General features: G+C 40.0%; 94 protein-coding genes and 2 tRNA genes (2 of these 96 only partly in view). 54 read left to right on the top strand and 42 right to left on the bottom strand.

All coding sequences use genetic code 11. From position 1 onward, the window contains the following. Together glgB and G586_RS0101495 are read right to left on the bottom strand one after the other, a co-directional pair. Nucleotides 1–1721: the 5' portion of a 1,4-alpha-glucan branching protein GlgB gene (glgB, locus tag G586_RS21320; protein WP_081674066.1), read on the bottom strand. 325 nt of this gene lie to the left of the window's left edge; the window shows 1721 of its 2046 coding nt (coding positions 1–1721); it begins with the start codon at nucleotides 1719–1721; the stop codon falls past the left edge of the window. A 56-nt stretch (nucleotides 1722–1777) separates the two neighbouring features. Next, on the bottom strand, nucleotides 1778–5029 hold the full coding sequence (locus G586_RS0101495) for a hypothetical protein (RefSeq protein ID WP_026526270.1): 3252 nt from the start codon (nucleotides 5027–5029) through the stop codon (nucleotides 1778–1780). Nucleotides 5030–5264: 235 nt separating this feature from the next. On the opposite strand from G586_RS0101495, the gene rsmA reads away from it, so the two are divergent. Continuing rightward, nucleotides 5265–6131, top strand: a complete 867-nt coding sequence (gene rsmA, locus G586_RS0101490; protein WP_026526269.1) for a 16S rRNA (adenine(1518)-N(6)/adenine(1519)-N(6))-dimethyltransferase RsmA — start codon at nucleotides 5265–5267, stop codon at nucleotides 6129–6131. A gap of 51 nt (nucleotides 6132–6182) precedes the next feature. After that, on the top strand, nucleotides 6183–6947 hold the full coding sequence (locus tag G586_RS0101485) for a TatD family hydrolase (protein ID WP_026526268.1): 765 nt from the start codon (nucleotides 6183–6185) through the stop codon (nucleotides 6945–6947). 24 nt (nucleotides 6948–6971) lie between these two features. Here the strand turns inward: G586_RS0101485 and nrdG are convergent, their stop codons facing one another. From nrdG to murI, 3 genes are all read right to left on the bottom strand, one after another. Continuing rightward, nucleotides 6972–7508, bottom strand: coding sequence for an anaerobic ribonucleoside-triphosphate reductase activating protein (nrdG, locus tag G586_RS0101480; RefSeq protein ID WP_026526267.1), 537 nt, complete (start codon nucleotides 7506–7508; stop codon nucleotides 6972–6974). Nucleotides 7509–7620: 112 nt separating this feature from the next. Continuing rightward, a complete protein-coding gene (gene nrdD, locus G586_RS0101475; protein ID WP_026526266.1) occupies nucleotides 7621–9837 on the bottom strand; it encodes an anaerobic ribonucleoside-triphosphate reductase in 2217 nt (738 codons plus the stop codon). Nucleotides 9838–9978: 141 nt separating this feature from the next. Continuing rightward, nucleotides 9979–10809, bottom strand: a complete 831-nt coding sequence (gene murI / locus G586_RS0101470; protein WP_026526265.1) for a glutamate racemase — start codon at nucleotides 10807–10809, stop codon at nucleotides 9979–9981. A gap of 31 nt (nucleotides 10810–10840) precedes the next feature. Between murI and G586_RS0101465 the strand changes: the two genes are divergently transcribed. Continuing rightward, nucleotides 10841–11293: a hypothetical protein gene (locus tag G586_RS0101465; RefSeq protein WP_155834000.1), complete on the top strand. Its 453-nt coding sequence runs from the start codon at nucleotides 10841–10843 to the stop codon at nucleotides 11291–11293. Here the strand turns inward: G586_RS0101465 and G586_RS0101460 are convergent. From G586_RS0101460 to trmB, 3 genes are all read right to left on the bottom strand, one after another. Further along, nucleotides 11284–12117 (bottom strand): SH3 domain-containing protein, encoded by an 834-nt coding sequence (locus G586_RS0101460; RefSeq protein ID WP_026526263.1) that lies wholly within the window; start codon nucleotides 12115–12117, stop codon nucleotides 11284–11286. The genes G586_RS0101465 and G586_RS0101460 overlap by 10 nt on opposite strands. Nucleotides 12118–12239: 122 nt before the next feature. Next, nucleotides 12240–12563, bottom strand: a complete 324-nt coding sequence (gene trxA, locus G586_RS0101455) for a thioredoxin (RefSeq protein WP_022763000.1) — start codon at nucleotides 12561–12563, stop codon at nucleotides 12240–12242. Between the two features lie 55 nt (nucleotides 12564–12618). Then, a complete protein-coding gene (gene trmB / locus G586_RS0101450; RefSeq protein WP_026526262.1) occupies nucleotides 12619–13257 on the bottom strand; it encodes a tRNA (guanosine(46)-N7)-methyltransferase TrmB in 639 nt (212 codons plus the stop codon). A 136-nt stretch (nucleotides 13258–13393) separates the two neighbouring features. Between trmB and G586_RS21315 the strand changes: the two genes are divergently transcribed. Then, complete coding sequence (locus G586_RS21315) at nucleotides 13394–14815, top strand: D-alanyl-D-alanine carboxypeptidase family protein (protein WP_051204368.1); 1422 nt, start codon at nucleotides 13394–13396, stop codon at nucleotides 14813–14815. Between the two features lie 34 nt (nucleotides 14816–14849). On the opposite strand, the gene G586_RS0101440 is transcribed toward G586_RS21315, so the two are convergent. The 8 genes from G586_RS0101440 to G586_RS0101405 all read right to left on the bottom strand — a co-directional run bounded on the left by G586_RS0101440 (nucleotide 14850) and on the right by G586_RS0101405 (nucleotide 25672). Further along, nucleotides 14850–15803, bottom strand: coding sequence for a 3'-5' exonuclease (locus G586_RS0101440; protein ID WP_026526261.1), 954 nt, complete (start codon nucleotides 15801–15803; stop codon nucleotides 14850–14852). A 6-nt stretch (nucleotides 15804–15809) separates the two neighbouring features. Beyond that, the gene (locus tag G586_RS0101435) at nucleotides 15810–18344 is read right to left on the bottom strand and encodes a clostripain-related cysteine peptidase (protein WP_026526260.1); all 2535 of its coding nucleotides are present in this window, start codon (nucleotides 18342–18344) and stop codon (nucleotides 15810–15812) included. Nucleotides 18345–18369: 25 nt separating this feature from the next. Next, complete coding sequence (locus tag G586_RS0101430; RefSeq protein WP_026526259.1) at nucleotides 18370–19467, bottom strand: NHL repeat-containing protein; 1098 nt, start codon at nucleotides 19465–19467, stop codon at nucleotides 18370–18372. Nucleotides 19468–19527: 60 nt separating this feature from the next. After that, nucleotides 19528–20955: a CapA family protein gene (locus G586_RS24450; protein WP_051204366.1), complete on the bottom strand. Its 1428-nt coding sequence runs from the start codon at nucleotides 20953–20955 to the stop codon at nucleotides 19528–19530. Beyond that, on the bottom strand, nucleotides 20952–23291 hold the full coding sequence (locus G586_RS21305; protein WP_051204364.1) for a DUF3160 domain-containing protein: 2340 nt from the start codon (nucleotides 23289–23291) through the stop codon (nucleotides 20952–20954). The genes G586_RS24450 and G586_RS21305 overlap by 4 nt, the downstream gene beginning before the upstream one ends. 143 nt (nucleotides 23292–23434) lie before the next feature. After that, nucleotides 23435–24484, bottom strand: coding sequence for a helix-turn-helix domain-containing protein (locus G586_RS24445; protein ID WP_051204362.1), 1050 nt, complete (start codon nucleotides 24482–24484; stop codon nucleotides 23435–23437). Nucleotides 24485–24744: 260 nt separating this feature from the next. Further along, a tRNA-Arg gene (locus G586_RS0101410) sits at nucleotides 24745–24818 on the bottom strand. 50 nt (nucleotides 24819–24868) lie between these two features. Continuing rightward, a complete protein-coding gene (locus tag G586_RS0101405) occupies nucleotides 24869–25672 on the bottom strand; it encodes an FRG domain-containing protein (protein WP_026526258.1) in 804 nt (267 codons plus the stop codon). A 107-nt stretch (nucleotides 25673–25779) separates the two neighbouring features. Between G586_RS0101405 and G586_RS0101400 the strand changes: the two genes are divergently transcribed. Further along, nucleotides 25780–27753 (top strand): glycoside hydrolase family 31 protein, encoded by a 1974-nt coding sequence (locus G586_RS0101400; protein WP_035772026.1) that lies wholly within the window; start codon nucleotides 25780–25782, stop codon nucleotides 27751–27753. Between the two features lie 59 nt (nucleotides 27754–27812). Here G586_RS0101400 and G586_RS0101395 read toward each other — a convergent pair whose 3' ends face one another. From G586_RS0101395 to rpmH, 13 genes are all read right to left on the bottom strand, one after another. Next, nucleotides 27813–28697: a DUF3881 family protein gene (locus G586_RS0101395; protein WP_026526256.1), complete on the bottom strand. Its 885-nt coding sequence runs from the start codon at nucleotides 28695–28697 to the stop codon at nucleotides 27813–27815. A 61-nt stretch (nucleotides 28698–28758) separates the two neighbouring features. Further along, on the bottom strand, nucleotides 28759–30045 hold the full coding sequence (gene serS, locus G586_RS0101390; RefSeq protein ID WP_026526255.1) for a serine--tRNA ligase: 1287 nt from the start codon (nucleotides 30043–30045) through the stop codon (nucleotides 28759–28761). A 39-nt stretch (nucleotides 30046–30084) separates the two neighbouring features. Further along, nucleotides 30085–30597 carry a DUF4446 family protein gene (locus G586_RS0101385; protein ID WP_026526254.1) on the bottom strand — a complete coding sequence of 171 codons (513 nt, stop codon included), beginning with the start codon at nucleotides 30595–30597 and terminating at the stop codon, nucleotides 30085–30087. Between the two features lie 10 nt (nucleotides 30598–30607). After that, the gene (locus G586_RS0101380) at nucleotides 30608–31495 is read right to left on the bottom strand and encodes a ParB/RepB/Spo0J family partition protein (RefSeq protein WP_026526253.1); all 888 of its coding nucleotides are present in this window, start codon (nucleotides 31493–31495) and stop codon (nucleotides 30608–30610) included. 75 nt (nucleotides 31496–31570) lie between these two features. Continuing rightward, on the bottom strand, nucleotides 31571–32335 hold the full coding sequence (locus tag G586_RS0101375; protein WP_026526252.1) for a ParA family protein: 765 nt from the start codon (nucleotides 32333–32335) through the stop codon (nucleotides 31571–31573). Nucleotides 32336–32654: 319 nt separating this feature from the next. Continuing rightward, a complete protein-coding gene (gene rsmG, locus G586_RS0101370; protein WP_026526251.1) occupies nucleotides 32655–33392 on the bottom strand; it encodes a 16S rRNA (guanine(527)-N(7))-methyltransferase RsmG in 738 nt (245 codons plus the stop codon). Nucleotides 33393–33449: 57 nt separating this feature from the next. Continuing rightward, complete coding sequence (mnmG, locus tag G586_RS0101365; protein WP_026526250.1) at nucleotides 33450–35381, bottom strand: tRNA uridine-5-carboxymethylaminomethyl(34) synthesis enzyme MnmG; 1932 nt, start codon at nucleotides 35379–35381, stop codon at nucleotides 33450–33452. 4 nt (nucleotides 35382–35385) lie between these two features. Beyond that, nucleotides 35386–36783 carry a tRNA uridine-5-carboxymethylaminomethyl(34) synthesis GTPase MnmE gene (gene mnmE / locus G586_RS0101360; RefSeq protein ID WP_026526249.1) on the bottom strand — a complete coding sequence of 466 codons (1398 nt, stop codon included), beginning with the start codon at nucleotides 36781–36783 and terminating at the stop codon, nucleotides 35386–35388. Nucleotides 36784–36858: 75 nt separating this feature from the next. Further along, the gene (jag, locus tag G586_RS0101355; protein WP_026526248.1) at nucleotides 36859–37653 is read right to left on the bottom strand and encodes an RNA-binding cell elongation regulator Jag/EloR; all 795 of its coding nucleotides are present in this window, start codon (nucleotides 37651–37653) and stop codon (nucleotides 36859–36861) included. A 14-nt stretch (nucleotides 37654–37667) separates the two neighbouring features. Beyond that, nucleotides 37668–38960 carry a YidC/Oxa1 family membrane protein insertase gene (locus G586_RS0101350; protein ID WP_026526247.1) on the bottom strand — a complete coding sequence of 431 codons (1293 nt, stop codon included), beginning with the start codon at nucleotides 38958–38960 and terminating at the stop codon, nucleotides 37668–37670. A gap of 18 nt (nucleotides 38961–38978) precedes the next feature. Then, on the bottom strand, nucleotides 38979–39188 hold the full coding sequence (gene yidD, locus G586_RS25495) for a membrane protein insertion efficiency factor YidD (RefSeq protein WP_081674064.1): 210 nt from the start codon (nucleotides 39186–39188) through the stop codon (nucleotides 38979–38981). Beyond that, on the bottom strand, nucleotides 39160–39537 hold the full coding sequence (rnpA, locus tag G586_RS0101340) for a ribonuclease P protein component (protein WP_026526245.1): 378 nt from the start codon (nucleotides 39535–39537) through the stop codon (nucleotides 39160–39162). The genes yidD and rnpA overlap by 29 nt, the downstream gene beginning before the upstream one ends. A 119-nt stretch (nucleotides 39538–39656) precedes the next feature. Continuing rightward, on the bottom strand, nucleotides 39657–39791 hold the full coding sequence (gene rpmH / locus G586_RS0101335; RefSeq protein WP_026495447.1) for a 50S ribosomal protein L34: 135 nt from the start codon (nucleotides 39789–39791) through the stop codon (nucleotides 39657–39659). Between the two features lie 487 nt (nucleotides 39792–40278). On the opposite strand from rpmH, the gene dnaA reads away from it, so the two are divergent. From dnaA to G586_RS0101285, 10 genes are all read left to right on the top strand, one after another. Continuing rightward, nucleotides 40279–41670, top strand: coding sequence for a chromosomal replication initiator protein DnaA (dnaA, locus tag G586_RS0101330; protein WP_026526244.1), 1392 nt, complete (start codon nucleotides 40279–40281; stop codon nucleotides 41668–41670). A 304-nt stretch (nucleotides 41671–41974) separates the two neighbouring features. Further along, complete coding sequence (dnaN, locus tag G586_RS0101325; protein ID WP_026526243.1) at nucleotides 41975–43084, top strand: DNA polymerase III subunit beta; 1110 nt, start codon at nucleotides 41975–41977, stop codon at nucleotides 43082–43084. A gap of 3 nt (nucleotides 43085–43087) precedes the next feature. Next, nucleotides 43088–43309 (top strand): RNA-binding S4 domain-containing protein, encoded by a 222-nt coding sequence (locus tag G586_RS0101320; protein ID WP_026526242.1) that lies wholly within the window; start codon nucleotides 43088–43090, stop codon nucleotides 43307–43309. Further along, nucleotides 43306–44406, top strand: a complete 1101-nt coding sequence (gene recF / locus G586_RS0101315; protein WP_026526241.1) for a DNA replication/repair protein RecF — start codon at nucleotides 43306–43308, stop codon at nucleotides 44404–44406. Before G586_RS0101320 ends, recF begins: the two co-directional genes overlap by 4 nt. Before the next feature lie 10 nt (nucleotides 44407–44416). Beyond that, complete coding sequence (gyrB, locus tag G586_RS0101310; RefSeq protein ID WP_026526240.1) at nucleotides 44417–46354, top strand: DNA topoisomerase (ATP-hydrolyzing) subunit B; 1938 nt, start codon at nucleotides 44417–44419, stop codon at nucleotides 46352–46354. An 11-nt stretch (nucleotides 46355–46365) separates the two neighbouring features. Beyond that, complete coding sequence (gene gyrA / locus G586_RS0101305; RefSeq protein ID WP_155833999.1) at nucleotides 46366–49002, top strand: DNA gyrase subunit A; 2637 nt, start codon at nucleotides 46366–46368, stop codon at nucleotides 49000–49002. Nucleotides 49003–49007: 5 nt separating this feature from the next. Further along, nucleotides 49008–50456, top strand: coding sequence for a GGDEF domain-containing protein (locus G586_RS0101300; protein WP_026526238.1), 1449 nt, complete (start codon nucleotides 49008–49010; stop codon nucleotides 50454–50456). A gap of 105 nt (nucleotides 50457–50561) precedes the next feature. Beyond that, nucleotides 50562–50774: a hypothetical protein gene (locus tag G586_RS0101295; RefSeq protein ID WP_026526237.1), complete on the top strand. Its 213-nt coding sequence runs from the start codon at nucleotides 50562–50564 to the stop codon at nucleotides 50772–50774. A 13-nt stretch (nucleotides 50775–50787) separates the two neighbouring features. Further along, nucleotides 50788–52059, top strand: a complete 1272-nt coding sequence (locus G586_RS0101290) for a chloride channel protein (protein ID WP_051204360.1) — start codon at nucleotides 50788–50790, stop codon at nucleotides 52057–52059. A 39-nt stretch (nucleotides 52060–52098) separates the two neighbouring features. Beyond that, complete coding sequence (locus G586_RS0101285) at nucleotides 52099–52860, top strand: exodeoxyribonuclease III (RefSeq protein WP_026526235.1); 762 nt, start codon at nucleotides 52099–52101, stop codon at nucleotides 52858–52860. Nucleotides 52861–52921: 61 nt separating this feature from the next. Here G586_RS0101285 and G586_RS26855 read toward each other — a convergent pair whose 3' ends face one another. Next, on the bottom strand, nucleotides 52922–53296 hold the full coding sequence (locus G586_RS26855) for a hypothetical protein (RefSeq protein WP_242831949.1): 375 nt from the start codon (nucleotides 53294–53296) through the stop codon (nucleotides 52922–52924). Between G586_RS26855 and G586_RS0101280 the strand changes: the two genes are divergently transcribed. Genes G586_RS0101280 through G586_RS0101270 form a run of 3 tightly spaced genes read left to right on the top strand, consistent with a single transcriptional unit; the run spans nucleotide 53178 to nucleotide 57831 of the window. Beyond that, entirely contained in the window at nucleotides 53178–54458 is a 1281-nt protein-coding gene (locus tag G586_RS0101280; RefSeq protein WP_330363221.1) for an MBOAT family O-acyltransferase, read from the top strand. The two genes, G586_RS26855 and G586_RS0101280, sit on opposite strands and share 119 nt — an antisense overlap. Before the next feature lie 17 nt (nucleotides 54459–54475). Then, complete coding sequence (locus G586_RS0101275; protein WP_026526233.1) at nucleotides 54476–55561, top strand: hypothetical protein; 1086 nt, start codon at nucleotides 54476–54478, stop codon at nucleotides 55559–55561. Continuing rightward, nucleotides 55558–57831 carry an extracellular solute-binding protein gene (locus G586_RS0101270; RefSeq protein ID WP_026526232.1) on the top strand — a complete coding sequence of 758 codons (2274 nt, stop codon included), beginning with the start codon at nucleotides 55558–55560 and terminating at the stop codon, nucleotides 57829–57831. Before G586_RS0101275 ends, G586_RS0101270 begins: the two co-directional genes overlap by 4 nt. A 49-nt stretch (nucleotides 57832–57880) precedes the next feature. On the opposite strand, the gene G586_RS0101265 is transcribed toward G586_RS0101270, so the two are convergent. Next, complete coding sequence (locus G586_RS0101265) at nucleotides 57881–58738, bottom strand: MurR/RpiR family transcriptional regulator (protein WP_026526231.1); 858 nt, start codon at nucleotides 58736–58738, stop codon at nucleotides 57881–57883. Nucleotides 58739–59001: 263 nt separating this feature from the next. On the opposite strand from G586_RS0101265, the gene G586_RS0101260 reads away from it, so the two are divergent. From G586_RS0101260 to G586_RS0101250, 3 genes are all read left to right on the top strand, one after another. Beyond that, nucleotides 59002–59541 carry an NADH peroxidase gene (locus G586_RS0101260; RefSeq protein WP_026526230.1) on the top strand — a complete coding sequence of 180 codons (540 nt, stop codon included), beginning with the start codon at nucleotides 59002–59004 and terminating at the stop codon, nucleotides 59539–59541. A 167-nt stretch (nucleotides 59542–59708) separates the two neighbouring features. Continuing rightward, nucleotides 59709–60422, top strand: coding sequence for a 5'-methylthioadenosine/adenosylhomocysteine nucleosidase (locus G586_RS0101255; protein WP_026526229.1), 714 nt, complete (start codon nucleotides 59709–59711; stop codon nucleotides 60420–60422). A gap of 99 nt (nucleotides 60423–60521) precedes the next feature. Further along, nucleotides 60522–61046 carry an S-ribosylhomocysteine lyase gene (locus G586_RS0101250; RefSeq protein WP_026526228.1) on the top strand — a complete coding sequence of 175 codons (525 nt, stop codon included), beginning with the start codon at nucleotides 60522–60524 and terminating at the stop codon, nucleotides 61044–61046. Nucleotides 61047–61115: 69 nt separating this feature from the next. Here the strand turns inward: G586_RS0101250 and G586_RS0101245 are convergent, their stop codons facing one another. Further along, nucleotides 61116–61970, bottom strand: coding sequence for a helix-turn-helix domain-containing protein (locus G586_RS0101245; RefSeq protein WP_026526227.1), 855 nt, complete (start codon nucleotides 61968–61970; stop codon nucleotides 61116–61118). A gap of 176 nt (nucleotides 61971–62146) precedes the next feature. Between G586_RS0101245 and arfA the strand changes: the two genes are divergently transcribed. Next, complete coding sequence (gene arfA, locus G586_RS0101240; protein ID WP_026526226.1) at nucleotides 62147–63655, top strand: arabinosylfuranosidase ArfA; 1509 nt, start codon at nucleotides 62147–62149, stop codon at nucleotides 63653–63655. 105 nt (nucleotides 63656–63760) lie between these two features. On the opposite strand, the gene G586_RS26500 is transcribed toward arfA, so the two are convergent. Then, a complete protein-coding gene (locus tag G586_RS26500; protein WP_196811524.1) occupies nucleotides 63761–65617 on the bottom strand; it encodes a glycoside hydrolase family 11 protein in 1857 nt (618 codons plus the stop codon). Between the two features lie 270 nt (nucleotides 65618–65887). On the opposite strand from G586_RS26500, the gene G586_RS0101230 reads away from it, so the two are divergent. After that, nucleotides 65888–67468, top strand: a complete 1581-nt coding sequence (locus G586_RS0101230) for a glucose-6-phosphate isomerase (protein ID WP_026526225.1) — start codon at nucleotides 65888–65890, stop codon at nucleotides 67466–67468. Nucleotides 67469–67509: 41 nt separating this feature from the next. On the opposite strand, the gene G586_RS0101225 is transcribed toward G586_RS0101230, so the two are convergent. Together G586_RS0101225 and G586_RS0101220 are read right to left on the bottom strand one after the other, a co-directional pair. Further along, the gene (locus tag G586_RS0101225) at nucleotides 67510–68580 is read right to left on the bottom strand and encodes an undecaprenyldiphospho-muramoylpentapeptide beta-N-acetylglucosaminyltransferase (RefSeq protein ID WP_026526224.1); all 1071 of its coding nucleotides are present in this window, start codon (nucleotides 68578–68580) and stop codon (nucleotides 67510–67512) included. A gap of 60 nt (nucleotides 68581–68640) precedes the next feature. Continuing rightward, nucleotides 68641–70305: a hypothetical protein gene (locus G586_RS0101220; RefSeq protein WP_026526223.1), complete on the bottom strand. Its 1665-nt coding sequence runs from the start codon at nucleotides 70303–70305 to the stop codon at nucleotides 68641–68643. Between the two features lie 202 nt (nucleotides 70306–70507). On the opposite strand from G586_RS0101220, the gene G586_RS0101215 reads away from it, so the two are divergent. Beyond that, nucleotides 70508–71959, top strand: coding sequence for a glucosyltransferase domain-containing protein (locus tag G586_RS0101215; RefSeq protein ID WP_196811523.1), 1452 nt, complete (start codon nucleotides 70508–70510; stop codon nucleotides 71957–71959). A 13-nt stretch (nucleotides 71960–71972) separates the two neighbouring features. Here the strand turns inward: G586_RS0101215 and G586_RS21290 are convergent, their stop codons facing one another. Then, nucleotides 71973–72896, bottom strand: a complete 924-nt coding sequence (locus G586_RS21290; protein ID WP_051204358.1) for an alpha/beta hydrolase — start codon at nucleotides 72894–72896, stop codon at nucleotides 71973–71975. A gap of 156 nt (nucleotides 72897–73052) precedes the next feature. Here G586_RS21290 and G586_RS0101205 point away from each other — a divergent pair, with 156 nt between their 5' ends. The 5 genes from G586_RS0101205 (at nucleotide 73053) to G586_RS0101185 (ending at nucleotide 77952) form a co-directional block, all read left to right on the top strand. After that, a complete protein-coding gene (locus G586_RS0101205) occupies nucleotides 73053–74930 on the top strand; it encodes an HD-GYP domain-containing protein (protein WP_026526221.1) in 1878 nt (625 codons plus the stop codon). Between the two features lie 23 nt (nucleotides 74931–74953). Further along, on the top strand, nucleotides 74954–76081 hold the full coding sequence (locus tag G586_RS21285) for a sensor histidine kinase (protein WP_051204356.1): 1128 nt from the start codon (nucleotides 74954–74956) through the stop codon (nucleotides 76079–76081). A gap of 28 nt (nucleotides 76082–76109) precedes the next feature. Continuing rightward, complete coding sequence (locus G586_RS0101195; RefSeq protein WP_022761768.1) at nucleotides 76110–76799, top strand: response regulator transcription factor; 690 nt, start codon at nucleotides 76110–76112, stop codon at nucleotides 76797–76799. Nucleotides 76800–76934: 135 nt separating this feature from the next. Next, nucleotides 76935–77711 carry an RluA family pseudouridine synthase gene (locus G586_RS0101190; RefSeq protein ID WP_035772020.1) on the top strand — a complete coding sequence of 259 codons (777 nt, stop codon included), beginning with the start codon at nucleotides 76935–76937 and terminating at the stop codon, nucleotides 77709–77711. 43 nt (nucleotides 77712–77754) lie between these two features. Further along, the gene (locus tag G586_RS0101185; protein WP_035772019.1) at nucleotides 77755–77952 is read left to right on the top strand and encodes a helix-turn-helix domain-containing protein; all 198 of its coding nucleotides are present in this window, start codon (nucleotides 77755–77757) and stop codon (nucleotides 77950–77952) included. A gap of 224 nt (nucleotides 77953–78176) precedes the next feature. Here the strand turns inward: G586_RS0101185 and G586_RS0101180 are convergent, their stop codons facing one another. Both G586_RS0101180 and G586_RS0101175 read right to left on the bottom strand, forming a co-directional pair. After that, on the bottom strand, nucleotides 78177–78695 hold the full coding sequence (locus tag G586_RS0101180; RefSeq protein ID WP_026526218.1) for a hypothetical protein: 519 nt from the start codon (nucleotides 78693–78695) through the stop codon (nucleotides 78177–78179). 136 nt (nucleotides 78696–78831) lie between these two features. Further along, a complete protein-coding gene (locus G586_RS0101175; RefSeq protein WP_026526217.1) occupies nucleotides 78832–79506 on the bottom strand; it encodes a hypothetical protein in 675 nt (224 codons plus the stop codon). A 117-nt stretch (nucleotides 79507–79623) separates the two neighbouring features. On the opposite strand from G586_RS0101175, the gene G586_RS0101170 reads away from it, so the two are divergent. From G586_RS0101170 to G586_RS0101160, 3 genes are all read left to right on the top strand, one after another. Then, nucleotides 79624–80700: a DUF3810 domain-containing protein gene (locus tag G586_RS0101170; RefSeq protein WP_035772102.1), complete on the top strand. Its 1077-nt coding sequence runs from the start codon at nucleotides 79624–79626 to the stop codon at nucleotides 80698–80700. 114 nt (nucleotides 80701–80814) lie between these two features. Then, nucleotides 80815–81489, top strand: coding sequence for a response regulator transcription factor (locus G586_RS0101165; RefSeq protein WP_026526215.1), 675 nt, complete (start codon nucleotides 80815–80817; stop codon nucleotides 81487–81489). A gap of 95 nt (nucleotides 81490–81584) precedes the next feature. Beyond that, complete coding sequence (locus G586_RS0101160) at nucleotides 81585–82928, top strand: sensor histidine kinase (RefSeq protein ID WP_026526214.1); 1344 nt, start codon at nucleotides 81585–81587, stop codon at nucleotides 82926–82928. Between the two features lie 8 nt (nucleotides 82929–82936). On the opposite strand, the gene G586_RS0101155 is transcribed toward G586_RS0101160, so the two are convergent. After that, nucleotides 82937–83929: a putative manganese transporter gene (locus tag G586_RS0101155; RefSeq protein WP_026526213.1), complete on the bottom strand. Its 993-nt coding sequence runs from the start codon at nucleotides 83927–83929 to the stop codon at nucleotides 82937–82939. Between the two features lie 178 nt (nucleotides 83930–84107). Between G586_RS0101155 and G586_RS0101150 the strand changes: the two genes are divergently transcribed. The 7 genes from G586_RS0101150 to G586_RS0101120 all read left to right on the top strand — a co-directional run bounded on the left by G586_RS0101150 (nucleotide 84108) and on the right by G586_RS0101120 (nucleotide 91400). Next, entirely contained in the window at nucleotides 84108–85106 is a 999-nt protein-coding gene (locus tag G586_RS0101150; protein WP_026526212.1) for a fibronectin type III domain-containing protein, read from the top strand. Nucleotides 85107–85343: 237 nt separating this feature from the next. After that, entirely contained in the window at nucleotides 85344–86123 is a 780-nt protein-coding gene (gene sufC / locus G586_RS0101145; protein WP_026526211.1) for a Fe-S cluster assembly ATPase SufC, read from the top strand. Nucleotides 86124–86133: 10 nt separating this feature from the next. Beyond that, nucleotides 86134–87543, top strand: a complete 1410-nt coding sequence (gene sufB / locus G586_RS0101140) for a Fe-S cluster assembly protein SufB (RefSeq protein ID WP_026526210.1) — start codon at nucleotides 86134–86136, stop codon at nucleotides 87541–87543. A gap of 48 nt (nucleotides 87544–87591) precedes the next feature. Next, the gene (locus tag G586_RS24435; protein ID WP_051204353.1) at nucleotides 87592–88755 is read left to right on the top strand and encodes a SufB/SufD family protein; all 1164 of its coding nucleotides are present in this window, start codon (nucleotides 87592–87594) and stop codon (nucleotides 88753–88755) included. A 28-nt stretch (nucleotides 88756–88783) separates the two neighbouring features. Then, a complete protein-coding gene (locus G586_RS0101130; RefSeq protein WP_026526209.1) occupies nucleotides 88784–90004 on the top strand; it encodes an aminotransferase class V-fold PLP-dependent enzyme in 1221 nt (406 codons plus the stop codon). A gap of 97 nt (nucleotides 90005–90101) precedes the next feature. Next, complete coding sequence (gene sufU / locus G586_RS0101125; protein ID WP_026526208.1) at nucleotides 90102–90563, top strand: Fe-S cluster assembly sulfur transfer protein SufU; 462 nt, start codon at nucleotides 90102–90104, stop codon at nucleotides 90561–90563. 168 nt (nucleotides 90564–90731) lie between these two features. Then, entirely contained in the window at nucleotides 90732–91400 is a 669-nt protein-coding gene (locus G586_RS0101120; protein ID WP_026526207.1) for a nitroreductase family protein, read from the top strand. A 414-nt stretch (nucleotides 91401–91814) separates the two neighbouring features. On the opposite strand, the gene G586_RS0101115 is transcribed toward G586_RS0101120, so the two are convergent. Then, nucleotides 91815–91887, bottom strand: a tRNA-Lys gene (locus G586_RS0101115). 379 nt (nucleotides 91888–92266) lie between these two features. Here G586_RS0101115 and proS point away from each other — a divergent pair. The 11 genes from proS (at nucleotide 92267) to G586_RS0101060 (ending at nucleotide 109905) form a co-directional block, all read left to right on the top strand. After that, nucleotides 92267–93703, top strand: coding sequence for a proline--tRNA ligase (gene proS, locus G586_RS0101110; protein ID WP_026526206.1), 1437 nt, complete (start codon nucleotides 92267–92269; stop codon nucleotides 93701–93703). A 36-nt stretch (nucleotides 93704–93739) separates the two neighbouring features. Further along, nucleotides 93740–95086 (top strand): CCA tRNA nucleotidyltransferase, encoded by a 1347-nt coding sequence (locus G586_RS0101105; RefSeq protein WP_026526205.1) that lies wholly within the window; start codon nucleotides 93740–93742, stop codon nucleotides 95084–95086. Nucleotides 95087–95131: 45 nt separating this feature from the next. Beyond that, complete coding sequence (locus G586_RS24430) at nucleotides 95132–97033, top strand: PEGA domain-containing protein (RefSeq protein ID WP_051204350.1); 1902 nt, start codon at nucleotides 95132–95134, stop codon at nucleotides 97031–97033. Further along, nucleotides 97030–97269: an RNA-binding S4 domain-containing protein gene (locus G586_RS0101095; protein ID WP_022761750.1), complete on the top strand. Its 240-nt coding sequence runs from the start codon at nucleotides 97030–97032 to the stop codon at nucleotides 97267–97269. The genes G586_RS24430 and G586_RS0101095 overlap by 4 nt, the downstream gene beginning before the upstream one ends. 101 nt (nucleotides 97270–97370) lie before the next feature. Then, nucleotides 97371–97688 (top strand): septum formation initiator family protein, encoded by a 318-nt coding sequence (locus tag G586_RS0101090; RefSeq protein WP_026526204.1) that lies wholly within the window; start codon nucleotides 97371–97373, stop codon nucleotides 97686–97688. Next, nucleotides 97669–99099 carry a tRNA lysidine(34) synthetase TilS gene (gene tilS / locus G586_RS0101085; RefSeq protein WP_026526203.1) on the top strand — a complete coding sequence of 477 codons (1431 nt, stop codon included), beginning with the start codon at nucleotides 97669–97671 and terminating at the stop codon, nucleotides 99097–99099. The genes G586_RS0101090 and tilS overlap by 20 nt, the downstream gene beginning before the upstream one ends. A 45-nt stretch (nucleotides 99100–99144) precedes the next feature. Beyond that, nucleotides 99145–99669 (top strand): hypoxanthine phosphoribosyltransferase, encoded by a 525-nt coding sequence (gene hpt, locus G586_RS0101080; protein WP_026526202.1) that lies wholly within the window; start codon nucleotides 99145–99147, stop codon nucleotides 99667–99669. A gap of 12 nt (nucleotides 99670–99681) precedes the next feature. Further along, the gene (gene ftsH / locus G586_RS21270) at nucleotides 99682–101556 is read left to right on the top strand and encodes an ATP-dependent zinc metalloprotease FtsH (RefSeq protein ID WP_051204349.1); all 1875 of its coding nucleotides are present in this window, start codon (nucleotides 99682–99684) and stop codon (nucleotides 101554–101556) included. A 260-nt stretch (nucleotides 101557–101816) separates the two neighbouring features. Next, the gene (locus G586_RS0101070; RefSeq protein WP_051204347.1) at nucleotides 101817–103922 is read left to right on the top strand and encodes a glycoside hydrolase family 13 protein; all 2106 of its coding nucleotides are present in this window, start codon (nucleotides 101817–101819) and stop codon (nucleotides 103920–103922) included. A 48-nt stretch (nucleotides 103923–103970) separates the two neighbouring features. Beyond that, nucleotides 103971–106697, top strand: a complete 2727-nt coding sequence (locus G586_RS0101065) for a YfhO family protein (protein WP_026526200.1) — start codon at nucleotides 103971–103973, stop codon at nucleotides 106695–106697. Next, complete coding sequence (locus tag G586_RS0101060; RefSeq protein WP_026526199.1) at nucleotides 106687–109905, top strand: glycosyltransferase family 39 protein; 3219 nt, start codon at nucleotides 106687–106689, stop codon at nucleotides 109903–109905. Before G586_RS0101065 ends, G586_RS0101060 begins: the two co-directional genes overlap by 11 nt. 56 nt (nucleotides 109906–109961) lie before the next feature. On the opposite strand, the gene G586_RS0101055 is transcribed toward G586_RS0101060, so the two are convergent. Then, nucleotides 109962–111434, bottom strand: a complete 1473-nt coding sequence (locus tag G586_RS0101055; protein ID WP_026526198.1) for an MBOAT family O-acyltransferase — start codon at nucleotides 111432–111434, stop codon at nucleotides 109962–109964. Nucleotides 111435–111452: 18 nt separating this feature from the next. Further along, nucleotides 111453–112937, bottom strand: a complete 1485-nt coding sequence (locus G586_RS0101050) for a hypothetical protein (protein WP_026526197.1) — start codon at nucleotides 112935–112937, stop codon at nucleotides 111453–111455. A gap of 198 nt (nucleotides 112938–113135) precedes the next feature. On the opposite strand from G586_RS0101050, the gene fba reads away from it, so the two are divergent. Then, complete coding sequence (gene fba / locus G586_RS0101045; protein ID WP_026526196.1) at nucleotides 113136–114071, top strand: class II fructose-1,6-bisphosphate aldolase; 936 nt, start codon at nucleotides 113136–113138, stop codon at nucleotides 114069–114071. A gap of 205 nt (nucleotides 114072–114276) precedes the next feature. Continuing rightward, nucleotides 114277–114780 (top strand): transcription elongation factor GreA, encoded by a 504-nt coding sequence (gene greA / locus G586_RS0101040; protein ID WP_026526195.1) that lies wholly within the window; start codon nucleotides 114277–114279, stop codon nucleotides 114778–114780. 44 nt (nucleotides 114781–114824) lie between these two features. Continuing rightward, complete coding sequence (locus G586_RS0101035) at nucleotides 114825–115343, top strand: flavin reductase (protein ID WP_051204346.1); 519 nt, start codon at nucleotides 114825–114827, stop codon at nucleotides 115341–115343. Then, a protein-coding gene (locus G586_RS0101030; RefSeq protein WP_051204345.1) for a YdcF family protein crosses the window boundary here: on the top strand, nucleotides 115301–115343 show its 5' end (the start). It continues 620 nt past the right edge of the window; the window shows 43 of its 663 coding nt (coding positions 1–43); its start codon is at nucleotides 115301–115303; the stop codon falls past the right edge of the window. Before G586_RS0101035 ends, G586_RS0101030 begins: the two co-directional genes overlap by 43 nt.

Here is a 115343-nt window from a genome sequence, read left to right as displayed (position 1 = left end):
ACCTTGTAATCCCTTACTTCCATTGGTGTAAAGTTGATTACAAAAAGAATATTATCCTTTCCATTGGCTGCTCTTCTGTAAAAGCTGTAAATACTGTGGTCGGCGTCATCTGCGTTAATCCATTCGAAGCCGCCCCAGTCATTATCTACTTCATAAAGCGCAGGATATTTTCTATATGCCTCGAGAAGATCTCTTACGAAATCCTTCATTCCTCTGTTAAGGTCTTCCTGCAGAAGGAACCAGTCGAGTTCTCTCTTCTCACTCCATTCACGCTCCTGACCGAAGTCCTGCCCCATGAACAGAAGCTTTTTACCGCTGTGTCCGAACATGAATGTATAGCCGGCACGAAGATTAGCATATTTATCAACCTTATATCCGGGCATCTTCTCTACCATTGAGCACTTAAGATGAACTACTTCATCATGTGACAGCGGAAGAATATAATTCTCTGCATTGTTGTAGCTCATGGCAAATGTCATCATGTGATGAGCACCTTTTCTGAAATACGGATCAAGCTTCATGTATTCGCAAAAATCATGCATCCATCCCATATTCCACTTAAAGCTGAAATTGAGTCCATCGTCCTCAACAGGTGCTGTTATCTTAGGCCATGCAGTAGATTCCTCTGCGATCATCATGACATCGGGGTATGTTCCTCTTACAACACTATTTAAGTGTTTGAAGAATTCAATGGCCTCATAGTTTTTATTTCCGCCATCCTTATTAGGAACCCACTGTCCATCGCGCTTACCATAATCCAGATAAAGCATTGATGCAACAGCATCTACACGCAGTCCATCTACATGGAACTCTTTTATCCAGAATAATGCATTAGCTATAAGGAAGTTCTTAACTTCATTTTTACCAAGGTTAAATATCTTGGTGCCCCAGTCGGGATGCTCTCCCTTTCTCGGATCCGGATCCTCATAAATACATTGTCCGTCAAAGCAGCTAAGGCCGAATTCATCAGGGCAGAAGTGAGCAGGTACCCAGTCAAGAATTACACCTATGTTATTCTTGTGCAATAGATTGATGAGGTACATGAAATCAGTAGGCTCACCATAACGTGCAGTAGGTGCATAATATCCTGTAACCTGATAGCCCCATGAGCCGTCAAAAGGATGCTCTGCAATTCCGATCAGCTCAATGTGTGTATACTTCATCTCACGAAGATACTCTACAATACGATCTGCGAATTCACGATAGCTGTAAAAGCCATCCTCAGTGCCGTCGGGATGCTTCATCCATGAACCGATGTGGCATTCATAAATAGCGACAGGCTCTCTGTTTAGATCCTTGCCCTTTTTGTTCTCATACCATTTTTCATCGCTCCACTTAAACTTAGACAGATCTGTTGTCCTTGAAGCATTTCCGGGACGCAGCTCTGCATAATTAGCATATGGATCTGCCTTATATAATTTCTTTCCATCGGGAGTATATATCAGATATTTATATAGCTCACCTGTTCCAACACCGGGAATGAAAAGCTGATAGATTCCCATATTGCCGGTCTTCTCCATGGGATACATGCTTTCATCCCATCCGTTGAATGAGCCGATGACATGAACCGCTGCGGCATTAGGTGCCCAAACAGCAAAGAACATGCCCTTTACACCATTTTCTTCAGAGACATGCGCCCCCAGTTTTTTGTAAATATCATAGTGAGTTCCCTGTCCAAACAAGTACTCATCTGCATCTGAAATGAAAACAGTCTGCCCCATATTTAATCCCCTTTTAGAAAATTTTTAAGTAAAAACATTATAGCATAATCTAATATTCAGTGAAGAAAATCCTTTTCTCTCAGAATGATCATATCTTCACTGTCAAAACGTTTTCTGAACATAACATCAAAATAATGTCCGATGGAACGCTTATCAGCATAGTAAATCGCATCATCAACCATTTCCTTAACCTCAGATACTGTGACCTCATGGTCAAGTGTCTGGCGCTCGGAAATCTTCTGATGAAGAGCAAGTATTCCAAGATTATCTATTACATGCTCCTTATCAAGGGCATACTGTTCAGCGTATGCCACAAGAGAATCATCATCGAGTGCCTCTATGTCCACGCGCACATTGAAGCATTTCTTAAGGTCCGGATACTTATCAAGCAATCTGTCTATGTCATCCTTCGTATCCTCGATGACCACAATATATCCCTTGTTCTCACTCTGAAGCTGCTTAAGAAGTGTTACAACTGTATCCTCCTTAAGGTCTGCCGCTCTTCTTATGATGAGTGCACCATTTACAATCTTATCAAGAATTGAGCTTACTGAGCTCTTATTGAGCTTAATTGCTGTGATCATAGCAACTTTTCCGGAGAAATTAGAATCTGTTGCCTGAACTGCCTTTATAAGGCCCTTCGCAAGATCCAGTGTTCCGGCACCGGCTTCACCGGTTACGATTGCGTTGTTTGTGTATGCTGCCATGCTTAGATTGTCGATCGCGCGAACAATCTGTCTTCTTGACTTCTTGTAATGAATATAAGGGCCAAAGAGATTCTTCTCTTCAGGAGTCATTACTCTGACCCTCTCCTCTATGCCTCTATCTTCCTTCTCATCATCCTCATCGGAATCGGAGTCTTCTTCCGACTCTTCTGTCTTTTTCGATTCCTCCTTTTCGGAGATTTTCTCTTCCTTTGAAGCTTCTGCTTTTTCCTGAGGTCTTTCTGCTTCTGTAGCCTCAGCTTCTGCAGTCTCTGATTCCGTTATCTCTTCTACTGCCTTATTAATCTCAGCAGCTTCTATTCTGGTAGTCTCGCCAAGGTCGATTTCTGCTGCCTCTTTTTCCTCGTCTTCAACCTCTTCCTCGACAGATTCGTCAGGCTCAGGCAAAGCGTTTTCCTCTTCTAAGTCTTCACCTGTTATCTGAACCATGGACTGAGTATTCTGAAGATCATCAACAGGAGTGATATCTACTGAGATTTCTTCCTCTTCTACAATCTCTCCCGGTTCTTCCTGAGCTATTTCTTCACTTACAGGCTCTTCAGGCACGGATACAGGTTCTTCAGAAAAGGCTTCCTCAGAAACAAAATCTTCCAAAGGTGTTTCAGTAATCAGTTCCTCTTCTGAAACAGCTTCAGATAAAGGCTCTTCCTCTAAAACAGGCTCCGGCACTAATTCTTCCATCTCGGCCTTAGGCTTTGATACAGGAATTATTTCTTCCTCTCCGCCAGGCACTAACATACCTGATATAGCGGGCTCTTCCACAGGCTCCTGCTGCCTGAGAAGCGGATTTATAAGGTTCTGGTCAAAGTCCTTGAAAAGCTCTCCTGTCTCCGAAGCTGCAAGCTTCTTAACATTCTGATACTGCTTCTTTTGCTGCTCTTTTTTATAATTCTCCCAGTCGCTCATAAACTCATTAATGCTTATCTGACCGGTAATCTGTTTCTCTACCTGCTTAGCATCATCAATCGCCATGCTTATCTGTCCGTCATACTCCTGAGACAGCATGTTGTCGAATTGATTATTTATCTGATATCTGACATTTGGTCTTATAACCGCGCCGGGAACCTCGTCCTGAAGAGGCTCGTCCATGAAAACGACACCCTTATACATGGTTTGTTCATTCATGGTTGCCTTAGCTATATTAGAGGCAATCTCCTTATCCTTAAGTTCCTCCGCAATAGGCTCATTGCTCTTAACAGGAATCGGTGATGTCGGCACCTTCTGACGTACCAGTTCAATTGCGTCAGTATTCCATATCTTTGTATCAGTATCAAGCTCCTTTTCATCCTGAATAGGCGCTGTTTGTATCTCTTCTGCTAAAGGTGTATCCTGAACTTCCTCTATAGCGTGCTCTGTCTGCTGAGGAATATACTGAGCATTCTGAATATCTTCTGCTTTATCCTCATAGAAAAGTTCTGACATTGAAGGCTTCTCAATGTCTCCTGTTGTTTCAAAAAGATCGCCTGTATCAAGGCTGTCTGTCTCATCACCCTCTCTTATTACCTGAGGACCATGAGCATCTGCAAAAAGTGCAGCCTCAGGACTCTGTGTGAGAACTTCCTTGAGATTCTCCGCGATTTCCTTTTGAAGATCTACTGTATTATAGGTATCAACATTAACAGTGGGAACTGAGAATGGCTCATTTACCGCATTTCCAAACTGTTCAGGTTCTTCCGGAGCCGGCATCTGTTCAGGCTCTGTGGCAGGCTGCTCATAGTATACTTCCTCATCCTGAATAAGAGACTCTTCAGACTGCTGAGCATAATACTGCTGCTGGTAAAGCTGTTGCTGATAGAGCTGCTCTTGTGTATACTGCTCCTCTACAGGAACCTCCTGTGTATTCTGATGAAGAAGTTCCTCTGTAATTTCCGGAAGCTCTCTTGTAGGTGCCTTTTTGTCATCTACTGCTTCTTCATCTTTTCCGGGAACTGCTTCCTTAAGTTCGAAGCCACCTAAATTTCCGCTTGTCTCTGCTTTATATTTTGCGTAAACTGCCTTCTGTTCCGGAGACAAAGGCTCATGAAGCGCTTTTAATTCAAGCGCCTTAATGACATAGCGTCCCTCTCTCATGTAGAGGAAAAGTTCATTACATTCCTCTATACACTCTGTAGTGAGACCAACTCTATGATATAGATATGCAAGCTCATAAGCCCACTTTTCGTTATAATCATGCTTTTTATATTCTTCGAGCACAGCAATACGCTCTTCAAGACTTACTTCCTGCGCCTCGTAGAGCTTGTATTGAAGAATGTATCTGGCTGTATTTCTGGGAGCTAGTCTTACAAACTCCTTATAATATTCAACTGCCTGAACAAATTCGCCCATGACAATTGCCAGCTCGCACAGTGAATAGACTATCTCTCTTCTTGTTGGACTTCTGTCATACGCAAGAAGCAGGATATCTCTACTCTCCTCCAGCCTTCTGTTTACTTTATACAGGTCGCTTATTGCACAAAGCATACCGACACTCTTAACCCTTTTCCAGTCAATTGTGTCGGCAATCCTTACTGCTTCAGTAAAACGCTGTGCTCTGATCAGCGATCTAATCTCATCTGCTCGAATTTTATATTCTGTTTTATCCAAAATATTGTCCTCTAAAACCTTTTCATACTACATCTAGTAGAATTTTAGCATAGAGGCCTTTTTATGTCAAAAAAGAGAGGCTAAAAATCCGCATATTTGTGCGGTTTTTCTCGAATTCATTTTCGAAATATGGCAAAATAGTATTTGTAATGATAGAATTGCAACTAAGCGCTTTTTTAACAGGTGGTTCTTCCTGTTTTATAAGCATAATTAGTTATTAAAATCGGAGAAAAATATGTCAACACTTGGATGTGCGTCCGGAACAAGGGCGGTTATTGAAAAATATGACCTTAGCATACAAAAAAAATTCGGTCAGAATTTCCTTATAGACGATTCTGTTTTGAGCGGAACCGTGGAAGCTGCCGGAATCAGCAAGGATGATACTGTCCTGGAGATTGGTCCCGGAATCGGAACCATGACACAGTACATAGCTGAAAGTGCGGGAAAAGTAATCGCTGTTGAGATCGACAGAATGCTTATACCCATTTTAGCTGACACATTATCAACCTATGATAACGTCAAGGTAATAAATGATGACATACTTAAGGTTGATATAGAGAAAATTGTTCAGGAAGAGAACGGCGGCAAACCAATTAAGGTTGTAGCTAATCTTCCTTATTACATAACAACGCCAATATTGATGCGCCTTCTTGAAAGCGAGCTGCCGATTGAAAGCATTACAGTCATGGTTCAAAAAGAAGTTGCTGACAGAATGGCGGAAAAGCCCGGTTCCAAGGACTACGGTGCGCTGTCCCTTGCAGTTCAGTATTATACAGAGCCAACCATGGTTCAGGTTGTGCCACCAAGCTGCTTTATACCTCAGCCCGGTGTCGACTCCGCAGTAATTCACTTAAAATGTCACAAGGAGCCGCCGGTTCAGGTTACAGATTCCAAATTTTTGTTTTCTGTTATAAGAGCTGCCTTTGCCCAGAGAAGAAAGACCCTGTCAAATGGTGTTTCCAATGGAAATCTTGGTCTTTCAAGAGATCAGGTTGTAGAGGCACTTACGCAGATGGGACTTAATCCATCCGTGCGCGGTGAAAAGCTTAGTCTTGAGGAATTTGCGGAGCTTTCAAATATACTTTATGCGAAGCTTCACTGAAGCTGCCTGGCATTTAGTGCCACTATTAAAATACTTTAGGAGTACCAATTAATGATTTTTGAAACACATGCCCATTATGATGATGAGGCGTTTGACGCAGACAGAGATGCCTTGCTATTGTCTATGACAGAGCATGGTATAGGAACTATTGTAAATGCCACAGCAAGTAAGAAGACTGTAGAACAGTCTATAGAACTTTCAAAAAAATACCCTTTCATTTACACAACCATAGGTGTTCATCCAAGCGACTGTGCTGAAATGGACGAAGACGAATTAAAATGGCTAGGCGATATGTGCTCCTATGAGAAGGCTGTTGCTGTAGGAGAAATCGGCCTTGACTATCACTATGACGAGCCCTCTAAAGAAATCCAGAAAAAATGGTTTGAGGCTCAGCTTGATCTTGCGAGAAGAGTAAAGTTTCCTGTCATTATACATTCAAGAGATGCAGCAAAGGATACACTGGATATCATGAAAAGCATGAAAGCCGAGGAGCTTGGAGGTGATATTCACTGCTTTTCTTATTCAGTAGAAATTGCAAGAGAATACCTTAATATGGGATTTTTTATCGGAGTAGGCGGAGTCATCACCTTTAAGAATGGTAAGAAGCTTCGTGAGGTTGTGGAGTATGCTCCTATTGAGCAGATTGTGATAGAGACTGATTCTCCCTATCTTGCTCCCGAGCCTTTTAGAGGAAAGAGAAATTCCTCTCTTAATCTTCCGCTTGTTACCGAGAAAATTGCAGAGATAAAAGGTCTGTCGCCTGAAAAGGTAATTGAGATAACCGAAGAAAATGCAAGGAGACTCTATAATTTATAGAGTCTCCCTTTTTTCTGTTTCCTTTTATTCATTGTAATTGTATTCGGAAAGAACAATGCTTTTTTCTTCTAGTGTTTTCTTTACATCAATCACCCTTTGATTTGATGAACCTCTGAATCTTAGTGAGATATTCTTTAAATCAAGTTTGAATTCTCCATCAACAAGCACGTCGATACTTCTTAATATCTCCATGGTATCTTCGCAGTGGCATCTCTTGTTGTCTTCATCTGTCAGCTCTTCCCAAGTATATCCGCTGTAAATCCAGATGTTTTTACCAGGAACCTCTGCTTTCACCCTCTCAATGAAGGGTCTTATCACTTTCTGATTAACTACCTCCATGGGCTCGCCGCCAAGGATCGTAAGTCCTGCGATATATGCCGGACGAAGGGATTCGATTATCTCATCCTCCACCTCTTTTGTAAAAGGCTTACCAAAATTGAAATCCCAGGTCTCTTCATTGAAGCATCCCTTACAATGATGAGTGCAGCCACTAACAAATAAAGATGTCCGGCAACCCACGCCATTTGCTATATCTGTATACTTAATCTCACCATAATTCATAATTTGTCCTCATCTCTATTGACGAAAAGGAGCTATCAAATTCGATAGCCCCCTTCTCTGTATATATGTACTTTTTCCCTCCATGATTCCAAGCGTCCTGGAATCATAAGCATCAAAGATGCAATACTCTCTCTTTTATCTCTTGTGTACGACCCTGATTCCAATACTGAGTTCCGATGTAGCCACAGGTACGTCTTGCAACATTCATCTTGTCCTGATCTGTGTTGCCACAGTTAGGGCATTTCCAGATAAGCTTTCCATCAGTGTCAGTCTCTATCTGAATCTCACCATTGTAGCCACAGCACTGACAGTAGTCACTCTTTGTGTTGAGCTCAGCGTACATAATATTCTCGTAAATATACTGCATTACTGCAAGTACAGCCTCGAGATTGTTGTTCATGTTAGGAACCTCAACATAGCTGATAGCACCACCAGGTGAAAGTGCCTGGAACTCAGACTCAAACTTGAGCTTGGTGAAGGCATCGATTTTCTCTGTTACATGAACATGATAGCTGTTTGTAATATAGTTCTTATCAGTTACGCCATCAATAATACCAAAACGCTTCTGAAGTGCTCTGGCAAATTTATATGTTGTAGACTCAAGTGGAGTTCCATATAAGCTGAAGGAGATGTTTGTCTCTTTTCTCCACTTAGCACACTTATCATTCATGAACTGCATAACTCTGAGTGCAAAGTCTTTTCCTGCGGGATCTGTATGTGTTACTCCCTTCATAAACTTTGTACATTCACAAAGTCCTGCATATCCAAGTGAAATTGTTGAGTAATTGCCATATAAGAGCTTGTCTATAGTCTCGCCCTTCTTAAGTCTTGCAAGAGCACCGTTCTGCCAAAGGATAGGAGCTACATCAGAAGGAGTTCCAAGCAAACGATTGTGTCTGCACATTAATGCCTTCTTACAGAGCTCAGTACGCTCCTCCATTATCTCCCAGAACTTCTCTTCATTTCCGCCTGAAGAACAAGCTGCATCTACCAGATTTATAGTTACAACACCCTGGTTGAAACGTCCATAATACTTGTGCTCGCCCTCTGTATAATTCTGAGCGTGTGAGATATTTGTCTTATTACAAAGACCCTCTGCAAGATCCTCACTATCAACAGTAAGGAAGCTTCTGCAGCCCATGCAGGGATAAACGTCACCGTTCTTATATTCCTTCATTTTCTTAGCTGAAATATAGTCCGGAACCATTCTCTTTGCTGTGCACTTTGCAGCAAGCTGTGTGAGGTACCAATAAGGTGTTCCCTCATGAATATTGTCTTCATCAAGAACATAAATAAGCTTAGGGAATGCAGGTGTAATATAAACGCCCTTCTCATTTTTAACACCAACTATACGCTGCTTGAGCATCTCCTCGATAACAAGCGCAAGGTCCTTTCTAAGCTGACCCTCCGGAACCTCATCAAGATACATGAATACGGTAATAAAAGGAGCCTGTCCATTGGTCGTCATTAATGTGATAACCTGATACTGGATAACCTGCACACCGCGCTCTATCTCCTTGCGCACACGCATCTCGGCGATATTATTAATCTGCTCATCTGTTGCATCCATTCCTGCATCGATGAATTCCTGGCGAACCTCTCTCTTGAACTTCTGTCTGCTGACATCAACAAAGGGAACCAAGTGTGAAAGTGTAATACTCTGTCCTCCGTACTGTGAGCTTGCAATCTGAGCGATAGCCTGAGTTGCTATATTACATGCTGTAGAGAAACTCTTAGGACGCTCTATCATAGTCTCAGAGATAACTGTTCCATTCTGGAGCATGTCCTCAAGGTTTACAAGGCAGCAGTTGTGCATATGCTGTGCAAAATAATCTGAATCGTGGAAATGAATGATTCCATCCTTATGAGCCTTAACAACATCATCAGGGAGAAGGAATCTGCGAGTGATATCGCGACTTACCTCGCCTGCCATGTAGTCTCTCTGAACACTGTTAACAGTAGGATTCTTGTTAGAGTTCTCCTGCTTAACTTCTTCATTATTGCACTCAATAAGAGACATGATCTGCTCATCAGTCGTATTTGACTTACGAACAAGGGCATGACGATAGCGGTATGTGATATATTTGCGGGCAACCTCGAATTTCCCGGACTCCATGAGGCCATCCTCAACCATGTCCTGGATTTCTTCCACATTTGCAGCTCTTGTAAGCCTCCCACATTTAGCCTCTACCTGAGCCTCAATGTCTCTAATCTGATCTTCAGACAAGCTCTGATCGGGTGTTACTTCCTTATTTGCCTTCTCTATGGCAGCCAAAATCTTGGCGCCATCAAAAGTAACCTCTTTGCCGCTTCTCTTAATAATCTTCACTGGTTAACCCCCTAAATAATACATTAAAGTGTAAATTTTTATATTTTTAGATAAAGAGTAGCCACCCGAAATCTACATCTTGTGGCTACAATTAAACTATAATACATTATATAGTATAAATCAAGTAACAATTTACCGATATCAAAACTTTCTTACAAATTCAAGCCTGCTCAGCATTCTGAGGTATTTAGACAATCTATTGATATCCGTAATTTCGTCTCCTGACTCATAGTATGTGGTATTGAACCCAACCACTATATCTTGTGGTTGATTAAAAATAATCTCTTTATCATCATCATTTTTAATATCAAGTCCCATAACATCGCCAAGATGATGAATTGTTCCGTAATTGCCGTCGATCAGATGTGTCTTTTCCCCAAGGATTTCCTTATACAGCGGTTTAAAATAATTGAAGTGTGTACATCCAAGAACAAGTGCACTGTACTTCTCATCGGACGCACCAAGAGATGAAAACTGCTTTCTAATATAATCTCTTACATTTTCACTATCGAATTCTTCTCTTTCAGCGAACTTAACCAGTTCTGGCATCTCCAAAAGATCAGCCTTGTGCTGCTGATCAACTCTAAGAAGAAGGTTTTCCAGCTTTTTTTCTCTTATGGTAACCGGTGTCGCCATGACAAGGATTCTTCTGTCATCATCAGCAGTCTCCTCAATAGCAGGTTTAACCGCAGGCTCCATTCCGAGTATAGGAAGGTCATATTTTTCTCTGACCATGGCTGCTGCCACACTTGTTGCCGTATTGCAGGCTATCACGATGGCATCAACTTTTTTCTCAATAAGAAATCTTACTATCTCATCAACATAGCCTCTGATTTCTTCTTCGGACTTTGTCCCATATGGTACATGCCTTGTGTCAGCATAAAAGATGTATTCCTGGTCCGGAAGCCTGTGATACGCTTCGTTTAAAACGGAAAGGCCACCTATCCCGGAATCAAAAATTCCTATTCGCATATCATTCCTCATTGTTGTATCATTATTAATTATGAATGAATCATTTACTATTGAACTTCAAAAATTATATGATGACTCGCATGTAAGTCCATTTATTCAGGAAATATGCGAGTACTACGCATCCAAGTCAGATTACGACGATGGAGAGGGCATGGATGATATCGAGCCCTCCGAAATAGTTGAGCCGATATACACTCTCTTTCTATTACAAAGAAGAGAAACTCTGCTGGATGAATTATCTTTTGTCCGTAAAAAATATCCCCACCTGTTCACTTGTGTTGAACAGCTTTATGAGGATATTCTGATTCACATGGACATACGCCCGCTTGAGGCAGAAAATGCTAAGCGTCTGTCAAAGGCTCTTGATGAAAAAGTATCTGCAGACCAGATCACTGAAAAGATCGAGGATCTTTGTAGCAGAACTGAAGACCTCTGCGAGGCTCTCGATCCCTTCTATGAGTGGATTCACAGATTTCATTCCTGAACTGTTACATATTTCATGACGCAGTATAAAACCTGATCTTCATATTTAATCTGGGCCCATTTTCCATCATCACTTGCTGCCACTCTATCAAGAGTGGTGCCCTTTGGAACCTGAGTCGCTATGAGGGCATCATCATCTGTATTCGGTGCTTTTCTAAGATTGAGATCAACTGTCGTAATTACTTTGTCACTTGTTTCTGTGTATCCATCCGGAAGGGCAACTTTTACTACAATTTGTGTATCTTCATCATTAATATATTCAGGTGTCAGATATCTGTCATATATCTTTGCTTTAAATATCATTCCGATAAGAACCAGAATGACCAATCCTGTAATTATCGAAGATATCCTTACTATCAGCATGGGATCGATGCCGCCCTCATTATCATCTTCATCGATATCTTCATAGTATTCTTCTTTGGCCCTTTTTCTGATGGCTCTCTTATTTTCTTTTGAAGGCTTATCTTCCTTCTTTTTTTCCTTTTTAGACACAGGGCGCTCTTTCACAGGGCTTTTTGATTCAGATTTTCTTGGCTCGGATTTTCTCTGCTCTGATCTTCCAGACTCACGCTCTCTTCTCTCTACCGGTTGCTGCACAGCTTGTTCGCTATCCTCGTCATCAAAGAAAAACTCAGGTGAATCCTTAGAGATGCTCTCTCTTTCTTTATCCATGGCTGCATGCTGGGTTCTATAATACTCCTCCCTCTCGTCAGCCGATAAAAAGTCCAGAGGGTCCTGAATCTCAATGTCTATCTCCTCTGTAAACTGCTCTTCATTTTTTATCTTTTTTCTATAATCATTAAAATTTCTGATATTGTCCGCCATGACTTCTCCCCGGGAAATCCCTTGGTCAACATCTCCCCCTGTTTTTCCTCGAAAAATAATTCGGGTAGACATTGCCTACCCGAATCTATAATAGCACATATTTGTTCTAATCTAAAATTAACTTATGACACTACCTTATCGATCATGCTCTGAAGCTTAGCCTTGCTCTGAGCACCAACTGCCTGGTCAACAAGCTCGCCGTCTTTGATAAACGCGAACATAGGGATAGACATAACGCCATACTTCTGAGCAATCTCAGGCTGCTCATCCACGTTTATCTTTCCAACCTTGAGTTCCCCATCGTATTCCTTGGCAAACTCATCGATCATGGGCGCCATCATTTTGCAGGGTCCGCACCAGTCAGCCATAAAGTCGATAAGAACCGGAAGCTTACTGTTGAGAACTTCTTCCTCAAAGTTGTCTGTTGTAAATGTGTACTCAGCCATCGTCCACCTCTTTCCGCGATTTTAGGTATCGCATTGTAAAATTTTTGTAACTATCCTAGCGCTTAATAATATATTTGAAGATAGGATTCCCTTTTGCGGAAAACTTCTCCTCATATTCCGTCATGATGTTACCTTCATTCATAACTGCATCATTATGAAGATCATATGTCACAGCCTCTGCGTGCCAGCCTGCTGTGTTCAGTTCCATTAATGAAAAGTCGAAAAGGTCTCTGTTATCCGTCTTGAATTCCAGTTGTCCATCCTCTTTAAGGATCTGATCATAACGTCTAAGGAAAGTACTGGAGGTCAGTCTCCTCTGAGCGTGTCTCTCTTTAGGCCATGGATCCGAAAAATTGAGATATATTCTGTCTACCTCATCCTTCTCAAATACCTCGGTTATGATCTCCGCTTCCATTCTGATGAATCTTACGTTGGTAAGCTCGCGTTCTGTCTGCTTCTGAACTGCTCTTAAAAGAACACTGGAATACTTCTCGATTCCGACATAGTTTATATCAGGATTGGCCTCCGCCAAATCCATAATGAAGCGTCCCTTTCCTGTTCCGACCTCAATCCTCACAGGATTATCGTTTCCGAACACTTCTTTCCATTTTCCCTTGTGCTCCTCCGGATTATCAATCGTGAAGGGGCTCTCTGCGATCCTCTCTCTGGATCCTGCTACATTTCTAAGCCGCATAAATTAAATATTACCTTTCAATATAATAATTATAATACCAAATGCCACATATTGAAAAGTTTTTGCAGCTTCATCTTTGGTTTTATGCACTTTTAGTGTATCATAAATTAGCAAGCTGTCGCTACAAGGAGTTTACATGAATCATAAAGGCTTTATTAGAAAATTGAATATTTTGACCTCTCTGGTTCTGATTTCGGTAATTTTATCACTTACCGGTTTTCACAGCTCTGCAGAGACTGACCTCGAGGCGGCTCAGGCAGCCAGGAAGGAGCTTCCTATACAAAGTAATGATACTCCGAATTGGCCAGCCGGTCCTGAGATAGGTGCAGAGGCAGCAATACTTATGGATGCTAACACCAAGACTATCTTGTATTCAAAGAACATCCACGAGGAACTCTATCCTGCAAGTACTACCAAAATCATGACATGCCTTCTGGCAGTTGAGAATGCCGGACTTGGTGACAGGGTTGATTTTTCTTACGACGCCATCCATTCTGTTCCGGCGGACGGCTCCAAGATTGGTATGGATGCAGGAGAATACCTCTCTCTTGAGGAATGCCTCTATGGAATCATGGTAGGTAGTGCCAATGAGGTCGCCAATGCTGTTGCTGAACATGTCAGCGGCTCGATTGATGGTTTTATTGATTTAATGAATGAAAGGGCCAAGTCACTTGGCTGTACCAATACACATTTTTCAAACACTAATGGACTGCAGGCTTCAGACCATTACACAAGTGCTTATGATCTTGCACTTATATCCTGTGAGTTTTTCTCAAATGAATTACTTTGCAGAGTCGGCAATACTCCGAGATATCACTTTGAGCCAAGTGCAGGACAGCCGGATGACTTTTATCTGAATAATAAGCACAAGCTGATATCCGGCGAAATGTCCTACCCCGGAATTATCGGAGGTAAAACAGGATACACGGATCTTGCCAGAGAGACACTGGTTACCTGCGCTGAGCGCGGCGGAATGAAGCTTGTATGCGTAGTTTTCATGGAAGAGTCACCCTACCAGTTTACTGACACCATTACGCTTTTTGATTACGGCTTCAATAATTTCAAGTCAGTTAATGTAAAAAGTGAAGAAACAGGCTATATTCCACAGGACAATGCCTTCTTTTCTTCTGAAAATGATATTTTCAAATCCCAGTCTGCAGTTTTGGAATTCAGTAAATCCGATTATGTTATTCTTCCGGTTAATTCATCTCTTTCGGATGCGGATTCAACTGTTTCCTATGACAGTGGCGGTTTGTCCAATATGCTCGCTACTATAAACTACACCTTTAATGGTGTACCGATAGGTTCAGGACACATAATTGTGTCACAGGGAATTACTTCCTCAAAAGCCGATGATTCCGGTCAGGATATCAAAACCATTTATCTAAATATGAAGCAGATAATTACTTATTTTGCTGCCGGAGGCTTCATACTTATCGCACTCATCTATATATCGGCTCTTATCGGAACATATAGTTTCGGTGGCAGCAGAGAGGACAGAAAAAGACTAAACCGGAGAAAGCGTGAAGCAAGAAAACGCAGTGGCCCAAGATTTTAAAAAGACCTTCCTGAACAAACAGGAAGGTCCTTTTTTATGAGTTTTTCTTATGATCCGATAATCTGTTAAAGCTCTTTTTCTCTGACTTAGCCTTCATCTCCAGCATCTCTTTGTCAGTGATAAATTTCATTGTTTTAACCGCATAATACTTTTGACTTTCGGCCTTCTTGACTCTGACCTTGGCTCTCATGAAGCCATGCTCTTTGCAGAGTGAAACGCTGTAAAAATGTTTTCCGTTATTTGAAAACCACTTTACTTTACGTTTAATAGGCTTATTACATATATAGCACTTAGTTCCCATTACCTCAGGGTCCGATAAGAGTTCCTCTTTTGATTTAAACTCTCTGGAAATGTATTTTGCGTAATGGTCAAAGATTATATGAACCTCCTGGTCCTTAGTCTTTGGCGTCACATAATTATCAAATGAGTAATTATAAAATACCTTGCGACTAAGCTCACAGAATATCCTTGCTGTGTAGTCCGCATCCGACAATGCTCGGTGGAAAGCGGAATCCTTTTCCATTCCAAGGCTGTCTGTCGCATGTTCCAGAGATCGTCTCATCTTTCCGTCTTCGTACTGGATACTGAACAGCTTTTGTACATCATAAAACGGAAGTGGTCTGTCAGAAAGAAGCGGAAGATCATAAAAATCCATGTTGCGCTGCAATTCCGTAAGATCAAGCGGCCCCCATGTGCAGAATGTGGGCTCTTTGCCGCACCATTCAAGAAAATCTGTGATCACCGTTACAAAATCATCGCCCTTTTGCAGATCTTCCATAGAAATATGGATCAGATCCTCAGTGATCTTGTGCATCTTCTTATAGACCTGAGGTCTTATGAGCCGACTGAACTCACCTGTCCTTTTCATATTTTCATCAATGCGGACAGCACCGATCTCAATAATTTCAAAGGGCAGCGATTTTCCGTTTTTCTCTTTTACTGTTTTCCCCTGGTTCCATTCCAGGTCAAATACAATGTAATTTCCCATTAAGGCTTAATACTCCTTAGCCGTAGTCCACTTAACCTCTCCATACAGGTCAGTGAATCTGAATGTAACAAGAACTTTACCATCACCAACTGATGTATTTGCAATATGAAGATCCTTCATATCACCATCAACTGTAAGAGTCTCTCCCAGAAGATACCTTTGCTGGAAGTTTTCATCATAGTCATAGAAATCGCATACAAAGTCTATTCTGTCTCCCGGCTGAATCTCAGTAAGATTTTTTGCCACAGTCTCTGTCTCGCCATCAACATAGTCATAGGTTACACCTGCAACATATCCATCTTCGTTTTCAGAATCAAAAACCAGGATCAGGTTCGCATCCACATCATTGAGTTTGCAAGGAACTCTTCCTGTGATTGAATAATTGTCCGAAGTTCCCTGTAAATCTATTCTGTAATAAGCAACTGTCTGTCCGTTAATGGATAACCATGTTCTGTCTGAAGGAGCAACCGGATTGCCATCACTGTCAATATCATATGCGTTATCCCATCCAAGGTCAACGTAACCTGTTCCGTCATCGTAAAACATCTGATAATCAAGATTCTGTACGAGATCCCACTGCTCAGATGTCATCTGAATGACATCCTGTCCCTCACTGTTTTTTGTCCAAATGGCATTTTCCATAGAAAGCTGATTTTCAGCTACGTACTCAGCCATTGTCTCAGCATCAAGTCCTCTTCCGAAAAATGCCGAATTAGAAGCATCAAGTCCTGACACACCTGTTACTCCGCTGCTCATCATTGTTCCAAAAAGCTGGAGAAGTACATCCGCACTTGATACAGACTGTCCTGAACCCTGAAGCTCTCCAAAAAGGCTTCCCGCAGGAGACATTGTTCCGCCGGATGCTACCTGACCTGCAACCTCCATAGAAGCAAACTTCTGGATACAGTCTGCATAGCTGTCTTCCATTCCAATAGCTTCATAGGTGCTCACCATATTATCAACCTTCGAGGTCTTCTGGTAAGGGAAGTATATTGAAAGACCATAAGCATTTGTCATGCTCTGGCTTGTTCTGTTGTACTTTACGCATCCCTTAAGGGCATTCGCAAGCTGCTTTGCTTCACCGGTTCCCATATTGGATGCCAGATGAAAGGCATCAACCTGATCAATTTTGGAGGACGCTGCAAATTCTCTTGCTCCTGATCTTGCATTAGAAACCTCTTTAAATTCCTTCTTGGAAATCTTATCTGAGGTTTCTATTGCGAAGTCTGTAAGTTCCTGAGGAACTGTGTAATCAAGTTCTGCCAGATTAATAAGTGACAAAGTTGTCTTCTGTCCACGGCAGGTCTGCGCACAGACATCTGTATATGTATCTATAATGAGCTTTGCCAGATCTATTGTCTCCATTGAAGGATTCTTGGAGTACTCATTAAGCCAGTCTGTGTAATACCAGCCAACTCCGGGCTCTGTTTCCTCGGAGGCTATCATATAATCCGCATATCTGGATGCAACAATCGCAGTTTCAACTGTTGCCATAAGGCAGGCATCAAATCCGATAAAATCATAGTTTATTCCACTATCTCTAAGAGCATTGTTAATCTCAGAAATATCCATGGAACCTTCTCTTGCAAACTTTTCATCATATCCATAGCCGCTTACAGATCCGCCGCCATGATCCCAGAAGATAAGGTCATATCTGTCTGCTTTATAATTAGAGCTTGCCCATTTGATGAACCCTGAAAGGTTATCGGGGTCTGTCATGGGAACCTCACCAAGCCCGTCCTTTAGGAGAACAAGTCCGCCCTTCTTTACCTGATAGATCTGATTTGTTCTGCTGGAAATGACGTTATTCTGCCATCCTTTGCAGCCACCTGTATAAACAATGATGTTTATGTTATCGCTGATATTGGCAGCCATCATTTCCTGAAGGTCCTTGGTTGCCATTGCGCTTCTGGACTCAAGGTCCGTTCCGCACATGTATATCATAATTGTAGTGGTATCTGTTCCATCACCTTTAATAACTGTTCTGGGTGCTCTGCTTCCCTCAGCGACACTCCTGTCAAGTTTTCCGGTATTTGGTGTCTCGATCCACTCGCTTCCTACCTGATCATAGTAACCGGTTCCCCCTCCGAGAAGAGCTCCCAGAAGAGACCCCATCTGAGAAGTTCCGGCGCTGCCTGTTCCTGCAGATGATTCAGTAGTCGTATTCGAATCGGATGTATTTTGATTTGTAGTGCTCTGATTTTCTACAGTACCTGTAGTAGTCTGGGTTGTATTGCTGCCTGTTGTCTGAGTCGTTGTATAAGAAGTATCATCGCCGTCGGAGAAGCCTCCCATAAGGCTTCCGATTCCTCCACCTCCTCCGAGAAGAAGTATCAGCAAAACTACTATTATTGAAAGAGGGCTTCTACTTCCTCCACTTCTGTTAGGACCACCACCTCCGGTAGTTCCCGAGCCTCCTCCTTTTCCCGAATAACCATCAGATGAACCCACAGGGCCGCCGCCAATTCCGTCTCCACGTTTATTTACTCCTATCCCCCCATCTTCAATATTCTTCTTTCTTCTGATTGGCTGATCTGACATAACTTTTTCCTCACCTTCCTCTGTATTAATCTATAACAAAGATTTTACCGCCAAAATTATCGGCGACATACAGTTTTCCCCCTTGAATACATATTCCAACCGGAGATACCAGTTCGGCATCCGGAATTTGATCGTCTTTTACTTCAATAGTTGTGACCTGTCCATCCTTTACTCTTCTGACAGCCCCATTCACAGTGTCCGCCACGTAAACTGTGCCCTCGCTATCAACCGTTACCCCTTTTGGAGATGAAAATGACGACATCAAGGCTTCTCCATCTTCAAGACCTTCATTTCCGCTTCCTGCTACAATCTCTATATCCCCGAAGGATTTTTTTGTAGAAACATCAGATGCATTTATTCTGATTATCCGGTTATTACCAGTCTCTGCAATGTAAAGATATCCGAATCTATAGAAAAGTCCCATGGGACTATTTATTTCATCTATAAAAGTAGATGCTTCTCCAGTTGGTAAAACTACCATAACCGCATTTGCATGCGTATCGGAAACAAAAATATTTCCGCTTTCATCAGTAGCTATACCGGTGGGAAAATCATAGCTTCCGGGATCTCCATCTGAGTTTTTCATGGTATCAACCACATCTTCACTGATAATTCTGACAACACCATTGTCTGTATCAGTTACTGCTATCCCGCTGCCATAAGGCGCAATTCCCCATGGAAGTTTAAATTGCGCTTCCAGGGCGCCTGCGTCATTATATCCGCCCTGAGGTTTGTTATAAGCATCCTTGTCACTGTCGGCCCCGGCATAAATCTCTGCCCCGCTATCAGTCACTCTCCACACGCACTTTGAAAAGCTGTCAGCTACATAGAGCACATCATCAAGAATGCAAAGTCCCATAGGTTCAATCGTATCCGGAAGGGAAGAAAGGTTAAAGCTTACATATGCTTCAGATACAGAGTTTGTGATTTCATCTTCAAAACCTGCAGCTACATCTTCAGCATATTCTTCTTCTCCTGCCTCAGTTGCTTCGTCTTCATTTGATTTATTTTGAAATTTTCCTCGAATAAGACCACAGGCCACCATGGAACCTGTAAAAAGTGTCACCAAAAGAACAAGAATGACAACTACCCACTTAACGCCCTTTTTCTTCTTTTTGTTCATAAAACTCCCCCAGATAAAGAAAACATCAGCTATATTGAGTATATCACAAATGCTGCGCTATTATTGTTTATGAACGACTGAATCTATCTCTTTGAGCTCATACTCCTTAATTTTTACTCCATCAAAAGTATGCTCTACTATGAAGTATGCTTCTCCGCCTATCATCGTTGCCTCATCCTGTTTCTGATCGGCCCTGAAATTGCCGAGAGAGTAATAAACCAGCGTCTCTCCGCCATCTTCCCTCTCCAAAGTCTGCATATATTGAAGTACATGGGGATGGGTTCCGATAATTACATCAACCCCTGCGTCACACAGAAGGTACGCAAATTCTCTCTGGGCATCGCTTATACTTTTTGTGTACTCATCTCCCCAGTGAGCATAAACCACAATAAAATCTGCTTCCTGTTTCGCTTTCTCTATATCACTTGTGCATTTTTTCTTTTCTTCCTCTGTCCTTGGAATGTAGTGAACAGCATTAGGGTATTTGTCTGATGCATCCATCCCGTTAGTTCCGTAGGTATAGCTGAAAATTGCAAACTTTATGCCGTTTCTTGTGATAATCTCATAGGGTCTGTACTTTGTATCTTCACTATTTTGAATTCCTACGCAGAGTATGTCATTTTTCTTATAAAAAGAGGTCGTTACATTTATCCCATATATACCTTTATCTAATGCATGATTATTTCCGCAGACAGCAATATCGAAGCCTGCCTTTTTTATGGCATCTCCCACTGCAATCGGAGAACCGAACTGCGGATACCCTGAGACCGCAGCCATTTTATCAACAAGCACTGTCTCTGCCTGAATTGAAGCTATATCAGCATTTTCAATTTCATCTGCAAAGGGTTCATAGAGAAAGTCAAAGTTCCCATCTTTATAGTTATAAGCATATTCATATATCGTCTTGTGTATTATGTTGTCACCAAAGGCTGCGAATTTTACCTCATTATCGATATTTCTAAGTCCAAAGGAACTCCACACCCACAGAGTATTTTCATCCTTTCTGTCCTCTGTGAGAATTATGGTGTTATCCCTGTCAACCAGTTTCATTCTTGTGACAAGGCGCCCAATATCAGAGGCAAACCACTTGGATGTTACCTCTTTGTTCTCAGAAATATTGTAAATAAAGATATGCTGCGAATAACTTATTTCATCCCCATTAATCCAGAAAGGTCTTTCATTACCGAATCTTCCTCTTTTCCACAAAAGAAGAATCAGTTCCTCATCACCATTTCTGTCTATGTCGGTTATAAATGCATCCTGAACCTTTAGCTCTTTCCCGCTACTCCAAAAATTCTTTCCGCTCTCGTCATAGAGCTTTACTCTCCTTTTTTCAAGAAGACACTCTATCCCAGACTCGGAGGTGAAATTCTTTTCCTGCCATGATATCCAGGAAGGAAGCAAAAGCGAAGCATAAATGCAGCAAATGGCTGCCGCTATTACAAGCAGCAGCCATGCATATTTTTTTGTAATCAAAATTTTCTTCATTCTTTTATGCGATAACTCATTGTCCATTCAGGTTGTTCGGGCTTATTCTCATTTTCAATCCAGTTCCAGTCTTCGTCCAGATGTCCTCCGGAGAGCATATCTCTCCATTCACCATCTGTCAGCCTTTCACTCATTGGCTGCTCAAACTGATAGAAGCTGTAAGCGCCGCCCTTTCCAACATGCAGCTTTCCATCAATCGGAAATACTACATAAATCTCATCTACTCTTCCGGTTCCTACTTCAAGAACAGAGCCATTAGGATCTGTAGCGATGTCAGCAATAACAGGACATGGTGCCTGATAGCTGTAGCCAAGATTTTCTACTTCATCTTTATTGACCTCGAGCCAGAAATGTTCAAGATTTCCTCCGTAGCATCTGATAAATTCATATTCATCATCACTAAGGCTCTCATTTTTTAATTCTTTTTCTGATATAGCAAGGAGTCTTTGTGCTATCTCGGAAAGAAGTTCAAGATCCTTTGAAGCTTCGGAATTAAGCATTCCTAAATTATCAAGTCCTTCCTTCGTCTTATTTGCAAGGAATATAAATCTGCTGTAAACGACAGGCTCCGGGTCAACATATCCTCTGTCATCCGGAATATCTTCATCTTCTCCATCACCCATCTCAGCCATCAGCTGCTTAGCGTAGAGAATGGTGTCATGCTTAAGCTCAGCATAGGAACCCGCAAAAGTTTCAAGGTCCTTCTTTTCCCACTCATCGGAAAGCATATATGAAGGATATCCCTCGCCCTTCTTCTCAAAGAGAGGTCTTAGGGTGTTAAGCCATCCTGAGTACAGGCTTGCATTCCAGATTTCATCATTGTCTTTACTGAAAAATCCCTTTATAACTGTCAGATTATCTTCGTAGTTTTCATAATCCGTTGCTCCACCATCTTTCAAAATGGAGTATGCTTCTTCGGAACCAAGAGCCGCAGCGGTATCGAGAGTATCCGGAAGATATCTTCTTTCTCCGTTACTGTTTTCTCCAACAGCTCTGTATACAAGTCTCTGCATTATAGAAGCATCGATTGTAAATCTCTGTCCCATGAATCTGAAGGACGCTATGACGTTCTCTTCATCTTCACCGACTGGAACAGAATTGATCTGAGGAGGATCCAGTTTCTTTACTGCCAGCGCTACCTTTTCAAAAGAATCGCTGTCAGTTGGAAGCTCAGTTACTTCCGGCATTTTTCCATAGTTTTCATTAACCAGAGTTTTGAACACATTGTAGCCGGGATCATCTGATGCTCCTGCAAAGAAGCTTGTTATACTATAGATACTTTCCCAGTTTTCAGGGTCTTCATCAATAGCCATCGTCATAAGGATCGCACTTTTCACCATTTCTTCTTTTTCAAGATCGAATGGCATGCGTCCATACCACATCATTGCGCGGAAGTATTTTTCAAGAGTTTCATCACCCTCGTAGTAACCTCTTACCTTGTACTGCGTATAGTCCTCATTAAATCCCGAAATCTCGCTGGGTACTAATTCGGATGCATCCATAACTTTCTCATATTCAGTCTGAACCACATCCGCAAAGCGCTCATCATCAATGGAAACCTTTGCTTTTCCATCCTGAAGGAGTGATCCAACATAGAAGAATTCGAGATTTGTCAGCGCAGCATTTTCCCAATCCGTTCCCTTCAATGCCTCGTATTGCTTCGAAGCAGCATCAACCATTGATTCACTTAAATCGAGGAGCTTTTCTGAAATGTACTTCCTCTCTATATTTTTCATGAGATATGCAAAATACAGATGATACGTATGCATAAGTGAATCTACTGTCACAAAGCTGGGAAAATACGAATATCTGTTGCCTTCATAAACATCAAAGAATTCGTCATGCCCAGCTTCCTTGACTGCAAATGAATTCTCTATAAGCTTGTTTTTAAATTCCGTAACATTGTTATATTCACTTTCATACTCTGTATTAAAAAGACTCTCAAATCTCTTATCATATTCGACATTTGAAAAATCTTTCTCTACTGAATATGCAGGAATCGATGGAACAAGATTTTCATCATAATAGATTTCTTCCTTGTCACCAAGAAGAGAAAGACTAATTGCTTTGTATTCAGAATTGCCTGCAGCTTCGCCATCATCACTGCTTGCTGCTTCATCTGTCTGCTTAGCTTCTTCCTTATTTGCTGATTCCTCAGTTTGTTCCGTCTCATCTTTTGTTTCTTCGACAGACTGCTCTGCATTAGCCTCTTCTTTTGTTTCATTTTCTGAAGAGGTTTGCTGATTTTCACTAGTGTTCCCCTGTGTAGTACTTGCGGTACAACCCGAAATAGTCATGGATAATACCAGCAACATTGATACTATCTTTTTTTTCATAATCTTATCCTCATTCAAAAACAAAATTGCGTTTTAGTTGCAACTATAAAAAGTATATCACAAATTGAAGAAATAGAAAAAACAGTATAAAGCTCGGAAAAATATTTTTCGCCGAGCTTTATATTTGTAATTTCTATTTGGAATCAATCTTTGTTTCTGAGCTTATGGAAGGAGATATTTCCATCTATCCTGTCCATTGCATTTTTCTTTTGTTCATCAGTAGCTGTCGCTGCCTTAATTTCTTTTGAAAACTCTCTATAAACCTCTTCTGCCTTATCCACTTCTCCTGCTCTATAAAGTGCTACCATTTTGTGGAAAGCAACTTCACTTCTAAAATCGAGGTAATCTCCCATATCAATAGCTTCTTCTCTTGCCCCGTAAGCTTTTATGACATTATCGCACCAGTCAGAGATTCTTAAGGCTTCATCCTTTTCATCCCACCAGCTGTAATTAAGAGATATGGTATAAAGAATTCCGCTAAGTGAATTAAACAGTAGCTTTTCATTAACTTTGATAACTTCCTTCATCTTTTCAAAACCGCCCTCAAAGAAAGCCAGCTCCATATCAATTTTCTCTTTTATTCTGCTGGAACTAAGACTTGGAAGTACATTAAGGTGATCTCTTGCGTTGTCAAAATCCTTTGTGTGAATGTAAATCCAGGTGAGAGCATAATGTGTTTTTTCTTTAAGATTTTTGTCTCCGCAATGACCTATAAGATAAGCTCCTTTTCTTATTGCATCCTTGAAAATCTTATCAATGCGCTCATCTTCTCCCTCATAATAGTTATGAAGTGTTGGATCTGCATACATGCTTAAGCCAGCTGTCTCCTGAACATAATCCTTTATCACTACAAAATTCCCGGGATTAAGGTTCGTTTCAGTTGAAAGATATTCACATATCTTAAGCTTGCTGCCTGCCCTGTCCTCATTATCCTTCATTGCAGCAACTGCCTCTTCAATCCTTGTAGTCTGCGCTTCATTTTCAGACATATTGTCATAACCAAGAAGCGCATCTGTTGTTACACCAAGAACCCGCGCAAGTGGAATCAGCATCGATACATCCGGGCATCCCATTTCCGATTCCCACTTACTTACAGCCTGCGGTGTGATATTGAGAAGAACCGCCAGTTCTTCCTGCGTGAATCCTTTATTTTTACGATAAATCTTTATATTCTTTCCAAGCGTAGTGCTCATGATCAGCCTCCCCACTATGTTATTTTATCAGTTCCCATATTATTCCGATCGGTTAATATCTTTGTAGGCTAATCATACCTTTCAATTGACGGTATTACAAACAACGTTCGGTTGAAATGTGCTCAACTACGGTTTATATGAAATTGCATAAAAAAAAGCCTTAAATTAGGCTTCTTAAAATTAAAAACGTTCCCGATGTGATTCGAACACACGACCTTATGCGTTTTGGTCGGCAGCTTTAGACTGCCGGCCAGGTTTAACGTTCCCGATGTGATTCGAACACACGACCTTCCGCTTAGGAGGCGGACGCTCTATCCAGCTGAGCTACGAGAACAGCTATGCATTTTTCGCACCTAAATATAGTATCATAGCGCTGCAGTAAGTTCAAGACTTCACGAAATAGTGCCTTCCAAGCCACCGTGATATTCCGTCCAGTCCCGGATAAACTATTCTTTCGGATATGTTCTGATGATCAAGCAAATCCCTGATCTGCCAGCGCAGATTTTTATCAATAATATACTTAAATGTCTTATTTGTGTTTTTATTTAAAAAGCCTTCTATGTCATCCATTCCACTCGGTATAACAGAGAAAAATGAATACTGATTTACAATTCGAATGTCCACAGATGGAGGCTCGATCATAACCATGGAACTATTACCCATGTCCTCATCATACTGTTCAAGACTTGAGCAAACTTCCTGCATCATATCAACTGAAAACACTGTATTATTTACACGCTTCGATTCCTGTTTGTATTTTTCAGGTAATAGATCATGAAGCTCATGGATATCTACTCTCCACACTACGCTGTCATGAGTTCTCATCTGATCCATATCAGCTTCCGTTGTTGAAAAGTGTAATCCGATAAGCGGTGAAAAGGACCAGTCGAGGAGTCTTGTCGGAAGTCCGTGATGTTGACCGAATATCATTTGTCTCCAGACTGATCTTTCGATTGAAGGTTCATCGATTGCAGCATATTTTGTAAAATTTCGAAGAATGCAGGGTTCAAGTTCTTTTCTCTTATCCTTACAATTTCGCATAAGACTTGTGACAAGGGCAAAATCCACATTGGGTTGTCCTCTATACACAAATAGATTTCTGTGTCTGTCGATATCATCTCTGAATTCCTGCTCAGAGATCATCTCAAAAAGGGAATTCATGTCATTGATTTTTACTGTATTGATCATGGCTCACCTCTCATAAGAGTTCATACATCATATTGGAACAAACCATGCTACAATATTATTGTAGCATTTGCGCAGCTATATATTCAATTATCCCGAAAGGACAAACGATGATATCAAATAATATTAAGAAATTTGTTTTTGGAAATCCTATAAACACCGGTGCTGTTGTTAAGGATATCGATACATCCGTAGGAGTTCCCAAAGAGTTTGAATATGACAGAGCCACTGATAGTTTCTCATTTTCCTTTGAAAAAGATGATGCTGTTTATGGTCTCGGCGAAACTGTTCGCGGAATCAATAAACGAGGCTGGATTTATGTAAGCAATAATTACGATGACCCTCATCACGAGGAAACAAAAAGTAGTCTTTATGCTTCTCAGAATTTCCTTATCATTGACAATTCCAAAAGATGCTTTGGAATCTTCATTGATAATCCCGGAACTGTTACCTTTGATATCGGGTACACAAATTCCGATCTTTTTACGATTAGCTTTGAAGATAATGACACGTATTTCTATGTAATTGACGGTAATACCCCTTATGAAATTGTTTCTTCATTTCGTTCTCTCATTGGAAGAAGTTACATTCCTCCGATCTGGGCCTTTGGTTTTGGTCAAAGCAGATGGGGATATGAATCTGCTGATGATATTCGAACCGTAGCGAAAAGATACAAGGAATTGAACATCCCAATCGATATGATTTACTTGGACATCGATTATATGCAGGATTTTAAGGACTTTACCGTTAATCCTGAGAGATTTCCTGATTTCGAGAATTTTGTAGCTGAGATGAAAAACGAGGGAATACATCTTGTTCCCATAATCGATGCCGGAGTTAAAATTCAGAAGGACTATGACATCTATGAAGAAGGTGTAGCTGGAGACTATTTCTGTAAAAAGGAAGACGGTTCTAATCTGGTAGCTGCTGTATGGCCCGGAAAGGTTCATTTTCCTGACTTTTTGAATTCAAAGGCACGTAAGTGGTTTGGAGACAAGTATAAGATTTTAACAGATGTGGGAATTGAAGGTTTTTGGAATGATATGAACGAACCTGCGATTTTCTATACTGAGGATCATCTGAAGGAAGTCTTTTCTGAGATAAAAAATTATGAAAATATGGAGCTTGATATTTGGAGCTTCTTTGAATTCAAAGATTTAATCGGTTCAATAGATAACTATCCCGAGGATTATAAAAGATTTTATCATGACTTTGACGGTATCAAAATTCGCCATGATAAAGTTCATAACCTCTATGGCTTCTACATGACCAGGTCTGCAGGTGAAGCCTTTGAGAGAAATAATCCGGATAAAAGAATTCTCATGTTTTCAAGATCCTCTTATACAGGAATGCACAGATACGGTGGTATCTGGACTGGCGATAATCTCTCATGGTGGAGTCATCTTCTGCTTAATATCAAACAGATGCCTTCACTTAGTATGACTGGCTTTTTATACTCCGGTGCTGATATTGGTGGCTTTGGCGGAAATACTACGGAAGACCTTGTTCTTCGCTGGACAGAATTTGGAATATTCACTCCTCTTTTTAGAAATCACTGTGCTCTGGGCTGCAGGGAACAGGAAATGTATCAGTTTGAAAAGACTTCTGATTTTAAAAATATTGTGGAACTAAGGTATTCCCTTATTCCATATATTTATTCCGAATTTATGAAAGCAGTGCTAAACAATACCATGTATTGTGCTCCTCTTGCATTCGAATATCGACATGATGAGAGATGTAAAGAAATAGAGGATCAGCTTCTGATAGGTTCTTCAATTATGATTGCTCCTGTCTATGAGCAGAATAAAACCGGCAGATATGTATATCTCCCTGAGGAAATGAAGCTTATCAGATTCAGAAGCTGTAATGACTATGATGAAGAAGTTCTTTCATCCGGTGATCACTATGTGAAAGCAGACCTTAATGAGCTTCTTGTTTTCATAAGAAAAGGAAAAGTACTTCCTCTTGCAAAACCCGCTCGTCATGTTAACGACATAGATTTTGAAAATCTTAGTTATATTACTTTTGATTCAAAACCTGATGATTACGATTTATACAGAGATGATGGTATTTCACGGATTTAATTAAAAAAGAGCTTCGCCAGGATGAATAAGTCATCTAAGGCAAAAGCTCTTTTCTATTTTCATGCATCAGGATAATTTACATATCCCTGCATCCATATTGTTCCTTTAAATCTTCTTCCAGGCATTGGTTCACCGAGGAGATCCTTTTTATTGATGCAAACATCAAAAATCAGTTCATTACAATTTAATGTCATTAATTCAAGAGTCTGACCTGTAAGCTTATTGGTCAGTTCACGACATTCCACGATTTCTCCCATTACATTATAGTGGTCACACTCAACGCCATGTGGCATAAAATAATTGTCAACAAGAGTATAGATATCTGTAGTCTTGATTTGCTTAGAAAGAGCACTATAAGTATCCATATCATCTATGGAAAGTGTCTCCATAGCTGTCTCGTCGCCCTTTCTTGCTTTATTCATCAGCTTTTCTCTTTCTCTTGTACGCTTCCTGGCAAAGTGCTTATCACTATCCGTCTTTGCAATCGGCATCATGATGGTACCATTTAGTGAGAGCGCTGACATTGTGAGAGTTGTTCCTCTAATGGGGAATCTGTTTTCATTCTGTACTTTAATGTAAGGTATCATGTTTTGCAGATAGAAAATTATTGTGACTCCTACTCTTAGGTCATCACAAACTCCTGCATAAGATTCCTTACTTGCATGTCTTGAAACTGTGATATCCTCTTCAGTTGTAATACCTGTTCCTCGGATGTAAGGATAATAGTAATCATATAAGAATTTGTCCTGCTCATTGAATTCTCCACAGACACAAATTCCTATACCGTCGGCGAAATCCTTGCAGAATTCACCAAGAAGTTTTTCACCATCCTTAGTAACATATGATCTTGAATCAGCCTGCTGAACTGTCATAGCTATGAGCTGCTGAATATCATCTCTGCTTTTAAAGTTTTCAAAGCCGATTGCTCTAAGATAATTATGCATGGATTTCACCTCCCTTCGTTTAGTAATTCGGTATTATAACCGATTTGAAATCTTGTCATTTTTATTTTAAAGGAATGAGTTTTTCCTTACCACCCATATAAGGTCTGAGTGCTACAGGAATATTTACTGATCCGTCCTCGTTGAGATTGTTCTCAAGGAATGCGATAAGCATACGAGGCGGAGCAACTACTGTGTTGTTAAGTGTGTGAGCAAGGTAGTTTCCATCCTTACCCTTGATTCTGATCTTAAGTCTTCTTGCCTGAGCATCACCAAGATTAGAGCAGCTACCTACTTCGAAGTACTTCTTCTGTCTGGGTGACCAAGCTTCAACGTCACAGGATTTGCACTTAAGATCTGCAAGATCTCCTGAGCAGCACTCAAGTGTACGAACCGGAATATCCATTGAACGGAAAAGATCTACTGTATTCTTCCAAAGCTTGTCATACCACATCTTTGATTCTTCGGGCTTACAAACAACTATCATCTCCTGCTTCTCAAACTGATGAATTCTGTAAACACCTCTCTCCTCAATACCATGTGCACCCTTCTCTTTTCTGAAGCAAGGTGAATAGCTTGTAAGAGTCTGAGGAACTTCTTCCTCATCAATGATCTGCTCTTTGAACTTACCGATCATGGAGTGCTCACTTGTACCTATAAGGTAAAGGTCCTCTCCTTCAATCTTATACATCATAGCTTCCATCTCAGGGAAACTCATAACACCTTCAACTACGTTACCATGAATCATGAAAGGAGGTACACAATATGTAAAGCCTCTGTCAATCATGAAATCTCTGGCATAAGAAATTACTGCTGAGTGAAGTCTTGCGATGTCACCCATGAGATAATAGAAACCATTACCTGCAACTCTTCTTGCAGCATCAAAGTCGATACCCTTAAATCTCTCCATGATATCTGTATGATAAGGAATCTCGAAGTCCGGAACTACAGGCTCACCGAATTTCTCAATCTCAACGTTTTCAGAATCATCTTTACCAATCGGTACAGTCTCATCAATGATCTGAGGAATTACCATCATGATCTTCATAACTTTTTCATCAACAACCTTTTGGTTTTCCTCAAGCTCAGCAAGTCTCTTTGCGTTAGCTGCAACTTCTGCTTTCTTAGCCTCAGCCTCTTCCTTTTTACCCTGAGCCATAAGAGCACCGATTTCCTTAGAAATCTTGTTGCGGCTTGCACGAAGCTCATCTGCTTCCTGCTGATTTGTTCTTCTCTCATTGTCGAGTTCAATAACCTCATCAACAAGCGGGAGTTTTTCATCCTGGAATTTCTTTTTAATGTTTTCCTTTACTACATCAGGATTTTCTCTTAAGAATTTAATATCTATCATTGTATTTTCCCCTTTATCATGCTGTATTAAAACAGCTTATTATCTTTGATATTCCATTGCTTCATTTAGAGCAATCTGTTCTTCCTCTCCAAGCTCAAGAGAACATTTACCATTTTTGATTTCCTTGGAATATGAATAACATCCATCTGTACTATGAACTGAATTTAATAAAAATCCATTATTATCTTCATCAAGAAGAGCTATTGAATATGAAAGCTGACCACCCATTTGGTTGAATGCATCATACTTTATAATTCCCACTTTCTGAAAACATGATGCTAATCTGTCGTATAATCTATTTATGTCTTTCTGATTTTTTTCTGTCGCTTTTTTGATAATCTGATTATCTTCAAAAAGTGCTACAATTTCATCTTCAAGAGAAGCAGCGTCTCTGCCCTTCATAAATCTTGATATCTGATCCTTGATATTATTAATCTTTTTGTGTTGACTAATTACCATAATAAGCAGAACTATTATAATCAATAAAAGTGCTATAAGTATATAGGCAATGTCAATATTTAGTCCTAGCTGATCAAATAGATTACTGTTCATGTTGCATCTCCTACCTGTAAAGTCTTTCTGTTATTTTTTCCAGATCATCTGTACTGTAAAACTCAATTTCAATTTTACCGGTTCCATCTCCCTTTGATGATATGGATACTTTTGTGCCTGTTGCCTGAGTGCACTTTTCTTCCAGTTCTCTATATGCTGATTCGATACTAGGATTTATTTTGCTAACATTTTTCTTCTTAGGAGTTTTTCCAAGATTCTTAACAAGCTTCTCAGTATCTCGAACACTCATCTTTTGATCAAAAATCTGCTCAGCAATTTTAAGCTGTTCTTCTTTATTCTCAATTGAGATAATTGCTCTCGCATGTCCTGTTGAAAGCTTTCCATCTATTACCATCTGTCTGACTTCTTCACAAAGTTTAAGAAGTCTAAGTGAGTTGGTTATAGCAACTCGGCTCTTTGATACCTTCTCAGCAACAACATCCTGGGTATATCCAAAATCATCGATGAGTTTTTTAAATGCAAGAGCTTCATCGATAGGATTCAGATCATCTCTCTGAATATTATCGATAAGAGCATATTCTGCTATTTCCTGTTCGGTGAGATTCATGATGATTACAGGAACTTCTTTAAGTCCTGCTTTTTTAGCTGCACGCCATCTTCTCTCACCACCGATTATTTCATAATGATCTTTTCTATCCTGTACTATAAGAGGATTTATAATTCCATACTGCTTAATGGAATCAGCAAGTTCTAACAATTTATCTTCGTCAAAAACTTTTCTGGGCTGATCTCTGTTCGGTTCTACTTTTGTTATATTAACTTTTACTACCTGACCTTCTTCAGTTTTAGCATCTACTGTATTTTTTGAAGCAGGAGCCGGAGCTATAAGTGCATCAAGTCCTTTTCCTAAACCTCTCTTTGCATTCTTTGGTGCCATTTCATACCTCTTTCTATAATTTGTAATATATGATGTATATTATGTTTCACGTGATACATCATATAGTAGTTATCATTAAAACTTTCTGTTGATCACTTCTTCAGCAAGTAAACGATATGCCTCTGCACCGGCAGACCTTGTGTCATATAGATTGATTGGAAGTCCATAACTGGGTGCTTCTGCTAAACGAATATTTCTTGGAATTATTGTTTTATATACATTTTCTGAGATGTGATCTTTTACATTCTCAACTACCTGCATAGAAAGATTTGTTCTTGAATCATACATGGTGAATATTACTCCCTCCATCTGAAGAGAATTATTCAGTCTGTCTTTTACAAGATTCACGGTATGAACTAACTGACTCAATCCTTCAAGTGCATAGTACTCACACTGAATTGGAACAAGAACTGTATTAGCTGTAGTCATAGCATTTATTGTAAGCATACTAAGTGAAGGAGGACAATCAATGATGATAAAGTCGTAGTAATCTCTAATTTCATCAATAGATTTTTTAAGGATAAATTCCTTTTCTTCCATATCAATCAGTTCTATCTCTACAGCTGCTAAGTTTACGTTTGATGGAATGATATCAACTCCATCTACAACATTCTTATAAAGTGCTTCATCGACTTTGCACTCTCCTATGAGCAACTCATAAATTGTATTTTCTAACTGATTTTTGTTAAGACCGAATCCACTGGTTGTATTACCCTGAGGATCAGTATCTATTACTAATACTTTTTTACCTTTTTCAGCAAGAGTAGCTGACAGATTAATTGATGTTGTTGTCTTACCGACTCCACCTTTTTGATTTGCAATTGCAATGGCACGTCCCATGCTTTTCTCCCTCTCCTTTAATTTTTTAATTAACTTTTAAATTATAGCACAGTTTTTATACCACAGTTTCAAAATAATATAACTAATTTTCTTTATTTTTTGAACAATTATTCTCTGACTAATGTTTCACACTATAATTTTACTATATATTGGGTTGTAATGTTTCACGTGAAACAATTTCTAGTAGAAACAATTTTTCTAATTAAAATGTTTCACGTGAAACAAATTGTGTTGAATTATTATTGATATACAATATTTGGTATTTGAATAATTTAGTATATTTGCTTGGTACAATAGTTGTATAAATAATCTTTTAAATTTATAAAGGATTCTTTTGAGGTGTTCCTGCTTTTCGTGGATATTTAGATGATGTTTTCTGAACCTTATCTATAATACATATTGTTCTTTGGATATCAGATCCAGGTAGACAAAATTCATTTACCGAATTCACTTTTCCTCCCAATAGAAAGATAGCATTCTTAGCTTCAGAAATTTCTTCATTTCCTTTATCACCTTTATATGCAATGAAGTGTCCACCTTCTTTTACATAGGGTAAATCATATTCACATAAAATAGAAAACCTGGCAACAGCTCTTGAAACAGCTATATCAAATTGTTCTCTTAACTTACCCTTCTTAATATCTGAATGATCCTCTGCTCTTCCATGAACTGTTTTTATTGAACCTGTTTCATTAAGTCCGAGCTCATCAATTACAGTATCAAGAAAATAAATTCTTTTTTGGAGAGAGTCTAATAAGGTTACATGTAAATTAGGAAATACTATCTTAAGAACAATACCGGGAAATCCAGCTCCTGTTCCAACATCAACTAGCGATAAGTTTTCTTTTGAAAAATCAAAATAATTAGCAGCAGAAACAGAATCAACAAAATGAAGTTTACATACCTCATCGAATTCAGTAATCGCTGTCAGATTTATTTTGTTGTTCCAATCAACCAGTAGCTCATAGTATTTATCAAATTGCTCAATCTGTTTATCTGAGAGTGTAATGTTAAAGCTCTCAAAATCTTTTATCATTGATTCAAAATTATGATTCATTCAACGTATCCTCAAAAAGTACTATATATAGTGTTTCACGTGAAACATTTAATAGGACTAGTGGTTATTATTACTTCTATTATAATTCTCAAGATAAACAAGAAGCACAGAAATATCAGCAGGATTTACTCCACTTATTCGAGAAGCCTGGCCAACATTTATAGGGCGGAACTTTTTAAGATTTGCTCTTGCTTCTAAACGAAGACTTAAGACATCATCATAATTTATGTCAGCAGGTATTTTCTTATTTTCCATCTTCTTAAACTTATCAACCTGTCTCTGTTGTCTTTCTATATATCCTTCATATTTAATATTTATCTCAACCTGCTCAATAACATCTTTACTCAAAGTAGGTCTGTCCGGATCAAGCTCAGAAATATTTTCATAGTTAAGTTCAGGTCTGCATATTAGTTCAGAAAGAGAAGCTGCAGTTTTTAATCTTGGTGAATCATGTCTGTCCATAAAATCCTGAACATCTTTTGAAGCACCTACTTTTATACCTTTTAATCTTTCCGTTTCTTTTAAAATCTGATCTTCTTTTTGTAAAAGAGCCTGGTATTTTTCCTCTGAAATCAGTCCAACTTCATAACCCTTTTTTCTTAATCTGATGTCAGCATTATCCTGTCTAAGTAAAAGTCTATATTCAGCACGGGATGTCATCATACGATATGGTTCAAGATTATCTTTTGTTACGATGTCATCAACAAGTACACCAATATAACCTTCAGACCTATCAATTGATAAGTATGGCTTTCCGAGAATTTGCATGGAAGCATTTATTCCAGCAAACAATCCTTGTGCAGCAGCTTCTTCATAACCACTACTTCCATTAAACTGTCCAGCACTAAAAAGACCTCTTATCTTTTTCAATTCAAGAGTAGGATATAATTGTCCGGAACAGAGACAGTCATATTCAATAGCATAAGCATTCTTAACTATTACGCAGTTCTCTAATCCAGGTACAGTTCTGTACATCTGAATCTGAACATCCTCCGGCATTGAAGATGACATTCCATCAACATACATCTCATTTGTTCCTGAACCCTCAGGCTCGATAAAAACCTGATGTCTTATCTTGTCAGGGAATTTAACAACCTTATCCTCAATTGAGGGGCAATATCTAGGACCAATACCCTCAATAATACCAGCGTATATTGGTGACCTATCTATGTTATTTCGTATTATTTCATGTGTTTTTTCATTTGTATATGTAAGATAGCAATTATACTGTTCCTTCTGTATATCATCAGGATTAGTATCAAAAGAAAATGGAATAACAGGAGTATCACCTGTTTGTACTTCCATCTTTGAATAGTCTATAGAATTGCCATCCATTCTTGCAGGAGTTCCGGTCTTAAATCTTCTTAGTTCAACACCACCTTCAATAAGTGATTTTGATAAAAGGTTTGAAGGCTGAAGTCCGTTAGGTCCTGTATAAGAAATTGATTCACCACATAAACATCTGCTCTTTAAATAAGTACCGGTACAAAGTATTACAGTTTTTCCTTTATATGTAAGACCAGTAACAGTTTTTACACCAATTACTTTTCTCTCATATCCATCATGTAATAATGATGAGTCCTCATTAGCATCAAGTTCTTCAAATAGAATTTCTTCAATCTCAGCTTGCTTTACAGTCAGATTTTTTTGTGACTGCAAAATCATTTTCATAGATTTTGAATATTCCATCTTATCAGCTTGGGCTCTTAAGGAATGAATTGCGGGGCCTTTTGATTTATTGAGCATCTTAGATTGAAGATATGTCTTATCAATATTTTTTCCCATCTCTCCGCCAAGAGCATCTATTTCTCTTACAAGATGTCCCTTTGAAGATCCTCCGATATGAGGATTGCATGGCATAAACGCAATATTATCAACACTTAGTGTGAATACAATTGTTTTAAGTCCAAGTCTTGCGGCTGCAAGAGAAGCCTCACATCCGGCATGGCCACCACCTATTACTATTACATCAAATTCATCTACTATCATAAATTTATTTACCCATACAGAACTTTGAGAAGATTTCTTCTACAAGATCTTCATCAACTTCCTGTCCTATTATTTCTCCTAAAAATGCATATGCATTCATTAAATCGATCGAATAAAAATCTTCTGACATTGAAGCTTCAATACTTGCTTCAACCTTTTTCAAACTTTCAAAAGCATTTATCAAAGCTTCTTTTTGTCTAAGGTTAGTAACATAAACTTCTTCCTTAGGAACAAGATTTCCATTGAAAAACATATCTGTAATTATTTTTTTCAGTTCTTCAATTCCTGTATCAGAGACCATTGAAGTTTTAATAACAGGAATATTAGAGCCATATATATTGTGTATATCTTTTTCAAGAATACTAATACTGTCACTTATGTCATTTTTATTAAGTAAAACAATTACATGTTTTTCTAATATCAGTTCAGATATACGTTCATCATCTGAAACTGAATCATCTGTTGAATCAATTATATATAAAATAAGATCTGCACTTTGAGCAGATTTAACTGCTCTTTCCACACCTATTTTTTCAACCTTATCATCAGTATCACGAATACCGGCAGTATCCAAAACTCGTAAAACAATATCGTCCAGTCTTATAGTTTCTTCGATTATATCTCTGGTAGTTCCTTCTATATCGGTAACAATTGCTTTTTCTTCACCGGCAAGTTTATTTAGAAGCGAAGATTTTCCGGCATTTGGTTTTCCTATAATAACAGTTTTTATTCCGTCTTTTCTAATTATGCCTTCATCAGATGTATTTATCAGATAATCTAACTTATTAATCCACTCTTCATTTTTCTTTGATAATCTTTCATCATAGCCTGTAAGATCATAATTTTCCGGATCATCAATTGCCGATTCTATAAAAGCCATCTCATATAAAATCTCTTTTCGAAGGGCTTCTATTTTATTAAAAAGAATTCCACCAATCTGTAGTTCGGAATTTTTCATTGAGAACTCGTTTTGTGCATGAATAAGATCCATTACTGCTTCTGCTCTCGTAAGATCAATTCTTCCATTTAAAAAAGCACGCTTTGTAAACTCTCCGGGCTCAGCTAATCTGCATCCATTTTTTATAAGAAGATTCAAAATGGATTCCATTATAAGACGACCACCATGAGAATTGATTTCCACAACGTCCTCTTTTGTATAACTTCTTGGTGCCTTCATGATAGAAATCATTATTTCATCAATTTTATTATCATTCTCATCAACAATAAATCCATAATTTATCGTATGAGATTCATAGTTTTTGAGACTATGATTTCCTTTTGCATCAATATAAAGATTATTAACAATTTCAAGTGTCCTGTCGCCACTTACTCTGATGATTCCAATTCCGGCATCTATCATCGCAGTAGCAATTGCACAAATAGTATCTTCCTTGAAGAACATATAATTATCCTCAAATGAAATTAGAGCTGCCAATTGAAATTATTATAAAATCAATGGCAGCTCTTAAACTGTAGTTTATTTCTTAAGAGTTACAACAACTCTTCTGAAAGGTTCCTCACCTTCACTGTGAGTTGTAACATACTTGTCAGCCTGAAGTGCTGAGTGAATAATTCTTCTCTCATAAGGATTCATAGGCTCAAGTGAAACTGACTGTCTGTTCTTACGAACCTTATAAGCAATATTCTTGGCAAGATTCTCAAGAGTTGCTTTTCTTCTGCTTCTGTAATTCTCAGTATCAACCTTTACATGAATATAATCTTCACTTCCTCTGTTAACAACAAGTGAAATAAGATACTGGAGTGAATCAAGTGTCTGTCCTCTCTTACCGATAAGAACACCCATCTCATCACCTGAAAGTTCTACTTCGAGGACTTTGTCTGTCTCATTGTATTTTGCATTAACATCTACTGTCATGTTCATTGCACCAAATACATTTGAGAGGAATTCTTTTGCTCTGTTTATAAATTCATGATCATATACATAAGAAATCTGCTTTTCTTCGATTTGCTCTTCCTTCTTAACTTCGGGAGCTTTCTCTTCTTTTTTCTCAGCTTTCTTAGGCTTAGACTCAGTCTGAGGTTTTTCTTCCTTCTTCTCTTCTACCTCTTTCTTAACTTCCGGAGCTTTCTCTTCAGTAGCACTTTTAACTCTTGCTCTGATAACTGCCGGTTTTACATTTAAACCAAGAAATCCGGTAGAACCTGTTGAAACTACTTCATAATCAAGATTATCACTTGTTACCATGAGCTGAGCGCAAGCTTCTGTAATGCACTCATCAACAGTCTTTTTAGAAATCTCAATATAATCCATTTTTTTATCCCCTATTAATTATTCTTCTGATCGAATTCTTTTACCATATTGGCTCTTGCAAGAAGACTCTTTTTATTAGCCTTGCCTGATTCATAGATTTCGTTTGCTTTTTTCAGACCTTCTTCCTTCTCCTTCTCAGAACGAGTTGAAGTATAAGAATTCATAGTTCTTGTATTAACGTTTGCAAAACGATTCATCTGAGGAGTCTGCTTCATCTGCTCAAGCTTCTTATTATACTTCTCAACATTCTTCTCAATTTCAGCATCGATATCCATCTTATCAATATGCTTATTGATAAAAATCTGCTGGATAGTACGAACAACTGCACCGATTATCCAGTAAATACCAAGACCTGCAGGGAATGAGAATGTGAAGAACAATGACATCAGAGGCATCATCATATTCATAGTCTTCATAGAATTAGCCATCTGAGCTGCCTGATCATTAGGATCATTTGAAGTCTGAGCTGCCTGAGGCATAAGCTTTATGCTTATCCACTGTGACAAACATGAAAGCACAGGAATAATAAGTGCAACAACAAACATGATAAATGACTTGTTATGCCATGCAGTCTGTACCATATAAGAAGGTGAATCACCTATGTTAAGGCCCAGGAAGCTGTTGTACCTATTAAGAAGAGTATGTGTGCTGTTTATTGAATCAGAAAGACTTCCGAATTTCTCGGTTAATGTAGCCCAATCAGCTGATGATGCCTTATAAAGAACATCAATAAAAGTATTCTCTATATGAGTAATATCACCAGATAAAAATTCTTCAGCCTTAAATTGCTTGGAATACTGAGCAGCACTTGAAAGTGTCTGAAGAACTTCACTTGATCCTGCTGTTGTTCTGAGCTGTTCAACTAAAGGATAAAAAGCTTCCTTAATCTGAGTTACATAAGCAGGCATAGAATAAATAACTCTGTAAAGAGCTATCATTATAGGAAGCTGAATAATAAGCTGAACACAGCTACCTGTCTGTGAAACACCATACTTAGCATACACAGCCTTGATTTCTTCCTGCTGTGCCATTACAGAATCATTATCCTTTTTTCCTTTATATTTTGCCTGAATAGCCTGAATTTCAGGATTCATTTTTGCCTGAAGTTTAGAAAACTTCTGCTGCTTATAAGTAAGAGGCAAAAGCAAAATATTCATAACGATTGTAAATAAAATAATTGCAAGACCGGTACTGGGAATACCAATCTTATCAAGAAAAATGAAAATCCAATTCATAATGTGGCCAAGTAACCACGCAATAGGACCAACAATTTTTCCCTGGTATTGAGTTAACGCAACAATGTTCAAAACCAATCCTCCGATAGTTTATGGTACAGGATCATATCCTCCGCTTGAAAATGGATTACATCTTAGTATTCTCCAAGCAGCAAGTAAACTTCCTTTGATCGCACCATATTTTTCTATTGCTTCTAATCCATACTGTGAACATGTAGGTATGTATGGACATTTTGTTCTCTTCAAGGGAGAAACATACTTTTGATATAGTCTAATTAAAAATATCAGTATTTTCTTCATCTTGCACCTCATCATTTTTTCTTAGATGAGACTTACCGGCCAGATATAAAAAGGATTTTTCGATATCAAAATAACTAGCTTCCTTCGCACGGTTTCTGGCCACGACTACTATATCTAAACCACTATTAAATATATTTTCATGTAGTCGGTAAACTTCTCGAACTAGTCTTGCAAACCTGTGCCTTACAATACTGTTCCCTACTTTTTTACTGGCTGATATTCCAAGTCTGTTTATATCGGTCTGATTTTCTCTGACATAGATAACAATATTTTTATCTGCGTAGCTTTTACCGGTTTTATAAACAAGCTGAAAATCAGCAGTTCTTCTTAAACTTTCTGTGTTTTGCATTTATTTATTCCATCTAGTGTGAACCTTACAGGATCACCATATTTCGTAGAAATATGAAAATACGCGAATATGCATCTAGCACATTCGCGTAACAAGACCACAATATGATGTGGTCCTTATTATGCAGATATTCTCTTTCTACCCTTAAGTCTTCTGGCAGCAAGTACCTTTCTGCCTCCCTTAGTTGCCATTCTTGCTCTAAAGCCGTGAACACGAGCTCTCTGAAGCTTATGCGGCTGATAAGTTCTCTTCATAGTCGAAATACACCTCCTTTTTAACAATCTATTAAGCAAATTAAATAATTGTCTGAATCAGAAAAAATCGTTGTTATTATAATAAAATTAGGCTTTTACGTCAAGTATCAAAATAATTGTGGATAACTCTCAAAAAAGTTTAAAAAAAATTAATCCAATATATGGTGTGAAAAAAAGTTATCCACATCTAAATGTTGATTTTGTGGATAAGTTGTTATTATCTGTAAATTTATATTTTTTATCCACAAAATGTGGATTAGATGTGGAAAACATTTTGGGTTCATTTTTTAATATTTTCAACATTTCAGTATTTATGCGGCTTTCGGGCGGTGAATAAGTTAATTACACTTTTCCACTTTTCCACTCGTGTCTCTCTTATAATATTTTTTTTAATATTTTTTAAAAAAGTTATCCACAATTTCCATCAGTTTGATATTTAGTTATCCATATTATAAAATAAACTCTAAACTTACTATGGGAGAGATTTATGGAAAAAGCTACAGAATTAACACAAAAACTGGCTGATAACTTCGACAGCCTGAAAGAAGAACTCAGAGTGGAGCTTGGTATGACCGCCATTTCGTTCGATACGTGGATCAAGCCCCTGTCCTTTTTTAAATATGATAATGGGACTGTTATCATTTTAATTCCTTTCGATGATACCAATTTTCTTAATTATATAGAAAGAAAATATCAGAAGTTTTTCACAGTCACACTTTCTGAGTTTTTAAATGAAAATGTTGAAGTGGAATTTCTTTTAGAAAAAGATGCTCATATTAATAATGAAGAAACTGCTTCAAAAAATATGAATGAGTCTAAATCAGGCCAGAATAACTATGAGTTTTCAGGTCTTAATCCCAAATACATTTTTGATACATATGTCGTTGGTGGAAATAACCGTTTTGCCTACAACGCTTCTCTTGCAGTAGCAGAATCTCCGGGAGAAGCCTACAACCCTCTTTTCTTATATGGAGGACCCGGACTTGGTAAAACCCACCTGATGCACGCGATCGGACATTTCATTATTGAGAATCATCCTAACTTCAAGGTTCTTTATGTTACATCAGAGCAGTTTACTAATGAAGTTATTGAATCCATCAGAAGTGGTAAAGCTGAGGCAATGAGCAGACTTCGTGAAAAATACCGTACAGTTGACGTTCTTATGGTAGACGATGTTCAGTTTATTATAGGAAAGGAAAGTACACAGGAAGAATTCTTCCATACCTTTAACGTACTTCATCAGTCCGGAAAACAGATCATCATTTCATCAGATAAACCGCCTAAGGAAATGGAAACACTTGAAGAGAGATTCAGATCAAGATTTGAGATGGGTCTTATCTCAGATATCCAGGCACCTGACTATGAAACAAGAATGGCTATTCTTAAAAAGAATGCTGAAAGCTACTCCAAGCATATTGATGATGAGATATTTGAGTATATAGCAACAAACATTAAGTCAAATATCCGTGAGCTTGAAGGTGCATATAATAAGATAATCGCTTATTCAAGATTATATAACGTAGAAATAAACCTTGAAAATGCAAAGGAAGCTTTAAAAGATATCATTTATCCTGATTTTTCAAAGGTGATAACAATTCCTCTTATTATAAGTACTGTTTGTGAGCAGTTTGGTGTTAAGCAGGAAGATATTGTTTCAAAGAAAAGAAATAAGGAAATTGTTCTTCCAAGACAGATAGTAATGTATCTTGCAAGAGAACTTACAGATGCTCCTCTCGAAGAGATTGGTAAATCCCTCGGTAAGAAGGACCATACAACTGTAATGAGTGGAATAAGCAAAATAAAGGATCTTCTTACTGTCGATGAAGACTTAAGTAGAAATCTGGATATCATTAATAAGAAGTTAAACCCTTCAGCCTGATAAAGTGGATAACTCAGTTTATAAATTCTTTATAAATTGTTTATAAACTGGGGATAAGAGTGGAAAACTATTTTATAGTCTCAAATCGCAAAATTTGGCTTGTGTACAACATTTTACTTTTCAACATTAAATTTTTATTTATCAACTATTAAAAATTTGTAAATAAGCCAGATAAATTGTATAATAGATAGGGATTTCCACAAATCAACACCTATTATTATTTATACTATTAAATAATATTAATTAATTTATATATGGCCGTTTGTGCATAATCATTTCTCGCTGAAGGGAGTTATAAAAATTCATGAAGTTCGTTTGTTCCAAATCAAATCTTATTGCAGGATTACAGATTGTATCAAAGGCTGTTCCCAATAAGACAACAATGTCAATATTAGAGTGCATCCTTGTTGATGCAACTGAAGGAGTTATCAAATTTATCGCCAATGATATTGATCTTGGAATTCAGACGGAGGTAGACGGTAATATCATAGAGAGAGGATATATTGCAATTGATGCAAAGATATTCTTTGATATTATAAGAAAATTACCTGACAGCGATGTTACAATTGAAGCTGATGCTAACGGTAAAGTTACCATTAGTTGTGAAAAGGCTAAATTCAGTATTGTTGGAAGAAATGCTGATGATTTTACATATCTTCCAAACATAGAGAGAATAGACGGTATATCCGTATCTCAGTATACTCTTAAGAATATTATTCAACAGACAATATTCTCTATTGCGGAGAATGATGCCAACAAGATGATGAGTGGTGAGCTTTTTGAGATTAATCAGGATACTCTTAAACTGGTTTCACTTGATGGACATCGTATATCTATCCGTAAAATTAAACTTCAAAATTCATATGAATCAAGAAAAGTAGTTGTTCCCGGTAAAACACTGTCTGATATCAGTAAGATAATTACAGACAGTACCGAGAATAATGTTGATATTTTCTTCACTGATAAGCACATTTTATTTGAGTTTGACAGAACTATTGTTGTGTCCAGACTTCTTGAAGGTGAGTATTTCAATATTGATCAGATGCTTTCAAGTGATTATGAAACAAAAATGACTATTTCAAGAAAAGAGATGCTTGATTGTATAGACAGAGCAACTCTTCTTGTAAAGGAAGGCGATAAGAAGCCCGTAATCATTTCTATAACTGATGAAAAATTGGAATTGAAGATCAACTCAACCATCGGAAGTATGGATGAAGAGATTGAAATTGAAAAACAGGGTAAGGATCTTATTATTGGCTTTAACCCTAAATTCTTAATTGATGCGTTACGCGCTATTGATGATGAAACTATAGATATTTATATGGTTAATCCTAAGGCTCCCTGCTTTATCAGAGATAAGGATTCCAGCTATATTTATCTTGTACTTCCTATAAACTTTACGACAGTGAGCTAAGAAATGGAAAATATAACAGTTAATTTAAGAGAAAGCGATGAATTCATAAAACTTGGACAGGCTATGAAAAAAGCAGGTCTCGAGGAATCAGGAGTTGATGCCAAGGTTGATATTCAAAATGGCCTTGTTAAGGTAAACGGCGAAGTTGAAACCAGAAGAGGAAGAAAACTCTATGATGGAGATATAGTCGAATACGAGAATGTTCAGGTACAGATAAAAAAATGATAATAAAATCATTAGAACTCGCAGATTTCAGAAACTACGAGAATTTAAAAATAGAATTCAGCAGCGGTACCAATATTCTTTATGGTGATAATGCTCAGGGAAAAACTAATATACTTGAGGCTATTTATCTTGCTGCTACTACTAAGTCTCATAAGGGAAGCAAAGACAAAGAAATAATATCCTTTGGTAAAGAAGAGGGGCACATCAGAACAATAATTGAGAGAGATGGCGCCGAATATCGAGTGGATATGCACCTTAGAAAAAGCAAATCTAAAGCTATTGCGATAGATTCACAAAAGATCAGGAAAGCTTCTGATCTTGTCGGAAGATGCAATGTTGTATTTTTTTCTCCAGAAGATCTTAGTATCATAAAAGATGGTCCGGCTCAGAGACGAAGATTTATGGACATGGAGCTTTGTCAGCTGGATCAAATTTATTTAGAGAATCTGGCTAAATACAACAAACTCATTGCTGAGAGAAATAAAGTCTTAAAGGATATGTTTGAACATCCTGAAAACAGTGTTCTTTTAGATGTTCAGGATAAACAGCTCCTTGAATACGGATCTGTGATCATCAAATCAAGAGACAGATTTATAAAGGATTTGTGTGAAATAATAGATCCGATACACAATAAGCTTACAGGTGGCAGAGAAAAACTAAAGATTTATTATGAACCGAATGTCACTGTTGAGGAATATGAAGAGAGTCTCAGAAAATCCAGGCAAAAAGATATATATCTTAAGCAGACAACAGTAGGTCCACATAAGGATGATTTTTCATTCAATGTGACTACCGAAAATGTGCCTGAGGAAATTGATATCAGAAAATACGGTTCTCAGGGACAACAGAGAACTGCTTCTCTCTCACTCAAGCTATCGGAAATTGAAATAGTTAAAAAATCAAAAAAAGAAAATCCTGTACTATTACTTGATGATGTTTTGTCTGAGCTTGACAGTAACAGACAGAATTACCTTCTAAACACGATAGGAAATATTCAAACTATTATCACATGTACAGGTTTGGATGAATTTGTTAATAACCGTTTTGAAATAGATAAAGTATTTAGAGTTGTAAACGGAAGTATACCTGAAGAATAAGAGGATAAGAATGAGTAACGAAGAAAACAACTATGGTGCTGACCAAATACAGATATTGGAAGGACTTGAGGCAGTAAGAAAAAGACCGGGTATGTATATCGGTACTACTGCAGCAAGAGGACTTCATCATCTGGTATATGAGATTGTTGATAACTCAGTTGATGAAGCTCTGGCAGGATTCTGTGATCACATTGAAGTAAATATAAATGCTGATAATACCATAACCGTTAAAGATAATGGTCGTGGTATTCCTGTTGATGTTAACCACAAATCCGGACTTACAGGTGTTGAGGTAGTATTTACTATCCTTCATGCAGGCGGTAAGTTCGGCGGTGGCGGCTATAAGGTTTCAGGCGGACTTCATGGAGTTGGAGCTTCTGTAGTAAATGCTCTCTCTGAATGGCTTGAGGTTCAGGTTGTCAGAGATGGAAAAATTTATGAGCAGCGCTACGAAAGAGGAAAAGTATGCTTCCCTCTTCGCGAAGTAGGAACAACAACAGAGGTGACTTCCGGAACAAAGGTATCATTTAAGCCGGATGCTCTTATCTTTAAAGAGACAACAGTTTTTGATTACAATGTTTTAAAACAGAGACTCAGAGAAATGGCATTCCTTACCAAGGGACTCAGCATAACTCTGAGAGATTATCGTGTTGAAGAAGGCGAAGATATAATCGAGCAGAATTTCTGCTACGAAGGCGGTATAAAGGAATTCGTTCAGTACCTCAACAAGAGTAAGACTGTTCTTTACGATCAGATCATGTACTTCGAGGGAAACAAGAATAATGTACAGGTTGAAGTATCTCTTCAGCATAATGATTCCTTTAACGAGAGTACCTACACCTTTGTTAACAACATAAATACTCCTGAAGGCGGAACTCATCTTGAGGGCTTCAAGGTAGCGCTCACCAAGACTTTTAATGACTATGCGAGAGAAAAGAAAATGCTCAAGGATAGTGAGGAAAATCTTACAGGTGATGATATCCGTGAAGGTCTTACATCTATCATAAGCGTTAAGATTGAGGATCCTCAGTTTGAAGGACAGACCAAGCAAAAGCTTGGTAACAGCGAAGCAAGAGGTGCTGTTAACAGCATAGTTGCTGAGCAGCTTACATATTTCCTTGAGCAGAATCCTCAGGTTGCAAAGGTTATCCTTGAAAAGGCTATTCTTGCACAGCATGCTAGAGATGCTGCCAGAAAGGCAAGAGATCTCACAAGAAGAAAGTCTGCCTTAGACGGACTTGGACTTCCCGGAAAGCTTGCGGATTGTTCCGATAAGGATCCCAAGAATTGTGAAATTTTCATAGTTGAGGGAGATTCCGCGGGAGGATCAGCTAAAACAGCAAGATCTCGTGCAACACAGGCTATTCTTCCACTCAGAGGAAAAATCTTAAATGTTGAGAAGGCAAGAATAGATAAGATTTATGGTAATGCCGAGATTAAAGCTATGATAACAGCCTTTGGTACCGGTATTCATGATGATTTTGATATTGAGAAGCTTCGCTATAACAAGATTATTATCATGACCGATGCCGACGTAGATGGTGCGCATATTGCTACTCTCATGCTCACTTTCTTATACAGATTTATGCCTGAGCTCATTAAGACAGGACATGTTTATCTTGCTCAGCCTCCGCTTTATAAGCTGGAAAAGAACAAGAAGGTTTGGTATGCCTACAGTGATGATGAGCTTAATAAGATACTTAATGACGTTGGACGTGATCAGAATAATAAGATTCAGCGTTATAAGGGACTTGGTGAGATGGATCCTGAGCAGCTCTGGGAGACAACAATGGATCCTGACAGACGAGTTCTCCTTAGGGTTAATATTGATGAAGAGGCAGAATCGGATATAGATGTTACATTTACTACTCTTATGGGTGATAAAGTAGAGCCCAGAAGAGAGTTTATTGAGAAAAACGCTAAATTCGTTAAGAATCTGGATATCTAAGAGGATAAAAAATGGCAGATAACAATAACAATAATCAGAATGGTGAAGACCTGGCGGATGACGTATTTGACCAGGTAACCACTGACAGAATTAAAGAAGTAGACCTTCAGAAGACAATGGAGTCTGATTACATTGATTATGCTATGAGTGTAATCGCATCTCGTGCTCTTCCTGATGTCAGAGACGGACTTAAGCCGGTACAGAGAAGAATTCTCTACTCAATGATAGAGCTGAACAATGGCCCTGATAAGCCGCATCGTAAATGTGCTCGTATCGTCGGTGATACAATGGGTAAATTCCACCCTCACGGTGACAGCTCAATTTACGGAGCATTGGTAAATATGGCACAGCCATGGTCCATGAGATACTGTCTTGTTGATGGACATGGTAACTTTGGCTCTGTGGATGGCGATGGTGCAGCTGCCATGCGATACACAGAGGCTCGTCTCTCCAAGATTTCAATGGAGATGACAGCTGATATAAACAAAGATACAGTTGATTTCACACCTAACTTTGATGAAACAGAAAAAGAGCCGGCTGTTCTTCCTGCAAGATTTCCTAATCTTCTTGTAAACGGAACAACTGGTATCGCTGTCGGTATGGCAACAAATATACCTCCTCACAACTTAAGAGAGGTAATTGCTGCTGTTGTAAAAATGATTGACAACAAAGTAAATGAAGACAGAGAGACTGACATCGAAGAACTTCTTCCAATCGTGAAGGCCCCTGATTTCCCGACTGGTGGCATTATTCTCGGAACAAGAGGAGCTGAGGAAGCATACAGAACAGGTAGAGGTAAGGTTATAGTTCGTGCTGTTACAGATATCGAGACTATGCCTAATGGAAAGAGTAGAATTATCGTTACAGAACTCCCCTATCTTGTTAACAAGGCTAATCTTATTTCAAAAATAGCTGAGTATGTAAAGCTTAAAAAGCTTGATGGAATCACAGCTCTTCGTGATGAATCTGACCGTGAAGGTATGAGAATTGTTATTGAGCTCAGACATGATGTTAATGCAAATGTTATGCTCAATCGTCTTTTCAAACATACACAGATGCAGGATTCCTTTGGAATCATTATGCTCTCTCTTGTAAATAATGAGCCCAAGGTTCTTGGACTTGTTGATATGCTTCACCACTACATCGTTCATCAGGAAGAGGTAGTAACAAGAAGAACAAAATATGATCTCAACAAAGCTGAAGAGAGAAATCACATTGTTGAGGGATTACTGATAGCTCTTGATAATATCGATGAAGTTATCAAGATTATCCGCGGAAGTGCAACTGTTCAGATAGCAAAAGAACAGTTGATGGAGCGCTTTGGACTTTCAGAAGTTCAGGCACAGGCTATCGTTGACATGCGTCTTCGTACTCTCACCGGTTTGGAGAGAGATAAGCTTGAGCAGGAGCATGCTGAACTCTTAAAGAAGATTGAAGAATTGAAGCTCATTCTTTCTGACAAGAAGGTACTCCTTGGAGTTATCAAGAAGGAAATTACTGAGATTTCAGATAAATACGGTGATGATCGTAAGACTCAGATCGGACATGATGATTCCGACATCAACATTGAGGATATGATACCAAATGTTAATACAATCATTGCCATGACAAACGTTGGATATATTAAGCGTATGTCAATCGATAACTTCCGTGCTCAGAACCGCGGAGGTAAGGGAATAAAGGGAATATCCACAATTGAAAACGATTATGTGGAAGATCTCCTTATGACCACAACTCATAATTACATAATGTTCTTTACCAATAAGGGACGTGCCTACAGACTTAAGGCATATCAGATTCCTGAGGCTTCAAGAACATCAAGGGGAACTGCAATAGTAAATCTTCTGCAGCTTTCACCTGAGGAAAAAATCACTGCGACAATTCCGATTAAGGGATACTCTGAGGGTAAAAACCTCTTTATGGTAACAAAAAAAGGTACTGTAAAGAAAACCTCAGTCATGGAATTTGCCAATGTAAGAAAGAACGGACTTACAGCTATAAATCTTGATGATGATGATGAACTTATCGAAGTAAAGACAACAAAGTCAGATTCAGAGATTTTCCTTGTTACCAGAAATGGTATGTGTATCAGATTCAAGGAAACAGATGTAAGACCTACAGGAAGATCTTCCATGGGTGTAAGAGGTATCATGCTCGGAGATCAGGATGAAGTTGTAGGAATGCAGCTTAATTCCCAGGGTGATTCACTTCTTATAGTTTCCGAAAAAGGCTATGGAAAGAGAACCGAACTTTCTGAATTCCATATCCAGCTTCGTGGCGGTAAGGGTGTTAAGTGTTATAAGATTACAGAAAAAACCGGAAATGTAATAGGTGTTAAGGCTGTTAAGGATGAGCATGAAATCATGATGATCACCGACAGTGGAATACTTATTCAGCTCCGAATGGAAGAAATAACCATTCACGGCAGAGTAACATCCGGTGTTAAGATGATAAATCTTGACAAGGGTGTCAGTGTTGTTGCAATTGCCAAGGTACGTGAAAAGATATCAAATGGTGATGAAGAGTTCGAGAATATTGAGGATGCTATGGAAGATATTCCCGAAGATGAAGAAATGATAGCTGATGACGAATTTGATGATGATATCGATGAGTCAGAGGACGATACTGAAGACACAGACGAAGAGTAAATCTTATGAGAGTTGGACTTTTAATATCTGAATTTAAAGACAATAAAGCATGTAATATTTGTCTTGGTGCAGATGTAGCAGCCAGAGACTTAGGGGTGGAGCTTGTCATTTTCCCCGGTAAGTTTATTGTTACTGATAAATCATATAGTGAAGACAGAGCATATGATTATCAGTATCAGGCTGTATATGATTACATCTATGAAGCAGGCTTTGATGGGCTTATTGTGGATATAGAGAGCATTGGAAAAGATGCTCCTATCCTCAAAAAAGAAGCCTTTTTAAAGCAGTTTGGAAAAAAGCCTCTTCTTACCGTTTCGGATATGGAAGGTTTTGAAAAGGTGACCTATGAAAAAGGCACCGATCCATATGAAATAGGATTTCTCTCAATCGAACAGATAATTAACAAAATCACAGGTAATGACGTAAAAGCTAAAAGACAGGAAATCAGTGAGCTTTCAAATGAGCTGTTCATTAATGTGATAAATAAGGCTGCAAAGTTTTCAGAATTGTCAGGTCAGGATAACTACGCAAAAGACAATTATGATGCAACTGTAAAGAAAATGGTCTCCTGCTTTGATAACATAGAAATATTCCTTTTGGAGAGTCCTCAGATATGCACCTTCAAGAAGGGATGGAAGGTACCAAAGCATTGCAAACGTGTAGTAGCTATCCATGACAAAAAAGCTGCAAAGAGAGAAAAAATAAAAGATCTGGAGACTTCTGATATTTTTGATAAATCTGAAATCAGTGGAACAAAGATAATTAGAAATGTTTTCAGACGAGAAGAACAATATGGTTTTTATATTATGGGATTCGATGAGAGTATAAGACTTGGCTCTTATGACGATCTCATAACAGGCATGATACTTGGTGGAATAAGAATCAATTTCCTTAGAAAATATTTGTCCGATACAGAAAAAGAGCTTATACAATGTCAGGAAGAACTCGCAAGAGACGGTTCTGTTCTTGATCATATTGGAGATAAGGATTATCTTACCGATCTTCCAAACAGAAGAGGATTTTTCGCCAAGGCATATGATTTATTAAAATCTGACTTTAAGGAAGGAAAATATGCAGTTGTGTCATACATTGACATGGATTCCTTAAAGAATATCAATACAATTCACGGACATGATGAAGGTGATAATGCTGTAAAAAGAGTTGCAGGGATACTTAATGAAGTATTCGGAGAAAACAGTGTCTGCGGAAGAATACGCGGTGATGAGTTCGCAGTAATTCAGGTCACTGATGAAGAGGATAAGGCCGAAGAACTCAGAATAGAAATGGCAAGACACAATAATAAGCTACTCATGGAAAACACAAAATATCTCAATCACCTTATTTATTCTATCTGTGAATTTAGTTATGAAGAGAGCCTCTCTCTAAGGGAAATGCTAAAAGAAACCGATGATAATTTAAAGAATATGCGAAGAATGGAAACAATAGGTAAGTAATTTGTTAAGCATATTTTTAGAATTTATTAAGTTGTTAATTATTTGAAAAATGATAAAATGACCTTACAAAGAGAACTATTGAATTTTGACACGTGAGGGCTAGCTATGGGAACAGATGTAAACGGATTAGATCCGGAACAGCAGGCACTTCTTGCCAGTATTATGGGCAAATCATCTCAGCAAGGTGCTGGTAATTTTACTATGCCTACAGCTGCACCTGCACCAGGAGCTGCTGCCGCGCCTCCGGATCCCGGTAACAGTAATAAGATGCTTAGTCAGTCTGAAATAGAAGCACTTATAGCATCTATGGCAAAGTGAGTTGGGAAAAAAAATGTCAGAACAAAATCTGAATAATGAAGAGCCACATTATAAGCACCAGCTTAGAAGGCTTGCGGCTACTATTAAGTGGTTGGTGCTTGGAATTATTGTGGGAGTTATCATAGGGGCAGTGGGAGCTGCCTTTTTCCATGGAATTAGACTTGCAACTGAATATAGAAAAGCTCATAGCTTTATTATTTTCCTGTTACCCTTTGCGGGTCTTTTAATTGTATTCTTATACAGACTGTCAAAGGACTACGAGGATACAGGCACAAATCTTGTTATCACAACAATTTCTGCCGGAGACCATCTTCCAAAGAGAAAAATACCGCTCATTTTTGTAGCAACAATTCTTACTCATTTATTTGGAGGAAGTGCAGGAAGAGAAAGTGCTGCTCTGCAGCTCGGTGGAAGTATAGGACATAATCTCGGAGAACTTATAAAGCTCGATGATGATGATTGCAAGATAATCACAATGTGCGGAATGAGTGCTGCATTTGCGGCGCTATTCGGAACACCAATGACTGCGGCATTTTTTGCAATGGAGCTGGAAACAGTTGGAGTTATGTACTATGCTGCACTTATCCCGTGTGTACTCTCCGCTTTGGTATCAAGTAATCTGGCACACTGTCTTGGAACAGAGTCCGATGTATTTACAGTCAGTATTGTACCGGAGCTTACCATAGAAAATGCTATAAAAGGATCTATTCTTGCAGTTTTATGTGCGCTTATCAGCATATTATTCTGCATAGTTATGAAAAAAACAGGACAGCTTTACAAGAAATATCTAAAAAATCCTTATGTTAGAATATTCGTTGGCGGCTGTATCATAGTAATTTTAACGCTCCTTGTAGGAAACAATTATTACAATGGAGCAGGTATGGATGTAATTGAACTTGCAAAAAGAGGTGAAGCGCCTTACCCTGCCTTTGCTCTTAAAATGATATTTACGGCACTTACTTTAGGTGCAGGCTATAAGGGAGGAGAAATTGTCCCTGCACTCTATATCGGGGCAACATTTGGATGCCTTTATTCACAGCTGCTTGGATTTAATTCAGCTCTTTGCTCAGCTATAGGAATGGGTGCTCTGTTTTGTGGAATAACCAATTGCCCCATCTCTTCGCTTCTTTTGTGTTTTGAGCTCTTCGGATATACAGGTATGCCATACTATCTTCTTGCAATTGCTCTAAGCTATACCTTCTCCGGATATTACAGCGTATATGGATCACAGAAGATCATGTATTCTAAATATCACAATAAGTATATTAACCAGAAAACCAGATAATGACGGTAACTTAAACACAACTTTTATTGGGGAGAAAATATGTCAAAAAAGCTTGTATCATGGAATGTTAACGGACTTCGTGCCTGCGTATCCAAGGGTGAATTTCAAAAATTCATGGATGAGGAAAAACCTGATGTTATAGGTCTTCAGGAGACTAAGCTCCAGGAAGGACAGATTGAGCTTGATCTGCCCGGATATTATCAGTATTGGAATTATGCTGAAAAGAAAGGATACTCCGGAACAGCTCTTTTTACGAAGGAAGAACCGATAAATGTGACCTATGGCATAGGAATCGAAGAACATGACCATGAGGGAAGGGTTATTACTGCAGAATATCCTGACTACTATCTGATAACAGTTTATGTTCCAAATGCTAAGGACGATCTTTCAAGACTGGAGTACAGGTGTGTTTGGGAAGATGACTTTTTGAAATATGTGAAGAAGCTTGAAGAGACCAAGCCTGTAATATATTGTGGAGATCTCAATGTAGCGCATAAGGAAATAGACCTTAAGAATCCAAAGTCAAATCGCGGTCATGCCGGATTTACCGATGAAGAGCGTGAAAAATTCGATAATGTGGTTTCTGCAGATCTTATAGATACCTTCAGATATTTCTATCCTGATATGGAGGGCGCTTATTCCTGGTGGTCATATAGATTCCAGGCAAGAGCCAAGAATGCGGGATGGCGTATAGATTATTTTGTGACATCAAAGTCACTTAAAGACAGACTTAAGGATGCCGTAATTTACAAGGATCAGATGGGATCCGACCATTGTCCCGTAGGATTATTATTAGACTGATAACAAAACTCCACGGATTTTCCGTGGAGTTTTTTGACCTTGAACATATTAAAACGTATAATTAGACCATGTCATTTAATTCATTTTCATTCATTTTAATATTTTTGCCCATAGTACTAATTTTGTGGTACGGGTTTAATCTGATTGAAAAAAGGAAGCTGGCTGATATTTCACTTATTGCAGCTTCTTTAGTTTTGTATGGACTTTTTTCATTGGATTTTGTTGTAACACTACTTATCTCCTGCCTTTTTACATATTTCATATCGAGGCTCATATTAAAAAAGGAGGAGTTTTCAGGAGTACTTTTAACTTTTGGAATAGTTGGAAATCTCATTCTTCTTGGATACTTTAAATATACTAACTTTTTCCTGTCAAATATTAATGCAATCCTTGGAAAAGAATCACCTGAGCTAAAAATTATTATGCCGATAGGCATCAGCTTTTATGTGTTTTCTCAGATTGCATTTTTAACAGATACTTTCAGATTTGGTAAGGGGAGAAATAATGAGCTTGATATGTCTTCTGTCTCCTTTATCGAGTATCTTCTTTACATCACATATTTTCCGAAAATTATTCAGGGACCGATTGCGCTACCCTATGAGATGATAGCTCAGTTTAGAGATACTGATAAAAGAAAAATCTCTGCTTTGAATTTCAGAAAAGGTATAGAGCTTTTTACCATAGGACTTTCAAAGAAGGTTTTGCTTGGAGATAACCTGGCAAAAATCGCAGACTATGGCTTCTTATATACCTACTACATGGACACTCTTACAGGAGCTTTGGTACTTATCTCCTATGCATTCCAGCTTTACTTTGATTTTTCAGGTTATTGCGATATGGCAGAGGGTGTAAGTATTATGTTTGGAATAGAGCTTCCACAGAATTTCAACTCACCATATAAAGCAATCAGTGTCAGAAATCTTTGGCAGAGATGGCATATGACTCTTACGAGATTTTTTGTGAGATATGTTTATATTCCGCTTGGAGGTTCAAAAAAGGGAAAAATAAGAACAGCACTGAATGTGCTTATAGTCTTTATTCTAAGTGGCTTCTGGCATGGAGCAGGATGGACCTATTTATGCTGGGGTCTTGTAATGGGAATAATGGTGGTATGGGATGATCTTGGAATCCTGGCAGTAAAGGGCGATATTAAAAAGCACTATCTGCTTAGGGAAAAACCACTTTTTGTTATACCTGCAGGGCTTGGAGAAATACTTACATTTTGTATGTTTTTGGTATCACTGGTATTTTTCAGATCTCAGGATATGACGTATGCAATCCAGTATTTTAAACAGCTATTTATTCCTACATGGCCCGGATTTATGTATAAGACATCAGCGGTTTTAGATATTCCAGAAAATTATCTGGCTATAACCGCAACAGGTCTATTTGCAAAGAATCTCACAAATATGGTTTACCTCGTGAGCTGGATTGTTCTTCTCCTAATATCATTTTTGGTGATAAGAAGTAAAAATGCCAGAGAAATTGTGGAAAATGGAGTACCCTCAAAGAAGTTTACGGCATTACTTGTAATTCTTTTTATGTGGTCCTTCGTATCTCTGTCACAGGTAAGTACCTTTATCTATTTTCAATTCTAAGTGTGAGCTAAAAAGGTATGGATAACAAAGATTTAAATTTTATCAAAAGATTCGGAATAGCAGTTTTAACGCTTATCATACTGATTGGAGTAGTGGTATTTCTTATTGATCCTTTTTTCCACTACCATAAGCCATGGTTTGGTTTAAAAGCTGTTCTTAACGACAAGGAATATCAGTGCATAGGAACCCTCAGGCATTTTGACTATGATGCTCTTATAGTTGGTTCGTCAGTTGCGGAGAACAATGACAACAGCTGGTATGATGAAGCCTTTGACTGCAAATCAATAAAAGCTATAAGATCCTATGGTGCAACTGCTGATCTATGCTATCTTCTCGATGAAGCCTTTGCATCGGGAAATGATATCAAAAAGGTGTTTTACAATATTGATCCGTCATCTCTTAATGCGGATGCTACCACAACCTATGAATCTACGGGATGCCCCATGTATCTGTATGATAAAAATCCATTTAACGATATTAGATACATTTATAATAAGGGTGTTCTGTTCGAGAAGATTCCGTATATGATAGTTAATTCATATGTTGTGGATTATGACGAGAATCTATCATATAACTGGGCAAAATGGAAAACCTTCAGTAAAGACAATGCACTGGGACTTTATTTCAGGCCTAAAAACGAAGTACCAATGATGGATGAGAAGGTCTATGATGATAAGCTTTCCGGAAATATTGAGCTACTGACAACAGAAGTAAAAAATCATCCTGACACAGAGTTTTACTTCTTCTTCCCTGCATATTCCATGTTATGGTGGGACGGAATTTACAGGACAGGGGAAAGGGATGCCTTTATTCACTGTGAAAAAGAAATGGTATCTGCACTGCTTCAGTATGACAATGCAAAGGTATACTGTTTCCAAAATGAGGAAGATATTATTACAAATCTTGATAATTACATGGATTCCATCCATTTTTCACCTGAAATCAATAAACTGATGATGGATAGAATGGCTTTAGATGAAAACAGGATGACAGAGGAGAATTACGAAGTTATACTTGATGATATGAGGGCTTTATCTGATAAGATAGTAAATGAACTTATGAAGCCATATGAGGAACAGGACCTTATTACATACGAGCAATGAGACTAAAACTACCTGAGACAATTTCAAAATTAATAAATGGGGGGAAAGCTGTAGTGCTGATAAGCGCTATGGCTTTTCTGTGCTCTTGCGGAAATTTTCATGAAGAATCCAAAAGCTCAATACAGGCAGATCTTAGTGATTGTGTTTTTGAATTTAAAGATATGGGAATCAATCTGTTCAAGAACAGTGATTACATAACTCTTAGCAGTGATACACAGGGAATCTATGGTTTGAAATGCACGAATAGCGATGGGCACACTAACTACAGCTTTGCCAGAATAAAGAGCGGCCAGTCGGGTACTGAAGAAATTCTTATAGGATCAGATAATACCAGATTTGATTATCTGGTAACCGATAAGGACAAATATTTTTATGCCATAAGAACTGTTTATCCTGACACAAAGGGAATTCAAAATGTGACAGATAATTATATTTATGATGGGAAAGGTGAGAAAAAACTAGTTAAATACTCTCCATCCGGAGATGAAATCTGGGCAGCAAATATAACTAAAGAGGATTCGGCTGCTTATATTAAGGGTATTGCTTATGTAAAAGGAGGCGGAATCCTTACATACTCATCTGAAGGCTTTTCAATGTATGATGAAATGACCGGTGAAGGCCATTTCTTAAATATGGATAATAAGGGAGATATTCATAAAGACAGAGTTCTTTTAACTACTCCCGAAGGAGAAATCTATACAGTTGAAACAGATAGCAAATGGAGATTTGTCCTATATGAATTTGACAGTAAAAAATATTCTCTTGAGAATAAGACCTATATCCCTGAGGAGATTTCTGTAGGAGCAAAATTTTTTACCGGCATAACATATGACCTATACTATACAGACAATAATTGTCTCTATGCTTTTAATATAGGAGATGAAACAGCTCAGAAGATATGTGATTTTGCGAAATCCGGATTATATGCGGATGATCTTCTGCTCCTTAATGAGACAACAGGTGGTGAATTTGAAATCATAGCTGATTATGAATCCGGTAATGTTCGCGCTTTTTCAATGAAGAAAAAAGAAGAATCAAGTGATGAGGTAAAGACAATTACTATAGGAATTACCTTAAATGATTCAAATGTCAAGCAGCATGTAATTAAATTTAATCAAGAAAACAGCGAATATAATATCAGATTGATCGATTATACCGAAAGCAGTTTTTCAGGATACCGTACTGTGAGCAGGAAAATTCTTGAAGATTTGGAGAACGGAAATGCACCGGATATTCTGATTCTCAATTCTTATGCAGATCAATGTGATTTTACTGATAAAGGTTATTTAGAGCCTCTTGATGAGTATCTGAAAAATGATGCAGATATTTCTTCAAAGAAATATCTTGATAATATTTCTAAGACCTTAAGTGAGCATGGAAAACAGTATGCTATAATGCCCTACTTTACTATCAATACCTGCGCAGCTTCAAAAGATGTAATTGGTGATGAAACAGTCAGTCTTACAAACTATCGTAATCTGTGCAATAAGCATAATATAAAACCCCAGAACATGATGGGTAATATCTACTTCGAAGGAGTGGATACACTGTATGCAACATCGGGATTCGAGTTTATTGATTTTGATAATGATACCTGTGAATTCCAAAATTACAATTTTATAAATCTCATATCACTCTTAAGAGAAATAAAAAGAGCGGATGATAACAACAGCCGAAACCTGAATGAATACTGCTATATGGATAAAAAGGCAATGCTGTTACCTTATCATATTTCAGAATTCGAGGATTATCGCATAATCAGGGATGGTTATTTTGGAACAGATATCTCATTTAATGGTTATCCTGCCAGAGACGGAGGAATATCATATATTGATCCGGGATTGCTTTTTTCTATAAGTAAAGGAAGTAATAATAAGGATATTGCATATAAATTTATAAGATATTTTCTGCTTGATGAATATCAATACAGTATTGATTGGGGATTTCCTGTGAATGAAAATGCCCTTGATTTATTAGTGGATAAATCGACTCGGATTAAATATTATATTGATGACTCAGGTAAAAGAGTAGACACCATAAGTAGCATAACTATAGGAAGCAGGGAATTTCTAATTACACCGCTCTCTTTGGAGGAAGCAAACGATATGAAGCGTTTTATATGCTCTTTACATAAGTTCCAATATAGAGATACGGAGATTGTCAGCATGATAGCTGAGTCGGTAAAGCCTTACTATACCGGAGAAATTACTGCTGAAAAGGCATCTTTGTACGTTCAGCACAGAATAGAAAAATATCTTTCAGAGAAATAAAAAAACAGCCGGCACAATCAAAAGTGCCGGCTGTTTTGAACATTAATGATTAGTAGTTTCCAATATCATGGAACAGATCGTAGGAATCCTGCAGATGCTGTCTGATGTTGGCAAAATCTTTATTAGCAACTGCAGTATAGAGTGTATCTACAAGGAATAGCTGTGCAAATCTGGAACTCGTTACACCGCTCTTTTTATCTATCTCAGGCGAAGTAGTAAAGAGAACATGATTGCAACCCTGGGCAAGCGGACTGTTTCCAAGCTTTGTGATTGCAACGGTATCTGAGTGTCTGCTGTTAGCAATCTTTAGTATCTGCATTATTTCCTCAGTTTTTCCGGAATCACATAAGAAAATGGCAACGTCATCTTCCTGAAGCTGTGCCGCATTCATGAGACTATTGTGGAAATCTTCGTTATAGGTAACGTTATAAGATAATCTCTGGAATTTTGTGAAAAGATCAAATGCAGCAAGTGAACTGCTACCAACTCCGAAGATTCGTATCATTCGTGCTTTTACGATGGCATCAACAGCACCTTCAAAGGACTGAGTATCGAAAAGCCTGTATGTGGTCTGAACAGCCTGAATACTTGTGGCGCAGATATTATCAGCAATAGCCTGCATAGAAGTATATTGATTGATATCCTTAAACTCTATGTGTGGCCCTGCCTTTTCAGCCTTTTTAGCATCTGAAAAGATTTCTCTTTTAAGACCTTTCAGTCCGGAATAGCCAAGAGATTTTGAAAATCTGCTCCAGGTAGCCTGGGTTGTGCCGGAAGCTTCCGCCAGTTCGGCCACAGTATTATTATAAATACTGGAATCATTCTTCAGGCAATAGTCTGCAGCCTTTCTCTCTTCTCTTGTAAGGTTGGCATAAACACTTTTAATTCTCTCTTCTAATAGTGACATAAGTCTATCTCCATTTACTTTATAGCGAGACTAACATACTTAACCATTTATAGTATATCGCAAAATCAGTAATTACATTATTAAATAACAATTATTAATTTTCATATTTATTAAAATTTTCTAAACGATAAAATGTATAAGATTTATTTGTTATACTAAATATCAGTAAACATGAATTTTTCCCTCCGAATTAGCACTTTTCGCAGACAATGTGGGAGTACCGGATAGATGAGGGATAATATCATTGAAAGGAGATTTTTTCTATGAAATGGGTATGTCAGGTATGTGGTTATGTTCATGAAGGCGACACTCCTCCGGAGGCTTGTCCTGTATGTAAGGCACCGGCAGAGAAGTTCACAAAACAGGAAGGGGATAAGGTTTGGGCTTGCGAGCATGTTGTTGGTGTAGCCAGCTCCGCTCCTGATGAGATTAAAGATGGTCTTCGCGATATGTTTAACGGAGAGTGTACAGAAGTAGGTATGTATCTTGCTATGTCACGTGTTGCTATCCGCGAGGGATATCCCGAAGTTGGTGCATTCTTTGAGAAAGCTGCATGGGAAGAAGCTGAGCACGCTGCTCACTTTGCAGAACTCCTTGGAGAAGTAGTCACAGACTCAACAAAGAAGAACCTTGAACTTCGTGCTGACGCTGAATACGGCGCAACACAGGGAAGAGCTGACCTGGCTAAGAAGGCTAAGGCTCTTGATCTTGACGCTATCCACGATATCGTACACGAAATCGGACGCGACGAGGCAAGACACGGCAAGGGATTCCAGGGACTCCTTGATAGATATTTTAAATAAAACAATATAAATAAAAGGTGCGAAGGACAAGGTTCTTTGCACCTTTATTTTTTGAGAGGATGCAGGGAAAATGACTCTGCATCCTTTTTTTGTTTAATAAATGTTATAATAAGACCTTAAGAGAATAATATACAATTACAAAAATGTTTTATTTAAGAGGATATAGTATGAGCAAAAAAATAGGAATAATAGGTGCTATGGAAATTGAGGTGGAGAGCCTCAAGAAGGAAATGACAGTATCAAGAACTCTCACTAAAGCAAATATGGAGTTCAATGAAGGTAAGCTTGGAAACACAGATGTAGTAGTTGTTAAAAGTGGAATCTGCAAGGTTAACGCTGCTCTTTGTGTTCAGATTCTTGTGGATGATTTCAAGGTTACACATGTGATCAACACAGGAGCTGCCGGTTCACTTGACGCAAAGATCGACATAGGAGACTTTGTTGTATCTACTGATGTTGTGTATCATGATGTGGATGCTACAGTTTTCGGATATAAAAAAGGAGAGATTCCTCAGACAGGCCGTCTTGAGTTCCTTGCTGATAAGTGGATGATAGAGAACATTAAAAAGGCAGCAGCTACCGCAGGAATTACAGGTAAGCTCTGGGATGGACGTGTATGCTCCGGAGATCAGTTCATCTCTGAAAGTTATGTAAAGGATGGAATTAAGGCTGAGTTTGACGGACTTTGCTGTGAGATGGAAGGAGCCGGTATTGCACAGGCATGCTTCCTTAATAATATTCCATTTGTAATCCTCAGAGCTATTTCCGATAAGGCAGACGGCAGTGATATCATGGACTATCCTGAGTTTGAGAAAAAGGCAGCAGCAGACTGTGCTGCTCTTACAGAGAGTTTTATTAAAGATTTATCCAGCGATAATTAAGTTGTATATCACAACTGTCCTAGTCATGTTATAATGACGATACGATTTGGCGAGGTCCAAATGATAAAAGGTATTTAATTAAGAAAAGGAGATATAAAAATGGATTTGATACCCAGCTTTTCCGTAGATCATACAAAGATTATTCCCGGAATATTTGAGAGCAGAGTTGATGATATTGCAGGAAACAAGATTACAACTTATGACATAAGAGTCACAAAACCCAATGTAGAGCCCGCTGTTGAAGTAGCTGCAATGCACTCTCTTGAGCATATCATTGCTACATTCCTTAGAAATGATCCCGATTGGAAGGATGATGTTATTTATTGGGGACCTATGGGATGCCTTACAGGCTTCTATCTTATTCTGAAGAGCAACCGTGCTCCCAAGGAGATCGTTGATCTTCTTATCAGAGCATTTGATTCTGTTAAGGATTCAGAGGAGGTTCCCGGTGCTGAACCTGAGAACTGCGGTAACAGCGCTTTACACAATCTAGTAATGGCTAAATGGTATGCTAAGAGATTCGCAGATTATCTTATTTCCAATAAGGAAAATGATGCAATTTATGTATATCCTAAAACAGAGAGACTTGTAACAGATGACGGTCGTCAGTTCTTCGATTCATAATATTTTTATATAAGAATTTAAGGGACAATCGCATGGATTAAATAATCCTTTCGATGTCCCTTTTTTATTCTACCTACTTCTATATTCACTTGGAGACATACCGCATTCCTGCTTAAAATATCTGTTGAAGTGATTGATGTTTGTAAATCCGCACTGGGATGCTACATCGAGAATACGAAGCTCCTTATTTGTAAGAAGATGTTTTGCTTTGTCAATTCTGGCAGCGATAATATCGTCACCGGGGCTGGCATGGAAGAAAGCCTTGTAATAGTGATAGAGCTGACTTCTGCCAAGGTGGGTCTCCTTACAGATTTTTTCTATATTCCATTCTTCCGAACATCTTTGAAGCATATTTACCCTATAAGAAGTTAAAAAACTGTATATTTCCGTTTGTTGGATTTCTTCTACAGGTCCCGTGACACTTCTCTCGGCAGCTATAAGGAGCTGCTTTATCAGAAGGTCTATCATACGCTCTCTTCTCTGCTGTTTGGATAGATATTCAAACTGAATTCTTCGAAGAGTGTCCACTATCATCTCATCATTACCGGGATGAAAGATACGATTCATTTCTACCTGCAAACCCTGAATCTCGTCAGGTTCACAGGTGAAGTGAACAAAAGAGTTGGAAAAGGAAGTGATAGCCTCGTAATATTGCATGTTTCCTGGAGAAAAGAGAATACAATCACCAGGAAAAGCACTGGTCATGTAGAGCCTTTTGCCATCTCTTTCAATAAACTTAGTATTGTCCGACTGTCTGTATTCGTTAGACAGAGACACAAAGTCATTTTTTCTCTCATCCGGAAAATAAAAGTTCATGTTGGAGGTTATGTGGAGAAAGAGGTAGTCTCCGCTTCCGGTTGGTCTGTATATGGTATCTTTGTCGGGATTGTGGTAGTTGTAGCCACAGTAGTCGGTTCGAAACATGAGCTTCCCCTCATCTGCTTTTTAATTAATTATATAGATATTACCGGACGATAAGTCAATATATTTGGATTAAAAGACATTTAAAAGACAGATTTACTCTGCAATAATTACAAATAGACAGGATAAAAAGACAATACATTATATGTTGTTTTTATTTATTAACGGAGGGTTACAAAATGGCAAAGAAACTTCAGAAAGCACAGCTGTGTATCGACAGAGATTTCGAGATCAGCAAAATTGATGAGAGAATTTTCGGTTCATTCCTTGAGCATCTTGGAAGAGCAGTTTACGAGGGAATCTATCAGCCCGGAAATAAGAATGCGGATAAGGATGGATTCCGCAAGGATGTATTAAAGCTTATTAATGAGATACATGTACCGATAGTAAGATATCCCGGTGGTAACTTTGTATCAGGCTTTAACTGGGAGGACAGCGTAGGTCCCGTTAAGGATCGTCCCCGCAGAATCGAGCTTGCATGGAATGTTATTGAGACTAACCAGTTTGGTCTTAATGAGTTCATGGCATGGTGCAAAAAGGCAAATACTAAGCCTATGATGGCTGTTAATCTCGGAACAAGAGATATTGATGCAGCAAAGAATATCGTTGAGTACTGCAATATAAAGAGCGGCACATATTATAGTGATCTTCGTATCAAGCACGGTGTAAAAGATCCTCATGATATCAAGCTTTGGTGCCTTGGCAATGAGATGGATGGCCCTTGGCAGATAGGTCACATGGCTGCTCAGGAATATGGTATGAAGGCAGGAAGAGCAGGCCACATCATGAAGCTTGTTGATCCTTCAATTGAGACAGTTGTATGCGGTTCTTCATCTCTTTATATGGATACCTTTGGAGATTGGGAGCGCACAGTTCTTGAGTGTAGCTATGACTCTGTTGATTATCTTTCACTTCACACCTACTATGGCAATGCTGAGGATGACACACCTAATTTCCTTGCAAGCAGCGTAGCTATGGATAAGTTTATTTCACAGGTTATCTCAATCTGCGACTATGTAAAGGCTGTTAAGAGAAAGGATAAGACAATCAACCTTTCCTTCGATGAGTGGAATGTATGGTATCACTCAAACGAGCAGGATAAGGAGCTTCCTAAGTGGTGTGAGCACCCTCACCAGCTTGAGGATGTTTATAACTTTGAGGATGCACTTCTTGTAGGATCAATGCTCATTACTCTTCTTCGTCACGCTGACAGAGTAAAGATTGCATGCCTCGCTCAGCTCGTTAATGTTATCGCACCTATCATGACAAGCGATACAGGCGCATGGAGACAGACAATCTTCTATCCTTACATGCATGCAAGTCTCTACGGAAGAGGAACTGTTCTTAACACAGTTGTTAAGGCTCCTTCCTATGAGAGTAAGCACGGCGATGCTCCTTATATCGACAGCGTTGTTACTGCTGATGATGAGAATGAGACAATCACAATCTTCGCTGTAAATAAGAATCTTAAGGAAGACTTCGAGCTTACATGTGACCTTCGCCAGTATGCAGGCTATAAGGTTGTTGATCATATCATTCTTACAAATGATGATATCAAGGCTGTTAATACTGAAAAGAAGCCTAACACAGTAGCTCCTACAGAGGGCAAGAACACCAAGGTTGAAAAGGGAGTACTTACAACTGTCCTTCCTTCAAAGAGCTGGAACGTAATTCGTCTTGCAAAATAATAAACAAATATCAATTTAAGGTAAGAAAAATGCCGGCTCCTGGCCGAGCCGGCATTTTGTGGTCATATAGCATGTTAAGTAATAAGTTATTTGCAATGCAGGTAATTAGTTATTTACATTTGACCAAATCTTATATCTCTGATTGGGGTTTACACCCTTTTTCTGGAACAGTTCACTTAATGTTACAAGGGTGTAGCCCTGACTCTGGAGGCCTTCAATAATCTGAGGAAGAGCCTGTACGGTCTGGTAGTTACCCTGGAAGTCATGAAGCAGGAATATCTGACCATCTCTAGCCTGGCTAAGAACGCCGTTTACTCTCTGCTGAACTGATGTATATGATTCCCAATCATTAACTGTTATACCCTGAATGAATGTAGCATCAATGTTCTGATGCATTGTGTTGCTTACGGAAAGATAAGGTGCTCGAAAGAACTTTACATCTACACCTACAGCATTCTTAATAGCTGATGCCGTCCACTCCTGCTGATTTCTAACCTGAGAAGCACTCATTCTGGACATGTCCTCATGAGTATAAGAGTGACTTGCAAGTTCACATCCCATCTTAACCTGACGCTGCATTATGCTGAGATTGCTCATTGTAACGTTCTGTCCGATAAGGAAAAATGTAGCTTTTGCATTGTACTTTTCTAAAACATCAAGAACGTCCTTTGTGGTGCTGGAAGGACCATCATCAAATGTAAGAGCGATGTATTTTCCGGTATCCTTAGGCTGCTGCTGGCTCTGACCCTGGCCCTGGTTTTGTCCCTGACCCTGATTGCCACTGCTTGCCTGACCTGATTCGCCGTTAATTCTAAGATAGTCGATATATGCATCCCAGTTTCCATCATCAGCAGTCACAACAAGTTCGACTGTCTGATTGCCTGTACCATGACTTACATTTTTGATAGTGTACTCAGCAGGATATGAACCACCATAATAGAAGGTTCCCTTATACTGACCACCGATCTTTAAGTCAACTCTGGCCATGTTACCGTTATTAGCACAGCCCCGAAGAACGAAGTCATGAGTTCCATATGCAAAATACTGTGTATAACTTACTCTGTCATTGTTTGCATATAATGCTACGCCGCTGAAAGGTGATGAAATATTTCCGGTGTACTGACCTGCCTTAGACATAGATTCGCACTGAACAGTTGTATTGCCCTGTGCTACTGTTCCGCCTGCGTTACCACCCTGGTTACCACCCTGATTTCCACCTTGGTTTCCGCCTTGGTTACCACCTTGATTTCCACCCTGATTACCTGAGGATGAGCCGCCAATTGTCATAACGTTCTTATAAACGTTAGCATAGCCGCTACTCTGATATCCTTCGATATTTAAAGCTGCCTCGGTGAGCTTACCCATGTAAATTCCCATGCGCTCCCAGGCCTTGAAATGCTCAGTAACACTGATGGTACCACTTGTCTTCTTGCTGGTACGAACACTGAAAATCTGTCTGAAGTTTGTATCGCCCTGAATTGAAGGCGCGTTGTAACGCATTGTCTCGTAAACATCATATGTGCCGCCATCGACCTGAATCTGACCCTTCGGTGATCCTCCCGGCGGACGCCATGAACCCCAACTGTCTACGATATAATACTCAACTAACGGATCAACAGACCATCCATAAACACAAAGATAAGAATTTCCGTTGGGTCTGTAATCAACCCCATAGTCGAAGGAAATATTTCCTATCTGCTGGTATGTTTTCGTTCTGTCGAACTTTTTACCTTTTCTGAAAAGAGCGTTACCAATGTTGCTCCACTGACATGTGAATGCTCCCCCAGCATCCAGAGTCATACTGGTATTACCGTAGTCTTTCCAGAGCTCGTAGTCGTAACCATCCTGTGTGCCGGTTCTGTTGTCGTACAGTGTGGTAGCTGCTTTAACCGACAATGACGGGACTAAAAGCTGTGCACTCATGAACACAGTCAAAAGTGCGGTAGTCAAAACTTTCTTCACCAATTTTTAATACCTCCTCTATATTTAGTTTTTGCTATATAACCACAGGTGTATTATATCCTGCATGAGAAAATTCCACTTATCAATTGTTAACCAAAAGTTACGAAATATTGCTAAATACTAATCATATTTAATCGAAATAATGTATATTCGCTTCAGAATACATTTTTAATCAATATTTAAGGAGTTAAATCTTGCGGTGGTTATCAAGTTTTGCTAAACTTTAACGCGAAAGTAGAAATAACCATAGTATAGGAGGATTCTTTAAAAATGGTTAATTGGAAAAATCTTGATACTTTAAGTTCATTCGATGAGCTTAAGAAGGTAAAACAGATTGACCTCGTATCTGCTATGACCGGTGAGTCAGGTGCAGACAGGGTAAAGAAATACTCAGTGAAGATGGCAGAAGGCCTCAGCTACAATTATGCAGCAAAAGAGGTTGATGATGACATCCTCGCAGCTTTGGATAAGCTTGCTAAGGAAGCACAGCTTTCCGAGAAATTTGAAGCTCTTTATAATGGCGAAGTAATTAACACAGGTGAGAAGAGAATGGTTCTTCACCAGCTCACAAGAGGCCAGCTTGGTAATGATGTAATGGCTGACGGTGTTAACAAGCGTGAGTTCTATGTTAAGGAACAGAACAGAATCGCTGATTTTGCCAAGAAGGTTCACTCAGGTGAAATTGCAAACGAGAAGGGCGAAAAGTTCACAACTGTAGTTCAGATCGGTATCGGTGGTTCAGACCTTGGTCCCAGAGCTATGTACCTTGCTCTTGAGAACTGGGCTCACAAGACCGGTAATTTCAAAATGGAAGCTAAGTTCATCAGTAACGTAGATCCTGATGATGCTTCAGCTGTACTTAACAGTGTTGATGTTGCTCACTCAATCTTTATCCTTGTATCCAAGTCAGGTACCACTCTTGAGACTCTTACAAACCAGAGCTTTGTAATGGATGCTCTTAAGAAGGCAGGACTTGATTCCTCAAAGCACATGATCGCTGTTACTTCAGAGACATCTCCTCTTGCAAAGAGCGATGACTTTATTGAAGCTTTCTATATGGATGACTATATTGGCGGACGTTATTCTTCAACTTCAGGAGTTGGTGGAGCTGTTCTTTCACTTGCCTTTGGTCCTGACGTATTTGCACAGTTCCTTGAAGGTGCATCCGCTGAGGATAAGCTTGCTGCAGAGAAGGATATGATGAAGAATCCTGCTATGCTCGATGCCATGATCGGATTCTATGAGAGAAATATCTTAGGATATCCTTCAACAGCAGTTCTTCCTTATTCACAGGGACTTAGCCGTTTCCCTGCTCATCTCCAGCAGCTTGATATGGAGTCAAACGGTAAGAGTGTTAACCGCTTCGGAGAGCCCATTGATTATGTAACAGGACCTGTTATCTTCGGTGAGCCCGGTACAAACGGACAGCATTCATTCTATCAGCTCCTTCACCAGGGCACAGATGTTATCCCGATGCAGTTCATCGGCTTTAAGAATAGTCAGCTTGGTAATGATGTTGATATTCAGGGCAGCACAAGCCAGCAGAAGCTCTGCGCTAATGTTGCAGCTCAGATCGTAGCATTTGCTTGCGGTAAAAAGGATGAGAACCTCAACAAGAACTTCAAGGGCGGACGTCCTTCAAGCATCATCATCGGTGATGAGCTTAACCCGAAGTCACTTGGTGCTCTCCTCTCTCACTTTGAGAATAAGGTTATGTTCCAGGGATTTGTTTGGAACCTCAACAGCTTCGACCAGGAAGGTGTTCAGCTTGGTAAGGTACTTGCCAAGAAGGTACTTGCTCACGAGACAGACGGAGCACTTGCAGTTTATAGTGATCTGTTAAATATTTAAAAAAATGGCCTTCCCTCACAATTTGAGGGAAGGCATTATTATTAGCTATTTATTGCTTCATCTATGATTTTCAGAATAGTTTCAGTCGCTCCGGATTGCTTTGACTCCTGCATCTTTGCAATGTACTTATCACGATGCTCATATACATCGAAGATGCTCTCTACAAGGATGTCTTCATCCAATTCCTCATTATCTATAACAATTGAAAAGCCCTGCTTCTCGAAGGATTTGGCATTAATGATCTGGTCTCCTCTGCTGCTTTTTGCTGAGAGGGGGATAAGAACATTTGGCTTTCTGAGAGCTGCCAGTTCACAGATCGCGTTGGCACCTGCTCTGGAAACAACCACATCTGCCATGGCAAAGATGTCCTTCATTTCGTTCTTAACATATTCAAACTGTTTGTAGCCCTCCATGTTGAGCTTAAGGTTGTCCATCTTTTCCTTACCGCACAGATGAACTATGTTGAAATAAGGAAGGAGCCTTGGAAGGGCATATCTTATGGTCTCATTAATGCTTTGGGCACCAAGACTTCCACCGGTAACCATTATTACGGGCTTATCATCCTTGAAACCACAGAACTTTTTACCAATCTCTCGTGATCCTCTTAAAAGCTCTTTCCTTATGGGAGTTCCTGTGAGAACAGCCTTATTGGAAGGAAGAAGCTCTAAGGTTTCAGGGAAGTTACAGCAGATGGTCTTCGCTGATGAAAAGCTGAGCTTATTTGCAAGTCCCGGAGTCATATCCGATTCATGAAGTATACAGGGAATTCCAAGAGTTGATGCAGCCCTGATAACAGGAACAGAAACAAATCCGCCCTTGGAAAAAATCACATCCGGTTTGATCTTTTTCAGCAATTGTCTTGCCTCAAAAAATCCCTTCATAACTCTGAAAGGATCAGAGAAATTCTTGGGATCAAAGTATCTGCGAAGCTTTCCTGTAGAAATGGAATAATAGGGAATGTGGAAATCTGCAATCAGCTTTTTCTCAATTCCTGTATGTGAACCTATGTAGCTTATCTCATATTCTTCTTCTTTAAGAGCAGGGATAAGAGCCATATTTGGTGTAACGTGGCCGGCTGTGCCGCCACCTGTTAAAACTATTTTTTTAGACATTTTTTGCCTCCTTGCATATAAGAGTACCACAGTTTTTTATGGTCCGCACTCTCTTAAAAATCATGGAAGTTCATACAGTATATAGTCATCCTGCATGGCACGGATTGTTGAATTGTCTATCAGGGGCATCACCTTGTCTTTGAGCTCGGGGTTTTTAGAAAGTGCAGCTGTATCTATGAGAAGAAGCTTTACAGCGTCACTGCTAAGCTCAGGGAACTTAGTGTCAATTTCCTCTGCATTGTCAACCAGATAAACTCTTTCATGTGAAATAGTCAGATCCATCGGAGGCTCATAAGGTATTTCATTGGTGAAAGAAAAGCAAACATCCTTGTAATCAGTATTTCTGTAAAGGAATTCATCAAGTGTATAATCGGCATCACCATCTCTTGAGACAATATATTTTGAGGTTGATGTGGGAACACCTGTAATAAGCACCATAATAAATAGGCAGATCGCGAAGGCAGGTATAAGCGGAGCAACCTTTTTTCCAAGGAAGAAGGTCTCATCATCATCGGTTTTCACAGCTCTCGTGTAAGCAATTGCAGCTATAGGAGCTGTCATAGCAACACACCACCCGGCCTTCATCATTGAGAATTCATGCACCGCGGAGTGATTCTTAAGCATCAGAATCTGAAAAGCCACAGCGATGAAATTAGCAATAATAAGCGAGATATCAGTGTTTATGAAAAGTGATTTAATACGCTCGCCTTTTTTCAATGTAAAGAAGGCAATCAATATTGCAACAAACTGGAACAGGAAAAGGTAACACATAAAGCTTCTCTGCTCCTGAGTAAACGCTGAAGAAAAGTTTTCAATAAGTCTTGCAACAATAGCGGAAAGGCTGTCATCACCGCCTGTTCTGAATTTGAGCTTGTATTTTAAGGTATCAAGCCAGCCGTCTACAAAGCTAAGCTGAGCAAGGAAGGTCGCTACTGCAAGTATTACAGGTACAGCATAACCAAGGCCTGTAGTGATGATATTCTTAAGCCCCTTCTTTTCTAGAAGGAGGCCAACAATTCTCATTACGAACACGAAAAATGCTAGAATCCAGAAATAGTAATCCGTCAGTATTCCGAGATAAATCGTGAGGAAGTGAAGAACCTTTATTGCCGCATGCTGGTATTTATGAGACTTAAGCTCAGGGATATACAAAAGCTCCTCAAGAAGGAGAAATAGCATGACATATAAGAGAACGCTCTGATCCGTGAAAAATACATTGGGAAGATACCATGCATTTACAGGCAGAAGCATCCATAGAACAACTGTTGCCGTAGGAATTATCAGTTTGGAAATCGCTGATCCTATTTTATGCTTCCACAGTAAGACATAGATAAAGCTTGAAAACAAAAGAGATTCGATAGCAAAAAGCACCATCTGAAGATGCTTAACAAAGGAAATATTTATAAATGATCTTCCAAAAAGCTTTGCACAGAGCCACACAAGAACAATATGTCCACTGGGATAGCTTATAAACGGAACTCTGTCATTGAAGCTCTGAAACTCTATTGAGCGATAGTTTTCACATGCTGTGAAATGCATTTTTGCAGCGCCCTCTTCCAGCCAGATATTTACATACTTAACCGTGGATGCAGACTGCCAGATGTTGTCACCGCCCATGTTATTGTATTTTATAGGATATTTAAAACTGAAGACTGCTAAAAATATCAGCAATGTAAACAGATTAACAAGAATTAAATTAATAGCTGTGTTCTGAAACTTTTTCATCGGAAAACCCTCTTAATACTTATCATCTGTTCATACTACCACATTTTTTGTTATAATTAAATTCGCTTCTAATTATTAATATGTTTTGGAGGACAAAGCTTAAATGCCCGATTTTCTTAAAAAAATATGGGATAAAATTCCCGTTACACATAGATTTTGCTATTTTGCAAGTCTGATCACGGGACTTCTGGTCCACTTTCTAATGATTTCGAATAAAATCACCAATCTTGATGATATTGTGTGTGTGCCCGGAGTGGGCGGAGGAAAGGTCCTGGGAAGATGGCTGCAGGAGCCGATACATGACATGTTCTCTCCCTGGTCATCTCCTGCTTTCAACGGCATCATGGCGATAATAATACTGTCATTTGCCGCATGCGTAATAGTTTCACTTTTAAAGATAAAGAGTATAACAGGTGCTGTGCTTACCGGAGTAATAATCATGACGCTTCCGAGTACTGCCAGCAACATGTACTACATGTATCTTGCACCGATTTTTGCTCTTTCGATTCTGGCTAGTGTTTTGAACGTTTATCTCACATCAAAGTACACATATGGCTTTATACTGGGAGCAATTCTCCAGTTCCTTAGCATGGCCTGCTATCAGGCTTATTTTGGACTTGCTGCGTCTTTGTTTGTACTTGTGTACTTCCTGATGCTCATAGATGGAACCAATGTGATGCTGGTAATAAAAAAAGGCCTTAGAAGCCTGTTATGCCTTATAGTTGCAATGGCGGGATATCTTATAAGCCTTAAGTTTGTTGATCTTAGTGATTATAAAGGACTAAGCAATATAGGACAGACCTCTGCTACTGACATTGCGCTTTCGGTGCTTAGGGCTTACCACAGAGTTCTTCAGTATTTTGTAACTGTTCCTGAGAGCTTTATGAGAGGTGCACCCACAATCTTTAACAGAGTTCTTGTGGTTCTTTTTGTGATTTTGACAGTGCTTCTCTTTATTTGGAAAAAGGCGTTTTCGGAAGTGCTCCGCGGAATTATTGCTATTATTCTTCTTGCGATCCTGCCCTTTGCGCTGGGACTTGTATATGTGATGGCACCTGAGCTTTCTCACGCTTCTACTGTTATGATCTATTCCTACAGTGTATTCTATTTCTTCCTTATCGCGGGAATGGAAAGAATTATGATAGGAACAGAGGGAAAGACGAAAAAGATATCAGTTCTTTTGGCTTCACTGATTTTCATAGTACTTATACTGGAGTCCTATTCTACAGCAAGAGTTATAAATAACTCATATTACAGAAGCTATGTTGCTCAAAACAGAGTGATGCAGTATTATAACAGGATTCTTTCAAAGCTTGAGGATGGTGGATATCAGTATGGCGAGCCGATGACAATTCTCGGAGGCTTCTATCCTGACCCGTTGCCGATTGCAGCTCACAGCATGCATTCCGCATACCTTGCTGACTTTGAAGGTGCTACAACAGAGGAGCTTCTATTCCTTCCAAGTAACAGAGACAGATTTATTCAGATATGGTTTGGAATCGACACCGGTGATATTACGATGGAGAAAAAAGAAAAACTCATGGCAACTGATGAGTTTAAAGAAATGCCTATCTATCCTGCCGAAGGATGCGTAAAGCAGATAGATGGGGTATGGGTTGTTAAGCTTAATAGAGATGATAGTCAGGAAAACTAAGAAAAACCGGGTTTTAAAACCCGGTTTTTTCCATTAAGTCTTCAATTTTATTCCAATATTTATCAGGATCTACATAGACACCATCAACATGATCCGCACCAAGAATCAGGCAGTATTGTTTGGGTGCTGAACACTTTTCATAGAGTCTTGCACACATCTGAGGATCAATGACCTTATCCTCATCGCCATGAATAAACAGTGTCGGTGTCTTGGATTTGGAAACAGCAGACAGAACATCAATCTTTTTAACATCGTAGCCGCATCTTATGAGGACAAGCAGACGAATGATGAAAAATGAGATGGGGAAAGGTACTATGTGCTTACCCATCTTGTAGACATCATTAAATTCTTCATACAAAGTAGTGTAGCTGCTGTCCGCAACGGCAAATACAACATTATCAGGCAGACGCTCGCCGGTGGTCATAAGGGTGATAGCTGCACCCATGCTGACACCATGAATAAAAATATGAGCATCCTTATCTTTTTTTATGATGTGATATATCCATGCCAATATATCGAAGCGATCGAAGTAACCGTATCCGGTGTAATTGCCTTCACTCTGTCCAAAGCCTCTGTTGTCAGGAAGCAGCACATTTATGCCCATGTTGTGATAATGCTGCGCATAATTACCCATATACTCGGCATCACTTCTAACACCATGAATCACGATAGCATATTTGTGACTCTCCTCTTCGGCCTTAATGTAGTGAGCATGAAGCTTAAGTTCATCGATTGAATTTATATAAATATCTTCCCTTGAAGGTGCATTTCTCACCCAGCGGATTGCCTTCGCATCCATCAGGTTATCATCTATTTCTTTTTGCGACTTCTTTTTGGGAACAACTGCCATGTCATAAAATATAGATGCAGCCGCGGCTCCACCTCCGAAGAGAGCTGTAAAAAGACCAAATAATACGAAATTTCGCTTTTTGATCATAGGAACCTCCTTAGCTATTAATGTATAAGAATTTTAGCAAATACTAATAAATTGTGCAATTGAATGAGATGCCATAGCACTTATTAACGAAATATGGTATGATAAATCAAACTGATAAAATTTGCAGATTTTTCTTGGTGTATATGAGGGGTACATATGTTAGAAAGAAAACTTGCAGAGAAATTCAGAAAGCTTTACACTGAGAATTCTTTGAAGCTTAAAAATTATGAAGATCAGCTTTTTTCCATACAGGATCCGTTTGACTGGATTCAGCTTCTTTCTGAAAGAGCTTATGTTATGCGTGAGGTCTATGCAGAGAACGAGGAGCTGATGGCAGAGCTATGGGAAAATTGTTCTGATGAGATTACTCCGGAAGAAGCTGAACTTTTATATGACCTCGCTATAGGTTTTTTCTTTGACGGCCACCATGATTTTGTTGTGCTCACAGAGTTTTGTGAGCGTATTCTACCAGTCTTTAAGGATATGGATGAGCCGGAGTTCCTCGTTGCAATCTATCATGTTTTAGGGACTGAGTATGCAAAGTTTTATCGTTCAGTCGGAGATAAAAAAGGAATGCAGGCAGCCCTTGATTATTTTAGAGGCTCCATTGCACAGGTTGAGCGCTACTCACAGATTTCTTCTCCCGAGGTTCGGGAGTTTATTTTCCAGGATTATATGTTGCTTATAACCTATCTTACCGGCTTTCATACAGACAAAGCCGAGAGCATAAGACTATACGACCAGGTATGGGCACTGTGGGATAATGAAAATGTCCAGCAGCTTGATGCTGAAAACGGGATGATTAGTGGCTATCTTTCGATAATTGATGATGCTTTTATGGCTAAGAGCAGAAACATAAATCTTTTATCGGAGGCTGATAGGGATAAATACATAAACCTTCTCGGAGAGAGCTATAAAAGAGCAAAAGAACGGGACGGAGCAAAAGAAGGCTCGCCAGATTTCAGAACCTGCATAACTTATAAGTGGCTTCGCGGAGATATGGAATCCGAGGTGGTTCTGGAAAAGCTTATAAAAAGTATAAATGAGATTATTCCAAAGCCTGATTTTACAAAAGATGATCCCATTAACTTTGAGCTTGTCATGAGACATTTCAAATATGCATGTACAGCAATAATGATCCTTGAAAATATGGAACTGACCAGTGAGGAGATTCAAAGTTGGTCCGAAAAATTCATGCCTACATCGATGTCAGTTCTTGCAAAGATACCATACAGATTTTTCACAGGTGATATGCAACCTGTCTGTGAGCAATGGTATCACGCAGCTGAGCCGGTTATTTCAGGTGAACTAAACAAGGTCCAGTTTATTATGGAGATGATCGTAAGGCGTCAGCCATTTACATATATTCATTCCCAGATGGTAGCAAAGATAGCAACCCTGATAGGCCAGAAGATATTGGAAGAGGATCCTGAAATCTTTGTTGGTATAAGGGGACTTGAAACCGTTGAAGATATACAGAAGAGTAAGGCGTATATTCTGTCATATATCACGATCAGCGGTCTGGTTCACGATATAGGAAAATGCTATATTCCCGATACTATTAACAGACAGAACAGAAGTCTTAATACAAAGGAATACGCAACAATAAGAAAGCACACAGAGATAGGCTTTAAAGAAGCAGAGAATAATGCAGCGCTTAGGCCGTATGCGGATATTATTCTCGGACATCACAAGCATTATGATGGGCTTCATGGATATCCTTTGGGATGTGACAACAGTGGATCAAAAGAAAAGGCAATCATAGACCTTATTTCGATTGCCGATTCGATGGAAGCCGGAACAGACACTCTTACAAGAAGTTATACTAAGGATAAGGATTCCGAGAAGCTTCTAAAGGAGCTAAAGGCTGAAGCAGGTACCAGATACAATCCAAAGATTGTAAAGATAATAGACAATTCGAAGGAACTTAGAGAGGAACTTAAACATCTCACGGGACAGGGCAGATATGATGTTTATTACCGTGCGATGCAGGATATTTTGGGGAATACCGTTGAAGAGATTCCCATCATCTAATGTGATATACTTAAGGAGCACACATGCGTTTTAGAACCAGGCTGATGATAACGTCAGCGACTATAGTTGTTCTACCTCTAATCCTGGTTGCAGCTTCGTTTGTTATCATACGTAATTCGTTAGCATATTCATATACGAGTTTTATTACTTACATGGTCGTGGCTTTTGCAGTGATCATGATCGTAACAAGTTTGATTTTAACGACATGGCTCAGGAAGGGATTCTTCGAGCCGGTGGATGAGCTAAACGTAGCGATGCAGCATATTAAGGATGGTAATTTTGATTATATGCTGCCTACAGACATAGGCGATAAGGGAGAGATAGGAGAGCTTTACAGAAACTATGAGGATATGCGGCTAAGGCTGAAAGAGTCAGCGGACGAAAAGGTCATAAGAGAGGGACAGAACAAGGAACTAATCAGTAATATATCCCATGACCTGAAAACGCCTATAACCGCAATAAAAGGATATTCACAGGGACTTCTTGAGGGTGTTGCCGATACACCTGAGAGACAGATGAAGTATATTCGTACCATTTACAACAAAGCAAATGATATGAATAATCTCATCAACGAGCTTACACTATATTCGAGCATAGATAACAACAGAATTCCTTACAATTTTACCAGAATAAATGTGGGAGACTATTTCGGAGATTGTATTGAAGAGATAGGAATGGACCTGGATAGTAAGGATATAAACCTTAACTATGCTAACCTTACTGCCCCTGATACCCAGATAGTTGCTGATCCCGAACAGCTTAAGCGAGTGGTCAACAACATAGTCAGTAACAGTGTTAAATATCTGGGAAGAGACGATGGAACCGGAAATATCGATATCAGGATTTTAGATGAAGTGGACTCTGTCAGAGTTGAGATAGAAGATAACGGAAAGGGAATTGGATCCCAGGATATACCGAACATATTTGACAGATTCTACAGAACCGATTCATCCAGAAACTCCAAACAGGGTGGAAGCGGAATCGGATTATCTATTGTAAAAAAAATCATAGAAGATCACGGCGGCTACATTTGGGCCACAAGCCACGAGGGAGAGGGTACATGCATGCACTTCGTTTTGAGAAAGTACATGGAGTATCATGAAAAGGCGGAAGGCGAAGCTGTGGTTGATCATGATTTTGAAAGTGTATGACAAATAAAAAAGACAGGAGGCCATTGGTATGAGCAGAATACTGATTGTTGAGGACGAAGAAGCGATTGCTGACCTCGAGAAGGACTACTTGGAATTATCTGATTTTGAAGTAAAAATTGAAAACTCAGGAGATGTGGGTCTTCAGACGGCACTCAGCGAGGAATTTGATCTGGTTATCCTGGATCTTATGCTTCCCGGAATGGACGGATTTGAAGTATGTAAAAGAATTCGCGAAAAGAAGGATGTCCCGGTACTCATGGTATCAGCTAAAAAGGATGATATCGACAAAATAAGAGGCTTGGGTCTTGGCGCGGATGATTATATCACAAAACCGTTTAGCCCCTCAGAGCTTGTTGCCAGAGTTAAGGCTCATATGGCACGCTATTCAAGACTTGTAGGCAGCGGTCATGATTCAAATGACGTTGTTGAGATAAGAGGTCTTAGAATAGACAAAACGGCCAGAAGAGTGTATGTTGATGGAGCGGAAAAGAGCTTCACAACCAAGGAGTTTGATCTCCTTACTTTCCTTGCGGAAAATCCTAACCACGTATTTACCAAGGAAGAGCTCTTCAGGAAAATCTGGAACATGGATTCTATCGGTGATATTGCAACTGTTACAGTGCATATCAAGAAGATCCGTGAGAAGATTGAGTTTGATACCTCCAATCCTCAGTACATAGAGACTATCTGGGGTGTTGGATACAGATTCAAGGTATGATCTGAAGAGATAATATTGTGGAAATTACGGCTCTCCGTGCAAGCGGAGAGCCTTTTCCACTTTTTATGATATTTAATAGAATAAAGCCTTCTCCCGGAGTGAGAGGTTGTCAGCTAAGCTGACGGATGAGGACATATGATAAAAATATTATACGAAGACAATGATATACTGGTTTGTCACAAACCTGCGGGAATTGCTGTTCAAAGCAGCAGCGTAACATCGCCTGATATGGAAACGATGCTTCGCTCACAGATTCTAAGGAGCGGGACCTTTAAAAACAAATCCGCACTTCTACATGTAATCCACAGGTTGGATCAGCCCGTGGAGGGAATAATCGTTTTTGGAAGAAATAAGAAGGCAGCAGCCTCTCTTAGTGCTCAGGTACAGGCAGGCGGAGAGATGAATAAGACATACCTTGCTGTTGTTTATGGCGGATTTTCTGGAGATGAACAAGAAGGAGAGCTTAAGGACTATATATATAAAGATGCAGCTACAAAAAGCGCGGTTGTCATTCCTAAGCCTGATAAAAGCAAAGGGGCAAAGGAAAGCAGCCTTTCTTATAAGGTTCTGACATCAAAGAACATAAAGGATATATCCACAAACAATGTTGTGGATTTTGAGGCTAAAAATGAGACTGAGGCCAGGAATACAGCGGATACAGTATCCCTTGTGGAAGTATCATTAAAGACGGGAAGATATCATCAGATACGAGCGCAGTTTTCAAATGCAGGTCATCCGCTTCTGGGGGACAGAAGATATTGTTCTCCTGAAAGTGATGAAGTATCAGCAAGACTTCGGGTAAGGAATGTTGCACTGTGTGCGTGCAAACTATCTCTGGTGCATCCCACAACAAAGAAAGAGATGAGCTTTGAGATACAGCCGGAAGGAGATATTTTTAAAGAGCTAGACTGAACAAATAAATACAATGTAAATAATAAAAACATGACCATTGGTAATGATGGCAAGAAGACACATGTCTCTAAATGATCTTTCAGACAAGGTCGGCATAGCCAATGTGAATATGTCCAAGATTAAAAATAATAAAGTTAATGCAATCAGATTTTCAACTCTTGCGGGAATTTGCGAAGCCCTGGAATGTGAGCCCGGAGACATCCTGAAATACGATCCCAACGGACAAAGCGACGAAGAATAATACTTAGTCGCACCAGTCCACCTCCTTGAATTTCAAGAATGCTACTAAATACTTATTTGGCCAGATAAAAACACCCCCACCTTGAGCTTCAAGAATGCTACTAAATAAATATTTTGGCCAGACAAAACCAAGCCCCCGGTACTGTATAGGGATTTCAATCGATTATGCGTTAGCAACGAGAGTGAAATCCCTATACAGTACCGGGGGCGTATTATTCCATCTATTTATAACACTTCGACATGTGCGTTGGCCTGATCCGGAACGGTAACTTCCGCAATGGACTCGTCAATATCGTGGAAGAAGGAACGTGTTTCCACAATACCCTGCTTTGCATCTTCGAACTCCCATAAGAACTGCTGAGGGATGTTCTCACGACCATACATTGCAATACGACCTGCATATGCGTGAATGATACTTACATACTTTTTGTCCAGCTCATAATGTCTGTAGATTTCTCTGCGAAGACGAGGACGTTTAGCGACGAATTTTCTGATATCCATCTTGAGATCGAGCGGGAGTTCCTGCTCTCTGTCACGAACAGCCTGAAGATACTTGTTATAAGTTTCTTCGTCGATTTTTCTGAAATGTTCCGGATATTCAAAGCAGCAAGCGCCATCCGGAAGGTCAAGTCTTACTTTTCCGTCTGAGTAAACCTCTTCAATTTTAGCAACAACCTGCGGAACCAAAGGTTTGTTGTTGTAGTCCAAAATGATGATTTTGTCACCCGGCTTATACTTTGTCATAATAATTCTCCTCTTTTGCCTATTCTTGCATCAACAATATAGTCCTAAAAAGTACTCAGTTCAAGGGCTTTTCCGCTTTTTTAAGACCTTTTCGTGAATTTTAAGAAAGTCTAAAGAATTTGAGGAAATTAATGTTTTAATTGATAGATGCGCCTTCTTCCGGAGTTCCAAGTTTTACCTTGAATTCCTTATCCGCAGCTTCACTAAGATCAGGGAAATCAACGGCATATTCATACTCATTTTCAAGAGTATCAGTAACGATCAGGCAAAAGCTATTACTGCCTAAATAAACAGGAAAGGTCACACCCGCAAGAATCCTACCGCTTGGAAGAGTTGTTTCATTCGCAAGATAATTTGCAGTAACAGTATTAGCTGAATTGTCCTTGAAACAAATGGAGGAAAGCTCAGAACCTGATGCGTTTTCTATCTGGCATAAGATTTCAATATGCTTTTCGCTTTCTTTGGTTGTATTTTCTTCGGCTTTTAGTTCTTCACTAATTTTGTCTGTAAGCTCCTGATATGAACCTGTAAGGCTATCCATTCTTGAGACGAGATCCTCAACCTCTTTGTTCTTCAGTTTTTCAAAATTAAGAGCCGAAAACTCTTCACTTTGAGATGAAAGCTGCTTAAGGTCATCTTCAAAAGTATCTGAAACAAGATTTCCGTTAAGATTTTCTGCCAGCTCCTTTTGCACTAAAAGGGCGTCTCTCGACTCTGTCAGTTTGCTAAGATTTTCCTCAGACAATCCGCATGCGGAAAGCATCAGACTACAGAGCATTACAGTTAAGATATACAGGCCTTTTTTCGACATGTGTTTGATTCTCCAAAAATATTATTTAAAATGCATCACTTACTTGTAAGGAGTATAATATATATGCTGATAAAAGACAAAAAAAGACAGATAAATCCTTGGGCGAGGAATAAGAAAATGAAAGATTCTAAGAATTCAAATGAGGGAGCCGGAATCAATTGGGTTCCTTTTCTTATACTATTCATGCTTACAATTATACTTAATGTACTGTCCTGGATTATTCCGGGATTTTCAGATGTATATACCCGCTATATTTTTCCGATTTGGGTCGGCTCATATGGGCGCTTAACGTCCTTTGCGCCTCTTTCAGTGGGTGAATTCATGATAATAGCGGGACTTCTCTGGATTGTACTTATTCCGTTTGTAAAGTGGATAAGAAAGCATACAATAAGGCTTCTTGTACTCATAGCACTTATCATGACACTAAACTGCTTCATAAACTATCACTGTACTCCGATCAAGGAAGCCTATGAGGACAGTGGCAGAGAGTTCACGGTCGGGGAACTCTCTGAGCTTAGGGATTACATAGTGGATAAGTGTAATACCCTATCAAAAGAGATTGAAAGAGATGAAAACGGCTTACTTGCAGCTGACGAAGCAGCCATGAAGTTGACTGCCAGAAAATCAATGAATGCACTTGGTGAGAGATTTCCAAAGCTTTCCGGATTTTATGTTACACCAAAGCCTCTGGTATTTTCCTGGTTCATGAGCCAGCAGTATATGCAGGGATATTTCTTTCCGTTCTCTATGGAAGCTAACTACAATAATATTATGTATGTCTCAAATAAGCCTTTTACAATGTGCCATGAACTGGCGCATACGAGAAGCTATATTTTCGAAGATGAAGCCAATTTTCTTGCGTATCTGGCATGTATTGAATCCGATGATAAATTTTTTGAATACAGCGGGTATCTTGGAGTCCTGAACTATGTGAATAACGCGTTTTATAAAAACGTTTCGAAGGAAGAGTATCTGTCACACACGAAGATATCTGAGCAGGTTAAGCTGGATAACATCTTCCTTACTGATGATAACTGGAAGAAGGTTGAAGATTCATCACCTCTTGATACTGAGAAAGTAAAGAAGGCGGCGAATACTTTTGTGGATACAACACTCAAGGTCAACGGCGTGGGAGACGGAAAAGCCAGCTATGACAGAGTGGTGGAGCTTATGCTTTTAGAATACTTCTCATGAAAACGTTGTTTAATTTACTAAAAAGTGTAGGGATTTTTTATACAATCTTCATAATATGGACCCGATTTATCTGATATTATTTTTCTATAAAGATGATATTTAGGAGACAATGCTATGAAATTGCTTCTTGCTGAAGATGAAATTGAATTATCAAATGCGCTGGTGGCTATTTTAAAACATTCAAGCTACACGGTCGATGCGGTATATGATGGTAAAGATGCACTTGATTATATCCTTGCCAGTGAGTATGACGGAATAATTTTAGATATCATGATGCCCGGAATGGAAGGCACGGAGGTTCTTAAGAAAATCCGTGAAAAGGGCATAAACACGCCTGTGCTTTTCCTTACTGCAAAGTCAGAGACAGACGATAAAATAAAGGGCCTGGATCTTGGGGCTGACGATTATCTGACAAAGCCTTTTGAGATGGGTGAGCTTCTTGCCAGGATACGTGCTATGACCAGAAGAAGAGCGGATTTTGCGCCCAATAATTTAAGGTGCGGAAATCTTGAACTGGACAGAGCCGGATATGAGCTGAAGACTCCGGGACATGAACCTATAAGGCTCGTGGGAAGAGAATTTCAAATGCTTGAGATGCTTATGGAGAATCCGGGAAGAGTTATTTCTGTCGATGCTTTCATGGAGAGGATCTGGGCAGATGGTGAGGCGGATGTCAATGTGGTATGGGTTTACATCAGTAATCTGAGAAAAAAGCTCGCTTCTCTTGAGTCCACCTGCGAGATCAAGGCATCACGTGGAGTTGGCTATTCAATGCACGAGATTAGTTGATTCGATTTAGGTTCATTTTAGTTTTGGGGAGTATATTTATCTGGTGATATTGTACTAAGGTGACTTTTGGTTCCTTTGATGAGGGGTGCTATACCATGGTAAAAAAACTCAGGCGCAAATTTGTCCTTACAGCTATGCTGTCACTGCTTCTGATAGTGATAGGGATAATAGGCGTAATCAATATTGTGAATTTCACGCAGGTTCAGACCGGTGCCGATGAGACACTGGATATACTTGCTGAGAATGATGGACTATTTCCTGATATGAATATTCTATTTCCGCCTCCGGAGGGTATGACTCCTCCTGATGGTGGTCAGGGCTTTGATTTTGATAATGAGGATATAAAGGACGGACCGGGGCCGTTTTTCGGAGCCCGGATGGCATATAACAGATCGCTGGAGATACCCTTTCAGTCCAGATACTTCTGGGTAAAGCTTAGTAGCGAAGGGAAAACCGGAGAAATAGATACATCACATATCGCGGCAGTTACATCCGATGAAGCAGTAGAGTATGCTGCTAAAGTCTACGCCAATAAGGAGAAGGAAAGAGGCTATCTTTCCGGACAATATCGATTTCTCATCCATGAAAATGATGATGGGTCATATCTGGTGCTGTTTATGGATTGCAGTGCCGGTTTTTATAATGCCAATAAGCTTCTTCTGATGACAATGGTTATTGGCATAGTTGCACTTATTGCAATGTTTATCCTTGTTTATCTGTTTTCCGGAAAAGCTGTCGCACCTGTTGTTGAATCCTTGGAGAAGCAAAAGAGATTTATTACGGATGCAGGTCATGAGCTTAAGACTCCTCTTGCGGTTATATCAGCAAATATGGATGTCATCGAGCTTGAGGCGGGGGAAAGTGAGTGGACCAAGAGCACTAAGAATCAGATTAAGCGAATGAACGAGCTTGTGAAAAATCTGCTGACGCTTTCCAGGATGGAAGAGGAGAATATAAACCTCGTCTTTTCAGATGTGAACTTAAGCCCTGTTGTGGAAGACAGTGCAACATTTTTCGTTGCTGTCGCTGATTTTAAAAAGGTCAGATATGACAGAAAAATCCAGGATGATATACATATAAACGGAGATAAAAATTCCGTTCAGCAGCTATGTACGATTTTGATAGATAATGCGATGAAATACACTCCCGATGAAGGAAATGTAAATGTGACATTATCCGGAGATGAAAATACCAGAAATGCGATCCTTGAGATTTCCAATACCTGCGAGGCAATTCCTAAGGGGAATCTGGACAGATTGTTCGATCGTTTTTACAGAGGAGAGACATCCAGAAGCCGAAAGACAGGTGGCTATGGCATAGGACTATCGGTTGCCCGGGCTATAGCTACTTCCCACGGAGGTACTATTGAAGCAAAAACTGAGGGAGACAATACTATGAGATTCATAGTAAAGATCCCCCTCATGAAAAAGTCATTATAAAGTTTTAATCACACCACAATTCCTAGAAGATCAAGAATAAATCCAGTCAAGGTACCGATAATGTATAAAATAGCTGTTATTTGTACATTTCTCACGGTACCTTCATTTACTCTGTAGAGAATCAGAAGGCCCACGCCTGCTCCAACCAAAAGCCCGGACATCATAGAGCCAAAGGTTATGATTCCGTTTAAGTAGAGCTCTGTTATAACGATGGAGGCTGCACAGTTGGGGATAAGTCCAACGATACCCGCTACTCCATGGCTTAAAACGGCATTATACTGAAGAATACCTGCAAGCGTATCTTCACCGACAAATTCAATAAGAGCATTTAAAAGCAGTGTAAATATCAGAATGTAGATAAAAATGTGGATAGTGTGTATAAATGCTGAATGAAGGATGTTTCCGCGACCATCATGTGAATGATCGTGCGATGAATGCATTTCCTGTGCGACAGTAGCTTTTGTAATTACATCCTTTTTATCAGATTTACCTCTGTGTGCGGAAATCTTTGGAGTATCCTCTTCACAGTGGCAATGTTCTCTTTTACAGAGCTCATCGATCTTCATTTTTTCGATTGCGGCTCTTTTTTTCCATCTGCGATACCTTTTAATAACAAGGTCTATTAAAAATCCATAGAATACACCGAATACAGCTTTCATTCCGATAATTTTTATCATTTTCGGTATCGGAACCTGAGCGGATATGAAAAGCGGAACCATCTCATCTGAGGTAGAAAGGTATATGGCGATGAGCGTTCCAAGAGTGATAACTCTTCCGGCATACAGGTTTGATGCGGCAGCAGAAAATCCACACTGCGGAAATGCACCGAACACGCCTCCAAAAAGGGGACCGAATTTCCCGGCCTTTTGTACCATCTCCTCGGTCTTCTCGCCGGTACGGTGCTCAAGATACTCCATTATCAAATATGTAACAAACAGAAAAGGCAGAATCTTAAGTCCGTCTGCAATAGTATCTTCTAAAACTGGAATCCAGAAACTCATAAATTATCTCCAATGTAAAAATGCTTATAATTACGTATATTTAATCATTTTAACGGTAGTTTTGCAAATGAGGGCCTATACTGTTAAAATAAGCACTAAGGCAAAATTGAATAAGAACATTATTACTGTGAATTTATGTGAGGGGAACGCATAATTCGCAGCACGGAGGAAAAGGGGAATGAGAGAAAAGTTTTTTAGGGGTTCTGGCTTAATGCTTGGAATAGTTGCTTTCATGGCGCTCATAGCCTTTCATGGCATAGATGCCAAGGCAGAGATTAAGCAGACTAAGGCCACTGATAATTCAATCACTATCACATGGAATGACAAAACAAAAGCGGGATATTATCTTGGATACAGTGATCTTGAGGATTCTGCCCAGGCAACAGAGGCAGCACGAACCATGGCTCTTTCCAAGATGAAATCTCTTCGCTATGCGAAAAAATATACTTTCAGTAAGATAACACCCGGAACAAGATATGTTGTCGCTATAGCATTCAAGGATTCTACAGGCAAATTTGATACTACTACTGCCGAAGTAAGAACTCTTCCGCAGGCAGTTACAGGCCTCAATCAGGAAAAATGGTACAGAGAGCTTAAGAGCTGCCGTGTCAGATGGGATAAGCAGGCAGCAGCCCAGGGATATGATTACAAGTTCATGGATATGAAGGGAAATGTCATTGAACAGGGTAGTACTACGGATACTTCGTTTGTGGGAAAAGTTGTCAATAACAAGATTTATACAGCCTCGGTTAAGGCTTATAATGTTATTGGTGGCGTAAGATATGACAGCGTGTGGAGTGAACCTGCATATCTGATAACACAGCCTGCAAGGAAAAAGTCTCAGTTTGTCAACTTTGACCTGAATGCAAAGGTCAGCGGCGGCAAAATGAAGATTTCCTGGGAAAAGGTTAAGGGACTTGACGGATACAAGGTCTATGTTGCTACAAAAAAGAATGGCTCATTTGTTGAGGCAGCAAAAGTAAAGGGAAGCAAGAATTCATGCACGATAAAGAAAATCGGTAATAAAAAGCTAAAGAAGGGTAAAACCTACTATGTATATGTACAGGGCTACAAGGTAGCAGGTGGAAAAACATATACATCCGGCCTTAATTATATTACTGCAGTAAAAGGAAGCAAGCATACACCGCTCTGGGTAGGTGTAGACTGGAAAATGTAAACCTTAAAAGCTATTGCCGATATGGGGCAATAGCTTTTTCTTATTGCCAGACTACAGAAAATAGAGAGAATAACTATCTTGTTGCCATATTTTGCTTTTGCTAATATAATACCGAGTAATTTACTAGGAATATTTAGGAACTTAACGGTATTCCAACTTTTCCTTAATATATGCTATAATAATTCGGATTGTGTGCAAATGTAGCACTATTTAATTGTTTTTTAAAGGAGTAATAACATGTCAGAACAGTCATTATTGCAGGTTAGAGATCTTTCTGCATCAGTTGAGGATCTGCCGATTCTGTACAATATAAACTTAGATATCAAGGCAGGTGAGACCCATGTTCTCATGGGACCTAATGGTGCCGGAAAATCAACACTTGGTTACACTCTTATGGGTAATCCTCACTATAACGTGACTAGTGGACAGATACTGTTTGACGGACAGGATCTTACAAATGAATCCGCTGACAAGAGAGCTAAGGCAGGTATGTTTTTATCATTCCAGAACCCGCTTGAGGTTCCCGGAATATCTCTTGGAAGCTTTATTAGAAACGCATATCATGAGCAGACAGGTAAGCCTGTAAAACTCCTTCAGTATAAGAAGCAGCTTGGCGAAGCTATGGAGCTTTTAACTATGGATGGAGAATATGCTGACCGTGATCTTAACGTAGGCTTTTCCGGCGGTGAGAAAAAGAAGGCCGAGATTCTTCAGATGCTCATGCTCAATCCCAAGCTTGCAATCCTTGATGAGACTGATTCAGGTCTTGACGTTGATGCTGTAAGAACCGTTTCGAAGGGTATTCAGGAATACCAGAAAAAGAAGGACGGAGCGCTTCTTATCATTACACACAGCACCAAGATCCTTGAGTCACTTCATGTTGATTACACACATGTACTTGTAAAGGGACATATTGTGACGACAGGCGATGGAAGTCTTGTTGAAGAAATCAATGAGCATGGTTTTGAAAAATATGTTAGATGTGAAGGATGCGATGGCTGCAGCCCGCTGAAATAAGGTAAAACAGATGAGTGAAAATAATAAGGCGGTCGTTGATATTGACCGCAGTGTCTATGACATAAAGGATGTGGAGAACGAACAGGACTTCTACCGCATGGAGGATGGTTTTACCGAGGATATTGTTAGGAAGATATCTGAGGAAAAGCACGATCCGGAGTGGATGAGAGAGTTCCGTTTAAAGTCTCTCAAAATATATAACGAGCTCGAAATGCCCGATTGGGGTCCGGATACAGACGGACTTGATATGAATCTCATTTCATCCTATGTAAGATCAAAGTCTGACATGAAGGGAAAATGGGAGGATGTTCCGGAGGATATAAAGAATACCTTCGAGAGACTTGGTATCCCGGAAGCAGAGCGTGAATCACTTGCAGGTGTAGGCGCTCAGTATGACTCTGAGCTTGTATATCATAACGTCAAGGATGAGGTTGCTGCCCAGGGCGTAGTTTATACAGATATGGAGAGCGCGCTTACAGGAGAGTACGCTGACATGGTTCATGAGTATTTCATGAAGCTGGTGCCTCCTACAGACCACAAGTATGCAGCTCTTCACGGTGCTGTATGGTCCGGCGGATCATTCGTATATGTTCCCAAGGGAGTTAAGGTGGATATTCCCCTTCAGTCATACTTCAGACTGAACGCTGCAGGTGCAGGCCAGTTCGAGCATACTCTTATAATTGTTGATGAAGGAGCAGACCTTCACTTTATCGAAGGATGTTCAGCTCCTAAGTATAATGTAGCCAACCTTCATGCAGGCTGCGTTGAGCTTTTTGTAAAGAAGAATGCCAGACTCAGATACTCAACAATTGAGAACTGGTCCAAAAATATGTACAACCTTAACACCAAGAGAGCTCTTGTTGAGGAAGGTGCACGAATGGAGTGGGTTTCAGGTTCATTTGGATCCCATACATCCTACCTGTATCCTATGACAATTCTCAAGGGCGATCATTCCAACATGGAGTACACAGGTATCACTTTTGCAGGAAAAGGACAGAACCTTGATACCGGAGCTAAGGTTATACATCAGGGAAAATATACATCTTCAGTAATATCGACAAAGTCTATTTCAAAGTCAGGCGGAATCGGTACATATAGAAGTTCGGTAACGATTAACAAAGAAGCGAAGCACGCAAAGACTTCTGTTTCTTGTGATTCACTTATGCTTGATTCCATATCCAGGGCGGATACTATTCCCGGAATGGATATCAGAACTAACGATGCTGATGTAGGACATGAAGCTAAAATCGGAAGAATCAGTGATGAGGCTGTCTTCTATCTTATGTCCAGAGGACTTTCAGAGGAGGATGCGAGAGCACTAATCGTAAGCGGTTTTGCTAATCCTGTTTCTAAAGAGCTTCCTTTGGAATATGCGGTTGAGATGAACAATCTGATCAAGCTTGAGATGTCCGGAGGCTGATACACCGGTACTTAAATAATAACAAAGTGACGCGTATAGGATATAAAAATGGATTTAAAGATGAAAGTCAATCATCTCCCTGCACTGACTTATCGCTTTTTAAAGTCTAATGACAGCGAGATAGATGCAAAAGATTTATATATTGAAAATACAAAGACTCCCGATCCACTGGATATTCCGGAAGGGGTATCTGTAAAAAGTGATGCTTCGGAAGATGATATTCGCGATATTTTTGCAAAGGTAAATGCGAAGATAGAAGCGAAGAAGACAGATATTCCCGGACCTAACGGCGATACAGCACCGCTTAATGACGCCCAGACTGTTCGTACAGGAATGGGAGTAGAGATAGACAAGCTCATGAATGAGATGAATGTCAAATCTCTTGTGATCACTTCTGAGGAAGGTCGTAAGGTAACTGAGCCTGTTCATATTAAATATGACCTTAAGGATGGCGACTGTACTCTTGGAAGCCAGGTTATTTATGCTAAAAAGGATTCCGAGATAACGGTTATCATGGAATATGATTCAGAGCCTGAGGGTAAGGGATTTCTTGGACTTCAGACAAGACTTCTTGCAGAAGAGGGAGCAAAGATCAACCTTGTAAAGGTTCAGATGCTGAGCGAAGGCTTTATTCATTTTGATGATATTGGAAGTGTCTGCGATGACAATGCCAGTGTAGATACAATAAACATGCAGCTTGGCGCAGGTAACACCTGGGGAGGAAACAGAACAGCACTTCTCGGAGATGCCAGCACATTTGATAATCACACAGGATATCTGTGTAGAAATAAGCAGAGCTATGACATGAATTATGTTGCCGATCAGATGGGCAAGAAAACTCAGTCAAACATGATCTTTAGAGGTGTTCTTCTTGATGAGGCAGTTAAAACCTTCAGAGGAACTCTTGATTTTAAAGCAGGAAGCGCCGGTTCTGTAGGAGATGAGCAGGAGGATACACTTCTACTTAGTCCTGATGTAATTAACAGAACTATGCCGGTTATTCTTTGCGGCGAGGAGGACGTTGACGGACGTCACGGCGCCTCCATCGGTCAGCTCGGTGATGATACGCTTTTCTATATGGAGAGCAGAGGTATTGACGAGGAAGCCGCTAAAAAGCTGATGATTCGTGCACGCATGGAGTCAATTGCACGTATGATTCCTGATGAAGCCATTATTGTGCGCATTCAGCAGTTCATCAGAACAATAATTTAAATAGGATGAAGGTCTAAGGAGATACAACATGCCAACACCTGAAGATTTCCGAAAGGATTTCCCCATCTTAAACAAAGGGGATTACATATATTTTGATAATGCAGCTACATCTCAGAGACCAAACGTGGTTGTGGATGCCATAAAGGATTTTTATGAGAATTCTAATGCGAATCCTTTAAGAGGGCTCTACGACTGGAGCGTGGATGCTACAGACAGATATGAAAAAGCAAGAAAGACAGTAGCAGAGTTTATCGGTGCATCTTCTGAGGAAGAGATAATTTTCACAAGAAATACAACAGAATCTATGAATCTTGTGGCTTACAGCTATGGCCTTGAGAATGTGCAAGAGGGCGATGAAGTTGTTATTACTGTAATGGAGCATCACAGCAACATCCTTCCCTGGCAGATGGTTACTAAGCAGAAAGGCGCAAAGCTCATCTATTTGGAGCCCGATGAAGAGGGTGTAATTACAGAAGCTGAGTATAAGAGCAAAATTACAGACAAGACAAAAATCGTTTCAATCGGTCACGTTTCAAACGTATTTGGTGTGACCAATCCTGTTAGGGAAATCGCTGCTTACGCCCATGAGAAGGGCGCTACAGTTATTATGGATGGTGCACAGGCTGCGCCTCATATTCCTGTTAATGTACAGGAGCTGGGCGCTGATTTTTATGCTTTCTCCGGACATAAGCTCATGGGACCAATGGGAATCGGTGTATTGTATGGACGAAAAGAGCTTCTTCTTAACATGAGGCCGTTCCTTACAGGTGGTGAGATGATAGAGTATGTCACCAGAGAAGATGCCACTTACGCAGAGCTTCCTCACAAGTTTGAGGCGGGTACTGTAAATGCGGCAGGTGCAGTTGGACTTGAGGCTGCTATAAAGTATTTACAGAATGTTGGATTTGACTTTATAAAAGAGCAGGAAGAGAAGCTTACAAGACGAATCATGGAAGGCATGAAAAAGCTTCCTTACATCAAGATTTATGGATCATCTGATCCTGAGAAGCACAGCGGAATCGTAACATTTACGATTGACGGAGTTCATCCTCATGATATATCATCAGTACTTAACGATGATCATGTGTGTGTAAGAGCCGGACATCACTGTGCCCAGCCTCTCATGCAGTTCATCGGGGCAGGATCAACTGCCAGAGCCAGTGTATACTTCTACAATACAGAGGAGGAAGTGGACAGATTCCTTGAGCACCTGACTAAGGTACGTTCTGTAATGGGGTATGAGGACTGAGGTTCATACTATGAACAAAGGAATAAATATAAGCCTTCCCACTTTTAGGGGGAAGGTGGCACAAAGTGCCGGATGAGGGTCTAGAAAGGCAACAATAATGGATTTAAAAGGACTTTATAGAGAAATAGTTAACGAGCACAATCTTCGTCCTTCTCACAAGGGAGAGATGGAGAATCCGGATCTGGTGCTCAGAGGTGTCAATCCCAGCTGTGGAGATGACATAACATTGCAGCTTAAGGTAGTAGATGGCGTTATCGATGATGCTATGTTTAAAGGCTCAGGATGCGCTATTTCACAGGCTTCTGTAGATATGATGGCAGATCAGATCATCGGCAGATCAAAAGAGGAAGCAATTAGGCTTGCAGGAACCTTTATGGGAATGATAAAGGGTGAGATCAAAGATGAAGAAGAGCTCGAGGAACTCGACGAGGCAACAGCTCTTCAGGATATAGCACATATGCCGGCGAGAGTTAAGTGTGCGGTTCTTGGATGGAAGACAATGCAGGAGATGCTTGAACACCCCGAGAAGGCAGGAGATGTAACAACTGAAAAAGAATAATGATGATCTTGAGATAACTATGGGCTGTGTACTAATGTACATGGCCTATTTTATGTGCTGAATATATTGAAAGGTTTTAAGTATTGATTTTTGTAAGAGAGAGGCTTATTATAACTTTATAAATTGCACACAATCAAATAGAGATAAATATTAAAATGGGAGGATAGAATGGATATAAAACAGGCTATTAAAGAAAGACATAGTGTCAGGCAGTATTCTTCTGATCGTATTGAAAGTGATATTCGTATAAAACTTGAGAACCTTATACGAGAATGTAACAATGAAAGCGGTCTTCATATTCAGCTAATAACAGATGACCCTGAGTGCTTTGATACAATGCTTGGCCATTATGGGAAGTTTTCCGGTGTGAATAACTATATTGCACTGGTAGGCTCAAAGAATCTCTCAAATCTTGATGAGCTTGCCGGCTATTATGGTGAAAGAATTGTCCTTGAAGCTCAGATGTCAGGACTTAGGACATGCTGGGTTGCCGGAACCTTTGGACGAGGCAAGTGCAAAGCAGAAATTGATGCAGGAGAGAAGCTTGTCTGCGTAATATCTATAGGATATGGCTTAAATGATGGTGCAAACCACAAATCAAAGGATTTATCGAAGCTTTGCGGTGTAGCTGAGAAGGATATGCCATCATGGTTTAAAGAGGGGATAGAAGCAGCTCTTCAGGCCCCTACAGCTGTGAATCAGCAGAAGTTCTTTATCAATATTGATGGAGAAGATGCGGTGATTAAAGCAGGATTTGGACCGCTTACGAAGCTTGATCTTGGAATTGTAAGATACAATTTTGAGGCTGCATCAGGACATAAGTGCAGGACGGTGTGAGTGGGGAAGGCACAAAAGAAAAGATAATTTACTCCGCCCGCAAGATTCGAAATTCGCTGCGCGAATTTCGAATTTATGCGGCATTGTACGCGCCGGGGAAGCCATGCCGACAGACTCGGAACCGCTTCGCTTGTTCCTCGTTGTCGCGGCGTTCGCCGTATAAAAAAGAAGATATATATAATTCTTAGCGAGCAAGCAATGAGTTGCTTTAATCCGCCCGCAAGATTCGAAATTCGCTGCGCGAATTCCTCATTTACGCGGCATTTGCCGCATAAATTGAAAAGAGTAGTGCTATCACCTATGGTAAGCAAGCTTCCCTCGGTGATAACTCTACTCTTTTCATCTTGCGTGGCTCATTTTAACACGAAAAAAAGTACCGCCCCATGGGATATACCCACAAAACAGTACTCGGCGTGCGCCTCCAGGGGCTCGAACCCTGGACACCCTGATTAAGAGTCAGGTGCTCTACCAACTGAGCTAGAAGCGCTTGGTTGTGCGATTTGTTTCGCGCTGTCTTAACGACAAAAGCTATATTACTACGGTTGTTTTAATAATGCAAGCATTTTTTTAAAAAATTTTCAAAATTTAAACAATTTTTACATAGAGTATCGAAATTCATTAGATTTTAGCAGACTTTAACGCTTAAGAAAAATAAAAAGTTTCCACAAAATTTTCAAAAAAATATGCTAGGATTTATAAATCATAAAAGATTTTGGTAAAAAAGTCTCGAAAAAATTTTTATTTGGTAGTGAGTTTTTTGCTGTTGGACACTGGTCCGGATACGTTGACAAGTGGTCAGTTTACGCATTATCATGTAACAAACTATGTGATTTTTTAACATTTATATACAGAGGAGAAGTGGAAAAATGGCACAAGATCAGAAAAAACTGGTTTCAGAGATCACCTCTATGGATGAGGATTTTACACAGTGGTATACAGATGTGTGTATCAAGGCAGATCTTATAAGCTATTCTAATATTAAGGGATGCATGGTAATTAAGCCTGCAGGATATGCTATCTGGGAGCTTATTAGAAATCACCTGGATGCGAGATTTAAGGAGACAGGTGTTCAGAATGCGTACCTTCCTATGTTCATCCCTGAATCACTTCTTGAAAAAGAGAAGGATCATGTCGAGGGATTTGCTCCCGAGGTTGCATGGGTAACACACGGAGGAACAGAGCCTCTTACAGAGAGATATTGTGTACGTCCCACATCAGAGACACTATTCTGTGACTATTATAAAGGGGAGATTCATTCCTATAAGGATCTTCCGCAGGTACTTAATCAGTGGTGCAGCGTTGTTCGTTGGGAGAAGGAGACACGTCCTTTCCTTAGATCAAGAGAGTTCCTTTGGCAGGAAGGTCACACAGCTCATGCTACTTTTGAAGAGGCTGAGGCGCGCACACAGCAGATGCTTAATGTATATGCTGATTTCCTTGCTAATGATATGGCTATTCCCGTTATCAAGGGACAGAAGACTGAGAAGGAGAAGTTTGCAGGCGCGGAGGCTACTTATACTGTAGAGGCTCTTATGCACGACGGAAGAGCTCTTCAGTCTGCAACCAGCCACAACTTCGGCGATGGCTTTGCCAAGGCATTTGATATTCAGTACGCAGGTAAGGATAACAAGCTTCATCATGTATTCCAGACTTCATGGGGTGCTACTACAAGACTTATCGGAGCTATGATCATGGTTCACGGTGATAATTCAGGTCTTGTACTTCCTCCGAGAATTGCTCCTGTGCAGGTTATGATCATTCCGATTCAGCAGAAGAAGGAAGGCGTTCTCGAGACAGCAGGAAAGATGCTTGAGGCACTTAAGGATTTCAGAGCTAAGCTTGATGATTCCGACAGAAGTCCGGGATATAAGTTCTCTGAGCAGGAGATGCGTGGCATTCCGCTTCGTATTGAGATCGGACCTAAGGATATTGAGGCAGGTAAATGCGTTCTTGTTAGAAGAGACACAAGAGAGAAGATAGAGTGCGCAATCGATGAAGTAGCAGCTAAGGTGGGCGAACTTCTTCCTAAGATCCAGAAGGATATGTATGAGAGAGCTAAGAATCACCTTGATACTCATACGTTTGCAGCAACAACAAAAGAAGAATTTGAAGAGGCCTTTAAGGAGACCAAGGGCTTTGTAAAGGCAATGTGGTGCGGAGACAGAGCTTGTGAAGATAAAATCAAAGAAGATTATTCAGTAACAAGCAGATGTATTCCTTTTGAACAGGAAAACCTCGCAGGTACATGTGTGTGCTGCGGAAAGCCTGCAACAAAGATGGTTTACTGGGGCAGAGCATATTAAAAAAGAGACGATAATAAAGTTTTGAAAAGTAAGGATATTATAATCAACATACCAAAACCGGCTAAGGAGATCCTGGATAGCCTTCATGAAGCAGGATATGAAGCCTACGTTGTAGGGGGCTGTGTCAGGGACAGTATACTGGGCAGAGAGCCCGGGGACTGGGACATCACAACCAGTGCCAGACCTGAGCAGGTTAAGAAAATATTTGGACGGACAATAGACACGGGAATTGCCCATGGTACGGTTACAGTAATGATGGGCAAGGAAGGGTTTGAAGTAACCACCTACAGGATTGACGGCGAGTATGAGGATGGCCGTCATCCCAAGGATGTGACATTTACAGCAAGTCTTGTTGAGGATTTAAAAAGGAGAGACTTCACAATTAATGCCATGGCCTACAGTGAAGAGGAAGGCATAATTGATGAGTTTGACGGACTCCTTGATATTGAGAAAAAGACTATAAGATGCGTAGGGGATCCTAAGGAACGCTTTACAGAGGATGCCCTTCGTATGATGAGAGCTGTAAGGTTTGCAGCGCAGCTTGGCTATACCATTGAGAATGACACCAGAGAGGCTATAAAGGAGCTTGCACCCACACTTACAAGAATAAGTGCTGAGAGAGTGCAGGTTGAGCTTGTAAAGCTTCTTACTTCACCCAATCCCGGAAAAGTGCGCGAGCTCTACGAGACAGGTATTACAGGAGTTGTGATGCCTGAGTTTGATAAGTGTTTTGAAACTTTACAGAATAATCCGCACCATGCGTATAACGTAGGAGAGCATATCTTAAAATCGATAGAGGCAGTTGAGGATACCAAGGTTCTCAGACTTACAATGCTTCTTCATGATATTGAAAAGCCATCCTGCAGATCTACGGATGACGAGGGAGTGGATCATTTCTATGGCCATGCTGAAAAGGGAGCAGAAACTGCAGTGGCTATACTTAGAAGGCTTAAGTTTGACAGAGATACAATGGATAAGGTCAAGCAGCTTGTAAAGCACCACGATTATCGATTCCCTGCTGAGAAGAAAAATGTCAGGAAGGCTGTTAATAAGATAGGGGAGGAGCTTTTCCCTCTTTATCTTGAAATCAAAAGGGCCGATACGATTGCGCAGAGCGATTATTTAAAAAAAGAGAAATTTGAATGGATTGATAAGATCACTGAGTTATATGAAGAGATTTTAAGAGATAATGAGTGTCTGTCTCTTAAGAGTCTTGCTGTTAATGGCAGAGATCTTATAGAAAAGGGTGTGAATCCCGGCAAGGAGCTGGGTGATATACTCGCAGCAATGCTTGCGGATGTTCTGGAGGAACCTTCGCACAACACTAAGGAATATCTGCTTAGTGATACTGTTTTTACCGGATTTAGGAAAGGGAAGGTCTAAAGTTACGGGGTAATTTCCGAAGAATATTCGGAAAGGGGGAAGCTTATGAAAAAGAACATAAGAAATTTTTTCATATTGCTGTTTGCACTTGTTCTTGCATCCTTGCAGCCTATGTATGCATACGCTGCTGAGGATGTGGTTATTGAAGAGAACAAGGTCAGAGTCTCTCTCCTTGGTAAATATGATTCAGCGGATACGGCATCTGTTAAGCAGATAAATACTTATTCCAGGACTATTCAGTTCAGAAATCATGATGTTGGAAAAAATTATACACTTAGCTACGACAACACCACTTTGATCTATGATATTCACGGAAGACCTATGTCTGCATCTCTTCTTGAGGTTGGACAGGTTGTGGATATTACGTTTTTAAAGGGGACGAAACACCTTAACTCCCTTGTGATATCTAGTGAAGCGTGGGTGGAGACGGATGTAGTGGATTTTGATCTTGTCAGAGGAGATGAGACTGCAAAGATCAATGGCACAGTTTTTCATATTACGCCCAAAACCCTGATAGTTTCAGAGGGGCAGTCAATGAATCCCGAGGATATCCTTGCTACGGATACGCTCAGAGTTAGTGGCATGGATAAAGAGATATACAGCATTGTGGTAACGAGGGGACATGGATATGTAAGTCTGTCTTCCGATACTGTCAATGACAGAAGTCTTGTGGGTGCCTGGATCGAGCTTGATAAAGAAGTTATACGCAAGATAACGCCCAATATGCTGATAAGTGCGCCTGAGGGTAGCTACAATGTAAGCATCAATGGTAATGGTGCCAAGTTTTCATCAGAGATAGTTGTTAACAGAAATGAAGAGACTGTTATTGATACGAGCGTTGCTGAGGTAGAAAGAATAAAGGAGGGTAATGTAACCTTTATTGTGACTCCCAGTGATGCCAGGGTTTTTGTTGATGGACAAGAGGTCCTTAACGAAGTGCCTCACAGCTATACCTATGGTAAGCACAAGCTTCATGTAATGGCGGAAGGCTATGAGCCTCAGGACCATATTCTTAAGGTTGCACAGAAAGATGCAACGCTGTTTATCGATCTTGTGGCTAAGGAAGGTACTAACTCCTCTGAGGAGGGAGAGGTTTCTTCCGGGGATGCTTCGACTGAATATGCTACTGACTATTCATCAGATTACTCCACTGATTATTATCCGGATTATTCTTCTTCGTACTCATCTGATGACACAGGTTCAACAGCTTCAAGTGCAAGTACTTTTTGGAGTAGTGAAAATGCATCAAATACAGCATCAAGCAGATCTCCTTGGACCAGTTCATCTGCTAAGAGCACCTCAGCAGATGCGTCAGCAAGTAAGACGGCATCTGTAGATCCCGGTGCTGCAGCAACAAAGGCACCTTCGGATAGTTCATCCTCCGGAAGTACAGGAAATAAAGGATCGGATGCTTCTTCGACGAGCAGCACCTCTGATGGAAATTCCGGAACGGATAAGAATCTGGTAAGCGGCTATAAGGTAACCTTTGATGCGCCTATAGGTGCAGAGGCATATCTGGATGGCAATTATGTGGGAATCATGCCGGTAAGCTTTGCAAAAACTTCGGGTCAGCATATGGTGACTCTGCAGAAAAATGGGTATGAAACAAAGAGCTATACAATTTATATAGACAAAGAGAAGTCGAATGTAACGTATACATTCCCTGAGCTTGTTGAAGTGAAGAAGCCTGATGAGTCTCAAAGTGGGGATTCTGATAACAGCGGCAGCAACAATACCGGTGATTCAGGCAATACCGGAGATAACGGTAATGCGGGTGATTCCGGTAATACCGGCGACACAGGAAACACCGGAGATAATAGTGATGCCGGGGACACAAGCGATAATAGCAATACCGGTGATAATGGTAATGCAGGGGATACAGGAAATAGTTCCGAAGGTACAGGTGATGACACCGGATCTGAGGAAGTAAGTGGAGGACAACCGTGAGATTAGATAAATATTTAAAAGTAACCAGGCTGATTAAAAGAAGAACTGTTGCAAATGAAGCCTGCGATGCGGGAAGAGTAATGATAAATGACAGAGTTGCCAAGGCAAGTACTGATGTGAAGGCAGGCGATATCATAGCCATCAGCTTTGGCAATAAGGATGTAAAGGTAGAGGTTCTTGATGTAAAAGAGACCATCCATAAAGAGGATGTATCATCGCTTTACCGTTATATATGATAAGCGTGGATTGACAGCACTTTTTGTGAGTAATAAAATATACTTGAGGGGTTATCTCCGAAATAACGATAACATTTTTGTTTCGGAGGAGGAGTTTGTAAATGGCAGCTAAGGCTAGATATAAAAGAGGAAATGTACAAAATACATATGGTATGATAATGGCTACTGTTGCCGTTGCATTGTTGCTTATCGTCGTTCTGGTAAGGAGCTTTAGCCTTGTGCAGAAGAGAGACCAGTATCAGAACAGGATTAGTTCTTTGCAGGCTCAGATAGCAGCAGAGGAAGAGCGTAGCGAAGAAATAGCAGAATTTGAGACATATACAACTACAAGAAAGTATATAGAAAAAATTGCAAAGGAAAAGCTGGGGCTTGTATATCCCGGAGAGATAATTTTCAAGGATGAGAGCTCAGGAAATTAAAGACATAGTGAAAAAGTTCATAGAAGATGAAAATCTTATCGCAGACGGTGATGTGGTTCTTGCAGGTGTGTCCGGAGGAGCCGACTCTGTCTGCCTTTTTCATGTGCTTAGACAGCTCCGTGAGGAGAGAGATTTTGAACTTGCGGTGGTCCACATTAACCACATGATAAGAGAGGCTGCGGAGGGTGAGGCGCAGTTTGTTGAGAAATTGTGCGGAGAATATGAAGTGCCTTTTTACAGGAGAGACATTGATATTCCTCGTATTACCCGAAAAGCTGAAATGTCAGAGGAAGAGGCAGGTCGCAATGAAAGATATAAAGCCTTTTGTGCGATAGCAGGCGAACTGGCAAGGAAAAGCGGCAAGCCGGTCAAGATAGCAACTGCTCATAATCTTGGCGATCAGGCAGAGACTGTTCTTCACAACCTGTTCAGAGGCAGCAGGATAAAGGGGCTTTCCGGAATAAGAGCGAAGGGTGAAAGAGACGGCTTTATGCTTATCAGGCCGCTTCTTCATACTCAGAGATCGGAAATTGAAGAATTTCTTGGAGAAAATGGTTTTAAGTACTGTAATGACAGCAGCAACTTTACGGATGACTATACCAGGAACAGAATCAGGCATAACATAATCCCGGTAGCGAAAGAACAGATAAATCAAAAGGCTGACAGGCATGTCGCAGAGGCAGCCGAGTATTTGGCCAGAATAGATGATTTTATCGACGAACAGGCCGGCAAGGTACAAGGCTGGCTTATTGAGAGCATGAAGGATGAAGTTGTTCTTGATTGCAATGTTTTGGCAAAGCAGCCCGATATCATCCGCGAGAGACTTATTACAAACGGAATCCATCTTTTATACCCTCATGTTAAGGATTTTCAGGCTGTGCATATAAGGGAACTTGCAGAACTGACGCTACGACATGATGGCTCTGAAAAAATGGATCTGCCATATGGAATAAAAGCGCTTAGGATATATGACCGATTGAAGCTTAGCTTTGAAAAAGCTGTCATGGGCGATAATGAAGCTGTTTTGGTAGATATGGCAAAGCTTTCTAAGGGAGAAGCTGTAAAGCTGCAGGTTCCGGGACTTGGCAATGTAAAGCTTAGGCTATTTTCCTATGAAAGTGATCTCAAAATACCTTGCGGAGAATATACGAAATGGCTGAATTATGATAAAATAAAGAATAGTCTGCAATTTCGCACCAGAAAGATCGGTGATATCATTTCAATTGGAAATGGTAATAAAAAACTCAAGAAATTCATGATAGATGAGAAAATCCCCGTTGATAAGAGGGATGCGTTGTACGTACTTGCTGAGGGAGACAATGTTTTATGGGTTCCCGATCATCGTATGGGTGACGCTTACAGGCTTGATGAGGATACGAAAAAGGTTTTGGAAGTTGCGGTAACAAAATGATTAAGTAATAAGGAGTGCATGAGCGCTCCCGGAAAAGAGGTAATTATGGCAGAATCAGTTAGAGTATTACTATCTGAGGAGGAAGTAGACAAGAGGATACAGGAGATCGGCGAACAGATAAGCAAGGATTACGCCGGCAAAACTGTACATCTGGTATGTGTTCTTAAGGGCGGTACATTCTTTATGTGTGAGCTTGCTAAGAGAATCACAGTTCCGGTAACAATGGACTTTATGTCTGCTTCAAGCTATGGCTCATCTACAAAATCAAGTGGTGTTGTTAAGATTGTCAAGGATCTTGATGAGCCTCTTACAGACAAGGAAGTAATTGTAGTTGAGGATATTGTGGATTCAGGAAGAACACTCAGCTATCTTCTTAAGATGCTTGGTGACAGAGGTCCTGCCAGCATAAGACTTTGCACACTCCTTGATAAGCCTGAGAGACGTGTTATGGATGTGCATGTAGATTATACAGGATTTGAGATTCCTGATGAGTTTGTTGTGGGATATGGTCTTGATTATGACCAGAGATATCGTAACCTTCCTTACATAGGAGTTGTAGAGTTCGATTAAAGGGGATAAACAGTGAATAAAAATAGGGGCTTTAGTTTTTATTTTGGATTGATTGTGGTTCTGCTTTTGGCACTCGCTTTTCTTGAGTATGGCAAGGGCAGGATTCAGTCGTCAGATACAGCCTACACCGAAAAAAGATTGGTACAGGATCTGCAGGACGGCAAGGTAATATCTGCGGAAATTATACCTAATGAAGCGACACCTACCGGCGTAGCAAAGATTACACTTGTGGATAATTCCGAAAAGGTATTGTATTCGCTTGATACTTCCAGGACAGAGAACATTCTTGCAGAACACGGAGTTGATCCGATAGTGCGGGATGTTCCGGGGGAAAATCTGCTGATAAGCAGTATTATTCCTATTCTTGTAGGTCTTTTCGTCATCACGTTTTTATTTGTGATGATGAACAATGCTCAGGGGCAATCGTCCGGTAACAGCCGAATGATGAATTTCGGTAAGAGCAGGGCCAGATTGTCAACCGGTGATGACAACAAAATCAAGCTTACGGATGTAGCAGGTCTTGTTGAGGAAAAGGAACAACTTGCTGAGATTATTGAATTTCTTAAGGATTCTGCGAAATTCACTAAGGTCGGAGCAAGAATTCCCAAGGGTGTACTTTTAGAGGGTGCTCCCGGTACAGGTAAGACACTGCTTGCAAGAGCGGTAGCAGGTGAAGCAGGCGTTCCGTTCTTTAGCATTTCGGGTTCTGATTTCGTTGAAATGTTTGTCGGTGTCGGAGCTTCACGTGTACGTGACCTGTTTGCTGATGCAAAAAAGAATTCGCCCTGTATTATTTTTATCGATGAGATAGATGCTGTTGCAAGACGCCGCGGAACTGGTATGGGCGGCGGACATGACGAGCGTGAGCAGACACTGAATCAGCTCCTTGTTGAGATGGATGGATTCGGTGTAAATGAAGGCATAATCGTTATGGCTGCAACGAACCGTGTTGATATTCTTGATCCGGCGATCCTTCGTCCCGGACGTTTTGACAGAAAGATTACGGTTGCTCGTCCCGATGTAAGAGGACGAGAGGAGATACTTAAAGTACATGCCAGAAATAAGCCGCTGGGAGATGATGTTGATCTTGAGAGCATTGCTCAGACAACAGCAGGCTTTACAGGTGCTGATCTTGAGAATCTGTTAAATGAATCTGCAATAAATGCAGCTATGGACAACAGAGCATTTATCAGACAGACAGATATTCAGAAGGCATTTGTACAGGTTGGCATCGGTACAGAGAAGCATAGTCATATTATTTCCGACAAGGAAAAGAAGATAACTGCTTATCATGAAGCAGGACATGCTATTCTCTATCACGTGCTTCCGGATGTAGGTCCGGTTTATACAGTATCAGTTATTCCTACAGGTATGGGCGCAGCAGGTTATACCATGCCTCTGCCTGAAAAGGATGAAATGTTCCTTACAAAAGGAAAGATGCTTCAGGAAATAATGGTTGTTCTTGGGGGAAGAATAGCCGAGGAGATCATCTTTGGTGATATCACTACAGGAGCATCAAGCGATATCCAGAAGGCTACAAGCGAAGCCAGAAAGATGGTTACCGTATATGGTATGTCCAAGAAAATCGGTATCATCAATTACAATGAGCAGGAAGAGGATGTTTTCATTGGCTACGACATCCAGCATAACAAGAGAAATTCCGAACTCATGGCCGGCGAGATCGATAAGCAGGTTAAGGATATCATCGATCTGTGCTATGCGAAGGCTAAGGAAATCCTCAGATCTTACGAGGACATCCTTCATTCAAGCGCAGAGCTTTTAATTCAAAAAGAAAAAATCGGACGTGGCGAGTTTGAAGCTCTGTTCACGCTCCATCCGGCTGTTTCTTTTAGGGAAGACGTAGCAGCACTGGCCGAAAAGGTTTAAGTTTGTGCAAAAATAACAAAAATGAACACGGGGTTTTAGTAAATTTGTGAAACGTGAGTATTTACCCATCTATAGGGTGGTGCTAATATACTCTTGTAACCCCCAATACATTAAAGTTTTTTGCTATACCCATAAGAAAGAAATACCTTCTCTAAAAAAGACAGCAACCCTAAGCTGTCTTTTTTGTTGTCTTATGGAAGGATCCATGGGATTAAAAAGGATTTCGCTTGCGAAATTCTTTTTCGTTTAAGGAGATTTTTATGATTAGGCGGGACAAATTGTTCCATGACATGACGTTGGATTATCATCAGCCAACTCAGCCAAAGCCCGGCAATTTAGTGTTTGTATATTTTAGATGCGGGCAGGATGAAAATGTCAGGATTTATCTTGTCTTCAAAAGTGAAGTTGAGTCAAGAGAAATAGAAATGAAGAAGCATAGTTCAGAGGACGGCTTCGATTACTATCTGGTTAAGGGAAAGGTTCCCAAGGGTGGCGGAATCGTTTACTACTACTTCCGGATAGAGGGTCAGGGAGAGACTATATATTACGACCAGAGGGGGGCCGGTAATGTAGTTCCTGACAGATTTAGATTTAGAATGATTCCCAATTACTACACACCTGATTGGGCAAAGGGTGCGATAATGTACCAGATCTTTGTCGACAGGTTTAGGAACGGGGATCCTGATAACGATGTACTTTCAGGTGAATATACATATGTCGGAGCCAGAAGTGTTCAGGTTACCGACTGGAAAAAGTACCCTGATCCCCATGGGAACATCAGAGAGTTCTATGGCGGAGACCTTCAGGGTGTTATTGAAAAGCTTGATTATCTGCAAGATCTCGGAGTTGAAGTTATATACTTTAATCCGCTGTTTGTATCACCTTCCTGCCATAAATACGATACGCAGGATTATGATCATATAGATCCTCACATCGGTAGGATTATTTCCGATAAAGGAGAGCTGCTTAAAGAGGGTGGCGTCAATAAAAATGCCACAAGATACATAGACAGGGTAACAAATTTAAAGAACCTTGAGGCTTCCGATGAGCTTTTTGCAAAACTCATATCAGAAGCTCATCAACGCGGAATAAGAGTTATCCTCGATGGAGTATTTAATCACTGCGGTTCCTTTAACAAGTGGATGGATAAGGAATGTATCTATGAAAATGCGCCCGGATATCAGAAGGGAGCATATGTATCTAAGGATAGTCCTTATCATGATTACTTTGGATTTTATGGCGGAGACTGGCCTTATAACAACAATTATGAAGGCTGGTGGGGCTTTGATACATTGCCAAAGCTTAATTACGAAGGCAGTAAAAACCTTGAGAATTACATAATTGAAATAGGCAAAAAGTGGGTTTCTCCACCTTTTAGTGCTGATGGATGGAGACTTGACGTTGCAGCTGACCTTGGACATTCAAGAGAGTATAACCATAGTTTCTGGAAGAAATTCAGAAAGGCTGTAAAGGAAGCAAACCCTCACGCACTTATTTTGGCAGAGAATTATGGAAGCTCGCATGACTGGCTTCTTGGAGATGAGTGGGACAGCATCATGAACTACGACGCATTCATGGAACCCGTGACTTATTTCCTCACCGGAATGGAGAAGCACAGCGATGAGTTTCATCCGGAAATGATTGGTGATGTGAACAGATTCTGGGACTGGATGTATGGCTGTGGAGTTGACAATTTTGTTCAGCAGTCTTCACTTGTAGCCATGAATGAATTATCCAATCATGACCATTCAAGATTTTTGACAAGAACCAATCATGTGGTCGGAAGATGCGGCACAAGAGGTCATAGGGCAGCAGAAGAGGGCGTTAACCGGGCTGTTATGAGACAGGCTGTTGTTATCCAGATGACCTGGCCCGGAGCACCGACTATTTATTACGGCGATGAAGCCGGTATGTGCGGATTTACCGATCCTGATAACAGAAGAACATATCCATGGGGTCTTGAGGATCAGGAAATGCTCAGATTCCATAAGGAAATGATTCGCATTCACAAGACAAGCGTTGAATTAAAGACAGGTTCACTTGTCAGACTTGACGCGGGTAGCGGTATTCTTGCTTTTGGAAGATTCAACAGAATCAGTGCAACGATAGTCGTTATTAATACAAACGATTATGCCGCTGTCGGTGAAATAGGTCTTGCGCCTATGGGAATTCCTGATGAGGCCAGACTTATAAGGGTGATGGAGAGTAACAACAAAGGCTTTAGAACAGAGCCCTTAAGCTATAGTGTAAAGAATGGCAAGCTTGTCAGGGTATACGGACCCGGCTCAGCTGTGGTTCTGCAATACAACAGAATTACTGCAGTAAACGAGGAAGCATTCTGGTCAACGAATGTATTCCGTATGTGATATTTTATAATATGCTGAAAAAATATGAATCCGAGGTAATAAATATCAATGAAGAAGTCATATGATCATTCTAAAAAGACAGTGTTCTTTTCCTTTACGGTCATCTATATTGTCATGGCTGCACTGGTATGGGGATGGTTTTATTACAGCGGAAAGTCAATGATCAATGCCACGGATGCATTTGAGCAGCATATAAATGCGCTTTCTAAGTACGGTAGATTTCTGCGGGGAGTGGCACACAGATTTCTCGCAGAGCACCGTATTGATATTCAGAGCTATGATCTCGGAATAGGTTATGGAGCAGATTTTCTGACCTCCATGCAATATTATGCCGTGGGAGATCCTCTTAATCTCCCCATGGCATTCTTACCATCAAAATATGTGTATTATTATTTTCAGTTTTTGATCTTACTCCGTCCATATCTGGCCGGATTATCCTTTTTACTATTAACCGGAGGCAGAGAGAGATTTGGTCTGCTGTCACGGCTTTCAGGTGCTATTTCATATTCATTCTGCGGAATTGTTATGTTCATCGGAATGTGGAACCCACAGTTTGTTCAGCCGATGATCTGCCTTCCGCTTCTTGTTTATGGGGTTCAGACATATGTTAAAAAGAAAAAAACGCTGCCCTTTGTGCTTGCGGTTGTATTTTCTGCAGTCAGCAACTTCTATTTCTTCTACATGCTGGTGCTAATGACCATAGTCTATGGACTTCTTTATGTTTTCACATCTGATGAGGTAAAGGATTTAAAGGATCGCCTTTTGCTTGTTGGAAGATTTATGGTGATGGGAATTATTGGAACTCTTGTAGCCATGCCCATTCTTCTTCCTGTTATCATTGCATTTTTATCAAATCCAAGAGCAGGACTTGGTTCACACGGGGTTCCGGCATTATATGCAATCGATTATTACAAGGAACTTATGGGAAGCCTTATTTCATATAAGTATTTCCCTTCATATGACACGGTAATTGGTTTTACATTTATCGCACTTCCGGCGCTTTTGTTTATCTTTTTTAAGGCAGGAGACAAGAATAAGGGCGAAGTAATCAGACTTAGAATATTGTCTGTTTTAATGACACTTATGTTACTTTTCCCTGTCTGCGGTTATGTGATGACAGGCTTTTCATATACCATTAACCGTTGGAGTTTTGCATATTGTCTGCTTCTGTCCTATCTTGTGGTTTTGCTTTGTGAGAGAAGTGAAGAACTTAGTATTTTAAGCTCTGTTATATTAGCAGCCTTGTGTGCTGCTTATTCAGCAGTAGTTGTTATTGTATGCAAGGGCTCAACGCTGATGTATCCGCAGCTAGCATTGCTTTTGGTTTTGCTGTTAGTAGTTCTTATAAAAAAGATTCCCGGAAACGTAAGAAGAGGCATTATCTTCGTGCTTGTTTTATTGGGAATAGTTCAGAACGGATATGCAGCAAATGCCCCTATGGCAGGTAATCTTCCAAGTGGCTATGTGGATAAAATGTCACCTGTAGAATACGATGAGCTTGTTATGAACACAGAACTCAGAGCTTTATCTGAGACTGTGGAGGAAGGCTACGATAAATATTACAGCTACACGGGTCGAAATCTTACATTTAATGCGTCGCTCCCCTACAGTATTCCTTCAACACAGTTTTACTGGAGTCTGGCTAATGGATTAGTTTCGGATTTTTTGGAATCCATGGCTGTTAATGAGATGGCTAACTTCCAGTTCTTTGGTCTTGATGACAGAACAATACCGCTTACTCTTGCGGGCGTAAAGTACTATTCACTCAGATACAATAACGAGCAGGAGCAGAGCTATGTGCCATATGGCTATGCACCTTATTCAGAGTGGTTTAACTTCGGAATATACTCCGGCACAAATGTGCCTGCTTTTGGATATACGCAGAACCAGGTTATTTCCAGAGAGGATTATGACAGACTTTCATCTGTGAAGAGGCAGCAGGCGCTTTTATACGGTGCGGTTAGAGAGAATATAAGTACAGACTGTGAGATACCTGAGCTCAATGTAGATGATGAATATTACTATTCCGATATTGAGGTTCCTTATGAAATCATAGATACAAATAAGGTCAAGGTAAAGGATGGATATTTTAAGGCAAAGAAGGACAACGCTGAAGTAACGCTATCTTTTGAAGGTGTACCGGGCTGTGAGACATATCTTTATTTTGAAAATCTTCAGTGCGAGACAAAGTATGATGCGGTAAATATCATTGTTTCGACAGATACGCCTGAAAACAGGCAGGTTACGAAAACAGTTTTCTATAAGACTCCTTACAGCCAGTTTTACAGTGGATGGCATAACTATCTGGTGAATATGGGTTATAGCGATGAGGGAAGAAGTCGCATTAAGATCACCTTTACAGCGAAGGGCAAATATCAATTTGACGCTATAAAGGTTATCTGTCAGCCTATGGCAAGTTACGCTGAGAGATCAGCAGGACTTGCGGCAGAAACAATGGCAGACAATGACCTTCACCGTAACAGCTTATCGCTTATGACAAATGAGATTACAGGAACTATCACAGCAAAAGAGGATTCCTATCTTGTGCTGAACATCCCCTACGATAAGGGATGGAGCATATATGTGGATGGAGATAAGAGGGTACCTGAAAAAGCCAATATTATGTTCCTTGGAACTCCTATAAATGCCGGAACGCATAGTATAGAGCTTAAGTATCACACACCGGGACTTTTGCCAGGGATACTTCTGTCAATGCTTGGTATCGTTTGCCTAATAATATTTACGATCACGGAGAAGAAAAAGAATGCTATCTGAAAACAAAAGCGCTGATAAAGGGAAATTGTATTTTCTTATCATTTACATAATTGCAATATGCTCAAGGCTTATTTTTCTTAAATCATCCCCTGCAGGACTCCATGTGGATGAGGCCGGAATGGCTTATGACGCATATTGTCTTGCAAATTACGGGGTGGATAGGAATCTCATTTCTTTTCCGGTATACCTGATAAATTTCGGAGGGGGGCAGAGCGCACTCTATGCATATGTGGCAGCCTTGTTTATAAAATTCCTGGGGCTTAACATAATCGCAATAAGACTTCCCGGAGTTTTGTTTTCACTTATAACATTGTTTGCTGGTGAAGAGATTGTAAAAAGAGTATGCGGAGAGGATTCTGCTGCAGCATATATCTATCCGATTCTTTATGCAATATGTCCTGCCTTTGTAATGAGTGCTAGATTCGGTCTCGATTGCAACCTGATGCTTGGTATGACCACTTTGTTTTTGTATGGTCTCATGAGAGCAGTCAGTTCCGGAAAAGCAGGAGATTACGCCCTTGTTGGTGTTTTTGCCGGAGTATCTCTTTATACCTATGCAATCTGTTATGCCATCATGCCAATCTTTCTGATGGTATTTTTCCTGATTCTGCTTTTTTCAAGAAAACTGAATGTACTTAGAGTGGTTTGCTTTGTTGTTCCGCTTGGAATACTGGCACTTCCTCTTCTTGTAACTCAGTATGTAAATATCACAGGAAGTGAATCCATAGTGTTTGGGATTATCACAATGCCTGCACTTACTTTTTATCGCGGCGGAGAGATAATGGCTCCTACATTGTCGGGACTTACTAATGCGCTTAAGAGTATTTTCCTCTACGACAGCCTGGATTATAACAGCATTCCTGCTTTTGGAACGATGTATTATATAACAATTCCGTTTATCGCTGTCGGGCTTATTCGCACGTTTATTACGATTGGCAAGTCAGCTAAAGAGAAAGAGCTAAGCTTCGCGCTTTTGCCGCTTGTATGGTTCCTGTCAGAACTCCTTGTAGGTTCTATGCTTGGAGGAGACGGACCCAATGTTAACAAGATGAATGGCATATTCTTTACATTAGCCTTTTTTGCTGCTTTTGGAATGGATGCGTTTCTTCTGTTGTTTTCAAAGAATAAGAAGGTTTATGTGGCAGCAGGAGCCGTGCTTGGGGCAGTATTCCTTGCATTTGGCGGAGCGTTTTTCACTAAATATCTGGGAAGCTATTCCGATAACCTTTATCTTTTCCAAAAGCCGCTTGATGAGCCTATAAAGGTGCTCTCAGAGGATGAGTTCTTTGCTGACAGACAGGTGGTTGTGATACATAATAATCAGCCATATATTCCGCCTTATATTTATTACTTGCTTGGATCAAAGCTTTCTCCTTATGAGTTTAATATGGGGGATACATCTTTTTACGGTAGATATCTTTTCAATATGCCGGAGGAACTTAGCCCTGACTATGTTTACCTTGTATTTGACGGTAATCCTGAGGCTATCGAGACCTTGTACGAGATAGGCTGTAATCAGATTATGAAATTTGACGGCTCAAGCATTGTTTGGTGCGGAGAACCTTCCACATATGTTCCTTCAGAGGATGAGACTTCAAAGATAAAAGGTATCCCCTTTGGACATGATCTTCCTTTCCATTTGAGAAGAATAGCAGGAATTACAGAAGGTCTTAAGTTCGGAGAATTCCCTGTAAAAATGCAGCACTACTGGTTCAACAATTATGGATATCCTGTAGGAGTTATGTACGGAGATGTCCTTTTGTATATCCCGGCAGTTTTGCACCTCTTAGGGATGCCTCTCTGGATGGCATATATGTGGTATTTTGTGCTAATACAACTTGTTACGGCCCTTACCGCTTATCTGTGCTTTAAATACATTTCCGGAGACAGAATTACCGGGGCTCTCTGTATGCTCTTGTACGTGTTCTCCTTCTGGAGACTTACGGATCTGTTATCAAGAGAGGCTGTGGGAGAATATAGTGCTTTTGCTTTTCTGCCGCTTATTGTCCTTGGACTTGCCAGAATACATAGAAATGAAAATAAGGTCAGAGGAGTTATTCTTCTTGGCGCTGGAATGACAGGGCTTTTTGTGACACATCTTCTCAGCGTTGTAATGGCAGCGTTGTTTATCTTTATTTTCGTCATCGTGGACATTAAAACAATGCTTTCTGAGGGAAGATGGAAGAGTATTATCGGGGCAGCAGCCGGCACGCTCATCTTTAATCTGGGACAGCTAGTGCCTCTTATGGACTATTACAAAAACGCTCCGATGCTCATAAACTCGGGTGAAAAGACGCCAATTCAGACCTTTGGAATTACCTGGAGACAGCTTGGAGGCGCTTTCTATAATGTTCTTGCACCTATCATGGAGCTTGGAACAGAGCCTGTGGATGAGCTTCCGCAGTCACCGGGACTGGCAATGCTCTTAATATGCATTATTTCAGTAGTATTTCTGATTAGGGAGAAAAGGGCTATTGGGGAAAAGGCTATGGTGATAGTGCTGACGGTGCTTTCTGTATTTGCACTCATACTTAGCACATGCTACTTCCCTTATGACTTCCTGTATAGTAAGGTGCCGTTCTTATTTAAGCTTCTTGGAAGCATCCAGTATCCGGCAAGATATTTAACAGCGGCTACAATGCTTATCTGCACATTATATGCAGTAATGAGAAAGCAGAAGCCGGCCTATACTATGAGCATTATTCTGCTTGCATTAACCCTGTGGCAGAGTGGTGGTTATATCAATACCTTCCTGGAAAAGCAGACCAATATTGTGTCTATTGAAAGTATAGATGAGTGGACATCCTTTGATGATGACAGGCAGTATATGCTGACAGGTACCGACCTTGAGAGACTTCAGTATGCTTCGGTACTTCCGTCAACGGAAGAGATTACCTACGACGATGAAAACAGGGAAAAGGGCGAATATTCACTTCATCTTGTGAACAGCTCCTCTGAGGAGGGCTTTGCAGATCTTCCGCTTCTTGCATACCCTTACTACTATGCGACGGATGGAAGCATGAGCTATGGGCTATCTGCAGGTGATAACAATAAGCTTAGGATTACACTTCCTGCAGGTTGTGATTCAGTAATAAAGATCCGCTTTAGAGAGCCTGTTTATTGGAGGATAGCAGAGCTTATCACTTTGGGATCTGTGATTGTTTTAATTGCTATTGGAATAATGGGTAAACGTAGGAATAAGAAATAGTAAAACCGCTGCGAGGGCAGCGGTTTTTTATTGGCGGTAAGTTACCGTTTAGATTTTTAGAATGATGAATAAATGAATGAAGCGGCATCGTAACCCGGGCCCCATACGCCGCAGGTCACGATAAATAGGAATGCGGCAACATATACTATCCAGCGTATCCACAATGTCTGCTCGGTTAATACTTTGCGGATGGAAATGCCCTTGTAATTAAGGATATCAACAAATGTCAGTACGAGTAGTGCCACAACAAGAAGTCTTATATCCGCTTCAGCAAGACCTAAATTGAAAAGTGTACCATCGAGTAATACCCAGGGCTTTAGCTTCCACATGTTTTTAAGGATATATCCTGCAGCCTTGAAGGAAGGCGCTCTGAAGAAAATCCAGCCGATGTTCACAAGCATAAATGTAACTACTGTGTTGATCAATTTTATTGCGAAGCCCTGAGGATCAATGCTCAGCTTTTCGATAAGGCTTTCTCTAAGAGACTTGGTAAGTATTCCTATTACCTGATACAGTCCGTGGAGGAGCCCCCAGAAAACGAAGGTCCATGCAGCTCCGTGCCACAATCCACTTATGGCAAAGACGATGCATATGTTGATAAGCTTTCTCACATAACCCTTTCTGTTTCCTCCAAGTGGAATATAGAGGTAATCTCTAAGCCATGATGAAAGCGATATATGCCATCTTCTCCAGAATTCGGGAATCGAACGGGACAGATAGGGCTGTTTGAAGTTTTGCATGATATCAATACCCATTATCTTGGCTGAACCTATGGCTATGTTGGAATAGCCGGCGAAGTCGGTATAAATCTCAAGGGTGTAGAAAACTGTCGCCAGAAACAAAAGAGTTCCGGAGTAGTTTTCATAAGATTTATATATATGGTCCACCAGAACTGCCAGTCTGTCGGCGATTATTATCTTCTGGAAATATCCCCACATCATAAGGAGAAGGCCATCACGCATACTTTCATAAGAAAAGCTCTGAGGCTTTTTAAACTGAGGGAGCATGTTGCCTGCTCTTTCGATAGGACCCGACATAACCTGCGGGAAGAATGATATGAAAAGTGCAAGTCTAAAGTAGTTCTTTTCGACTTCAATTTTTCCCATATAGCAGTCAGCGAGGTATCCGATTGCCTGGAAGATGTAAAAGGAAATACCGATGGGAAGCGCTATCTTGGCTGCAATTTCTAGGGGCTCAAGGCCCATGGCGCTCTGGAGACTCTTAACTGTTTCCAAAAGAAAGCCGGTATATTTGAAATAGCCTAGTGTCAGTAGAAGCAGCACGATGCCTGCTATAAGAACTGGCTTTTTCTTTTTTTCTGAATCGGCAGGGGTATCAAGAAGTATTCCTGCAATATAAGTGATAACAGTAATAGCGATGAGCAGGATAAGGAGTTTATGACTGAGCTTGTAGTAGAAAACCCAGCTGGCAATCAGTAGCCATATGTATCTGATTTTCTTAGGAATAATGAAGTATACAGATATAGTTATTATCAAAAACAGTAAAAAGCTAAGTGAAACGAATTGCATATCATCCTCCGCTTGGAATTATCTCTGGTCGTAATCATAGGTAAAGTGATCGCTTGTGTAGTACTGATGGTTGGTACAAACACCGTTTGAGAAGAAAAGGAGCTGTACATCAGCATATGCGTGATCATCAGAGTAAAGGAAGTTATTCTCGGTATCTCCATTTATATAGAGAACACGATAGATGTCACTTGCGGGAGAGTATGAGAAAAGACCATCCGCTGTGTCTATGTAAAACTCCTGGTCTGAATCTCCTGCAAAATCAGTGATCACACCGTGATCTGATATAAGCATGTATGAGCACTTTGCGGCAGCAGCCTGATCAAGCTTTTCGGTAGCACCAAGGGAGTGGAGCTGTCTTAAAAGTGTTGCGTCGGCATAAACTGATGATGCCCCTCTTATGGAGACTGAGTAGGTTCTGTCTGAGCTATTGAGCTGAAGCATCATAAGCTGTGTGTAAAGATCATCATTTCCTTCGCATTTTGCAGCAAGTTCAGCATTGAAATCTCCGAGGTATCCGTTCCAGTTATCATATCCGGAATCCTCACGGTGATCGGTGAGAGGACAGTTTTCAGCGATAAAATTGCCAAGGCAGGCTGTAATCTTCTGACATCCAAGGACATTCAGATGCCCGGGATCCTCCATATCGGTATTGATGTCTATGAGACCCGGAATCTCCAGCATATTAAGTGAAGGAACACCATATTCCGCAGCAATCTGGGTGGCCGTGTGAGCAGCTGCCTGATTTTCATACATTGCAAGGAAAGGAAGAGTTACTACTACAACCTGTATATTTCTGCTCTGACATTCTTCGATGATTCTTCGAAGATAGGTAGTTCCGACAGTTTCCTGCTCTAAAAATCCTGCGCCATAGTCAACGTAGCTGTATTCAGCTGAATGGGTTCCGTATTCCATAACAGCGCCCATCATGCGGTTTACGTCGGCATCCTTTGTGAAACGTTTGAAATCCTCTGCGCCAAGCTCCTTCCATCTGTCGTGATAAACAATGAAGTCAGCAAAATATGGATATTTCTCATCGCGATTCTGGAACATGTCGTTTATAGCATGGTATTTGGTTTTACTTAAGGGAAAGCGGTCGATGTTCAAATGAAGCTCATCACTGCTGACGTTGGCATTAGGATCATCTATGTAGCGAACGTCGTTTTCAAGCATATATGAATCAACTACTACAAGATCCGGGGTACAGTAATCGAGAGCCAGCATCATCTGCCAGTAGCTTGATAAAAGAACACTTCCGTAGCCTCCGAGATTATATGCAGTATATCCGTGCTCTTCAAAGAGCTGGAGCGGATTCACGCCGTTGATCACATGTGATGAACCGAGTAGAAAAGCATCTATATGATCCTTTTTTGCTTCCTCGAAAAATACCTGATTTTTATTGAAACTGGATTTGCGTTCCACAAGAAGAGTTACCCCGAAAAAACAGGTAAACAGTATTGCAAGAAAAACCAGGGTTTTTATGATCAGTGAAGCTTTCTTATTCACTTTTTTTCCTCCAAACAGGTAAAATGGATTTTTTTATAGAAAGAATTTTACTAAAAGAAATTCTACGCTTTATTGTAACATAAAAATCCTTTAGAAAAAGCCATTCTATCAGCAAATAATGATTGTATTTATCGCAATAATTGAGCTATAATATTCCTAGTGTTTTGTCAACAATATTTACGAAAGGTGGTAAAAATTATGCCATTAGTTACAACGACTGATATGTTCAAAAAAGCATACGATGGTGGATATGCTGTTGGTGCATTCAATATCAACAACATGGAGTTCATTCAGGCTATTACAGAGGCTTGTGACGAGCTTAAGTCCCCCGTAATCCTTCAGTGCTCTGCAGGCGCTATCAAGTATGCACAGTTCCCTTACCTTGTAAACATGGTTAAGGCAGCTGCTGAGTCTACATCTATTCCGATCGCTCTTCACCTTGATCACGGTGCAAGCTTCGAAATTTGTAAGGAGTGTATCGACAACGGATTCACATCTGTTATGATCGATGCTTCTTCAAAGCCTTACGAAGAGAACATCGAGCTCTCTAAGAAGGTTGCTGACTACGCTCATTCTAAGGGCTGCACAGTTGAGGCTGAGCTTGGTACTCTTTCAGGTGTTGAGGATGATGTTAATGTTGCTGATGATGCAGCACAGTACACAAATCCCGATCAGGTTGAGGACTTCATGAAGCGTACAGGCGTTGATTCACTGGCTATCGCTATCGGAACAAGCCATGGTGCATTCAAGTTCAAGCCCGGCCAGGATCCCAAGCTTCGTCTTGATATCCTTGAGGAAGTTGTTAAGAGACTTCCTGGATTCCCGATCGTTCTTCATGGTTCTTCAGCAGTTCCTCAGAAGTTCGTTGGAATCATCAATGCTAACGGCGGCGCTATGAAGGATGCTATTGGAATTCCGGATGAGCAGCTTCGTGCAGCAGCTAAGAGTGCAGTCTGCAAGATCAACATCGACTCCGATCTTCGTCTTGGTATGACAGCAGGTATCCGTCAGCACTTTGCTGAGCATCCTGAGCACTTCGATCCTCGTCAGTATCTTGGCGACGGCCGCGCTTATGTTAAGGAAATCGTTCACGACAAGATCATCAACGTTCTTGGTTCTGACGGTAAGGCTTGATAAAAGCGAATATATAAAAAGATTAAGGCCTGCAGGAAACTGCAGGTCTTTTTTTTGTCTTTCCAACCATCTTGCGCCTTCCCCCCTGGGGGAAGGTGTCTGCGAAGCAGACGGATGAGGGGAATAGTTTACGATTTCTTAATTTTCATTTTGCTACTATATCGTGTAAAATTAGTATATATGCTTAAAAGGAAGGTCTAAAATAATGCACAATCAACTTACAAAGAAAGATATCGAAGACATGGAGGCGGAGATTGAGCACCGCAAGGCCGTTGTCAGGAAGGAACTCCTTGAGGATGTAAAGGAAGCAAGAGCTCAGGGAGACTTAAGTGAGAATTTCGAATACTATGCAGCTAAAAAAGCCAAGAATCAGAATGAAAGCAGAATAAGATTTTTGGAGAGAATGATCAAGACAGCTGAGATAATAGATGACTCAAGCAAAGAAGACGAAGTGGGAATGAACAAAACTGTCACTGTTCGTATGGAAGATGATGGAACAGAGGCGACATATAAGATTGTTACTACCATGAGAGGAAATGCACTAAAAGGACTGATCAGCATAGAGTCCCCGCTTGGTAAACAGCTTATGGGACATAAGGTGGGAGACAGACTCACTATCGAAGTAAATAGCGACTACAGCTATGACATTACAATACTTAAAATCGAAAACACAGAGCTGACGGAAGAAGATAAACTGAGAGATTTCTAACTGGAATCTCTTGCAACGAGCACCCCAGACAGGAGGACGTTATTATGGCAGATTTACATGTTTTTCAACCGGTTAACTTGGATGATATTCTGGAGGGAGCCTTTCGCTTTGGTGGCGAAACATGGGCTTTACTTACTGCCGGAGATGAAGAGAAGGTAAATACTATGACTGTAGCCTGGGGCGGACTGGTCTATGTCTGGGAAAAGACATGTGCCATAGTATATGTCAGAGAGAGCAGATATACGAAGGAGTTTATCGACAAGCAGAAGAAATTCTCCCTTTCGTTCCTTAATCATTCGGAATACAGAGGACTGAAAAAATATCTTGGGACCGTTTCCGGCAGAGATGAGGATAAGATAGAAAAGGCTGGATTACATGTAAATTATTTTGAAGACATTCCTTTCATTGATGAAGCGGATAATGTAATTGCATGTAAAGTCTTATACAAGCAGCTGATGAAGGAGGAAAACTTTGTAAATGGTCGTCTTATAGCAGATCATTATGCAAAGGGTGATTATCATTGGATTTATATAGCGGAAATAAAACAGGTAATGATCAGATAA

The sequence above is a fragment of the Butyrivibrio sp. VCD2006 genome (genome assembly GCF_000423925.1).
Taxonomy (GTDB): Bacteria; Bacillota; Clostridia; order Lachnospirales; family Lachnospiraceae; genus Butyrivibrio.
This window is presented reverse-complemented; position numbering and strand designations above follow the sequence as displayed.

Excerpts from the sequence above, each read along its gene's own strand:
- G586_RS0101375 (WP_026526252.1), bottom strand. The coding sequence starts at position 32,335 with ATGGGACGTGCCATTGCAATTGCAAATCAAAAAGGTGGAGTCGGTAAG.
- G586_RS0101430 (WP_026526259.1), bottom strand. The coding sequence starts at position 19,467 with ATGAACAAAAAGAAGAAAAAGGGCGTTAAGTGGGTAGTTGTCATTCTT.
- mnmE (WP_026526249.1), bottom strand. The coding sequence starts at position 36,783 with ATGTTCTTCAAGGAAGATACTATTTGTGCAATTGCTACTGCGATGATA.
- murI (WP_026526265.1), bottom strand. The coding sequence starts at position 10,809 with ATGCGAATAGGAATTTTTGATTCCGGGATAGGTGGCCTTTCCGTTTTA.
- dnaA (WP_026526244.1), top strand. The coding sequence starts at position 40,279 with ATGGAAAAAGCTACAGAATTAACACAAAAACTGGCTGATAACTTCGAC.
- G586_RS0101070 (WP_051204347.1), top strand. The coding sequence starts at position 101,817 with ATGATTAGGCGGGACAAATTGTTCCATGACATGACGTTGGATTATCAT.
- G586_RS0101265 (WP_026526231.1), bottom strand. The coding sequence starts at position 58,738 with ATGTCACTATTAGAAGAGAGAATTAAAAGTGTTTATGCCAACCTTACA.
- mnmG (WP_026526250.1), bottom strand. The coding sequence starts at position 35,381 with ATGATAGTAGATGAATTTGATGTAATAGTAATAGGTGGTGGCCATGCC.
- G586_RS0101055 (WP_026526198.1), bottom strand. The coding sequence starts at position 111,434 with ATGCAATTCGTTTCACTTAGCTTTTTACTGTTTTTGATAATAACTATA.
- jag (WP_026526248.1), bottom strand. The coding sequence starts at position 37,653 with ATGGATTATATTGAGATTTCTAAAAAGACTGTTGATGAGTGCATTACA.
- G586_RS0101300 (WP_026526238.1), top strand. The coding sequence starts at position 49,008 with ATGAGAGTTGGACTTTTAATATCTGAATTTAAAGACAATAAAGCATGT.
- G586_RS0101290 (WP_051204360.1), top strand. The coding sequence starts at position 50,788 with ATGTCAGAACAAAATCTGAATAATGAAGAGCCACATTATAAGCACCAG.
- G586_RS24445 (WP_051204362.1), bottom strand. The coding sequence starts at position 24,484 with ATGAGCACTACGCTTGGAAAGAATATAAAGATTTATCGTAAAAATAAA.
- arfA (WP_026526226.1), top strand. The coding sequence starts at position 62,147 with ATGGCAAAGAAACTTCAGAAAGCACAGCTGTGTATCGACAGAGATTTC.
- G586_RS0101160 (WP_026526214.1), top strand. The coding sequence starts at position 81,585 with ATGGTAAAAAAACTCAGGCGCAAATTTGTCCTTACAGCTATGCTGTCA.
- trmB (WP_026526262.1), bottom strand. The coding sequence starts at position 13,257 with ATGCGGCTTAGAAATGTAGCAGGATCCAGAGAGAGGATCGCAGAGAGC.
- recF (WP_026526241.1), top strand. The coding sequence starts at position 43,306 with ATGATAATAAAATCATTAGAACTCGCAGATTTCAGAAACTACGAGAAT.
- rnpA (WP_026526245.1), bottom strand. The coding sequence starts at position 39,537 with ATGCAAAACACAGAAAGTTTAAGAAGAACTGCTGATTTTCAGCTTGTT.
- G586_RS0101205 (WP_026526221.1), top strand. The coding sequence starts at position 73,053 with ATGTTAGAAAGAAAACTTGCAGAGAAATTCAGAAAGCTTTACACTGAG.
- dnaN (WP_026526243.1), top strand. The coding sequence starts at position 41,975 with ATGAAGTTCGTTTGTTCCAAATCAAATCTTATTGCAGGATTACAGATT.
- G586_RS0101230 (WP_026526225.1), top strand. The coding sequence starts at position 65,888 with ATGGTTAATTGGAAAAATCTTGATACTTTAAGTTCATTCGATGAGCTT.
- G586_RS21315 (WP_051204368.1), top strand. The coding sequence starts at position 13,394 with ATGAATCATAAAGGCTTTATTAGAAAATTGAATATTTTGACCTCTCTG.
- G586_RS0101180 (WP_026526218.1), bottom strand. The coding sequence starts at position 78,695 with ATGACAAAGTATAAGCCGGGTGACAAAATCATCATTTTGGACTACAAC.
- G586_RS0101035 (WP_051204346.1), top strand. The coding sequence starts at position 114,825 with ATGGCAGATTTACATGTTTTTCAACCGGTTAACTTGGATGATATTCTG.
- G586_RS0101175 (WP_026526217.1), bottom strand. The coding sequence starts at position 79,506 with ATGTCGAAAAAAGGCCTGTATATCTTAACTGTAATGCTCTGTAGTCTG.
- proS (WP_026526206.1), top strand. The coding sequence starts at position 92,267 with ATGGCACAAGATCAGAAAAAACTGGTTTCAGAGATCACCTCTATGGAT.
- G586_RS0101090 (WP_026526204.1), top strand. The coding sequence starts at position 97,371 with ATGGCAGCTAAGGCTAGATATAAAAGAGGAAATGTACAAAATACATAT.
- G586_RS0101285 (WP_026526235.1), top strand. The coding sequence starts at position 52,099 with ATGTCAAAAAAGCTTGTATCATGGAATGTTAACGGACTTCGTGCCTGC.
- G586_RS0101155 (WP_026526213.1), bottom strand. The coding sequence starts at position 83,929 with ATGAGTTTCTGGATTCCAGTTTTAGAAGATACTATTGCAGACGGACTT.
- G586_RS0101195 (WP_022761768.1), top strand. The coding sequence starts at position 76,110 with ATGAGCAGAATACTGATTGTTGAGGACGAAGAAGCGATTGCTGACCTC.
- G586_RS0101165 (WP_026526215.1), top strand. The coding sequence starts at position 80,815 with ATGAAATTGCTTCTTGCTGAAGATGAAATTGAATTATCAAATGCGCTG.
- G586_RS24430 (WP_051204350.1), top strand. The coding sequence starts at position 95,132 with ATGAAAAAGAACATAAGAAATTTTTTCATATTGCTGTTTGCACTTGTT.
- G586_RS0101260 (WP_026526230.1), top strand. The coding sequence starts at position 59,002 with ATGAAATGGGTATGTCAGGTATGTGGTTATGTTCATGAAGGCGACACT.
- G586_RS0101465 (WP_155834000.1), top strand. The coding sequence starts at position 10,841 with ATGAATGAATCATTTACTATTGAACTTCAAAAATTATATGATGACTCG.
- G586_RS0101255 (WP_026526229.1), top strand. The coding sequence starts at position 59,709 with ATGAGCAAAAAAATAGGAATAATAGGTGCTATGGAAATTGAGGTGGAG.
- G586_RS0101380 (WP_026526253.1), bottom strand. The coding sequence starts at position 31,495 with ATGGCACCAAAGAATGCAAAGAGAGGTTTAGGAAAAGGACTTGATGCA.
- G586_RS0101120 (WP_026526207.1), top strand. The coding sequence starts at position 90,732 with ATGGATATAAAACAGGCTATTAAAGAAAGACATAGTGTCAGGCAGTAT.
- G586_RS0101405 (WP_026526258.1), bottom strand. The coding sequence starts at position 25,672 with ATGATCAATACAGTAAAAATCAATGACATGAATTCCCTTTTTGAGATG.
- G586_RS0101320 (WP_026526242.1), top strand. The coding sequence starts at position 43,088 with ATGGAAAATATAACAGTTAATTTAAGAGAAAGCGATGAATTCATAAAA.
- G586_RS0101245 (WP_026526227.1), bottom strand. The coding sequence starts at position 61,970 with ATGTTTCGAACCGACTACTGTGGCTACAACTACCACAATCCCGACAAA.
- G586_RS0101225 (WP_026526224.1), bottom strand. The coding sequence starts at position 68,580 with ATGTCTAAAAAAATAGTTTTAACAGGTGGCGGCACAGCCGGCCACGTT.
- rsmA (WP_026526269.1), top strand. The coding sequence starts at position 5,265 with ATGTCAACACTTGGATGTGCGTCCGGAACAAGGGCGGTTATTGAAAAA.
- G586_RS0101250 (WP_026526228.1), top strand. The coding sequence starts at position 60,522 with ATGGATTTGATACCCAGCTTTTCCGTAGATCATACAAAGATTATTCCC.
- G586_RS0101395 (WP_026526256.1), bottom strand. The coding sequence starts at position 28,697 with ATGCATAATTATCTTAGAGCAATCGGCTTTGAAAACTTTAAAAGCAGA.
- rsmG (WP_026526251.1), bottom strand. The coding sequence starts at position 33,392 with ATGAATCATAATTTTGAATCAATGATAAAAGATTTTGAGAGCTTTAAC.
- serS (WP_026526255.1), bottom strand. The coding sequence starts at position 30,045 with ATGATAGATATTAAATTCTTAAGAGAAAATCCTGATGTAGTAAAGGAA.
- G586_RS21305 (WP_051204364.1), bottom strand. The coding sequence starts at position 23,291 with ATGAAAAAAAAGATAGTATCAATGTTGCTGGTATTATCCATGACTATT.
- fba (WP_026526196.1), top strand. The coding sequence starts at position 113,136 with ATGCCATTAGTTACAACGACTGATATGTTCAAAAAAGCATACGATGGT.
- G586_RS0101400 (WP_035772026.1), top strand. The coding sequence starts at position 25,780 with ATGATATCAAATAATATTAAGAAATTTGTTTTTGGAAATCCTATAAAC.
- G586_RS0101130 (WP_026526209.1), top strand. The coding sequence starts at position 88,784 with ATGCCAACACCTGAAGATTTCCGAAAGGATTTCCCCATCTTAAACAAA.
- trxA (WP_022763000.1), bottom strand. The coding sequence starts at position 12,563 with ATGGCTGAGTACACATTTACAACAGACAACTTTGAGGAAGAAGTTCTC.
- G586_RS0101150 (WP_026526212.1), top strand. The coding sequence starts at position 84,108 with ATGAGAGAAAAGTTTTTTAGGGGTTCTGGCTTAATGCTTGGAATAGTT.
- gyrA (WP_155833999.1), top strand. The coding sequence starts at position 46,366 with ATGGCAGATAACAATAACAATAATCAGAATGGTGAAGACCTGGCGGAT.
- G586_RS0101460 (WP_026526263.1), bottom strand. The coding sequence starts at position 12,117 with ATGGCGGACAATATCAGAAATTTTAATGATTATAGAAAAAAGATAAAA.
- G586_RS0101170 (WP_035772102.1), top strand. The coding sequence starts at position 79,624 with ATGAAAGATTCTAAGAATTCAAATGAGGGAGCCGGAATCAATTGGGTT.
- G586_RS21290 (WP_051204358.1), bottom strand. The coding sequence starts at position 72,896 with ATGATCAAAAAGCGAAATTTCGTATTATTTGGTCTTTTTACAGCTCTC.
- G586_RS26855 (WP_242831949.1), bottom strand. The coding sequence starts at position 53,296 with ATGCCTATCGGCATAATAATTTTTAGCTCAGGTGATTCTTTTCCAAGG.
- G586_RS0101440 (WP_026526261.1), bottom strand. The coding sequence starts at position 15,803 with ATGGGAAATTACATTGTATTTGACCTGGAATGGAACCAGGGGAAAACA.
- G586_RS0101215 (WP_196811523.1), top strand. The coding sequence starts at position 70,508 with ATGATTTCGAATAAAATCACCAATCTTGATGATATTGTGTGTGTGCCC.
- sufB (WP_026526210.1), top strand. The coding sequence starts at position 86,134 with ATGAGTGAAAATAATAAGGCGGTCGTTGATATTGACCGCAGTGTCTAT.
- gyrB (WP_026526240.1), top strand. The coding sequence starts at position 44,417 with ATGAGTAACGAAGAAAACAACTATGGTGCTGACCAAATACAGATATTG.
- G586_RS0101060 (WP_026526199.1), top strand. The coding sequence starts at position 106,687 with ATGCTATCTGAAAACAAAAGCGCTGATAAAGGGAAATTGTATTTTCTT.
- G586_RS24435 (WP_051204353.1), top strand. The coding sequence starts at position 87,592 with ATGGATTTAAAGATGAAAGTCAATCATCTCCCTGCACTGACTTATCGC.
- G586_RS0101295 (WP_026526237.1), top strand. The coding sequence starts at position 50,562 with ATGGGAACAGATGTAAACGGATTAGATCCGGAACAGCAGGCACTTCTT.
- G586_RS24450 (WP_051204366.1), bottom strand. The coding sequence starts at position 20,955 with ATGAAGAAAATTTTGATTACAAAAAAATATGCATGGCTGCTGCTTGTA.
- hpt (WP_026526202.1), top strand. The coding sequence starts at position 99,145 with ATGGCAGAATCAGTTAGAGTATTACTATCTGAGGAGGAAGTAGACAAG.
- sufU (WP_026526208.1), top strand. The coding sequence starts at position 90,102 with ATGGATTTAAAAGGACTTTATAGAGAAATAGTTAACGAGCACAATCTT.
- G586_RS0101485 (WP_026526268.1), top strand. The coding sequence starts at position 6,183 with ATGATTTTTGAAACACATGCCCATTATGATGATGAGGCGTTTGACGCA.
- greA (WP_026526195.1), top strand. The coding sequence starts at position 114,277 with ATGCACAATCAACTTACAAAGAAAGATATCGAAGACATGGAGGCGGAG.
- G586_RS0101185 (WP_035772019.1), top strand. The coding sequence starts at position 77,755 with ATGATGGCAAGAAGACACATGTCTCTAAATGATCTTTCAGACAAGGTC.
- G586_RS21285 (WP_051204356.1), top strand. The coding sequence starts at position 74,954 with ATGCGTTTTAGAACCAGGCTGATGATAACGTCAGCGACTATAGTTGTT.
- tilS (WP_026526203.1), top strand. The coding sequence starts at position 97,669 with ATGAGAGCTCAGGAAATTAAAGACATAGTGAAAAAGTTCATAGAAGAT.
- G586_RS0101435 (WP_026526260.1), bottom strand. The coding sequence starts at position 18,344 with ATGTCAGATCAGCCAATCAGAAGAAAGAAGAATATTGAAGATGGGGGG.
- G586_RS0101270 (WP_026526232.1), top strand. The coding sequence starts at position 55,558 with ATGAGACTAAAACTACCTGAGACAATTTCAAAATTAATAAATGGGGGG.
- rpmH (WP_026495447.1), bottom strand. The coding sequence starts at position 39,791 with ATGAAGAGAACTTATCAGCCGCATAAGCTTCAGAGAGCTCGTGTTCAC.
- G586_RS0101190 (WP_035772020.1), top strand. The coding sequence starts at position 76,935 with ATGATAAAAATATTATACGAAGACAATGATATACTGGTTTGTCACAAA.
- yidD (WP_081674064.1), bottom strand. The coding sequence starts at position 39,188 with ATGAAGAAAATACTGATATTTTTAATTAGACTATATCAAAAGTATGTT.
- sufC (WP_026526211.1), top strand. The coding sequence starts at position 85,344 with ATGTCAGAACAGTCATTATTGCAGGTTAGAGATCTTTCTGCATCAGTT.
- G586_RS0101385 (WP_026526254.1), bottom strand. The coding sequence starts at position 30,597 with ATGAACAGTAATCTATTTGATCAGCTAGGACTAAATATTGACATTGCC.
- G586_RS0101065 (WP_026526200.1), top strand. The coding sequence starts at position 103,971 with ATGAAGAAGTCATATGATCATTCTAAAAAGACAGTGTTCTTTTCCTTT.
- G586_RS0101220 (WP_026526223.1), bottom strand. The coding sequence starts at position 70,305 with ATGAAAAAGTTTCAGAACACAGCTATTAATTTAATTCTTGTTAATCTG.
- nrdG (WP_026526267.1), bottom strand. The coding sequence starts at position 7,508 with ATGAATTATGGTGAGATTAAGTATACAGATATAGCAAATGGCGTGGGT.
- G586_RS0101275 (WP_026526233.1), top strand. The coding sequence starts at position 54,476 with ATGGATAACAAAGATTTAAATTTTATCAAAAGATTCGGAATAGCAGTT.